Here is a 115,343-nt window from a genome sequence, read left to right on the forward strand (position 1 = left end):
TATTGTCGCAGCGATGCCGGATACCACAGCCTGGCCGCTGGCAGGCACGATGGCCGCTTGCGCCGTGTTGGCCTGCTTGTTTTATTGGGGACTGGCGAAAGACGCCTGATACCTGTGATTGACTAAGAGTATCTGAAAGTAATGATGATGGCTGTGTTTTATCAAGAGCTGAACAAACTGGTGAATGAAGGTCTGGCTGAATTGCAGTCTTCTGTTGCAGCAGGCAAAACCCCCAATAATCCGGTGAGCGAAACGCACTTCATGAGTGCCTGGATCACCAAAGTCATTAAACAGCAACGCTATGATCATTGTGTGGCGAAAACCTTGCTGGGCTGGCAGCAGATGGCCCGCAGTATGGGGAAGCAGGCCCAGCTGAAGCTGAAGTTTGAGCACCTTGGCTGGGTATTCTCGGGTGTACTGAACGACGAAGGCACCACCAGTGCGGTGACCGCTGAACAGCTGGAGGCTTTGTACAGCACGCTGCAGCAGCTCGATTGGGTGGTCGCGACTGAATACGAAGTGAACCGGAAAGTCACGCACCATACTGATGGTCAGGCGTCACTGGTGGTGTGTGCGAAGCAGTTCAAAGAAGCCTTTGATGAGGCCGGGCTTCTGGTAAAGCCATTGTCTGTTTATGTGCGCGGGAATAGTCAGCAATGTATTGATTTGGCCTATCAGCAAGGATTACTGCTGTACAAGGTCACGGACTATAAATCGCTGGTGAAGTATCACGGAGAATATCTGATTTACCCGGACAATGCGGGTGACTATCTTCCCGAACTCCCCACGCGAGCGGTTGAGTAAGACACCAAAAATGCAGCGAGAACGCTGCATTTTTTATATTTTTATTAGGTTTATCACGGTTTGTAGCCTGCCAGATCGCATAAATAACAGATCGGTTCAGGTTATTACGCACATGCGATTTCAACTTGTGATTTGAAAGGGTCAGTATAAAATCTGGCCTGTCGCTTTTCTGATGCTCCCCTTATTTCTCAGGACTCTGTATGTCGCCATCTGCTCCTCCCTTTTTTGACGGGGTGTTTGTCCGTCGCCTGTTGGCGATTGCTTTTCCGATCGCCTTACAGGTGATGCTGTTTTCCAGCCGTAGTCTGGTCGATATTCTGATGCTGGGCCAGCTCAATGAACTGGATGTAGCGGCGATTGGTATTGCCGGCCGGGCACTGTTTGTCGTTACTATTATGCTGTTTGGGGTGACGACGGGCGGGGCACTACTGGCGGCCCAGTACTGGGGCGCGGGCAATCAACACGGGATGAAACAAAGTGTTGCGCTGACGCTGACCATGACAACCCTGGTCGCCACATTGGCTGCGCTGGTATTTCTGGTGCTGCCTGAACAGGTGATTGGATTAGCGACCAATAACCCTGAGGTGATTGCCCGGGGCGCCGAGTACCTGCAAATTACTGCGGTGAGTCTGTACGCTGTGTCGTGGGGCAGCAGTGTTTCTGTGGGGCTACGTGCCATGCATCAGCCGGCGATCAGCACACTGTTCAGTGCTGTGGGTATCGCGCTGAATCTGTTTCTGAACTGGGTCCTGATTTTCGGACATCTGGGGATGCCGGCTTATGGCATTGCCGGCGCTGCATGGGCCACAGCCATCAGCGGTCTGGTTGAAATCGCGCTGTTATTTGGTTATCTGCATCTCAAGGATCACCCGATTGCGCTGCGCTGGTCGCTGTTTCCTGAAGTGTTCAATGCCCAGATGATCAACCGCTTTCTGAAGTTGTCGCTGCCAACAACCTTTAACCATCTTGCCTGGTCGGGCGGGATCTTCATGTACCACGTCATTATCGGGCAGGCCGGTGTCGATGGTTTGGTGGCCTTATCTGTGATGACGCCGATTGAGTCACTGGCGCTGGCGATGCTGATTGGTATATCCAATGCGTCAGCCGTGCTGATTGGCAATCAGTTGGGTGGCAGCAACATGGCGCAGGCTTACCGGCAGGCCTGGGCTGTGACTGTGATCAATTTTGGCTTTGCTGTGGTCACGGCAGGCCTCATGCTCCTGATCCGCGATCCTGTACTGGATTTATTTGCAGCCATGACGCCGGAAACCCGGGAACTGACTGAACATTTCTTCATGATTTTTTGCGCCGGTATGATCGTGAAAAGCCTGCCGATGACCATGATCGTGGGCGTGCTACGGGCAGGTGGTGACATTCGTTTCTGCTTTTATCAGGATATTGCCGCGCAATGGATGATCGGGATCCCGCTGACCGCATTTTGTGCCTTTGTGCTGAAACTGCCGCTGGAATGGGTGTACGCCATGCTGGTATTGGAAGAGGTGGTGAAAATCATCGGTTCCAGCATCCGTATCCGCTCAAAAGCCTGGATGAATAATTTGGTGGCTGGCTAAAACAGCCTGCTTTGTTGCTGAGTATCGCCTGAGCAGAGTGTGGAAAGGCACAGTCGTGCCTTATAACTTAATTGTGAGAAGGCGGGCCAAATGGAAAGGTTTTCTTCAACTGATTGTTAAGTATTGAAAAATGGTATTAAAGACAGAATAAGCAGACAGCCTCCGGCCGGATCACTGTACTAGAATTACCCATGACAGATACGGCTTCCGTTTAGCGCTTTGAACTTATGTCTTTGACCGGAGTGAACCATGGCTGATCTTTTCGGGTTTGATGCCTTTTCACCCAAGCAAATCGCTGAAAAAGTGGACAGTATCGGCGTGATAAAAGCCCGCCTGCCGTTGTTGTCTATGGTCATGCTGGGCATTCTGGCGGGTGCCTTTATTGGCTTGGGGGCCTTGTACTTTGTGATAATCAAATCTGACGCGAGTCTGGGCTTTGGTACCAGTCAACTGTTAGGGGGTATCGCATTTTCACTGGGGCTGTTGCTGGTGGTGGTCGCCGGGGCTGAGTTGTTTACCGGAAATAATTTACTGGCGATGGCCTGGGCCGATAAAAAGATTTCAACGGCTGAGCTGCTAAAGAATTGGCTGGTGGTCTGTGGTTCAAACTTTATCGGTGCGGCGGGACTGGCCTTTTTGGTGTATGCCTCTGGACATACTGAAATGAATCACGGGGTCATTGCAGAGCGTTATCTGCAGATCGCTGAAGCAAAATGCAGCTTAACGTTCTGGAGCGCATTTTTCAGAGGTGTGTTGTGTAACATTCTGGTTTGTATGGCGATCTGGATGGCAATGGCCGGGCGGAGTGTCATTGATAAAGCGGTCGCGATTGTTTTTCCAATCTCTGCTTTTGTCGCGGCAGGTTTTGAGCACAGTATTGCGAATATGTTCTTCATTCCATTAGCCATGTTCATTCAGGCATTTTCTGATACAGGCGCAGTGGCCGGTGCTGTGGGCTGGCTGGGCCTGATCAGTAACCTGATCCCTGTCATTCTGGGAAATCTGGTCGGCGGGAGCGTCTTGGTTGGTTTGGTGTATTACGTAATTTACCTGAGAAAACCAGCCGCTGATCAGAATAAAGAATGATCAGTTTTTAAGTGAGAAAGAAAGTGCCTGCATGAATTCGCGTCGTGCTGGATTGCTATACTCAATGCCAGAGCCCGCTGATTGAGTGTGAATGGCAATGGCTTCTTCAAGAGTGAAAACAGTCTGTCCTTTTTGTGGTGTCGGCTGCGGGATCAATCTGAAAATTGATGAACAGGGTAAGCTGGCAGGGGTTGAACCTCAGCAAAGCCATCCAGTGAGCCGCGGAAAGCTGTGTGAAAAAGGCTGGAGCACGGCCTATGCCATCCGTCCTGACAACCGGATTACTGAGCCGCTGAAGCGGATTCAGGATCGCTTTTATCCCATCCGTTGGGATGAGGCGCTGAGCGAGATCAGTGAGGCGATAAGAGAGATCCAGGCTGAGCACGGTTCTGATGCTGTCGGCGTTATCAGCAGCGCACGCGCAACCAATGAAGATAACTATGCCGCTCAGAAGTTTGCCCGAGTCGTCCTGAAGACTAACAACATTGATCATTGTGCCCGTATTTGTCACAGCCCCACGGTTGCCGGGCTGAAACAAACCTTAGGTTCCGGTGCAATGACCAATAGCACCAAAGATATTTTCGAGACCGAACTGATTGTTGTGATCGGTGCAGATCCGACAGAAAATCACAGCGTTTTTGGCGGACAGATGATTGAAGCCCGGTTACGAGGGGCGAAATTGGTGGTTATTGATCCCCGAGTGACCCGGCTGGCTAAAATGGCGGATGTGCATCTCCAGCTGAAACCGGGCAGTAACATCGCGCTGATTAATGCGATCTTGCACGTTCTCATCAAGCGAAAGCTGTATGACGCGTCGTTTGTCAGTCAGCGCTGTGAGGGTTTTGAAGCCCTGGCGCGCAGTGTGAAGGCAATCACGCCTGAGCTGGCTGAACTGAGTACAGGCATCAGCGCAGCCAAGATCCGGACAGTCGCGGAACTCTATGGTCAGGCCAAAAGCGCCATGATTCTGTACGGCATGGGAATTACCCAGTTTGTCAGCGGGACTTCGAATGTGATTGCACTGTCTAATCTGGCTTTGGTTTGTGGCCAGATTGGTCGTCCCGGCACTGGTATCAACCCGTTACGCGGACAAAATAATGTGCAGGGCGCATGCGATATGGGCTGCCTGCCGAATGTCTATCCGGGTTATCAGGCGGTTGAAGATAAGCTTGTGCAAGACAAGTTTGCGCAAGCCTGGGGAGAGCCGGTTGCAACCCGACCAGGGCTGACGTCGCTGGGGATGACCAAAGCGGCACTGGCCGGTGAATTTCGTGGTCTGATTTTATTCGGCGAAGATCCGGTAGTGACTGATCCGGATCAGAATCATGTCCGCGTGGCTATGAAGAAAATGGATCTGCTGGTGGTTGCTGAACTAACCATGACGGAGACAGCCAAGCTGGCCGATTACATCCTGCCAGCGGCATCCTTTGCCGAGAAAGAAGGCTCTTTTACCAACTGCGAGCGACGCGTACAGCATATTGCTCAGGCTTTGCAGCCACCAGGCTCAGCCATGGGTGACTGGCAGTGGTTGAAGGCATTGGCTGAAACACTGGGCAGCCATGCGCTCAGCTGGGCCAACAGCGAGGCTGTGTTTGACGAGATGGCCTCGCTGACGCCGTCATATCAGGGCATGACTTATTCAGGGATTGCGCTGGCTCATGGCTTACAGTGGCCCTGCAATCAGGATGCCCCACAAGGAACGGCTATCTTACATCAGACGAAGTTTCCTATTGGGAAGGCACGGTTGATCCCGGTACATCAGATTGATATTGATGAAAAGACCGACGAACAATACCCACTTATTCTGACCACGAACCGGCTTTCATGTCATTACGGTTGTGGTTCTATGACCCGAAAATCTCCGTTGCTGGAACGGGAAACGCCTGCGGGACTTCTTTTCATCAACCCGGCAGATGCCAGAACACTGCATATTCAGCGTTACTCGCCAGTGGGGATCCTCTCTCGCCGGGGCTATGTGGAGACTCGCGCCATGATCACCGATGATGTCCCTCCGGGCCTGGTGTCAATGCCATACCATTTTAAAGAAGCCCCGTCGAACCAGTTGACCAATACTGCGCAGGATCCAATCACGAAAATGCCTGAGCTCAAAGCATGTGCTGTGTCTGTGGTGCCATTACCCCCGGGGCAGGAGCCCAAAGATATCGAGCACTTATCGGAGGGCCAGTAACATGCAGCAGTATGTGCTTCACTCGCTTCAGCAACTGCAAGCGCACTTATCCCAGAGCCGTCAGTTGTATCAGGTGGTCGATAACCATGGTGACGCGTACTGGCAGCATCAAGCGCAACCGCCTTTTCCGGTACTGAGTCAGCAGCGGCCACTGAGTTCAGCCAAAAGCTTTTTCTTTGCTGAACAGGAGACCTTGTATGTTTTCGATGGTCAGTTTTTCCGGGAAACCATCCCGAAACCAGAACCTTTTGTCTTGTTCGGGGTTCAGAGCTGCGATCTGATGGCCATTCATTATCAGGACATCTTTTTTGAACAGGATCCTTATTATCAGGCCCGGCGGCAACAAGCCTTGTTGGTTGGCGTGGATTGTGTTCACCCTTGCCAGAATGGATTTTGCAATCTGGTCGATGCCGGACCGGGGGTCAGAGATAACACGGCCGATCTGATTTTGCATCCGCTTGACGATGATCGCTGGTTATTGATTGTGGTGACGGAACCAGGCCGTGCCGCACTGCAAGGTCTGGCACTGACGCCTGCAACAGGTCATGCTCAAAATTTGCGCTCGGACAACCTGACCCAGTGCGAGCATGAGTTCGACGATCATTCTTATATTCTGGAAGGCATAGAAAAGCTGAACCGTGACCAGGCGCCGGATGCGTTCTGGCAGCAACTCGCGATTCAGTGTATTGCGTGTTCCGGTTGCACCACCTTGTGTCCGACCTGCTCTTGTTACGGCACACAAAATCAGGCTGTGTTGCAAGACGCCCCTGATAAGCCGCCGTCTCAGGCCCGGCAGGTGCGCTTCTGGGATTCGTGTTTGTACGAAGGGTTTCAGCGTGAGGCCAGTTTGCATCATCCCGCAGAGCAGGCCGGTGAGCGGGTGAAGCGCTTTTGGTACCACAAATTCAGTGATGATTTCTTGCCAGAATTTGGGCGGTATGGCTGTGTCGGCTGCGGGCGCTGTGAGCAGACTTGCCCGGGTGTCATCGGGGTGCATTCGGTCATGAAAAGGATAGAGAAAGATGCATAGTCTCACGCCAACTGCTGTTCGTCTGATCGATTTTTATGATGATGGTGAGCATGCCCGCCATTTTACCTTTCGTCTGTTAAACACGGCATCCCAGACCACAGAGGTGCAGGGTGACTGGATGAAGGCTAAGACAGGGCAGTTTTTCATGCTGTGTCTGCCTTCTGTGGGTGAAGCACCATTCACTTTTACACAGCTTCCTGATCAACATGGAAATTTTAGGGCGCTAGTCCGAAAAATAGGCCGTGTCACTTCAGCCTTGTTTGAGCTTGAAGCCGGGCAGATCCTGGGGGCCAAAGGGCCCTATGGTAAAGGCTGGCCGATGGATCAAGTGTGCAATAAAAGGGTGCTTGTTGTCGGCGGCGGCTGCGGCCTGGCACCTTTAGTCGGTGTGGTGAATCAGCTCATCGAACAAAAAACGTATACCCAATTGATGGTGGTATACGGGGCGCGAAACCGTCAGGCGAAGATGTTGAGGCCGGAACGCAGCGATTGGCAGCGCCACATCCCGGTTTTTAATATGATTGAGAACGGTGACACCGAGCCGGGCGAAAATGAATCCGGCGGTACGCCGGTCGATATTCTGCCCACTGTACTCGGTCAGTTTGATGAATCTCCGGACGTGGTGCTGCTGGCTGGCCCGCAAGCCATGATGTTTGCTGTGGCAAAGTATCTGGTTGCCAGCGGGGTGACTGAACAATCGATTTATCTGTCCATTGAACGCCGTATGCACTGTGGGGTCCGAACCTGCGGGCACTGTTACCTGAAGGACAAGTATGTGTGTTCTGATGGTCCCACGTTTCGCTGGGATGACCTGAAACGGTACATCCCAGCGGGTTCTTAAAGCGCGTACAAATCTGTTTTGGGTTATTCGTGACCGGCAGTATTGATTTGGTATTTGAGTTCTGCAATCGCGATTTGCCGGCACCCTTTGGCGAAGGAGTCGGGGTTCAGGGAGATCGAATCGATACCGCAATTGACCAGAAACTCGGCAAATTCTGGGTAATCTGACGGCGCCTGACCACAGATCCCAACCTTACAGCCATACTGATGCGCGACAGTGATCACCTGGGCGATCATTTCTTTGACTGCATCGTCCCTTGCATCAAATAATGGTTTCAGTTCGGCTGAATCACGATCGATTCCCAGAACTAACTGGGTGAGATCGTTACTGCCGATTGAGAAACCGTCAAAGCGTTGTGCGAACCGGTCTGCCAGAATCACGTTCGAGGGGATCTCGCACATCACATACACCTGCAGACCATTTTCACCACGTTTCAGCCCGGCTTCAGCCATGACATCCAACACTTTATCGGCTTCACCGGTTGTTCGGCAAAATGGGATCATGACAATGATGTTATCAAAGCCCATCTCCTGACGAGCGCTGACGATGGCCTGGCATTCCAGTTTAAACGCTTCACGGTACAGCGGATGGTAATAGCGTGAAGCCCCGCGCAGGCCCAGCATTGGGTTTTCTTCGTGGCGTTCGAAAAATTCACCGCCCAGCAGGCCCCGATATTCATTGGATTTAAAATCTGACATTCTGACAATGACGGGTTTCGGGTATTGTGAGGCTGCAATTTTTCCCACACCCATCGCCAGATGATGGATGAAGTAATCCGGCGGGTAAGCATAGCCTTGCGTCAACTGGCTGATCGTCTGACGAACGGCTGGGTCTGTCACTTTTTCGGGATGGAGCAGTGCCATCGGATGAACCCTGATCTGGCTTGAGATCATAAATTCAATCCGGGTTAGGCCGATGCCGGCCGCCGGTAACTGCCACCAGCGAAACACGCCTTCTGGCATGGCGGCGTTAATCATGACAGCTGTCCGGGTCTGCGGAATATCATCCAGATCTACGTGCTGGGTGTCGTAGCTTAAAGTGCCTTCGTACACTTGGCCGACCGTCCCGCCGGCACAACTCAAGGTGATCGCTTGTCCGTCAGTCAGGCTTCGGGTTGCATGCTCGGTACCGACAATGGCGGGCACTTTCAGTTCACGGCTCACGATAGCCGCATGGCTGGTCGGGCCGCCGGTATCTGTGATGATCCCTGCGGCTTTTCGCATCAATGGCACCCAGTCTGGATCGGTTTTCTCAGTCACCAGAATCGCACCTTGCGGAAATTGATCGGCCTGATGCGGGTCGTTGATCAGAAAAACCTGGCCGGTAGCAATCGCGCTACCGACGCTCGCACCTTCCAGTAACAGGGCCGATTTCTCTTTCAGCCTGTAGTTCACCAGCACGGATTGTTTTTTCTGTGATTGTACGGTTTCAGGCCGGGCCTGAACCAGATAAAGCCCCTGGCTGTCTTTCGCCCATTCCATATCCATCGCACACCCGTAATGGCGTTCAATGATCACCGCCCAGCGCGCCAGTTGTAAAATTTCATCATCCGACAGAACCAATGCACTGCGCTCTTGCTCGGTTGTCGGAAGCACGACCGTCTGGCCGGTGTCTGAGTTATCTTGTTGACTGATGGATGCATACATCATCTTCTGTTGTTTATTACCGGGTTGTTTTTCGATGATCGGGCGCTTGCCAGGTTTTTCCAGAAGCGGCTTATAAACCATGAAACGATCCGGTGTCACGCGACCTTGAACGAGCGTTTCACCCAGCCCCCACGTCCCATTGATAATCACGACATCGGGAAACCCATTTTCAGTATCTAAACTGAACATCACCCCAGCGGCTTCAGATTCCACCATTTGCTGAACGCCGACAGACAAGGCGACCTGCTGGTGAGCAAAGCCTTTTTCCTGACGATAGACAATTGCCCTGTCTGTATAGAGTGAGGCAAAGCATTGCAGGCAGGCATGTATTACCTGTTCGCCACCGCAAACATTGAGATAACTTTCCTGCTGACCGGCAAAGCTGGCGTCAGGCAAATCTTCAGCTGTGGCGGAGCTTCTGACCGCAACGCTGACATTGGCGGTTTTCAGTTGGTCACAAAGTTCCTGATAAGCACCGGTAATCGCTTCTTCTTGCTGCGTGGTGAAAGTGCCCTGGGTGATCAGTGCTCTGATTTTTGCACCCGTGTCTGCCAGAGTGGTGACGCCGGCTGTCAGATCGGCCAGCAATTGGGCAATGGGAGCATCTAGCTGATTCTGATTCAGAAAGTCGCGAAAGAGTTGGGCGCTGGTGGCAAAGCCCATCGGCACTTTTATGCCTGTTTCTTTCAATTGGCTGATCATTTCACCCAGACTGGCATTTTTACCGCCCACGAAAGGAATGTCTGTGGCGCGTAGTTGGTGGTACCAGTAAATGATCGGATTGGCAGTGTTGTGGTGATCGGAAGTCATACTGCTCTCCTTTTGGACACTCTGATGTTGCTGGCGAACTCAGAGCCTGGACTCATTTGATTTTAGGAGTTTCCACCCAAAAGGTGAGTCAAGTTATGCTGGAACAATCGATTTCTTGTTGTCAGCCTTGATTCCTCATCAGCGTCTGCCATTAATGGATAGAGATTGAGAGATCACCCATCAGCTATTGCCGGTTTTTCGGAAGACGGTCATCAGACAATGCAACGTTTAGCAGCAAGCCGTACAAAGAGGGAATGGCACGAAATGGCATCAGAAGATGTCATTGATGCCATGAATTCGCATAAAAACGGCCTTTCTTCACATGAAGCGGCAAAACGTTTGTCTGTCTATGGCCCCAACCGTTTGCCAGAGCTCCCCAAGACACATCCGCTGTATCGTTTTCTAAAGCAGTTCCACAATATTCTTATCTACGTGCTTCTTGGTTCTGCAACCATGACGGCGATGCTCGGGCATGTGGCTGATACCTTTGTGATCCTGGCTGTCGTTATTGTGAATGCGGCGATTGGTTTTATTCAGGAAGGGAAAGCAGAACAGGCGATGGATGCTATTCGTCATATGCTGGCACTCAAAGCATCAGTGCTGCGAGAAGGTGGGCGCCATACGGTCGAAGGCGAAAAGCTCGTGCCCGGAGACATCGTACTGCTTGAAGCCGGAGATAAGGTGCCCGCCGATCTCCGGCTTTTTCAGGTGAACAGCCTTCAGATTCAGGAAGCAATACTGACTGGCGAATCTGTTGCCGTGAAGAAAGACACACGCGCTGTTGCAATGAACTCTGCTCTCGGAGACAGAGTATGTATGGCATACAGCGGTACACTTGTGACCAGCGGACTGGGATGGGGGGTTGTGGTTGCTACCGGCGCTGACACGGAAATTGGCCGTATCAGCGGTATGCTTTCAACCATAGAAACATTAACCACACCATTGATCAGACAGATGAATGTGTTTGCGCGATGGTTAACCGCCCTGATTTTGTTAATTGCCGCCGTAGTTCTGGTCTACGGGTATTTTGTTGGCAATTTTTCTTTCTCAGAAATGCTGATGGCTGTTGTGGGGCTTTCAGTCGCTGCCATCCCAGAGGGACTGCCAGCGGTGCTGACCATCACGCTGGCTGTTGGCGTGCAGACCATGGCACGCCGTAATGTCATTGTCAGGCGTTTACCGGCCATTGAAACGCTGGGGGCGGTATCGGTCATTTGTACGGATAAGACGGGCACATTGACTTGTAACGAGATGATGGCTGCTTCTGTCGTGACTCAAGCCCATGCATTCTCAGTCGATGGGATGGGGTATGAGCCGAAAGGGGACATTCGCTTAAATGCCAGAACCGTCAGTAAGAATGAACACGCTATCCTGGATGAACTTGGCCGTGTCGCCGTCTTGTGTAATGACGCTTCATTACATCACCATGATGGTGTGTGGGTTGTTGTTGGCGACCCGATGGAAGGCGCTTTGCTCGCCCTGACCGGTAAAATCGGCATGGATATTCAGGAGGAACTCAGCGGCTGGATGCGGACCGATGTGATTCCATTTGATGCGAAACACCGTTTCATGGCCACACTCAATCACGATCACGAAAACCACGCATTTATTGCGGTAAAGGGGGCTCCGGAGCAAATTTTTTTGATGTGTTCACAGCAGCGCACAGGGGCTGGAAAAAGCGAAGCCTTTAACGCCAGTGACTGGCATCAGCAAGCTGAGGACATTGCGGCTCAAGGACAGCGCGTACTCGCCTTCGCTGTCAAATCAGTACCACCGGATCATACTGTTCTTGAGTTTACCGATGTTGAGCAGGATCTGACATTGATTGGCGTTGTTGGTCTGATCGACCCGCCGCGTCCTGAAGCCATTGACGCGATCGCGGAATGCCAAACGGCCGGTATCCGGGTAAAAATGATTACCGGTGATCACAAGGGCACAGCTGCCGCGATCGCGAAACAATTGCATTTGCAAAATCCAGACAAGGTGTTGACGGGGGTCGACCTGAATGCCATGGATGATGATGCGCTGGCAGCGGCTGTGATAGATACGGATATCTTTGCTCGCACCAGCCCGGAGGACAAACTGCGGCTTGTGATGGCTCTTCAATCTCATGGGATGACCATTGCGATGACGGGTGACGGCGTCAATGATGCCCCGGCACTCAAGCGTGCTGATGCAGGGATAGCCATGGGCCTTAAAGGCAGTGAAGCGGCGAAAGAAGCCGCCGATCTCGTGCTGGTTGATGACAATTTTGCGTCTATTGTCGCTGCGGTTCGTGAAGGGCGGACGGTTTATGACAATATCAAAAAGGTCATCAGTTGGACGATGCCAACCAGTGTTGGCGAAGCTTTAACGATAGTGGTTGCCTTGCTCTTTGGAATGACACTGCCGATCACGCCGATCCAGATTCTATGGGTGAATTTGATCACTGCGATCACCCTGGGAATTGCTCTGGCTTTCGAGCCGACGGAAGCTAATACCATGCACAGATCACCGCGTCCGCGTCATGAGCCCTTGCTGAACGGCGAGTTGGCATGGCGTATTGTTTTTGTCTCTGTTCTGTTGCTTGCTGGTGTATTTGGTATGTATACCTACGCGGTTGATCAGGCGTATTCGATAGAATTGGCGCGTACAATGGCACTCAATGCATTAGTTGTGATGGAAATATTCCACCTGTTCTTCATCAGAAATATTTATGGAACATCGTTGAAATGGGAACTGGTTGCAGGCACTCAGGTGGTCTGGCTGACCATTCTCTGTGTGACGCTAGCACAGTTTGCCATGACCTATCTGTCACCGCTGCAGATGCTTTTCGGCACAGTGGCGATTTCTTTCTGGGATGGGGTGATTATTGTTGTCGTCGGCTGCGTATTTTTTGCGATTCTCGAAATCGAAAAGCAACTCCGCCTGCACTTGCGCTAGGTGTGCACCGGACTCCGGTGTCATGAGAAAGCTCTGCCAGTCAGACACTAAGCCAAGCGATCATTCAGATAGTCAACCATACCTGTGAACGTTCTGATGCGCGGATAATCAGCTTCCGGAATGTTCACTCCGCAGTTTTTCTTCAGAGCAGCCAGCAGGTTGAGAAAATCCATTGAGTCGAGATCGCATGTGTCGCGCAGATCCTCGTTTGGATCAATGTCCGCTTCTGTGATTTCCGGCGCGATGCTCTGTATGGCTTCCAGGATCAGGGCGCTGATGTCGTCTTTGCTCATAATTGCTCCGGTTGTTGTAATTGCTGGGACAGCGCATAAAGAAATTTGGCTCCGATGATGCCGTCGCTGACCCTGTGGTCAGCACTGAGCGAAGCCGTCAGGGTATCGCAGATTTCAATCTGATTGTTTTTCACCTGAGGTGACTGACGTAAGCGACCAAAGCCGAGGATCGCGACCTGCGGCGGGTAGATCACGCCAAATACACTGTCACAGCCCCGATCGCCGATATTGGTCATCGTGATGGTGGCATCGGTCAGCTCAGAGCTGCGAAGCCGGCCGGTGCGGCTGCGAAGACTGATATCCCTGAGCGCCAGCATGGTGTCATCGAGTGAGAGCTGATCAGCGTGATGAATGGCAGGCACCATCAGCCCCCCTTCCCGCAGGCTGATCACCATACCAATATGAATGGCTTGAGCCTGCTCAAAGCTCCCATTTTGGTAGAACCCGTTCAGCGTCGGAAAGTGAGGCAGAAGCGTGGCGACGGCCTTGATGAGCAGGGCCGGTAACAGCAAGCGATCTTCGGGATCCCGTCCGGCATTCTGATCGCTCAGCCATTGCTGTGCCGCGCTGAGATCGACGTCATGGCTCAGATAGTAATGGGGAATTTCCCGTTTGGATTTTTCCATTGCAGCGCCAATCGCTGCTCGCATGGCGGCTTGATTACGGCGGTTGGCGTCAGCGTCTGTTGTCCTGGTTGCGGGTGATATTGCTGGTGTTTCTGCGTCACTGCCTTGCTGAGTTTGATGCGCCTTGTTCAGATCCCGCAATAAAATAGCACCCAACGGACCAGAACCTGTGATGCTCTGCAGATTCAGCTGTTGTTGTCGCGCCATCGCCCGGACAACAGGCGAAGCTAGGGGAGCGATCGCGTGAGCGCGTGCGGAGGCCGCTTTGATTCCATCGGGTGCAGGGGCGGGAGCTGCCTGAGGTTTATCCTGTCTCTGGGGCGATGGCTGTTTAGGTGCCGGTGTCTCGCTAATTGTGCCTGCGTCAGTTTCAGCGTCGAGATCGATGTTGGCCAGAATGGACCCGACGGGCAGTGTGGACATTGGTTGTACCAAAAGCCGGCTGATGGTGCCGGTATGGTAGCTTTCCATCTCAATCGCACCTTTATTGGTTTCAATCACGGCGATCGAGTCACCTTTATTGACATGATCGCCCTCTGCAACCAGCCATTCTGTGAGCATGCCGTCACGCATATCGGCACCCAGTGCAGGCATCACAATGTCGAAGGTTTGGCGAGTCATCAGCGACCTTCCATCACGGCTTTGGCCGTCGCGACAATTTGTTCAACCTGAGGCAGGGCTGCCTGCTCCAGATGTCGGGGATAGGGAATCGGCACTTCCGCACTACAGACCCGTTTGACCGGCGCATCCAGATGCCAGAATCCTGCTTCTATGATGATGGCACTGATTTCCCCGGCCAGACTGCCGGTTTGCCAGCCTTCATCAATAATGACGGCGCGATGAGTTTTGCTGACGCTCTCCAGCAATGTCGTTTTGTCCAGTGGGCGCAGGCAGCGCAGATCGACCACTTCCGCAGAGACTCCGTCTTGTTGCAGTTGTTCAGCGGCAGCCAGCGCTTTCGGGAGGTTGCCCCCATATGTCATTAGACTGATATCGGTTCCCAGGCGGCGAATCAGCGCCTTGTCCATTGGTGCATCAGGGTTTTCAGGCACTGTACCGGGTTCATTGAGCAGCATGACGTGCTCAAAAATCAGGACAGGATCCGGATCAGCCAGCGCTTGTCCCAGCATGTATCTGGCATCACTGTGAGTGGCCGGGCTCAGCACTTTGAGGCCGGGGATATGGGCATAAAAATTTTCCCAGCTGTGTGAGTGTTGGGCGGCCAGTTGCCTGCCAGCGCCGCAAGCCATGCGGATCACCAAAGGGACGTTGAACTGACCACCCGACATATGACGCAGGGTCGCAGCCGTATTGACAATTTGGTCCATCGCCAGCAGGCTGAAGTTCACCGTCATAATCTCGACAATCGGGCGCATTCCACCAAGCGCCGCGCCAATGCCGACACCGACAAAGCCTGATTCGCACAGTGGCGTGTCGATAATGCGTTCAGCACCAAACTGGGCCAGCAGTCCTTTACTGACGGCGTAGCAGCCACCATACCGCCCGACATCTTCACCCATCAGGAAGACCCGGGGATCCTGAATCAGTGCTTCTTCCAGGCCGGCGCGTAATGCTTCCCGGTAGCTCATTGTTTCTGAAACCATCTTGGCTATCCCCGCAAGTCGATTTAACTGTTGGTCTGCCGGGGGCTATAAACATCCCGGTACAAATCTTCAACCGGTTCCCATTCCCCGGCTTCAGCAAAACGGACGGCAGCCTGAATTTCTGCTTCAACCTCTTTTTCTAATTCGTCCAGCTCACTGTCCAGTAAATGACTGTTGTTTCGCATCCATTGGACCAGTTGTTTGACCGGACCTTTTGCTTCCCACAGGGCTATTTCTTCTTTTTCACGGTAGAGCTGACTGTCGAAGCTGGAGTGACCCCGAAAACGGTATGTTTTACATTCGAGCAGATAGGGCTTTTGATGTTTGTGAATGAACTCCGTCGCTTCCAGGGTGGCGGCCTCCACATCGACCACATTCATGCCATCCACCTGCGCGGCGGCAATCCCGTAGCTATCGGCTTTTCTGGCGATATTGGTTTCGGACTCAGACAGAGTCAGGGCAGTGCCCATGGCGTAGTTGTTGTTTTCGCAGATAAACAACACAGGCAACTGCCACAAAGCCGCCAGATTGAGGCTCTCATGAAATTCACCTTCAGCAACGGCACCTTCACCAAAAAAGCAGGCCGTCAGCGCCAGACGCTGCATTTTTTTGTTGGCTAACGCTAACCCTGTCGCCAGAGGGAGTCCGCCACCGACAATGGCATTGCCGCCATAAAAATGCGTGGCCCGGTCGAACAGATGCATTGACCCGCCGCGTCCGCGACTGCAGCCTGTGGTCCGGCCGTACATTTCAGCCAGGATACTGCCCATGCTTACCCCGCGGGCCAGTGCATGGCCGTGTTCCCTGTAGGTTGCAACGACCTGATCATCGGCACTCAGCACGCTCATGACACCAACGGCCACGGCTTCTTCACCGATATAGAGGTGCAGAAAGCCACGAATTTTCTCCAGTGCATAGAGCTCAGCACATTTCTCTTCAAAACGGCGGATCCTGAGCATTTGTTTGAGTTGATGGCGCAAGTGAGCACGGTCGATATGGAGCTTGCTGATCATTGTTCATCACTCTCCAGAGTTGAAATGTCACCTTCGGGTAGTCCGAGTTCACGGGCTTTCAGCAGCCGGCGCATGATTTTTCCGCTGCGGGTTTTCGGCAGGTTGCGGCGAAAAACAATGTCTTTAGGCGCCACGGCAGCCCCCAGGCGCTGGCGGGCAAAACCCAATAAGGTTTTTTGCAGTGCTTCATCGGGTGTAAAGCCGGGTTTGAGTGTCACAAAGGCTTTGACGATTTCACCCGCGACGGGATCCGGTTTACCGATAACACCGACTTCCGCCACGGCTTCATGTTCCATCAGAGCGCTTTCAACCTCAAATGGACCGATCAGATGTCCGGAGGACTTGATGAGATCATCTTTGCGTCCGACGAACCAGAAATAGCCGTCTTCATCCTGCATCGCCAGATCGCCGCTGAGGTACCAGCCGTGAGCAAAGCTGCGCTGGTATTTTTCTTCCTGATGCAGATAGCCGCGAAACATGGATGGCCAGCCGGGTTTGAGAGCAAGTTCGCCAACTTGCATCGGTGTGGTGATCACTTCGTCCGGCCCGCTCTCATTCTGGCTGAGGATCACCGCTTCAATACCGGGAAGAGGGCGGCCCATAGACCCGGGTTTGATGTCCTGACTGGCAAAGTTGGCAATCATGATGCCGCCGGTTTCTGTCTGCCACCAGTTGTCATGAAAAGGGACAGACAAGACAGTCTGGCCCCAAATGACGGCTTCAGGATTGAGCGGTTCACCGACACTGGCAATAAAACGCAGGGCAGAAAGGTCATACTGATTTCGAATATCGGGGCCAGCTTTCATCAGCATCCGGATAGCGGTTGGCGCGGTATACCAGACAGTCACCTGTTGTTGCTGGAGCAGGCGATACCAGCGCTCTGTGTCAAACTCGGCCTCGTCGATGATCATTGTTACACCTAAGCACAATGGGGCGATGATGCCGTAGGACGTGCCGGTGACCCAGCCCGGATCGGCCGTGCACCAGTAAATATCTGAGGGTTTCAAATCCAGCGCCCAGTAAGCCGATAACTGGTGGTACTCAACGGCCTGATGCACATGGATGACACCTTTCGGCTTGCCGGTCGTCCCGCTGGTAAAGTGCAGCAGCGCCATGTCTTCGGGTTGCGTGGCGACGCAAGGAAAGTCGGAATTGGCTTGCTGCATGAGCTCCGCCAGGCAGTAACAGCCGGGTTCGGATCCAGGGTCGCCGTCAATGACAATGACAGCTTTCAGATTTGGCAGGGTGTTTCGCCACGGTTTCACTTTTTTGCGATACAAGCTAAGGGTCGTCAGTAGTAACTGGGCTTCACCGATTTCCATACGGGAACGAATGGGTTCAGGACCGAAAGCAGAAAATAGCGGCGTAAAAACACAGCCAGCTTTTAAGGTGCCAAGCGCTGCAATGTAGAGTTCTGGCTGGCGTCCGAGCAGGCTGAAGATACGCGCACCTACCGGTAATCCTAAGGCTGAGACTATGCTGGCAAAGCGGCTGGTGAGCTGACACAGAGCGCGATAACTGTAATCAGTTACCTGATCATGTTTACTGATCCAGCGTATGGCGAGTTTATCAGCGACAGGACGGTTGAGGTGACGGTCCAGCGCTTCAAAGCACATATTCAGGCCACCATCAGGTAGCCCGGTCAGTTGTGGCCCGCTGGGGCAAGCACGATCAAATTCATCATAGCACTGCCGGTAATCTGGCAGATTGGCAAGCGCAGCCTTAGCTGATTTCTTAATTAGCGGATGCCCCATTTATGCTCCCCCTGAACCAGTACGGCAGAGTTGATGCTACTTCACACTGAACATCGGCGTTGCTGTATAAGGATAGTTTGTTTCGTCGTGAGGGGATGGTGACCCGTATGAGACAAGTCAGCACTTTTGAACATCCAATCGGATTATTCAGCCTTGTACTACACTTAGCTCCTGAATCCATTCTTTGAAAACAGCTTGATTTCAGGCTGATAAGCGGCGGTTTACTTTAAAATGGAGGTCTGCATTGTGTCCGCGGAGGGGGGAATGCTACGACTTGTTGATCTCTGCAAAGGGTATCAGGACGGCAATGAGTTTCATGCTGTACTCCAGGGCGCCGAACTGACACTGCAGCGGGGTGAGCAGGTTGCATTGATGGGGGAAAGCGGGTCAGGAAAAAGTACCTTGCTCAATCTGATTGCCGGGCTGGATAAGGCTGACCAAGGGGAAATCTGGCTGGCAGAGACCCCGATTCATGCCGTGACAGAGCGTGAGCGCACTGCGTTTCGCCGTCATCATATTGGTCTTATCTTTCAGCAGTTTAATCTGCTTCCTACCTTAACAACGCAAGACAATATTGCGTTCTGCCGTCAGTTGAAAGGCTTACCGGAAAAACCTGAATTGTGGCGAACGATTGTCTCTGCACTGGATTTAAAACCTTTGCTGAAACGATACCCTGAGGAAATGTCTGGGGGCCAGCAGCAACGGGCCGCCATTGCACGGGCCCTGTACATGGAACCCGACATCCTGCTGGCCGATGAACCGACAGGCAGCCTGGATGAGCGCAATGCCCGGGCCGTGATGGGATTGCTGACCGGGCTGTGTGAGCAGCTGAATTGCTCTTTACTGCTGGTGACTCACAGCAAGCAGGTTGCTTCTCATATGAACGGCAGCATCGTGCTCAAAGGGGGCGTACTGAATGCGCAGCCCCGTCTTTAATGCGTTGTGGGGGCATTACCGGCGCCACCCGCTGCAGGTAGTGCTTTTGCTACTGGGGCTAATGATGGGGGTTGCTCTGCTCGTCGGCGTGCTGGCTGTTAATCAGCAGGCCAGAGCGAGCTACAGGCAAGGCGAGCTGTTATTTGATAATCCGTTTCAGTATGCCATCCGGCATCATCAGGCAGGCATGACTGTGCCTCAGGGCTTTTATATTCAGCTAAGGCGACTGGGGTATCAGCAATGTGTTCCTCTCGACACGCACAGGATTCAGACGGCCGAAGCCGGTGAGCTGACGCTGGCTGGCATCGATCCGTTCGTGATGCTGCCGTTCACTCAGTCCAATGGCCAGGTGACAGGCGCACTGTCCCTGACACAAAAACCGTATCCGATATGGATAAACCGGGAACTGGCCGCGATAAAAGGACTGAGAGAGGGCCAGTTACTGACGCTGGATTCTGGCGAGTCAGTCGGACGCCTGGTGCTGGTGGGAAACAACCGGATTCAGGGTTCCCGCTTACTGGCGGACATGGGGCTGGTCAGGCAGTTATTTCCCCGCTCAGGATTTACTGCCGTCTTGTGCGGTGCATTGAGCGCTCAGCAACAACAGGACATCAACACCCTGCTGCCCGGCGGTTTGATCCTGACGGAAAACGACAGTGCGCAGCTGGAGCCGCTCACCCGGGCGTTTCACCTGAATTTGTTTGCTATGGGGATGCTGGCTTTTGTTGTCGGGTTGTTCATCTTCTATCAGGCGATGTCATTATCGTTCACCCAACGTCAGTTTCTGGTTGGCTTGCTCTGTCAGGCCGGGGTGACGGGCAGACAGCTGGCCAGCGCCTTGTGTATTGAAGTGGTCATCTGGCTGTTGATTGGTGTCGCAGGCGGTAACTTGCTGGGGCTGTTTCTGGCCCGTCAGCTATTGCCTTCTGTCGCCGTGACACTGAGTGATCTCTATCAGGCGAATATTGCGCTGACAACCGGATGGCACTGGCAATGGGGCGCGCTGAGTCTGGTTATCGCTGTTCTTGGCACCTTGCTGGCGTGCGGCTGGCCGCTGATGAGGCTGATCCGTATTCAGCCAATCAGGCTGACTGCGCATATGACTATGGTAAGAGGCAGCTGGCGGGAATTTATCTGGCAGGCCGGTATGTCCGGCGTATTTATGATTGCTGCTGTCATTGTCTACTTTGTCGATCACAGTCAGTTTGCCGGCTTTGTGCTGATTGGCTGTCTGCTAGCGGCGGCGGGTTTGATCATGCCATTTCTGTTGTGGGCGGCCTTTAAAGCCATTGCCAGATGGCTGAAGTCGCCCCGGTTGCGCTGGTTTTTCAGTGATGCAGCCGCCAGCCTGAGTTACCGGGGCGTAGCGGCGATGGCCTTTATGCTGGCTCTCGCAGCCACAATCGGTATGGATACCATGGTGGGTAGCTTTCGGCTGGCAACCCAGAGCTGGCTGGGCCAGAGGCTGGCTGCCGATGTCTATGTGCAGCCTGCCACGGCTCAGGCCGCAGGCATAGCAAACTGGGCCGCGGAACAGCCTGAAGTGACAGCAGTATGGTGGCGGTGGCGGCAGGAAGTCCCCGCTGAGCTGAAAGAGCACACCTTGCAGGTGCTCAGTATTGGCCGCTCAGAAGGTGAAAAACAATCGCTGCCCATGAAACAGTACATAGACGGCTACTGGTCGGCACTACAAACCAACGGCACAGAGAAAGTCTTCCTGGCCAGTGAATCTCTGGCGCTGAAAAGGGGATGGCAGCCTGGTCAGCGTGTTGATTTACCGTTAAGGCTGGGTGAGAACTGGCTGATGGCCGGGATTTATTATGATTACGGCAACCCGTACAGCCAGATCTTTGTGTCTGATGAGCAATGGCACCGCCTGTTTCAGCGGGATGGTAAAGTCAGTCTTGCCATCCACTTGAACGTGGATGAGCACACATCGGTTTTTCAGGAGAGTCTGGAGAAAAAATTTGCCCTGAAGCCCAATCAGGTTCGCGATAACGCACAGATTATGACCCAGGCGCTGGCGGTGTTTGACCGTACCTTCGTCGTCACAGCGACCCTGGGTAAACTCACGTTGCTGGTGTCTATCGGTGGCTTGTTCATAGCGACAATCGCGGGTGAGCTGTCGCGGCAGAGACAGTTTGCGCTATTACGCTGTATGGGCATGACAGGGAAAGAACTGGCCTTACTCGGCGGCGGGCAGCTCGCAGCGATTGGCGTGCTGACGGCAATGATTGCACTCCCCCTTGGCTTACTGCTGGCACAGTTGCTGATCGATGTGGTGCTCAAGTATTCCTTTGGCTGGACCATGCCCGTGCAGTTTTTTCCGCTTCAGTATCTGCTGACACTCGGGACGGCGCTGACCGCATTGCTGCTGGCCGGCGCCTGGCCGGTATGGCGTCTGGTCAAGCGCTCAGCCATGCTGTCGCTCAGGGAGGCATTCTGATGGAGGTCGGTGCACTGTTTCAACGGCTTATCTTTATGCTGTACCTGTTGTCAGGGATAACAGGGTGTGAACCGACCGGGCCGGAAAACCGGACTGCGGACATTCTGTCGCAGCAGAGCCAGACAGGTTTTGAACAGGTCTTGCCCGGTCAGCCTCTGGTGTTTCCAAGGGATCATCTGAGTCATCCGGGGTTTCGCACCGAATGGTGGTATCTGACAGCCAATCTGGAAACCGAGCAGGGCCAGTGGATTGCGGTGCAATGGACTTTGTTTCGTATTGCCACTCAGCCTTTTGCAGGCTCTTACAACGCCACAGGTTGGCAAGATACGCAGCGGTTTATGGCGCATGCTGTGGTAACCACGTCAGAAAAACGCTGGCAGGCAGAGCGCTTTGCCCGCGGGGGGATAGGTCAGGCTGGCGTGGAAGACAAACCATACCGACTCTGGCTGGATAACTGGCGTTGGCAGGGGCTGGACTCATCACCGTTTCCCGGCACCCTGACATTTGCAGATGTCAGTGCAGGTGCCAGCATGGCCGCAACGCTCAATATCCGCAGTTACGGCAATCTGGTCAGACAGGGTGAGGCGGGTTACAGCCAGAAAGATCCCACGGATCCGCGGCTGGCATCTTACTACTACAGCATGCCATTTTTGTTGCTGGACGGGGTTGTGACACTGGACGGTGAGACAATGGCGGTGAAGGGGGAGGGCTGGTTTGACCGCGAATGGAGCAGTCAGGCGATGTCTGAGCATCAAACCGGCTGGGACTGGTTTTCTCTGCATCTGGACGACGGCCGCGCACTCATGCTCTATCAGCTCCGCAGTACTCAGCATGATCCTTTTGTCTTTGGTAGCCTGAGCTGGCCCGATGGCCGCTCAATCGCCTTGTCTTCAGATCAGGCGTCGCTCACCCCGATAGCAACAACCACGCTTTCCGGCCGGGCATTCCCGATCCGCTGGCATTTGCAAGTACCAGCACAGCAGATCGATCTTGATGTGCAGGCGCAAAGGGAAGACCAATTACTGCCGTTTCTTTTCCAGTATTGGGAAGGCCCGGTGACCGCGTCCGGCAGTCATCACGGACAAGGTTTCATGGAGCTGACCGGGTATTGATAAGATAACGCCTTAAACAGCCATCTACACAACCATGATGATACTTGGCATCGTAATCATGAGCTGTTCATGAATCACGTCGAATTTTCAGACATTCACTATCGTACGCACCAAGGTTCTTGCGATTCTGCCCGAACTGGGCCAATGAAGCTTTGCCCGCAAGATGAGCCTATGTTGGAGCATTATCGCAATGACTGGGAAAGCATGGCTGATATGTTTCCCCTTAGCCGGTTACCTTACACATTTGATGATTTTAATCAAAATGGCATTCCTTCTAGACGAATGGAGGAAACGGTAGAGTTGATACAGGAAATTTATCAAAATCCAGACATGGCTAAATACCATTTCTATCAAGACCCTTCTGAAATCGAAGCAAGCATAAAATTAAAAGAGATATCTAGTGAAAATAAGTTACATGTTCAGATTCGTGATGCTCAGATGAAACTAAAAATTAAAAACAGAAAGGCGAACAAGGCGGGTCGTAAGCAGCGTAAAAAAATCGAACTTAACAACACGAATGGATAAGATTCTGCAAAGGATTTTATCCATTGCCGAAATTAGATGATGGTAGTTGTCAAGGTACATAACAGTATGAATTTGTTATCCTCGAATGTCTTTATATGTTTTAAATTTAGGCAAACCTTTAAGATGCTGGTTTTCAGGGCTAATAAAATCTGGTTTTTTTAAATCGGGCCTGATTTTTTGAATGTTTCCCCAGTGATAGTTTAGTTCTGCATATTGGGCTACATATGCAGAATCAATTTTTTTTATATAGTGCTCTAGAGCTGATAAATCACGATCTGAAATCAGCTCACTTCTTGCTGATTTGAGGAATTGAATATCCTCGTGGAGGCTTTTTACTTCATTCTCCAAAATTTGAATTCGAGCTTTAGTTCTGAGTCTATCTTTGTACTGTTGTATTTGATGATCGACCTCCGCAGATGCCATTTCGAATTTTCGATTGAGCTCTTCAGTTTGTTGAGTGTAGTGTTGAACTTCTTTACGATAATTCTTAACGTGCTCTTGGGATTCAATTTTTTGGTTTAATTCATGGCGGTATCGGTTGGCGCGCTCCATTTGTGAAGCTTTGTACGCTTCCCAATTCATAATTGACTTTTGGATGTGTGCCAATTCTTGCTTCAACTCTTTATAACGAAGGCGCTCGTCATAAATTTCTTGTCTGATTTCTCTAAGCTGGTCGGCCTGTTGTTCGACGATTTGCTTGTTGCGTTCGGCTATGTTCTGCCAGACCGGGGAGAGAGGGTTGATCGAGAGTGGTTTGATTGTAGCTGCAGCAATGGCTTTTCGAACAAAGTTAAGATCGAGAATTTCGATGTCGTCCAACAAATCGGGTGGCAGGATAATCTCGATCGCATTCATTCTTTGTTTACGATAATGCAGTATTTTAGTCTCTTCGCAGGCGTGGTGTACCGCTATCTCTATGATGAATTCATCCCCATCTGCCGTTGTTCCAAGGATGTCAGGCTTTACGTTACCCAGTTGGGGTTCTTGTTCGATGGTGGTGAAGGAAACCCTGAGAGAGTGGGCTACGCCATCAATTGTACAATGGGTAAATGAGATGCCTTTGTCTGCGGCTAAGACCTCTTTAGCCAGGATATGTAATTCGGTTTCTCCGGACCAATTACATTGCCCATCCACCTCATGGGCGAAACTATGTTTTCTGATGGCGCCATGTCTGGCTATCAATCGAGAACCACATACGATGCAAGTACATCCACAAGCCAAGCCTCTCCCCACCATGTCGATGGAAACAATCGCCCCTGAGGCACTCACTGCGCGTGTCATTAACATTGATTGATGCATCTGTTTGCCTTTAGCAATCCGGGTAGCTCTGTGTCAGCGTAGTCAAAGATCCATATATTGACCGGTCCGGCACGAACCTTACCCGCAGGTTCGCGCCTGGTACAGCGACGATGCTTATATTTCGGTACGTCAGGTTGAATATACTTACTTTCCCTCAGCGAATTTTAAGCTGGCGTGGAATCACTTCGACGCCGGCACGGTATCGGCCTGCGGTGGCATTGAGCGCCAGTTCCAGTGCGCTGTCAGCAATATCTTCAAACTGCTGTGGCAGAGAATGAATGCGCATGGGCAGAAAATCCAGCAATCTGTGATCACCAAAGGTCGCCAGTTGGGTGGTGGTCATCAGCTCGGGGTGGGACAGAAAACAGTCCAGCATGCCTTCAAACAAGCTGTAGGAAGTCATGAGAATACTGTCTGGCACCTGATCGCTGTCAATCCAGGTCTGCAGTAAACGCTGGCCTTCTTCGGGACTGAAGTGAGTGCCATACAGCGTTTTGACTGCTATGTCTGGTCGGTGATCACGGATGGCGGCATGGAATCCCATTTCCCGTTGTTGCGAGATACCCAGATCGGGTACGGCGCCAATCAGGCCAATCGACGTGGTGTCGTCTTGAATGAGCTGCTCGGTCAGCGCATAAGCTCCATCGTGATCTTCACTGATCACACAGGCAAAAAACTCATCATCCAGGCCACGGTCAATCGCGATGACCGGGACACCGGCTTGCTGGATCTGGCGGTAAAAATCATTATCAGCAGGTAAGCTGCTCGCCACAATCAGGGCATCGATACGCCGTCCGACCAGCGTCTGCGCCACTTTCATTTCGGTCTCTGGCTCATCGTCAGAACAGCTGATAATCACCTGATAGCCGGCTTTGCGGGCATCACGCTCAAGCAGCTTGGCTAATTTTGCGTAACTGGAGTTTTCCAGATCCGGGATGATCAGGCCAAGTGAACGTGAGCTGCCTGCCCGCAGCGCGCTGGCAGCATGGTCGGGTTTGAAATTGTGTTCATCAACCACGGCCATGACTTTTTGCTGGGTCTTTTCACTGATCCGGTACTGGCTGGCTTTGCCGTTAATTACATAGCTGGCCGTTGTACGGGAAACGCCTGCCAGTCTGGCTATCTCATCTAACTTCATCGTGTCTCATTCACTCGAAAATCAGGCAAAGTGTGTGGTGGATCATAGATTCAAAACGGATCCAATGTCCATTGTTTGCATTTCTTGCTGAATCGATCCAGCATCATAGCTGAAAGGTTTCAGCACTGTCTTCTCAGATATTCTATACTCTCTGGTACAACGCTGAAACTTTTTATTTACCTCGATGCTGAATCGTTTCAGCTTTGATTTTAGATATAGTTAAAGCTGAATCGAATATCAGACAAAACACTCAGGATACCCGGCCTCCAGAGCCGGTGAGAATAAACAGGGGAGTGAAACAGATGTTGTCACTGACGCAACAAGACATTGTGCTGAATCAATCAGCCAGAGATAAAACCGCTGCAATTTCGGCCCTTGCCGGTGAACTGACCCAGCAAGGCTTGGTGTCTGAAGGTTATGTTAAAGGCATGCTGGCCCGGGAGGCGCAAAACTCGACCTTCCTCGGCAGCGGTATTGCGATTCCTCACGGTACAACCGATACCCGGGATCTTGTTCAGCAAACCGGGGTGAAAATTCACCATTATCCGCAAGGTGTCGACTGGGGTGACGGTAATACTGTGTATCTGGCGATTGGTATTGCTGCGAAATCGGATGAACACCTCGGGATACTGAAGCAACTGACTAAAGTGCTGTCGGCAGACGGTGTGGAAGAGCAGATCCGGCAATGCAACACTGCCGAGGCTGTAATCTCACTGCTCAATGGCGACACTCAGCTGGAAGCGGATTTTGATGAGTCACTGATTTCTTTGCATTTCCCTGCAACGGATTTACTGCAGCTGACCGCGGTCGCAGCGGGTCTGATTAAAAATAAGCAGGCAGCCGATAACGCATTTGTTGCTGATGTGATCACCGAGGGCGCGTCGTATCTGGGGCAGGGACTGTGGCTGGCAAGAAGCAGCAAAGGAGTAAGCCGTACTGCTTTGTCTTTTGTGACACCGTCACAAGAAATTCTTCATCAAGAACAACCGGTGAAAGGCTTGCTGATGCTGGCAGCCTGTAACGCGGCCTGTCAAAAACCGCTGAACCTGCTGGCGCAAAAGATTTATCAGAACCAGCTGCACACCCTGTTTGAAGCCGACGCGACCCAATTACCGGCAGTGTTTACAGACGCTCAGCCGGCGGCGAGTGATGCAGCAAACACCGCCGTGTTCCGGATTCGCAATGCACATGGCCTGCATGCCCGTCCCGGTGCCATGCTGGTGAGTGTGGCGAAGAAATTCGAATCGGCGATTCAAGTGAAAAATCTGCAGGGCGACGGCAAATCAGTCAATGCCAAGAGCCTGATGAAAGTGATTGCGCTGGGTGTCAAGCATGGCCATGAACTGGAATTTATGGCAGACGGTTCGGATGCCCCTGAAGCCCTGTCGGCCATCGGAGATGCGATTGCTGGCGGACTGGGCGAGGGTAAATAGATGAATACTCAGGCAACCCGAAATGACACACAGCCTAAAGTGGTGGCGGTGAATCTCAATCCTGCGCTGGACCTGACCGGCAGTTTATCCGTGCTGGAGGCCGGTACGGTCAATCTGGTCGAGCGCGGGTCTCTGCACCCGGCAGGAAAAGGGGTGAATGTCGCCCGTGTACTGGCCGAACTGGGCGCCGCTGTCACAGTGACCGGTTTACTGGGAACCGAAAATCAGGATCCGTTTTGTGAACTCTTCAGCCAGTACGGTATTGAAGATGCCTTTGTTCGTGTACAGGGCGCAAGCCGGATTAATTTCAAACTGGTCGAAGCCAGTGGTCGTGTCAGCGACATCAACTTTCCTGGTGTGACAGTCAGCCAGAATGATGTGGCCGCCATGGAGAGCAAACTGTTCGAGCTGGCCGAGCAGCATGAGGTGTTTGTGATTGCTGGCAGCCTGCCGGCGGGACTGAGTCCGCAAGTCTGTGCGCAATGGATTAAAAGACTAAAAGCACAGGGTAAAAAGGTGCTGTTTGACAGCAGTAATCAGGCATTAAAAGCTGGCCTGACTGCTTCGCCCTGGCTGGTGAAGCCCAATGACGAAGAGTTGTCTGCCTGGTGCGGCAAGCCGTTGGAAACACCGGCAGAGCTGAAAAACGTCGCAGAAGCGCTCTATCGCCAGGATATCGCAAATGTTGTGGTATCGCTGGGCGCGAAAGGCGTGATGTGGCTGGATGAGTCTGGCTGGCTGCACTCACAGCCGCCAGTTATGGAGGTTGTCAGCACCGTCGGCGCCGGGGATACCCTTGTGGCTGGCTTATGCTGGGGTTACCTCAATCAATGGAATAAACAAGAAACACTGGCGTTTGCGACGGCGTTGTCGGCACTGGCAGTGACCCAGGTCGGGGTCGGTGTACCCGATGACGCACTGCTAAATCAAACGTTGGAAAGTGTTCAGATCAGTAACGAGTAGCCTGTTGGCCAAAACGTGAATTGTTGAATGACAAAGGTGACGACATGAAGATAGCAATACTGACCGCTTGCCCAAGCGGAATCGCAAACACGGTCATCGCGGCCGGTTTAATGGAACAGGCGGTGAAGGCACTGAACTGGCAGGCGGAGATTGAAGCCCAGTCCAGTATTATCCCGGTGACACCACTATCACAGACCGCCATTGAACAGGCAGATGCTGTGGTCGTGATTGCTGATACCCCGGTGGATCTGACCCGTTTTGTCGGTAAAAAAGTATATCAAGGCGGCATGGCTGAGTGTCTGGCTGATCCTAATGCCTTCCTGCAATCGGCAGTCTCGCAGGCCACTGTGCTGGCAAAGGCAGAGCCTATCGTTGCGGAGACCGCATCAGCTTCTGCGGCACAACACATTGTTGCCATTACGGCATGCCCGACAGGGGTCGCACACACTTTTATGGCCGCAGAAGCACTGGAAGAAGAAGCGAAGCGCCAGGGTTACAGCATCAAAGTCGAAACCCGTGGCTCGGTAGGAGCCAAAAACCAGCTGACGGCTGAAGATATTTCAGCGGCTGATTTGGTGATCATTGCTGCCGATATCGAAGTGGATCTGTCCCGTTTTGAAGGAAAACGACTGTATAAAACCAGTACAGGCGCTGCCTTGAAGAAAACCCGGCAGGAAATCGATCATGCTTTTGCTTCTGCTTCAGTGTTTCATGGCAAAGCATCCGGCGCGGCCACAGTGTCAGCCAAAGAAGAGAAAACCGGCCCATACAAGCATCTGATGACGGGTGTCTCGCACATGTTGCCATTGGTCGTCGCCGGTGGTCTGGCGATTGCGCTGTCGTTTGTGTTTGGTATCGAAGCGTTCAAAGAAGAGGGCACCTTAGCTGCGGCATTAATGCAGATTGGTGGCGGCTCGGCCTTTGCGCTGATGGTGCCTGTACTGGCGGGTTACATTGCTTACTCTATCGCGGATCGTCCGGGTCTGGCGCCGGGCTTAATTGGCGGCATGCTGGCCAGTTCAACCGGGGCTGGATTTCTGGGAGGGATCGTTGCTGGTTTTCTGGCCGGTTACAGTGCCAAGCTGATTGCCGAAAATGTGCGTTTACCGTCTTCGATGGAAGCGCTGAAACCCATTCTGATCATTCCGCTGCTCGCCAGCCTGATCACCGGACTGGTGATGATCTACATTGTTGGCGGTCCTGTGTCTGCGGCGATGAATGGCCTGACCGAATTTTTGAACAACATGGGTTCGACCAACGCTGTGCTGCTGGGCATTCTGTTGGGCTGTATGATGTGTTTTGACTTAGGTGGTCCGGTCAACAAAGCGGCCTATACCTTTGGTGTTGGTCTTCTGGCATCACAAACCTATGGTCCGATGGCGGCGGTGATGGCAGCTGGTATGGTACCGGCACTGGGTATGGGGCTGGCGACTTTCCTGGCTAAACGTAAGTTTTCACTACCAGAGCAGGAAGCAGGCAAAGCTTCTTTCGTACTGGGACTGTGCTTTATCTCAGAAGGGGCGATTCCATTTGCCGCTCGCGATCCTATGCGTGTGATTCCTAGCTGCATGGCTGGCGGCGCGTTAACCGGCGCATTGTCTATGTTGATTGGGGCAAAACTGATGGCACCACATGGTGGCCTGTTTGTGTTGTTTATTCCTAACGCGATTACACCTGTGCTGATGTATCTGGTGGCAATTGCGGCAGGAACGATTCTGACGGGTGCCACCTATGCGTTTCTGAAACGTGCCGAACAGGCGGAGCTGGTGACGGCATAAAGAAAAGAGCCCCAGACATATAACATGTCTGGGGCGTTGCCACCGCTGCCTACTGAATCTTTGGGTGCTTATCCCCGTTATACACTCTGCTTTCCCCAAAAAGCGCATTGTACAGAGTGAATGAGAACATTGACCGCGTTGTTTTATGTAGGCTCTCCTTGCGAGTAAAGACTGCCATTCTGGCGAATGCGCATGTTTCCCAATTATTATTGTTTGCTGCCCAATGTCATCATGGATGCATTGATGTTGTTATTACTTCCCTCGCATGTTACCTGCGATTATTCTTCGACTGCGTACAAAATTGCGTCGTCACTGGTAATCAGCAGGTAAGTATCCCCGGGTTCCAGGTTAGGTAAACACAGATCCAGTTGCTGCGGAGCGACCACCTCGCCGTCCTGCCCCTTGGTTGCAGAAATTTCAAACTGATCACCACAGCTCGCCATCAGGATTGTTGATGATACTTTGCCGGCGGCGACATTGGTTGACCCTGTGGCTGTCGCAGATTGGTACTCAATTTTGATGTCAGTATTGGTGAAAACTCTGAACCCGTACTGGTCGTCCGGTACGTCATCATCGTTATCGCGCCGGATAGCGCTCACTCTGAAACTATTAGTGGTTTCACCGTCCAGCCAGACAATCGTCCACCAATCCTCACCATTGTTGAGCAGGGCATTGGTCTGCGCTGGTTCTTCTTCCAGCTGATATTTGGTGTCCCAGATACCTATGCTGACAGGTTGGGCTGAGCTGCCGCCCCAGCGATGGACATATTCGCGATGCGTACTGTCACTGATCGGGCCGCCTTGCATATTGCCAGTCGTGAACAAGCTGGCGGTACTCGCATCAGAGCCGTTTTGCACAAAAACATTCACTTGCTCGCGAGCGGTATTCACGAAGGTCATCCTGGCCTGGCGGTCCAGCTGGTTACTGCCGCCGGATGCATCGCCAGAATCACTGCCTGAGCCACCGCCACCACAGGCAGCCAGCGTCAGAATGATTCCCAGATTAAGCGCAAAACCCCACAATGGCTGACTCATTTGCCACCTCTGATTGGATTAATTTATTCCTTTTTCAGTAAGCATATTGCAACGAATGGAGCTTTTTTGAGTAATACAGGGGGCGCAGAAAAGTTTTCATTAATTAGTTCAAATTGCGAGGTTTTTTCACTCTCAAAGCTGAGACACACTGCCCGGCGGCAGGGGATAGCATACGATTTGGCCGATGTGTGAGCAAATGCCGTGTAAGCGGAAGGGAGAACGACTAAGCCATCGTTCGGTACAACGGCTTAGTTAATTTTATAACATTATCAATAATATTTTATTAACACATCCGGCGTTTCAATCCGCTGATATCCAGCAGGCGGGTTGAAATTTCTTCAACCGACAGGGACGTCGTGTTGAGGTAAGGAATTGCCTCGCGTCGGAACATGGCCTCGACTTTTGACAATTCACTTTCACATTGCCCCTCACTGGCATACTGGCTGTTGGCATAGCGCTCATTACGTATGGTGACAAGGCGCTCTGTATCTATCGTTAACCCGTATGTTTTGTAACGATAAGGCTCAATGCCCTTCGGTAATTTCAGGCTGTGCATGTCGTCGGCAATGAAGGGGTAGTTCACTGCACGTATGCCAAACTGCATTGCCAGATACAGGCTGGTGGGGGTTTTGCCACATCTTGATACGCCAAGCAGGATAATATCGGCCTGATCCAGGTTGTTCAGGGATATTCCATCGTCATGAGCCAGGGTGTATTCAATGGCTGCGATTCTGTCCTGATAGCTGGCCACATCACGGCTGATGCTGTGTGAGCGACCCAGCATGGCATTGGGCTGCATGTTCAGATCTTTACTGAGGGGCTGCACCAGCGCGTCGAGCACATCATACAATTTGGCCTGGCATTGATTAATCACGGCTTTTACTTCAGGCAACACGATGGAGAAAAAAACCAGCGGCTCAACACCGGATACCCGATAGGCTTCATCAATTTTTTCTTTGACCTGCTGAGCACGTTCAACCGACTCAACAAAAGGCAGTGTGGTTTGGCGAATTTCAAGGTTAAATTGACCAAGCACGGCGTGCCCAAGTGTTTCAGATGTAATCGCTGTACCGTCAGAAACGTAAAACACATCACGAAAATCAGATTTGCGGCGCATAATAAGTTGAGTCCTTTAGATGATCCTGTAACGATTGAGGCCAACAAACAATTTATAACTATAACCCTACAGGGTAAGTGTTCTGCTGAGCAAGGTTTTGCCAGCAGTTTGTCTTGAACGGCGACTATTCTGAAGCAAGTTTTTTTTGAATGCTAAAGCAATCGTTTCCGTTGAGAGTTTGCCCACACTATACAGCTGATCCAATACAAGGAGACTTCCCGTGCAACAGAATGTTGTTTGGTATGATGCTTTATCAATGAACGACGTTGATAAAGTTGGTGGTAAGAACGCATCGCTGGGCGAAATGGTCGCCAATCTTGCGAATGCTGGCGTGAAAGTACCTAACGGCTACGCAACAACATCTTATGCATTCAACCAGTTTCTGGAAGCCAATCACCTGAATGATCGGATTTACGATCTGCTGGATACGCTGGATGTCGATGATGTGAATGCGCTGAAGCAGGCTGGCGATACTATCCGTAAATGGGTGTATGAAGCGCCGCTGCCAGCTGAGCTGGAGCAGGACATTCGTCAGTGCTACAAGGAACTGGGTGAAGGCGATGACATGCTGTCTGTCGCTGTGCGCTCTTCTGCAACCGCTGAAGACCTGCCTGATGCCTCGTTCGCAGGTCAGCAGGAAACTTTCCTTAACGTTCGCGGTATCGATTCTGTCATCGAAGCCGTGAAACACGTATTTGCTTCTCTGTTTAACGACCGTGCTATTTCATACCGTGTTCATCAGGGCTTTGACCATAAAGGTGTTGCACTGTCAGCCGGTATTCAGCGTATGGTGCGCTCTGATAAAGCCTCTTCCGGTGTGATGTTTACACTGGATACTGAATCTGGCTTTGATCAGGTTGTGTTCATCACTTCTTCTGTCGGTCTGGGTGAAATGGTCGTGCAGGGCGCGGTTAACCCGGACGAATTCTACGTTCATAAACCGACTCTGGTTGCCGGTAATCCTGCCGTCGTTCGCCGTACGCTGGGCTCTAAGCTGCAGAAAATGATTTACGGTGAAGGGAAAGCACTGGGCACTCAAGTTGTGATTCAGGACACAAACGCGACAGAGCAAAACAGCTTCTCCCTGACAGATGACGAAGTCGAGGCACTGGCCAAGCAAGCCATGATCATCGAAAAACACTACGGTCGTCCGATGGACATCGAGTGGGCGAAAGACGGTATTACCGGTGAGCTGATGATTGTTCAGGCGCGTCCGGAAACTGTGCGTTCTCGCGATGATGCCAATGTGATGGAGCGTTTCCATCTGAACGGTCAGGGTAAATCTCTGGTTGAAGGTCGTGCGATTGGCCAGCGTATCGGTACCGGTGTGGTCCGTGTGGTGAATCATCTCGACCAGATGGATCAGGTACAGGCTGGCGATGTGCTGGTGGCTGACATGACAGACCCGGATTGGGAACCTGTGATGAAGAAAGCGGCTGCCATCGTGACCAACCGTGGCGGCCGTACCTGTCACGCGGCGATTATCGCCCGTGAGCTGGGCATTCCGGCTGTTGTCGGTTGTGGTAACGCCACTGAGCTGCTGAGAGACGGACAGACTGTGACGGTCTCCTGTGCGCAAGGCGAAACCGGCTTTATCTACGAAGGCGAACTGGATTTCGAAATCCGCCGCTCAGAAGTGGATAACCTGCCTGAACTGCCACTGAAAGTCATGATGAACGTGGGCAACCCGGATCGCGCATTCGACTTCGCCTGCATTCCAAACGAAGGTGTAGGTCTGGCGCGTCTGGAATTTATCATCAACAAGATGATCGGCATTCACCCGAAAGCGCTGCTGAACTATGATGCGCAATCGGACGAGCTGAAAGCGGAAATCGACCGTCGTATCGCAGGTTACTCCGACCCGGTTGAATTCTACATTCAGAAACTGACCGAAGGGATCTCAACTCTGGCTGCTGCCTTCTGGCCGAAACGTGTCATCGTGCGGATGTCAGACTTCAAATCGAACGAGTACCGCAATCTGGTTGGCGGTGTGAACTTCGAACCAGTTGAAGAAAACCCGATGATTGGTTTCCGTGGCGCATCTCGTTATGTGTCGCCTCAGTTCCAGGATTGTTTTGCACTGGAATGTGAAGCGATTAAACGTGTTCGCAACACCATGGGTCTGCGCAACGTCGAAATCATGATCCCGTTCGTACGTACCGTGAGTGAAGCAGCTTCTGTGATTGACCTGCTGGCGAAATTCGACCTGCGTCGCGGCGAGAATGGCCTCAAAGTCATCATGATGTGTGAGCTGCCATCGAACGCGATTCTGGCCGAAGAGTTCCTGAAGTACTTCGACGGCTTCTCCATCGGTTCCAACGACATGACACAGCTGACGCTGGGTCTGGACCGTGACTCCGGTGAAATCGCCCACATGTTTGATGAGCGCAACGAAGCGGTGAAAGCCATGCTGTCGATGGCGATTAAAGCAGCGCGTAAAGCCGGGAAATATGTCGGCATCTGTGGTCAGGGCCCATCTGACCATGAAGATCTGGCCGACTGGCTGATGGAGCAGGGTATCGATTCCGTATCCCTGAACCCGGACACAGTAGTTGAAACCTGGTTGCATCTGGGTAAGAAATAATCATCCCTCAGATTGAGTCAAAATAATGTTGAAGCCCGCGCAAGTCGCGGGCTTTTTACATCTGTGCTCGCTTCACGAACCCCACCCTGACCCTCCCCTTGCCAAGGGGAGGGAATAGCCGAGATCACAATGAATTTGGTCCAGTTCCTCCCCCTTTTCAAGGGAGAGGTGAGGAGGGGGCAACGCACAAACGTTACATTTGTAATCACTTCGCGACAACCCTTAAACCACACTCACCGCCTCTTTTTCCTTCCGCAGGGTAAAGGCAATCCCAGCAATTAAAACCGCGAAACCGATACAGACCCAAACCGGTAATTGTGGCGAAATCACCACAGTACTCGCCAGCAGAGACGCCAGACCATAACCCAGAGTGTGTGACATCGAGATCAAACCGGCGATCTTGCCGGGTTTTTCCGGATTGGTTTGGGTGGCCATGGAAGTATAAGCGGGCACCAGCAAAGCTGCGCCAATCGCAGAGGTAACCATGGCGATGGTAAAAACCCAAAATGAAGTGTTGAGGAAAAACACAAAACCAATCAATAGAGCCATGCCGCCCAGCCGGTACATGGTGTTGATGTCCAGCTTTTTCTTCTTGATTACAAGTACCTGGGTTAACAGGGTAAAGGAGGCGCTCAGGGTCAGCAGCAAGCCAATGGCCTGGCTGATGGCATCTGTGGTCCATGTCGTGATTGTTCCGATGAGCGGCGACAAACTGTACTGCAACAAAGCCACCGTGGCGCAAAGCAGCAAACCTGTCAGCAAATACGGCATCAGCGTCATTTCCGGCAGCTTGCGTGGCTTGCCTGACGGCGATGTTTTTTCTGAATCCGCTTTCGGTGTGAAGGCCGGTTTGGGCAGCCAGAAAGCGCCCAGCAAGGCAATCACTGGAAATGCGACCATCATCATCAGTGGCGCATAAGCGTGCAGTTGTAAAGAGACCATTGCCAGTAAAGGGCCAATCAGCCGCCCTGTGCTCAGCCCGATGCTGACGGACGTAATGGCTTGCAGGCGGTTGCCTTCGCCGCACAGTATTATCGCCCAGTGCTGGCTGGCGGGCACCATGCCAGCGACGGTACAACCGTAAATAATTCGGGCGACAACCAACCCGGCCAGCCACAGGTAGGTTTGTTCGCTGAATCTATCACTCAGGCCGGTAAAGGCCAGAAGTAACAGGAAGCTGACCGCCATCCCAGCCAATGCTTGCAGTACAACGACTTTGGGGCCGTTCCGGTCACTGAATCCACCCCAGAAAGGTGCCGAAGGCAGGAACAGGAAACTGCCAATCGCAATCACCACCGACCAGGTGGGTAAGCCAAATGCGGAGTGTTCAACAAGAAAGGGCAGTGACACGAGTAAACCGTTCTGTCCGATACCCATCAAGGCAGCAATGAGTCCGATAAGGGTCAAGTGAAAGCGATGTGGTGTACGGCTGTTATCGTGTGTCATGTTGCCGTCCTGACTGGAAAAGACTTTGAAAATCAAATGATATTCATTAAAGGAAAAGTATTTTTGTTCTTGCTTGAGATCTGAGGTCAGCGACGGGTATCCTACATCTAAATAGTTGTGAAAACTATTATCATTAACGATGCGCTGTGATAAAGTTCGTGCACTCTGTTGTGCAACACATTACCGCATTCATGTATCAACTCATTGACGCTGCCTTTGATGTAGACGGAAAACGGATTCTTCATCCAACGTCACTGGCCTTCGAACCCCAAAAAGTCACGACTTTGCTCGGCCATAATGGTTGTGGCAAATCCACTCTGATGAAACTGCTCAGCAGGCAAAACGTACCTGCAGCCGGTCACGTTCTGCTCAAGGATCAGCCCGTTCAGCAGTTTGACAGCAAAACCTTTGCGCTCAATGTGGCTTATCTGCCTCAGCATCCGCCTGTGACAGATGGTGTGACAGTACGCGAACTGGTGTGTTTTGGCCGGTATCCCTGGAAAGGCGCATTTGGTCGTTACAGCCAGATCGATTATCAGTTGGTCGAAGAAGCGATTGAGCGGGTGGGGCTGAGCGACTTTGCTGATCGTTTTGTGGCTACCTTGTCTGGCGGTGAAAGACAGCGGGCCTGGGTCGCCATGTTGCTGGCGCAACAGAGTCAGTGCATTTTGCTGGATGAACCGACTTCTGCGCTGGATGTTGCCCATCAATATGAGTTACTGCATTTAATCAGGGAGTTGAACCTCAGCTTAGGCCTGACTGTCATCATGGTACTGCACGATGTCAATATGGCAGCCAAGTTCAGCGACCACTTAATCGCTTTGCATTCAGGCAAAGTGATCGCACAAGGGGCACCGGAAGAGATCATGACCCCTGAAGTTCTCAAGAAGATATACGGCATGGAACTGGCGCTGTTTTCACATCCGCAAACCGGCCAGCCGATCAGTTACATTCCATAGCAATAAAAACAGGGAAAGACCGTGAGAAAGAGTATCGCATTGCTTTTTACCGTGCTGACTTTTCAGAGTCAGGCGATGACGATAAAGCATGAGTTAGGCGAAACAGATTTTGCTGAGCCGCCGGAAAAAGTGGTGGCACTGGACTGGGCGCTGACAGAAACCGTGCTGAGCCTGGGAGTGACACCTGCAGGTGTTGCGGATAAAGACGGTTACCATAGCTGGGTAGGTGAACCGGCATTGCCCGATTCAGCGGTTAATGTCGGCTCACGACGAGAGCCTAATCTGGAGTTGCTGGCAGAGATGAAACCGGATGTCATCCTCGTCAGCAATCACATGAGTCCTGTTTATCAGCAGTTAAATGCCATTGCGCCTACGCTGGTGTACACCATTTACAGCGATTCGAAAACACCGTTTGCCAATGCCGTAAAGGTGACTCAGCAGTTAGGGAAAGTGCTGGGCAAAGAGCAAAGGGCGCAATCTGTTATTGAGACCGTATCGGCTCGTCTCAAGCAAAACGGTGACAAAGTCCTTGCTTCTGATGCAGGACAAAAGCCTTTGATGTTCATTCGGTTTATCAATGATAAAACCCTGCGCATTCACAGTGAAGGTTCTCTGACTCAGGACACGATTACGGCGATGGGTTTGAAAAACGATTGGCAAGAGCCGACCAATATGTGGGGATTCACGACAGCCGGTATCGAAAAAATGGCTGAGCATCAAAACACGAATGTGATGATTTTCGGCCCGTTGAAAGCGGATGAGCGAAAGCTGCTGACCCAATCACCACTCTGGCAGGTCATGGCGTTTACCCGTTCGGATTCCGTATATGAACTGCCCGCGATCTGGACCTTTGGTGGTTTAGTCTCAGCGCAGCGCTTCAGCGATTTCATTACTCAAGAACTGACACAGCACTAATGCCGTCCCAGGTTACTTTGACAGATTCATGGCAGCGCCCGGGTCAACAAGCCCGGCTGCTGTTGATTATGTCGGGCCTGATAGCCGTGATTGGCTATCTGCTCAATCTTACTGTGCCTTATTCGCAAGGGTTGCCGTTACTCTGGGAAACACTGCTCAATTACGATCCCACCAATTACCAGCACATTATTGTCAACCTAACGTATTTGCCTCGTCTGGTGGTTGCCGTGTTATGCGGCTTTTCACTGGCAGTTGCGGGGGCGGTTATGCAGTTTGTGTTGCGAAACCCTATTGCATCGCCAACGACCCTGGGGGTGGCCTCGGGTGCCGAACTGGGTATGGTACTGGGTATCCTGTTATTGCCGGCATCTTTATCAATACCGTCATTTTTTCCAGCGTTTCTGGGAGGATGTCTCGCTACGGCTCTGGTGTTTCTTTTGTCGGCTAAGCGGGGGTTTGCGCCTGTTCATATGGTGCTGGCGGGCATGGTGATCAGCCTGTTTTTCGGCTCAGTCAATACCATGCTGTTGCTGCTTCATGAGCAGACCTTGTCGTCTGTCTTTGTCTGGGGCGCAGGTACGCTGAATCAAAACGGGTGGGATACAGTGACGACTTTGCTGCCAATGACGCTCTTACCGCTGGCTGCATTAATGGTGTTGCAGCGCCCGTTGGCGTCTTTGCAACTGGGCGATGGCGTCGCCACGTCACTGGGTATAAATGTTAAACAAATCAAGGTTTTGTGTCTTGGCATGGCCATTTTGATGACGGCAAGCGTGGTTAGCGAAGTCGGGTTGATCGGTTTTGTCGGCATCGTGGCACCAGCCATTGCCCGCCTACTGGGTTGCCGTAAGTTGCATCAGGCTATTCTGCTCAGTGGTGTGATGGGTTCGCTGATGCTTCTGCTGGCAGATCTCATTATTCAGCCGTTCTCGGGTGTCGGCGGCGAGATGCTGCCAACGGGTGCGATGACCGCCTTGTTAGGCTCACCGTTTTTACTTTGGCTGCTGAGGCGAAAAACCTTACAGTCCGAGCTCAGAGCAAGGGATGAAAGTACTGCCCACTACCATCAGCGTGATTTCAAAAAGACCGTGCTGATCTTGTCTGTGTTTGCAACTTTATGTTTGATCCTGGCGATCACCGTGGGCCAGGGTCAGCAAGGCTGGACCGTGGCTTATACGGGGGCTGTCTGGGAGTACCGTTTCCCGCGGGTTGCCGTTGCTCTGCTTGCGGGTATGGGGCTGGCACTGGCAGGCACGATTATTCAGCGTGTAACAACCAATCCCATGGCAAGCCCTGAAGTGCTGGGTATCAGTTCCGGAGCCGCTCTGGCACTGGTTATTGGTGCATTGCTTGGTATTTCGGTTGAACGTCATGAACAAGTCATGCTGGGTACGGCGGGGGCGTTACTGGTCACCGCAGTGATCTGGCTGATGGGCAAGAAGCATCAGTTTGCACCGACTCAGACTTTGCTGACAGGTATTGCATTAAGTGCCGGTCTGGATGCTTTCCTGCGCATTGCAATGTCATCGGGGCAGGATAATGTCCGAGCTTTGCTGACCTGGCTATCCGGCTCAACTTATTTGGTTTCGGCTCAGGATGTCACTTTACTGGCTATCGGTGTCGGCGGGCTATTGATAGTCACTTTGTCGCTGAGCCGTTGGATTGATCTTATCGGCCTGGGGGAAGTCAGTGCAACCAGTGTTGGCCTGGATTGCCGGCGAGTCAGGCAGTTTTTGCTGTTACTGGTTGCAGGCTTGACGACGCTTTGCACTATTGTGATTGGTCCATTGAGTTTTGTCGGGTTACTCGCCCCGCATATGGCTCGCACCCTTAATCAGTACACAGCCAACCGGCAATTAGTTGTTGCCTGTCTACTGGGCGGTTGCCTGATGATGGTTGCCGATTGGATAGGGCGAAACCTATGGTTCCCATGGCAATTCCCAGCCGGCTTGCTCGCCTCTGTGATAGGCGGCGGCTACTTTTTGTATCTGATGCGAAAGTAAAAATCTCTGTTTGACTGATAAACAGGTGGATAAAAAAGTTCAAATCATAGTGAACTTTTTATGAATGATTATAGAAATAATGTGGCAAATGAGTATCATTATCAAAATCTATACTGATAATTAACTTAAAACAAAAAATGGTAATAATGGCAGTGAGAAAAAGGATGTTTCAATTGACGACAGTGGCAGCAGCTGTGGCCGCCACAACTTTCGTATCCAGCGTAGCTTTCGCTCAAGAATATCAGACAACGGAAGAAAAAATGGTGGTGGTGTCCAGCCGCGCACCGAAAGCGATCAGTGATATTCCAGGCACAGTCTGGTACATCGACAATGCTCAGATTGAGCAAGAATACCGAGGTGGTAAAAGTCTGGGGGAAATCCTTGCAGCAGCGGTTCCATCGCTGGACGTCAGCAGTCAGGGCCGAACTAATTATGGACAGAACCTGCGTGGTCGCCCGATGCTGGTGATGATTGACGGTGTATCTCTGAACTCTTCTCGTCTCATCAGCCGTCAACTGGATTCCATTGACCCGTTTAATATTGATCGTATCGAAATTCTTTCTGGTGCTACTGCCATCTATGGTGCTGGTGCAACCGGTGGTGTGATTAATATTGTCACTAAAAAAGCAGAGAGTGATGAGCTTCAGTTTGAGAGCTACGTCAGTACATCATCGGGTTTTAATAGCAGCGATGACTTTGACTATAAACTGGCCCAGTCTGTTAGCGGTGGCAATAACTTGGTAAAAGGTCGCGCTTCTGTTGTTTATGGTGAAACACAGGGCTTTTACGATGCGAATGGCGATATTGTTGTACCGGATATTACTCAGGGCTCTGTTCAGTTCAACGAAGTGATTGATGTGTTGGGTACACTATCAATTACGCCAACCGATACCCAAACTGTAAATCTTCTTGCGCAATACTACAGCAGTGAGCAAGACAGTCCTTATGGCATTTATTTCGGTCAGGATCTGGCTGGTGTAAATAAAAACATTACAGGCAATCCGGGTGACAAAAGCCTGATTGATGTCAGAGAGGGATTCGAGTCCGACCGCCAGGGCTCAACCGAGCGTCTGATGCTTAATGTGGATTATAGTAACACTGACTTTCTGAGCCACGAATTACTGGTGCAGGCATCATACCGTAATGAAACACTGAGCTTTATTCCGTTTATCTATTCAACGTATTTAGCAGCATCTGAGCAAGAAACGGATGTGATCAGTTTGCGTGCTGCAATGATCAAGTCACTGGATAATCTGACCCTGACTTATGGTATTGATGGATACATCGATAGGCTGGACAGTAATCAGATGCTGTTCGATCGCCAGACCAGTTATAACTCTGGCGGCTTAGTGAATCGTAAAGCGTCGATGATTGGCCGTTATCCTGGCACCGAAGTGTCATCCATTGCAGGCTTTATTCAGGCGGACTATGCAATCACTGAAGACTGGACAGTTGAAGGTGGCTATCGCTTTCAATATATGAACAACAAAGTGGACGATTTTGTTGCTTCAGGAACTCAGGTTGCGATCGCCCATGGTAATGGCACTTCTGCTGACGCAGTTCCTGGTGGTGAAACGGATTATGATATCGGTCTGTTCAACTTAGGTACCATTTATCACTTAACACAAAACGATCAGGTGTGGGCAAACTTTTCTCAGGGTTTTGACTTGTCTGATCCCGCGAAATATTACGGTGTGGGTACTTATAATGGCCCAGATGCCAATGGCCATTACAACCTGACGGGCAGCATCAATGTCGATGATTCAACACTGGCTGGAATTAAAACCAACAGCTATGAAATTGGTTATCGCCATGATGGTAGTGATTTGAGCATCCAGACTGCTGTTTATTACTCACAGTCTGATAAGGAAGTCAGCGCCAATAAAAAGACACTCAATATTGAAATCTCTGACAACAAAACCCGTGTTTATGGCTGGGAAGGACAGGCGGCTTACTGGCTGAGCAATGCTTGGCAAGCTGGTGTGAATGGGCACCTGGTGAAAACTGAAGTACAAAATAGCGATGGTGGCTGGGATAAACAGTCAATCAACTATGCCAGTGCTTCTAAAGCTGGAGCTTGGCTGGCCTGGTTCGAAGATAGTTACGCACTGAAACTGCAAAGTCAGACTTTGTTTAATCTGGATGATGAAGCTGGTAATGAAATTAATGGTTACACAGTATTTGATTTAGTGGGGAATTATCAGTTACCAGTGGGTAGCCTAGGCTTCGGTATTCAGAATCTGCTGGATCGTGAATACAGTACGGTCTGGGGACAGCGTGCTGCGGGTTGGTACTCAAGCTATGGCCCAGCAGAAGTTTTTGACTACAAGGGCCGTGGTCGGACTTATACGGTGAATTACCAAGTGAAGTTCTGATTCACTAGCTACGCATTTATCTTGCCTTTAAACCGCCCAATACATCGGGCGGTTTTTTATCACCATTACTAAGACCTGACTGAAGTGCGTGAATACTGGCTTCAGGAAAGCGGCCATTCAGCGTGTTTGAACAATCAGCAATTTTAGATCAAGGGGAATGTAAGACTGAGTATGGAACCGCCGGGCGAAATGGAACAGGCAGGTGATGTGGGGATTAAACAAGCCGCTGTTAGCTTTGCCAAATGATGATTATTGACTCTTCGGATTCTTGAATTATAGAAATAAAAAAACCGCCTGTGTGAGTTAGACCAGGCGGCGAATGTTCAGCAAGAGAATATAGTTATTATTGTGTAGGGTTTATTTCAGTGCAGGGAAGGTCTGATAGCGAACGCCCATCATCTGTTCCATGCAGTGAACGACCTGGCAGCTGTAGCCAAATTCGTTGTCATACCAGATATACAGGACGCAGCGTTTGTCTTGCGCGATAGTCGCCGCGCCATCGACAACACCCGCATGGCGAGAGCCAACGATGTCGCTGGAGACGATCTCAGTCGATTGAGTGTAATCAATCTGACCAGACAATGCTGAGTTCAGCGCCATGTTGCGCAGGTACGTGTTTAGCTCTTCAGCAGAGACATCCGTATCCAGATTCAGGTTTGCCACCGCCATCGACACATTCGGAGTCGGAACACGAATCGCGTTACCTGTCAGTTTACCCGCCAGTGCAGGCAGTGCTTTGGCAACGGCTTTCGCTGCACCAGTAGAGGTCAGTACCATGTTCAGTGAAGCAGAGCGTCCACGGCGTTCGCCGGAATGGAAGTTGTCGATCAGGTTCTGGTCGTTGGTGTAAGAGTGAACGGTTTCAATGTGTCCGTTCAGTACACCGTACTTATCATGAACGGCTTTCAGTACTGGCGTGATGGCGTTGGTGGTACAGCTTGCCGCCGAGATAATGGTGTCTTCGCTCAGAATATCTTTTTCATTCACACCGAATACGATGTTCTTGATTTCACCTTTACCCGGTGCGGTCAGCAATACTTTTGCTGCGCCAGGGCACTTCAGGTGCTGGCTCAGGCCGTCAGCATCACGCCAGATACCTGTGTTGTCGACAACCAGCGCATTGTTGATACCGTAAGTGGTGTAATCAACATCTGCCGGGCTGTTCGCATAAATAACCTGAATGTAGTTCCCGTTCACAATGATGGCTTTACGCTCTTCATCAACGGTAATGCTGCCGTTGAACTGGCCGTGTACTGAGTCACGACGCAGCAGGCTGGCGCGTTTTTCAAGATCGCCATGCTTACCACCACGAACGACAATCGCTTTCAGGCGCAGCGGGTAACCCGGGCCACTTTTCTCAATCAGCAGGCGAGCCAGCAGGCGGCCGATGCGTCCGAAACCATAAAGGACAACATCACGTGATTGCAGCGTTTGCGTGCTGCTCAGCGAGTCAGCCAGCGCCGTTGCCAGGAAGTCATCCAGATTGCTTTCATCGTTGTTATCTTTCCAGTACGCATGTGCCAACTGGCCGATGTCGATACGGCAAGGCGACAGGTCCATGTCGTTCAGCTTTTCAACCAAGGGCAGGGTCAGGGAAGGAGAGATATCAGTGCCGGTATATCGGCGACCCACACGGTGGGCTTTAATCAGGTCGATAACAGAAGCATTGACTACCTGACGACCGAACAACAGCACTTCGACGCCTTTTTGTCGATATAGCTGGCCAAGAATTGGTGAGATGGATTCAGCATTTGTTTGGCTGGTTTGCCAGTCTAGGAGGTAATTTTCCGGACTCATCTTTACTTAGGACCTTTCACATATAGGGAAGAAAAACAGGCATTTATCCTGTGAACTGTTATCGTTTTTATGGGCAGGGATTGTAACGGCGGAGAGGTTATTATCCTAGTAAAATTAATCACTTGTATTTGTGATCTTGATCTTTTGTAACTTGTGATCTTGGTCGTTCGGTCAGAGTGATATGCTGGAAAAAGTGTGAGGTAAGAAATAACTTATTTTCTGAAAAATATTAGGATGATTGTAATAAAACAAGAAAAAATGCTCGATAAGGAGCAAGACTTCATTAAAGTTGGTATTTTTACAAAAAAAATTGGCTGAGGTCGCCAAAATGGTGTCAATAGCGGCTGAAAATCTTATTCTCTGCCTGATGGTATGCTTTTTTCTGTCTTTTGGTGATATTTTCGTCAGCAAAGAGTTCTGTGATGAGTGACAGTCACGCCGAAAGCCATTCTCCCTGGCTTTTCTTTATGGCGAACGCTTTTGTTCAGTGAACAGACAAAGCGTGATAAAACTCACGTCATCTGTTAATATACCCGCCAATTTCCGATGAAAAGCTGCCAATGCTATCAGGCAGCTTTTTTCATGTCTGATTTATTGTTGTAGGAACCTATTTTGATCACAACAGCGAACATCACCATGCAGTTTGGCGATAAGCCTCTGTTTGAAAACATCTCCGTTAAATTCGGCGAAGGCAACCGTTATGGCCTGATCGGCGCAAATGGTTGTGGTAAGTCGACGTTCATGAAAATCCTGAGTGGGGAACTGGAGCCTTCTGCTGGTGTGGTCAGTAAAGATCCGAACGAGCGTATGGCGAAGTTAGGTCAGGATCAGTTTGCTTTTGAAGCCTTCACTGTTGTTGACACTGTGATCATGGGTCACAAAGAATTGTGGGAAATCAAAGCGGAACGAGATCGCATTTACTCGCTGCCAGAAATGTCTGAAGAAGATGGCATGCGTGTGGCCGATCTGGAAACCGACTTTGCTGAAATGGACGGTTATTCTGCGGAAGCCCGCGCCGGTGAACTGCTGCTTGGTCTGGGGATTCCTGAACATCTGCACTACGGCCTGATGAGTGAAGTGGCGCCGGGTCTGAAAGTGCGTGTATTACTGGCTCAGGTCCTGTTTGCTGATCCTGAAATCATGCTGCTGGACGAACCGACGAACAACCTGGATATCAATACGATCCGCTGGTTGGAGCAGGTACTGATGCAGCGTAACTGCACCATGATTATTATTTCGCACGACCGTCACTTCCTGAATACTGTTTGTACTCATATGGCGGATCTGGATTACGGCGAACTCCGCCTGTTCCCGGGTAACTATGATGAGTACATGGTTGCCGCGACTCAGGCCCGTGAACGTCTGCTGGCCGATAATGCGAAGAAGAAAGCGCAAATCGCTGAGCTGAATACCTTTGTCAGCCGATTCTCTGCGAACGCATCAAAAGCGAAACAAGCCACTTCCCGCCAGAAGCAGATTGATAAAATCCAGCTGGATGAAGTGAAAGCCTCCAGCCGTCAAAACCCGTTTATCCGTTTCGAACAGGAAAAAGAGCTGTTCCGTAACGCACTGGAAGTGGAAGGCCTGAAGCAGGGTTATGGTGAAAACATCCTGATCAATGGCGTGAATCTGATGGTCGAAGTGGGTGAGCGTATTGCCATCATCGGTGAAAATGGTATTGGTAAGTCCACTTTCTTGAATACCTTGGCCGGCGCCATGACACCAATGAGCGGTATGATTAAGTGGTCTGAGAATGCCAATATTGGTTTCTACGCACAGGATCATTCCGCGGATTTCGAAACCGACATGAACCTGCTGGACTGGATGGGTCAGTGGAAGAATGAAGGTGATGACGAGCAGGTTGTTCGCGGTATTCTGGGCCGGATGCTGTTCTCGCAAAATGACATCAAGAAATCGGTTCGTGTGATTTCCGGTGGTGAGCAAGGCCGTATGCTGTTCGGTAAACTGATCATGCAAAAGCCAAACATCCTGTTAATGGATGAGCCAACCAACCACATGGATATGGAATCGATTGAGTCACTCAACCTGGCGCTGGAAAACTACAAAGGAACACTGATGTTTGTTTCTCACGACCGTCAGTTTGTCTCCTCGGTGGCGACCCGAATTATTGAAATCACCAAAGACGGTGTGAATGACTTCCACGGGACTTATGACGAGTACCTGCACAAGCAAGGCATTGAGTGCTAATCCCGTACTTTGAAAGACAGCCGCCTTTTCGGGCGGCTTTTTTTATGCAAAATAGAAAGCAGAACGGCCAAAGTGCCCTGAACCAGACTGAAGGAAATCATGATGAATATCTGGGTTGATGCTGATGCTTGCCCGAATGTGATCAAAGAAATCATTTTTCGTGCCGCTCATCGCGTCGGCATCTGCACGACATTGGTTGCAAACCATGCCATTCGTGTCCCGCCGTCACCGCATATCCGGGCGGTACAGGTGATGTCCGGCTTTGATGTCGCTGATAATCATATCGTTCAGCAGCTTGAACCGGGCGATTTGGTGATTACTGCCGATATCCCGCTTGCTGACGAGGTGATTACCAAAGGGGGTCACGCGCTCAATCCTCGTGGCGAAATGTACAGTAAAGATACGATTAAACAGCGCCTGCAAATGCGCGATTTTATGGAAACCATGCGCAGCAGCGGCGTTCAAACCGGCGGACCGGCACCGATCAGTCAGGCTGACCGGCAGCAATTTGCCAATAAGCTGGATACCTTCCTTGCAAAAAAACGCTGATCAGCGGCTTGATACAGGTTCCTGATTCACTGCCGGGAACCTGTCGTTTTACGGCATCCTGCCTTTTGCTGCCTGATTTCTTGCTTTCATCGCTGCCATTGTTCCAGGCCTCGGACAGAGCAAGACGAATAAGCTTGCGCTCAGACTCTTATTTTGAATAAACAACTTGTTTTATATTCGTTCTGATGAATAAAATTCATCTTGATGAGTTGGTGATGAAAAATAAGGGGTAATCTGTGCTGGAACTTACCACGAAAAGATGCGTACTCCGTCCACTCACCCTGAGTGATGCCGGGGCTTTGTTTGATATTTTCTCTGATCCGGACGTAATGCGATATTGGGATAGCAGCCCATGGCAATCCATTGACGAGGCAAACGACTATATACAGGCATCAAAACCTTCATTGGATGAGCCGGAAAAACTAGTCTTGGGTATTTATGAACAATCCGGGCAGCGGTTGTTAGGCAAGTGTATGCTTTTCAATATCGATCAATATTCGCGCAGAGCCGAGCTGGGTTTTGGTCTTTCCAAAGCCCACTGGGGCAGAGGGATTGTCCATGAAGCCACTTTTGCTCTGATTCAGTTTGCTTTTCAGGAAATGCAGCTCAACAGAATCGAGGCAGAAATTAGCCCGGATAACACAGGCTCGGCAAAAGTCTTGACCAAATTGGGGTTCACCCAGGAAGGCTATTTGCCTGAAAGATGGATTGTTGATGGCAGAATGTCTGATTCAGCAATTTATGGTCTGCTTGCCAGGCAATGGCGTGTCTGAAGCCGTTTGTCTGCTTTGTGGTCCTGCCGATTGCAAACCCCAAAAAACAAACCTGTTGTGACTTGATTCGTCATGAAAACGGCCAGGAAGCATATGTCATACGAACTGACGTTACAGAATATTCGTGTGAAGGCTTTTATGAGCAATACTTACAGGGATACATTGCGCAATGGCAGATAGGAGGCAGATATGTTTACTGTTGAAAAGGTCGGTAGCGACAGGCTTGACATTGAAATGAGCGGTAAACTCGATTCAGAGGAGATGAGAGCGGCGTTGGATGAATTGCTGGATAAATCAGCAGAGATTGAACATGGCAAAATGCTGTTTGATATCGTGGAATACCATTTGCCTTCCATGGGGGCGATTGGGGTTGAGCTGTCTCGCTTTCCGTCAATGATGAGGTTTATCCGGAAATTTGATCGGGCGGTGGTGTTATCCGATACAAACTGGGTCAAAAAAGTCAGTGAAGCCGAAGGTTTCTTGATTCCTGGCCTGACGATTAAATCCTTTAACCGCGATCAGCGTGATCAAGCCGAGGCTTGGCTGGAAGGGTTCGGTACCGACTCTTGAGAGACTTGAACCGGATACCAACGGAAAGAATAAATTCAATCTATGTATCATGTTATGTTTGATGTGGACGATACGCTCATTCAGTCCAGTCAGTTTGATGAAAATTGTCTTGTTCAGGCGGTGAAATCGGTCACGGGTCTGGATCTCTATCAAAGCTGGGGTGATTATCCGCATGCGACCGACAGGGGCATCCTTCGTACTTTTATTGAAATTCAGGCACCGGATGAGGATCTTGTTGATCTTGAGAGGCGAGTAAAAGCGGTTTTTATTCAGAATATCAGGGAGCGTTTGAGCCACCGTCCTGCACTCGAGATCAGTGGAGCCAAAGCCTTCTTTCACCGCTTACTGGCCGATGATCGTTTTATTGTGTCACTGGCCACCGGTGGCTGGCGGGAAACCGCAAGAATGAAGCTGATATCTGCGGGCTTTCAGATTGACGATGTCAGTATGGCGTCATCAAACGATCATTATTCCCGCGCTCGTATTATGGAGCTCGCCCGGGAAAGAGCGGGCGATACGGATTTACAACTGACCTATTTCGGTGATGCCGAGTGGGACGTTCGAACGTGTCAGGAGCTTGGTGTTAATCTGGTGATCGTAGGAAATAAAGTCAGTCATTGCCAGACGATTCATGACTATCGCAGTGACGTTCAGGCGCTTAACTACATTATTCATCCGTAGGGCGTCACACGAATCATCAGCCGCCCGAGTTGGGCTGGCAAATCAGGGAAACGACATGGATAAAAAGGAAATCATGGCTTTATACAATCAGTTTGAGCGTATTGGGCAGACAGCGCCCGGCTATGAAAAGCAAGTGAATGGATCGGTGATCAGATGCGTCTCCCCCGAGTTTCAGGGCAGCTACATTACGTATTTTCATTTGGATGAAGCGCAGGTCATTTCGGCGATCAAAAAGGAAATTCATTTCTTTTCAGAACAGAAGAAATCCTTTGAGTGGAAAACCTATTCCACTGATTCACCCGCGAATATAGGCAAGCATCTGATTGAACAAGGTTTTTCCCGGGAGGATTCTGAGTCCTTTATGGTGCTGGAACTGGACAGTATTCAAGGCTCTTTGCCTGTGACTGCAGAGATCACAGAAGTTGATGATCTGGATGGTATTCGTGAAGCCATGTCTGTGCAGGAAAAAGTATGGGGTACAGATCATACAAGTCATGCCTTTCATTTACACCAGATGAAGCAGGCTTCCCCTGAAGATGTCGCTGTTTATGTTATCTATGATCATCATATTCCCGTTTCGTCGGCGTGGATTTTATACAGCGCCGACAGTCCGTTTGCCGGCATTTGGGGAGGAAGCACATTGTCCGAATACCGGTGCAAAGGCTATTACACCGCGTTACTGCACCAGAGGATGAACGATGCCAGACAGCGGGGAATTCGCTACCTCACGATTGATGCATCCGCGATGAGCCGGCCAATTGTGGAAAAACATGGCTTTCGGTTTATCGCAGAAACAACACCATACTTTCTTGAGGCCAATGGCTGACAGACAAGAACCTGCCTGTTACTTTGTTTCGGCCTGTTTGCTGCGTCTGATTGCAAACAGGCCGAAATACAAATGCGAAAATTATCCAGCCATTGCCATTGGCTTTATCTATTCTGATCTGAACGGATAGCGTCTGACTGTACTTGCTATCCAGCCTGGCCTGTACTCGTTAGGGGGTTATATGGATCGGAAATATGTCATGAGCAGTTTTATCTACGCTATCCTCGGGCTGTTGTTAGGTATCTACATGGCGGCTTCTCATAATCATGGTCAGATGGTGACACATGCACACATCATGCTGGCTGCCTTTGTCGTCTCGTTTATCTATGGTTTGTGTCATCGACTCTGGCTGACCAACAGTTCCAGCGCTTTATCTCAGATTCAGTTTTATGTCCATCAGGCAGGAATTCTGGTGTTAGTAGTGGGATTATTTTTATTGTACGGCAATCTGGCAGCCCCTGAGATGCTGGATCCGATTTTGGCGTTAGCCTCGGTAGCGGTACTGGTGGGAATGATTCTGATGATGGTGTTATTTATGACCTCAGGCCAAAGTGAATAATCAGGGCGAGGTGAGTCTCGCCCTGATCGCATCATACTGCCTTTAGTTCTCCGATTTCTCGCTGTCTGCGGGTGTCGCCGCTTTCTTGGCACTCTCTTTTTTCGCTTTTTGCTCTTCAAGAATGCGTTTCGGTGTTGATTCTTCTTTTTCCCGCTGGCGATAGGCTAAGGCGTAGCTCCAGCTTGAGGTTGGCCGGGTGAGTAATGAATCCAGCGCTTTGGTATTCACCTCATCAAACTGACCTAATTCTTTGGCGGTTTTACCGGATGAGGCAATGGTTTCATCATCTGCGGCCGCCACAATAATGGCTGCTGCTTCTTTCAGCGCAGCCGTGTATTCATCGCGATCATTCAGATCGTAATCCGATACTTTCATTTTTTTACGCAGGTACTGGGCCCAGTGGTATTGCAGATAAGGTACTGACATCGGACGGATCAGTGGGTTCGCTGTTTTTCCTTTATCCGGATCGCTGTAAGCGATATTGCGCAGGAAGAAGACCAGTGACAAATACTTGTCATGCTTCAGCTGCTTCATCCCCAGATATTCGGGTAACTCAGAGGGTTTAATTTTTTCGCCACGGGTATCAAACAGCCAGATTTGCCCCGCTTCTTTCATTGCATTCCAGACCTCATCAATATCATCGCCAGCCAGACTCTGCGTGACTTTGACTTTCACCGGGACGCTGGTTCCGCCGTTAGGCATATCCCAGAATGTGGTCAGAATATGGTGGCCGGAAAGCAGGTATAGGGTTTTGCCATCCGGTGCAAGCAGCACAGTCGGCAGGGCATCCTGGTTGCTGCCCAGTGGTTCTTCGCAGGTATAGCTTTCCAGGTCCGTTGGCTGAGACTGGTCATCCCATGTTTTCACGCCTTTGCCACCGTTGGTCAGGCAAAGGTCATCAAACATTTGCGCCGGACGCGCTTCATAGCGGCCCAGGCTGGCAAATACTCTGTCAAAAGCAAGAACGGGCTGAGTTGGGAGCAGTGCATCCAGTTTCACCGTCAGCACGTCGCCCACCTGAATCGCCTGCGCTTCGCTGTTGTGATCGCTGTCATCGCTTTCAGCCTGATCGGATACGGTAGTGGCTGCTTTGTCTTCCTGCTCTGCCAGAGCAGAACTTGTTACAGCAACACCTAACATGGAGGCAAAAACTAAGCAGGCAGTACGATGTAATCGCATGTGAGCTCCTCACTGATAAGGGTAGCAAATTGAGTTTAGCAAATAGCTAAGGTCGCGTTGTATAAGAAATAATACTGAATTCGGGTAGGGGAAGTATCAGATGGCTGTCAAAAAACTGTCGGAATGAAGAAACCCGATCAGAGCCGGGCTTCTCGTGATGCACAAAGATCAGGCAAATCGTTTTTCGAGGTATTGAATAATGTCAGTCGATTCATACATCCATTCAACGTGCCCATCTTCTTTTTCAATTCGCAGACAAGGGACTTTACGTTTGCCGCCGCCTTGGATCAGTTCCTGTTCAAACTCAGCTTTTTTCGCATCAAGGGTTTTGAGGGGCAGTGCCAGCCGTTTTGCGCTGCGGCGGACTTTGACACAGAAAGGACAGGCATCAAACTGATAAAGTCTCAGCTTTTCAGCCGCCACGTTGACCTCGCTTTGCTCAAGGGCAGAGCGTGTCATTGATTTTGGCGTAAATACGGCATTCAGCAGCAGAATCACCCTGCCAAGGAACCATCGAACAAATTTCATTGAAGTCTCTATCTCTATAGCTCAGATTTTAGTGACAAGATTGTAACGTAAAAGCCTGGCTGGCGTCACCCGGGTTCCGGCGGCGACGTGGTGCTAACAGAACTGAAACACCCAGGATGAGGGGCTGGAAACCGTTACCGGGTTCAAGGGTGTAAGTGATTGACTAAATTAGTTGTTTCTTATTGATAATTAAAATAGTTAACTTGAGCACAGTTGGTGCCAGCGGGCTTGAAAAACAAACTGGACACTCTATCATTTGCTGTAGTGTTGGGTGGAATAAGCAAAAGATATGGTTGTTGAATCTGATGGTTATCACGCGCTGATCGAGTACTTTACGGAACACCTGAGTGTGTTTGCCGCAACCGGTACTGATGCGAGTGAGGAAACCGTAGAAAATGTTGTCACGGATCTGATCGCTACAAACCTGATGGCGGTATTTGGCCAGAACCCGGATCTTGAGCCGGAATTTCGATTTAAGCTGATGCAGGAAGCCGATGCCGTTCTGGACGATATGGCGGAAATGTTAGGCGGCTTATGGCAGAAAAACCCGGGTATTGAGCAAATTACTTTCCTGGAAGATTACATCAGTCTGGTCAAAAACCTGTTTGACAGTGTGATCAGTCAGCAAACGTCACACGCCTGAGTGCAATGTCCGGAGCAGGACATCCAAAGAGCAACACAGAAGCAGCTGAGGCTGCTTTTTTTGTACCTGGCATTCGCTAACCATAAGCTTTCGTTACATATTTTTTACCTTTGACATTTTATTGTCATATTCGAGCCGTATGTTAACGGCGAATTTAATGAGAATAGGATCACAATTATTGCCCTGTACTGTGTTGGAGTGGTTTGGCTGGGGCAGAAATTGTGGCATTGACAAAGGTTCACTATGACAAAAAAACGCACGCAACGGACAAGGTTGTCAGTTGTGCTTCTGATACAGTCAGTTTTTCTGCTTCTTGTGGTTATCGGTGGCTTACTCACATTTTTTGGTAATCAAGGACTCAACCGTGTTGCTGTTCAATTCGCCTCACTGAGCCAGCAGGCCTTACCCGTCGCCACACTCAATGCCGAAATGGTTAAGGGATCACTGGCTTCCGCTCAGAGTCTGACAGAAGTGATCAACAGCCGGACAATCAAAAGTCTGGAAACGGCACTGAACACACTGAAAAGTCATGAGCAGCATGTCGAAGATGCTGTGGCTGAACTGCAACAACTGGCCACAGAACATGGCATCAGCTGGCTTGAAAATGATGTCAGTGCATTTGAAAGCGATCTCACCACATTTAATCAGCTCGTCTCATCCATTCAACAAACACAGCAGCAAATTCTGACCAATCAGGCCAAATTAGAATCTGACAAAGCCACGATGAATTATGCGGTTTCCTCGGTGCGCTCTGAAATGAGCCGGATCAGCATTGGCCTGTACGCTGGCGATGCAGCCGCGATGGGGCATGTCACCAACTTCATTAATCATTCCCAGGAAATGGGCAACAACATGGTGGCGCTGCTGTTTGAGAGCGATCTGAAAGAAGCCGAAGCGTACGCGAAAGATCTGAACCGGACCAATTTGTCAGGCATGTTATATGCGTGGAAAGAGCTGAATCGACTTAATCCTGAACTGGCGGAATACTCAAGTTTATCTGTACCGTTTGAGATGGTGAAAGGGCTGTTTAGCGAGCAGGGCATGGTCGCCCTGAAGCTCGATACGCTTCGGCTGATACAGGCGCAAGCTGAAAAAGCCGAACAGGCAAAAGTGCAGGTGCAACAAATCATGCTCAAGCTGGGGGATATGGAGATGGGGTCACAGCAGATGATCCATGTCAGCGAGCAGGGAGTGTTGGCTGCCAGCGACAATGCCAAAATGATTTTTATTGCGCTGAGTGTTGCAGGTTTATTGCTGGCAATCCTTGCGGGTGCCTGGGTCAGTAAGACGGTTCGTCTTTCATTGCAGCGTCTGGATAATGTGATTAAGGCAAACAGTATGGGCGATCTGACCGTCATCGCAGACGAAAATGCACCGAAAGAGTTTGCTGAACTGGCCAGTCTGCTGAATCAGTCGAATCGCACCAACAGTCACGCCATGGCGCAACTGAGTGAGAATGGCCAGGCCTTGACTCAGGCGGCTGAGCGTAGCCAGGCAGCTTCGGCGCAGTCTCGCCGCGCACTCAGTCAGCAAAGCGATCAACTGAGCACGATTGCGGCTGCCATCACTGAGTTAGAAGCTTCAATTAAAGAAATTGCGCAAAGCACCACAGAGTCGGAAACGGAAGCCGAAGCAGCCAACACGCTGGCAAAAGAAGGGGCTGAAATCATTGCTCGCAGTACGGAACGCTTGCAGTCGCTGGATGTACAGTTTGCACGAAACGAAGCCTGTATGATCTCGCTTGATGAACATGTCGGGAAAATCACTGAAGTTGTGGAGCTCATCAGTACCATTGCCAACAACACCAATCTTCTGGCACTGAATGCGGCAATAGAAGCAGCAAGGGCCGGTGAACAGGGACGTGGTTTTGCCGTGGTTGCTGATGAGGTCAGAAAACTGGCCAGCGAGACCAATCAGCAAACTGAGTCGATCCGCCGGACGATCGCCGAGCTGCATCAGGCGGCAGAGGATGCCAATACCGCGATGCAGGAAAGTCGCAGTGAAATGACGGCCTCCATTCATCTGAGTGGCGAGGTTGAATCGGCGATTCAAAGCATTCAGGGCGCGATTGCCCGCATTACCGATAAAGTGATCACCATCTCGGCTGCGACCCAGCAGCAGGAAAATGCTTCCATGGAAGTGGGCCGCAGCGTGGAGGAAGTCGCCAGTCAGGCCAGTCTGAACAATCAGCAGCTATCGACACTGGTTGAGGAAGCCAGAACGGTGTCGGACATTGCGCAGGAGCAAAGCAAGATGCTGACCCGGTATAAAATTCTGGACCCGGCTGTTTAGAAACCACGGGCACAGACTTGTCACCGGGTTATCAACGCCAGTAGAATGCTGGCGTTTTTTCTTTCCCTGGTAATCTAGCTATGCGTATCCACGCTGTTCATAACCTGTATGAAATGCGTCTTGCCCGTTCAACACGGCCGTTTCTGGCCCGGGGTGGAAAAGTTGAGCGCTGTCAGTTCTGCATGCTCAGAGCACACCTGTGTATCTGCAGTCATAAGCCGCAGATTGAGTCGGACGCTGCCTTCATGCTGATCATGTACGATGATGAAGTGCTCAAACCCAGTAATACCGGCAGGCTGATTGCCGATCTGTTTACCGATACCTTTGCGTTTATCTGGTCTCGCACTGAGCCTGATCCCGCCATGCTTGCGGTACTTGCCGATCCCCAGTGGCAACCTTATGTCATTTTTCCGGCAGAGTACGGAACACCAGAGCGTGTCGCAAGCGAGGTTGTACCCGCGCCCGGCAAACGCCCCTTGTTTATATTGCTTGACGGAAGCTGGTCTGAAGCGAAAAAAATGTTTCGCAAAAGCCCGTATCTGAATAATTTTCCAATGCTGTCAATTACGCCTGAATCTCGCTCGCGCTATCAGGTGCGGGAAGCGACCAAAGACAATCAGTTGGGTACGGCAGAAGTCGCGGCCCGGATCGTGGCCGGTTTTGGTGAGCAGGAAAATGCCCGAATGCTGGATCTTTGGTTCGATGTGTTCAGAGAAAATTATATGGTTGGAAAACTAAACCGGTCTTTGCCGCAAGACTCAGCTTTGGCGCGCTTAAAGCAGGCCGTGGCAGCAGATGCGACCCTATAACCGTGCTTTAACCAGCTTTACATTGCTTACTTAATATAAATGTGCGCTTGCGCTGATGGATGCACCGCTAAATATGGATTGTGTCACAGTCTGTATGTGCTGATAAATGGATAATTTTTGCAGCGTAAAATAATGGAGACAACGATGTATTACGGCTTCGATGTGGGCGGCACTAAAATTGAATTTGGTGCGTTCAACGAACAACTTGAGCGAGTGGCCACTGAGCGTGTGCCGACGCCGGGTGATGATTATGAGGCGTTAATTGAAACGCTGGTGACGCTTATCCAAAAAGCAGATGAACGTTTTCAGTGTACCGGAAAAGTTGGTATCGGAATTCCCGGTATGGAAGATGCCGAAAATGGTACCGTGCTGACGTCTAATATCCCTGCTGCAAAAGGCCGTCATCTGCGTCGGGATCTTGAAAGCCGTCTTGGCCGTACGGTCAGCATAGATAACGATGCAAATTGTTTTGCATTGTCTGAAGCGTGGGATGAAGCATTACGGGATGAGCCGTCTGTACTGGGTTTGATTTTAGGCACCGGATTTGGCGGTGGTTTAGTCTTCAACGGGAAAGTCTTTTCCGGTAAGAACCATGTGGCTGGTGAACTGGGCCATACACGTTTGCCGATTGATGCCTGGTTTCACCTGGGCGATAAAGCCCCGTTGTTCCAGTGCGGCTGTGACAACAAAGGCTGTATTGATAACTATCTGTCCGGACGCGGTTTTGAACAGCTGTATGCGCATTACTTCGGTGAGAAGGTCCCGGCGGTGGAGATCATTCAGCAGTACAACCAAGGCGAAGCGAAAGCCGTTGAGCATGTGGAGCGTTTTGTTGAGCTGCTGGCCATTTGTCTGGGGAATTTGCTGACCGGTCTGGATCCGCATGTGGTGGTACTGGGTGGCGGTCTGTCTAATTTCGAACTCTTGTATGATGAGTTGCCAAAGCGTTTGCCGAAGCATCTGCTGTCGGTGGCACGCGTGCCGAAAATTATCAAAGCCAAACACGGCGATGCGGGCGGTGTCCGTGGCGCGGCATTCCTGAATATAGAAACGGCCTGACTCAGACCTTTCTTATGCTGAAGGCACCCGCAAGGGTGCTTTTTTATTGGTAACTCATGGCAACAGGGGATAGAATCCCTGCTTTTTCGTAATCAGGGCAGCGGAATGGCGTTTTCCAAGTTAGGACTACAGGCTGATATCTTATCGGCGATTAATGCGCAAGGTTTTACAGAACCGACGCCGGTACAGCAACTGGCGATCCCTGCTGTGCTGGCAGGAAAGGATGTGCTGGCTGCTGCGCAGACAGGAACCGGAAAAACCGCTGCTTACGGGTTACCTCTGCTCGATCGGATGCTCAGTCAGAGCGCAAAATCTCAGGACCAAGGGAAGGGCGCACCGATCAGAGCCTTGATTCTGACGCCGACCAGAGAGCTGGCGCAGCAGGTCCAGGACAACATGGATGCCTTTTGTGCTGTCTTACCTCTCAGTGTTGTGGCTGTGTATGGCGGTACCAGCATGAATTTGCAGACCAAAGCCCTCAGAGATCGCCCTGAAATCGTCGTTGCCACGCCGGGACGTCTATTGGATCACGCCCATGTCGGAAATATCGATCTCAGTCAGGTTGAATATCTGGTGCTGGATGAAGCCGATCGCATGCTGGATATGGGCTTTCAGGATGAAATCCAGCGCATTTTAAGGCGAATGAAAGCGCCGCGGCAAACCCTGCTGTTTTCTGCGACCTTCTCGAAAGCGGTCAAGAATCTGGCCTACAAAATGATGCAGGATCCTTCTGTGATTGAAGTGACGCCTGCCAATACCACAGCGGAAACCGTGCAGCAGATTGTCTATCCGGTTGATAAACATCGTAAAGCTGAACTGCTGGCTTACCTGATTGGCTCGCGTAACTGGCAACAGGTACTGGTGTTTACCAAAACCAAACAGGGATCCGATGCGCTGGTGAACGAATTGCAGCTGGATGGCATTAAAGCCGCCTCCATTAATGGTGATAAAAGCCAGGGAGCCAGACAACGCGCGCTGGATGATTTTAAATCAGGCAAAGTGCGGGCTTTAATTGCAACCGACGTCGCAGCCAGAGGACTGGACATCGAGCAATTGTCGTATGTAGTGAATTTCGATATGCCTTTTAAAGCGGAAGATTATGTTCACCGTATCGGGCGTACCGGTCGTGCCGGCAGCGAAGGCCTGGCGGTGTCGCTGATGAGCCTGGATGAGGAATGGGCGCTCAAAGCGATTGAAGATCTGCTGGATACGCGTTTACCCCAGGAATGGCTGGCCGGTTATGAGCCTAACCCAAATATTGCACCCCCTGAACATGCGCCGAAAGGCCGTTCAGCCGATAAGCGCCGTCTGAAAAAACAGCTCAAAGTGCATCAGGGCAGGGGAAAGCGCCAGTCATCGAGGCGCTAAAATTTGCCATTGAGATAAAAAAGCCACTGAGTGAACTCAGTGGCTTTTTTGATTCTGCAGTCAGAATGTAATTACTTCACGCCGGTACAGTGGTCAATCGCGTTTTGCATAATCTCGCGTGCGGTTTTCTCACAAGGCGGCAGCTCGGCATCTGATGTTGAAACAGGGGTGACCCGTTGTCCCCATTTGATCAGACAGGCGCCCCAGGTCAGGCCAGCACCAAATGCAGCCGATAGGATAGTATTTCCAGGTTTGATGAAGCCCTCTTCAACTGCCTCACAGAGCGCAATGGGCACAGTCGCGGCCGAGGTGTTGCCGTAGCGATGAATGTTAACGAACGCTTTTTCCAGCGGAATCCCTGTGTGATCGCACAGCGCTTCAATAATGCGCTTGTTCGCCTGATGGGGAATGACGACATCAATCTCTTCTTTGCTGAGCTGAGCACGTTCCAGCACAGTGCCGGCCGCTGAACCCATGCCTCTTACGGCACGACGGAAAATCTCACGGCCAACAAAGTTAAAGGTAAAATGACCCGGATCCGGATTAAAGCGATCCATTGAGGTTCCGAAATCAGGGATGGCCAGCACATCACGGCCTTCAGCATCACAGCCCAGTTGCGCTTCCTGCAGGCCCAGTTTTTCTTCGGTACGGCTGAGGATCACAGCGCCAGCGCCATCACCGAACAGCACCGCAGTATCCCGTTTGCTCCAGTCGATCAGCCAGGATAAACGCTCTGCACCAATCACCAGTGCATGGCGGTAATTGCCACCCTGAATCAGGCGAGTGGCGGTTTCCAGGCTGTAAATGAAACCGGTACACGCAGCGTTGAGATCGAACGCGGCTGCGCGCTTGGCACCCAGATCCAGCGCGACTTTGGACGCAATGTTCGGCATCAGGGTATCGGGCGAGCAGGAAGCGATAATGATTAAATCCAGATCATTGGCGGTTAATCCGGCGGCGGCCAGTGCCCGGGCACCGGCTATTTCTGCCAGCTTCGAGGTATCAACATGGCTGATACGACGTTCCTGAATGCCGGTACGGGACTGGATCCATTCATCATTGGTTTCGACAAACTGGCTGAGTTCGTCATTGGTCAGAATAGCTGGTGGCAGGCACTTGCCCCAACCCGTGATTTCGGCGTGGTACATAGCGATTCTCTGTTCTGGTTATACTTTTAGGCAAATTAATATTGCAAAAATATGAATTCGGTTGCTTTCTCTGCGGAAAAATGCAGGAACATCGGTGAAAATCCATTGAGTCAGCCTGTTATCTTACTTCAAGCTCTGACGGACTCCAAGGTCTCGAAGCAGGGATTTGTGCTCATCATCAAACCCCTGACGTTTACCCGAACTTCGCTCTGTGCATAATGAAATTAACAAAGTTATAGATAGGGATTTGGCTAAATGTTAAGAGTGGCAATCGTCGGTACAAATTGGATCACTGACAGTTTTCTTGAGGCAGCTCAGCAAACAGGGAAAATCAATCCTGTTGCTGTCTATTCCAGAACAATGGAAAGCGCTGAAAACTTTGCACGCAAGCACCATATTAAACATTGTTTTGATGACCTCGATGCCATGGCTAACAGTGATGAGATTGATGCTGTGTATCTTGCCAGCCCTAATGCCTTCCACGCCGCTCAGGCTGAAATCTTTATCCGTGCCGGAAAGCATGTGATGGTCGAGAAGCCTATGGCATCCAATATTCAGGAAGTTGAGGCTTTAATTACCCTGGCTCAGGAAAATCAAGTGGTGTTGTTCGAAGCGCTGAAGACAACATACAATCCGAATTTTGCCGTGCTGCGCAACAGCCTAAGTAAAATCGGGCGGTTACGCAAAGCGCATTTCAGCTTTTGTCAGTATTCATCCCGGTACGATAAATACCTCAATGGCGAGAACCCGAATACTTTTAATCCTGAATTCTCGAATGGGTCATTAATGGATATCGGTATCTACCCATTGAGTGTGGCTGTCGCTTTGTTCGGTGAGCCTAAAAGCTTTACAGCACAAGGAGCGTTGCTGGATTCCGGGGTGGATGGCCATGGCACGCTGGTATTACATTACGGTGATTTTGATGCCGTGATTACTCACTCGAAGGTGAGTGACAGCAAGATCCCCTGTGAGTTGCAAGGGGAGATGGGAACATTGGTGATCGATACCATCGCAGAATGTCGCAACATTGTGATTCATCGCCGAGAAGAACCAGATGTGACGCTGTCACGCTTTCAGGCGAAAAATACCATGCAGTACGAAGCTGCCGAATTTGCGCGTCTGGTTGAAGAGAAAGATTATGACCACTCGGGTCTGGCGCGTAGCCGTATCGTACACACCATCATGACAGTTGCCAGAGAGATTATCGGGATTCGGTATCCTGCTGATTCCTGAATGTTAAAAAAAACGGTGGCCAACTGGCCACCGGGAATAAAGAGATTGGCTTTGTGATTGTTATGATTGTCAGGGTTCTCAGCGACATCGATTACCAGAACAGGTAAGCCACCATGGTCAGGAAAGCAATCGCAACAATGTTCAGGTAAACCCCGGCGCGCATCATCTCACTTTGTTTGATATGGCCTGAGCCAAACACAATGGCGTTCGGTGGTGTGGCAACCGGAAGCATGAAGGCGCATGAGGCGGCAACACCAATAAGCACTGAAAGAATCACGGGTGATACCCCCATGGCATCTGCCACCGAGGCAAAAACAGGGACCAGCAGGGCAGCACTGGCGGTGTTACTGGCAAACTCGGTCAGAAAGACCACGAACGCCGCGACAACCAGAATCGTGAACAACAGGCCAGCCTGATCCAGGAAGCCGCTCAGGCTGTTCGCCAGGAAGACACTGGTTCCGGTTTCTTTCAGGACATTACTTAAACAGATACCACCACCGAATAGAAGTAACACACCCCAGTCGGTTGTTTTCTCAATTTTTTTCCAGTCTACGACGCGTGATGCACCCAGCAGCGCGATAGCAAACAGTGCAACCAGCGTATCGAACTTGCTCAAACCACCCAGCATGCTATTAATCGGTTTGCTGAAAATCCACAGCACCACGGTTAACGCAAAGATGGCAAGGGTGATTTTTTTCCCGTTGGTCCATTCTACCGGTTTGTGATTCATCTCGAACCTGTGGTTCAGGTTAGGCTTGAGCAGGAAGTACAGCACGCCTACGGCCAAAGGTAACAGTACCAGCGCGACAGGCAAACCGAAGGCCATCCAGTCGGTAAAGCTCAGACCGGCTTCAGCGGCAGCAATGGCATTGGGCGGGCTGCCCACAACAGTGGCAATGCCACCGATGCTGGCACAGTAAGCAACGCCCAGCAGGACGAAGACATAGGTATTGCGCTGATTTTTGGCATCTACTTTAGCCAGCACACCTAATACCAGCGGTAACATCATGGCCGCCGTTGCTGTGTTGCTGATCCACATCGACAGGCCTGCTGTCACCCCAAAAAGCATGAATACGGCGACGGACATTTTTCCTTTGGCCATCACCAGCACTTTATCGGCGATGGCCTGGTCGAGTTCCTGACTGCGCAGCGCAGCAGCCAGCGCAAAACCACCCAGAAACAGGAAAATGATGGGGTCGGCAAAGTTGCTCAGTGCCTGGTTGGTTTTAAAGACACCAAAACCGACTGCCAGCAGCGGGACAAGCAGTGCAGTAATGCTGACATGGATTGCTTCTGTCAGCCAGAGTACGGCGACGAAAGCAAGAATACTCAGACCCGTTGCCACTTCCTTTTCAACGGGTAATGTATTTAGCAGGACGAAAAATAGGGCGATATCTGCAAGCAGTATCAGGCTGTTCCGGTCAAACAGCCACTGTTTCAGTGTCAGTGCTAAGGCTGTCATATTGGGTTCCTTTCAGATTGACTGTAATTATGGTGTAGGTCTGGCACGAGGCGTTTTTTCGCTTCTGTTGTGCTGCCGAACTGAAATGTTGCATTTTTTTTATAGCTTGTTAACGCGAATGTGGCGTGTGAAGCGAGTTGTCACGGCTTTTGTGAGGTCATGTTTTTTGAATGTGTGGGAATCTACCCATTATCTTTCAGATTGGCAGTGAAGGACCTGATGACAAAACAAGTGACTGTTGGTTTTCATTGAATGCAATGCCCAGATAGTCAGGCATGGGTTAACACAGGTAAAAATTTGCTTATGTCTGACTTGCGGTAGCGGTTTTGGTCCATTATCTTCTTGTGTCTGGCCTGGGTACTTGAATCAGCCTATTGGTCACACACTTTCAGTCGGCAGGTTATAAAACAAAAAATAAGCTAGGTTAACAAACCATGTCATCAACAAAAAAAGCGTTGAAAAAACGGATTCAGGAAGAAGCCCAGCAGCATATGAGCCGTGTACGTATGAAGATGCTGGGGCAGTATTCATTGCCTGACAAGGGGCAACGCAAAGAGTAAAGTAACGGCTTGATCTCAAGTGAATCGTATTTTTCAGCACGTATGAAATGCATAGCAATCCAGTCAGACCGGCTGGGTTGCTTTTTTGTATGCTCGCCATCCCTATCACTGAACCATCCCTATGGTGCTGAGGATTGTTCTCAGCTCCAGCCATAAATTCACACGATATTCTCATGCTCAAACGCAAGGATTAGAGGGATTACATGATATTCGGTTAACAAAATAGATGCACCCGTGATATAAAGCTTGTTGCTTATTTAATCCTGAGGGTTTTGCTTTGTCTGTATCTCACGTTGGCTGTATGGGTGAGTGGATGAATCAGCGCTTTGCGTTGATGGCTGAAAATCGAAGAGCACTTTCCTATGCAGCGTAATCCGATCTTTAACCGATACAGTTTCGCGGGCCTTGGGGCAACACTGATTGGTAATGGTATTGGGCGCTTTGCGTATATCGCACTGATGCCAGCTTTGATTCAAGCCGGTTGGTTTCGGGTAGAAGATGCCACTTATCTGGGAGCGGCAACGTTAATCGGCTACATATTTGGCGCGCCGGCAGCAAATTTTCTGATCAGGCACTTTCGTGTCGGTCAGGTTATCCGGGTCGCCATGCTGGTCAGCAGTCTCAGTTATCTGGGTTGTGCATTTCAGGATGCGCCTCTGGTGTGGTTTTACGTGCTGCGCACTCTGGCAGGCGTTGCAGGCGCTATGCTAATGGTGCTCGCCCCGCCGATCATTGTGAGAATGCACAGTGCCAAGGTCAAAACGCGTATCAGCGGCGTGGTGTTTTCCGGTATTGGCCTGGGCGCCATGCTCTCCGGAACACTGATTCCGCTGCTTATCTATCACAGTGTGGTTTCTGCATGGATAGGCATGGGGGTTGTGGCTTTGGTGACGACAGTGCTGACCTGGAATGCCTGGGGGGCAACAGAGCCGTTATCCGGTAGTCGTACCGCTCCGGCAACCTTCCGGAATATGTCCAGATCTCAGGGGATGACGGTGCTGTTGATCCTGCTGGCTTATACCTTTAATGCCATCGGCTATCTGCCGCATACGCTCTTTTGGGTGGATTACATCGTACGTGAGCTGAATATGACATTTGTCAGTGGCGGGCTCTATTGGGCAACGTTCGGGATTGGCGCTGCAATTGGGCCTGTTTTAACCGGATTTCTCGGCGATTATGCCGGAGTCAGACGCTCGTTATTGATCGCATTTTCTTTGAAAGCATTGGGTGTTTCGCTGCCTTTAATCAGCAGTCATCCATTGGCGTTGTTTTTCTCTTCTCTGCTGGTGGGTATTTTCACGCCGGGAACGGTCACTTTGGTTTCGACTTATACACTGGAATCTGTGGGCTATGAATTGCATACCAAAGCCTGGAGTGCAATGACCTTGTCCTTTGCTATCTCTCAGGGCGTGGTAGGTTTCATGATGGCATATTATGCTGCCCAGCTTGCCTCGTACTCCGTTTTGTTTGCCGTCAGTGCCAGTGCGTTAGTTGTATCCATTGCATGTATCTTTTTCACGCGGCCTCAACAGGGAAGCGAACCTGTCTCGCAATCCGTATCTTAATCAAGGGAAGGACGATGAAACTTTATTTAAATGAAACCTCACCGTTTTCGAGGGTTGTTGCTGCAACAGCATGGCTGTCCCGGTGCGATGCTTTGCAATTAGTGTGGGTCGATCCCTGGCAATCACCAGCAGAATTAGAGCAGGTTAATCCTTTTTGCATGATCCCCGCTCTGGCGCTGAATGACGGTGTCTCGCTCAGCGAAAGTCTGTGTATCTGTCAGTATCTGATTGCCACGTATCAGCCTGAGGGCTTGCGGGCTGTGGATAATCAAAATGCGCTTGAAGTCTCTGTGATGGGATTGGCAAAAACCATGATGGAGACAGCGTTCAGAAGCGTGGCGCTGGGGCGTTTTGTGGCGGGGGACAATGAACTCAGCAGGCGCGGAAAAGCCGGACTGGCGAATGCATTGCACAAGCTGGAAGCAGAGGCAGGAAGTGCGGGTAAAGACGTGTTGTTTCAACCGAATCTGGCCACGCTTTACCTTCATGTTGCGCTTGAGTACCTACAGTTTCGTCATCGTGAGATTTATCATGACGCAGCGGGCGACAATATCACGCACTTCCTTGAACACTCTCCCTTCAGACAAGTGCTGCAGACCGTGAGTTTGGAGAGGTTGGCCACCAAGCCCGATTTTAAAACGCTCATCTCAACGGACGTTTAACTGCGTTTCAGTATAGTGATATGCAGAAACAGACGCACTGCTCCGGCAGTGCGTCTGAACTCAAAGCGTATTGATCAGAAGCGGGGATAAGGGGGCTGAGTAAGTCGGTTGATCAGGCTGTGCGGGCCGCAGAGGCGGTTTGGTAAAGATGGGCTCTTTGGGGCCGGGGAAGCGAGGCTGTTCATTCAGAATGTACAGATCCAGTATGGCTTTCACCCTTGCAAACACTTCCCTTAACCGAATTTTAAAACCGGCGAATCCACGAGGTTCCGGCACAGCAAGGCAGATGGCATTCAGGTTTTTGTGGCTGGCAATAAACAGGGCCCGTTCACAATGAAACTGCTGGGTAATAATGACCAGGCTGTTGGCTTCAAACACATTCTTTGCCCGAATCACCGAATCCAGTGTCCGGAAACCGGCATAGTCCAGCACAATGACTTCGTCAGGGATCTCCGCTTTGAGCAAATCACGTTTCATCGTCCACGGTTCATTGTAGGAACGGTGTGCATTATCACCACTCAGAAGAAAGATCTGGACCTTTTTTTCCCGGTATAACTTAACTGCAGCATCCATCCGGTAGTTGTAATAAGGATTGAGGTTATGGGCGATGTATTTACTCGTCCCCAGCACAAGGCCGACCGTGCGGGCTGGGACCTGATTGATCTGGGTATAAATACGGTCAGCCGTACTCGCTGCTACCCACCTGTCGAGTATCAGAAAGAATCCGAACAGTACAATCATCAGCATGACGCCATACCGCAGAAATATAGGTAGCTTCATAGAGGCCCAAAACGCAAAAATAACGGTTGCTTAACGCCTTAAGTGTACCTTAATCCGTTGATAATGTTGTGTAAAAATCAGGTCATACTTGTTGTGAAAATCATCGGCAGGGTTGAAGTAAGAACAAAAAACCCGCCGGTGGCGGGTTTTATCATCAAAAAAGCGAATGATTAGAACGAGGTTCGCTTATAGCGGCGGTAACCCGGTTCCCAGAAGTTCGCATCAATTTTCTCTTTAATGCGCTCTTCGGTGTTTTTTGGTGCTTTGCGTTGTTCAACCGCTTTCTTCGCTACAGCCAAGGCGATGTAGCGAGAGACATTCTGGATGTCTTCAAGAGGCGGCAGTAAAGCGCCACGGCCGTTGATGGCTAACGGGGAGCATTCGGCCAGTGCCCGGCTGCTTTCCATCAGCATTTCATCGGTTACGCGGCGGGCACCAACGGCCAGCACACCCAAGCCAATGCCCGGGAAGATATAACTGTTGTTACACTGGGCAATCGGGTAGGTTTTACCGTTATAAACAACAGGTTCAAACGGTGAGCCTGTCGCAACCAGGGCCTGTCCGTCAGTCCAGCGGATGATGTCAGCAGGCATGGCTTCAACACGACTGGTCGGGTTGGAAAGCGGGAAGATGATCGGACGTTCACAATGTTTGTGCATTTCACGGATCACTTCTTCACTGAACAGGCCCGGCACACCGGACACCCCGATCAGGATATTTGGTTTACCATTACGCATCACGTCCAGCAGGGAAATATTGCTGTCATCGGTTTCCCACTCACTGATGCTTTTACGAGTCTGTACCAGTTTTTTCTGGAAGTTCACCAGATTAGGCATATCGTCCAGCAGCAGACCCCAACGGTCGACCATGAAGACCTGGCTGCGCGCCTGAGCGTCTGAAATCCCTTCAGAGACCATTTGGGCAATAATTGCTTCGGCAATACCGCAGCCGGCAGAGCCTGCACCCAGGAAAGCGACACGTTGTTCAGACAGTTTGCTGCCAGCTGCTTTACAGGCTGCCAGAAGGGAACCGACTGTGACAGCCGCTGTGCCCTGAATATCATCGTTGAAGCAGCAGACTTTATCTTTGTAGCGATCCAGCAAAGGCATGGCATTTTTCTGTGCAAAGTCTTCAAACTGGATCAGTGCATCCGGCCAGCGCAGCTTCACTGCCTGAATGAAGTCATCGACAAAATCTTCATACTCTTTACCGGTAATACGGGTATGGCGCCAGCCCATGTACATCGGGTCAGACAGACGCTGTGGGTTATTGGTACCGACGTCCAGCACAACCGGCAGGGTGTAAGCCGGGCTGATACCACCACAGGCGGTATAGAGCGACAGTTTACCAATTGGGATACCCATACCGCCGATGCCCTGATCACCCAGACCAAGAATACGTTCACCGTCAGTCACGACGATGACTTTGACATTATGGCGGGACGCGTTGTTGAGCATGTCTTCAATGCGGTCACGGTTCGGATAAGAGATGAACAGGCCACGACCACGGCGGTAAATGTTCGAGAAATTCTCACATGCCGCACCGACAGTCGGGGTATAGATGATTGGCATCATCTCAGTGATATGGCTTTCAACCAGTCGGTAAAACAGTGTCTCGTTGGTATCCTGAATGTTACGAAGATAGATATGCTTATCCATATCATTATCAAATTTCAGGTACTGCTGATAAGCACGTTCTGCCTGCTCTTCAATAGTTTCAATCGCTTCGGGTAACAAACCTTCGAGGTTGAAGAACATTCGCTCTTCGACAGAAAAAGCACTTCCTTTGTTCAGTAGAGGAGTTTCTAGCAGGGCCGGTCCGGCGTAGGGGATATATAGGGGTCTTTTATCGTCTTTCATGCAATAGACTCTGTTTTTGGCTGAAATTTTGGCATTTCTTCTTATTGAGGCCACATCGTAGACCTATCACACGCCATATTCAAAGAGAAACTTCAAAAATTTTGTTAAAATGATCAACATTTTCAACTTTTGTTGAATGTTTTGTTATGCAGGAGAAAAGCGGGATAAAGTCATGCATCATCGGGATAACTGGCCTGATGATGGGTGTTTTATACTTCGATGTGATGATTAATCGGAGTGTTTGACTGGTTTTTTGGGTGATTATCAGAAATTTACCCCGAAATCACCCGATTTACATTATCTGTCTTCTGTATTAGGCATGCCGTGAAAGAATCATTCGGAAGCGCCTGCCTGAGCGGACAGTTTGGCCTTAATAAAGGTGGCATGGTCAACATAGATCAGCTCTGCGACCTGGCGGATAACGGCTTCTTCCACCGGGTCTAAAGTGCCGTCAGCAAAAGCGACCTGCCACATGGCCTCAATCAAGCGGTAACGCGCTTCTGCAGACAGAGAGCGCAGCTTGTTGGTGAATTCAAACACCGACACAGACTGCTCGCTGCGGGTTTGTGCTTCGTGCAACAGGGCTCTGGCTTGTGCGTCATTCACTTCAAGCAATTTAACGAGCAAGTGGACTTTTGCACTTTCCTCGCTGGGATCCCGGTTGTGATCGGCATCTGCGACTTCACAGAGCAGTGAAGCCATCGCCAGGTGAAGGGATGGCGTATCAACCGCCGCGCCCTCATCACTGCCTTCATTCATCACCTGACGAAAGAGTACGCGTAATTGCTGGAACATCATCATTTCCTTTCAACAGCCTGAGTCATACTTTTATCTTTGCAGTGCCCGCAGAAAAAATGCAAGGGATAGTTTTAGCCTGCCTGATGAAAGATAAACTATGTGGTAGAATCGCGGCAGTTTTATGATGAGTTTGTTCAGGTCTTGTCTACTTGCATTCACCCTGAACAACCAACTGATACAAGCAGGAAATCACTTGACTCAGTCTACAACGTCTCCATCTGAGCGGACCGAGGTTCGCAATAATGAAAAAACATTAAAAGCTGCGCTGAAAGATTGCCTGATCCGCGATCGCTTCCGTTTGCACAAAAGAGTGCAGGGCGCCGCCAAAATTAAGAATGAGCAGGCTCGCCATGCGGTATTCGATGAAATCGCCATGGACATTGCTCGTTCAATGCAGTCTGTTGAAATCCGTCGCAGCAGTTGTCCTCAGATCAGCTATCCAGAACAGCTGCCTGTCAGTCAGAAGAAAGAGGACATTGCAAAAGCGATCAGCGAACATCAGGTCGTGATTGTCGCCGGTGAAACCGGCTCTGGGAAAACCACTCAGCTCCCTAAAATTTGTCTTGAGCTTGGGCTGGGCACCACGGGAACCATAGGTCACACTCAGCCCCGCCGGCTGGCGGCACGCTCTGTTGCGAACCGTATCGCTGAGGAGCTGGGCTGTGAGATGGGCTCAACCGTGGGTTACAAAGTGCGTTTTAACGATCAGGTTTCAGACAAGACGCAAGTCAAGCTGATGACTGACGGGATTTTGCTGGCTGAAATTCAGAACGATAAATATCTGAATCAGTATGACACCATCATTATCGATGAAGCCCACGAGCGAAGCCTGAACATTGATTTCATTCTGGGCTACCTGAAGAACCTGTTGCCGAAACGCCCGGATCTGAAGGTGATCATTACCTCTGCAACTATCGATCCGGAACGCTTTTCAAAACACTTCAATAATGCGCCGATTATCGAAGTATCTGGCCGTACCTATCCGGTTGAAGTCCGTTACCGGCCGATCATGGATGACAGTGACGATAACGATCGTGATCAGCTGCAGGCCATTTTCGACGCGGTCGATGAACTGTGCGATGAAGGCATGGGCGATATTCTGATCTTCATGAACGGTGAACGGGAAATTCGCGACACCGCAGACGCCCTGAACAAGCGCAATATCAAACACACTGAAATCGTGCCTTTGTACGCCCGCCTGTCCGCAAGTGAGCAGAACCGGGTGTTCCAGTCGCACAGCGGCCGGCGCATTGTACTATCGACCAACGTGGCTGAAACCTCACTGACAGTACCGGGGATCAAATATGTGATTGATCCGGGTACAGCCCGCATCAGCCGCTACAGTTATCGCACCAAGGTGCAGCGCTTACCGATTGAACCGATATCGCAGGCCAGTGCCAATCAGCGTAAAGGCCGTTGTGGCCGGGTGGCGGCAGGTATTTGTATTCGTCTGTATTCAGAGGAAGACTTTCTGTCGCGTCCGGAATTCACCGATCCGGAAATTCTGCGCACGAACTTAGCCTCGGTGATTTTACAGATGACGGCGATTGGCCTGGGTGATATCCAGGCTTTCCCGTTTGTTGAGCCGCCTGACAGCCGGAATATTCAGGACGGTGTGCGCTTGCTGGAAGAGCTGGGCGCCATGAACGCCAACGCCACTGACCCGCGTAAGCGCCTGACCGAGATTGGCCGTCAGTTGGCGAAGTTGCCGATTGATCCGCGTTTGGCACGTATGGTGCTGGAAGCACCGAAGCACGGTGCGCTGCAAGAGGTCATGATTATTGCCTCTGCCTTGTCAATTCAGGATCCGCGTGAACGGCCGACAGACAAACAGCAGGCATCGGATGAGAAACACCGTCGTTTCTATGACAAAGAATCGGATTTCCAGACCTTTGTGAACCTCTGGGAGTACGTGAAAGAACAGCAAAAAACGCTGTCTGCGAATCAGTTCCGTAAGCAGTGTAAAGCGGATTACCTGAACTATCTGCGCGTGCGGGAGTGGCAGGATATTTATTTTCAGGTGCATCAGGTTGTGCGCGAGCTGAAGCTGCGCCATAACGACGAACCAGCCGATTATCAGGCAGTGCATACCTCGTTGCTGGCCGGGTTACTGTCGCATATTGGCCAGAAAGATCAGGAGAAGAACGACTATCAGGGCGCGCGCAACGCCAGATTTAACATCTTCCCCGGTTCCGGTATTTTCAAGAAGCAGCCTAAGTGGGTCATGGTGGCCGAACTGGTGGAAACCTCCAAGCTGTGGGGGCGTATTGCCGCTAAGATTCAGCCTGAATGGATCGAACCGCTGGCACCGCATCTGATTAAACGCAGCTACAGTGAACCGCACTGGGAGAAAAAGCAGGCGTCTGTACAGGCCTTTGAGAAAGTCACCCTGTACGGCATTCCGATTGTACCTAAGCGTAAGGTGAATTACGGCAAGATTGATCCCGTGCTCAGCCGAGAAATTTTCATCCGTTCGGCCCTGGTCGAAGGGGACTGGGACACCAAACATAAGTTCTTCCATCAAAACCGCCAGTTATTGCGGGAAGTGGAAGAGCTGGAACATAAATCCCGCCGGCGTGACATTCTGATCGACGATGATGCCCTGTATGAATTCTACGATCAGCGGGTTGAACATACTGTGGTTTCCGGCCGTCATTTTGATACCTGGTGGAAAGAGGCGTCCCGGAAAGACAAAGAGCTGCTCAATTTTGAGCGAGAGATGCTGCTACGGAGCGATGCGAGTCATGTCACTGAGCTCGATTATCCCAACTTCTGGCATCAGGGCGGCTTAAAACTCAAACTGAGTTACCAGTTCGAGCCGGGTGATGACACAGATGGCGTGACGGTTCATCTTCCGCTCCCTGTATTGAATCAGGTCGAGCCGGACGGCTTTGACTGGCAGATACCGGGTTTGCGGCATGAGCTGGTGGTGGCTTTGATTAAATCCCTGCCTAAATCATTACGACGTAACTTTGTGCCGGCACCCAACTATGCCGATGCGTTTCTGGCCCGGGTGCAGGCACTGTCGATGCCTTTGCTGGATGCGCTGGAGAAAGAACTCAAGCGGATGACAGGTGTGACGGTACTGCGCGATGACTGGAATCTGGATCAAGTCCCTGAACACCTGAAGATCACATTCCGCGCTGTGGATCACCGCAACCGCAAACTTCGGGAAAATAAAGACTTGTACGCGCTGAAAGACAGCCTGAAAGAGAAAGTTCAGGAAACCCTGTCGAAGGTTGCCGATGATGATATTGAGCAGGACGGACTGAAGACCTGGAGCTTTGGTGCGTTGCCTGAGCGTTATCAGCAAAAACGTGGCGGGTTTGAAGTCAAAGCCTATCCGGCCATTATTGATAACAAAGACTCTGTCGGTATCAAGCTGTTTGAGACCGAAGAAGAACAGCGCACCGCCATGCAGCAAGGTCAGCGCCGTCTGATATTGCTTAACGTGCCGTCGCCGATCAAATATCTGCATGCCAACTTACCGAATAAATCCAAGCTGGGTCTGTACTTTAACCCGTACGGGCGGGTCATGGATCTGATTGATGACTGTATCGCCTGCGGCGTGGATAAACTGATCGAGGAAAAAGGCGGTCTGGTTTGGGATGCTGATGCCTTTGAAGCCTTGAAGGAGCATGTGCGGGCTGAGCTGGGCGATACAGTGGTTGATATCGCCAAACAGGTAGAAGCGATTTTGACAACGGCGTTTAATATCAACAAGAAATTGAAAGGGAAAGTCGATTTGAGTATGGCCTTTGCTTTGTCTGATATTAAAGCGCAAATCGAAGGGTTGATCTTCAAAGGGTTTGCCACTGAGTGTGGCTGGCGACGTCTGCCGGATATTTTGCGTTACATGAAGGCGATTGAGCGCAGAATGGAAAAACTGCCAATTGATCCGAATAAAGACCGGGTACACATTCTGAAAGTTGAGTCTGTTACCAACGAGTATAAAGAATTACTCAATAAGATCCCCAAAGGTCAGCCGATACCTGAACAGGTTAAAGAAATCCGCTGGATGATTGAGGAATTACGGGTGAGCTATTTTGCTCAACAATTAGGGACGCCGTATCCTGTCTCTGATAAACGGGTCAGAAATGCCATCGCAGCCTGTTAAAGCAGTCTGAGGGTTCTGAACGTTATGAAGCGGGCAGCTTAAACGGTGCATACAAAACAGGCGAGTGAATCACTCGCCTGTTTCTTTTTATTCCTTGGCGCCATGGCAGGTCGACTGTTATCTGCTTGGTCAGGGACTTGTCTGCTCTGCTACTGTTCCAGCAGCTTGGTGGCTTCTTGGCGTGTTCCGCCAACCGGTCGGTTGACAGAAATTGAGCGGCCTTTTTTCATGCCTTTCTCATAATCATCGGTCATCGCCTTCATGGCTTCCTGCAATTGTTTCTTGAAGGTTTCACGGTCCAGGTTTTCAAATTCCCGGTCGATGAAATTACTCATGCGTTTGTCATGGTCGTCGTCGGTGTTCAGGGTTGGCAGTTTTTCCAGCGCGCCTTCTATCCAGCCGGCGAGAAAAGAGGAAACACGGCGGGTGACTTCAGTCGTACTGGCGCCTGTGCCGGCAAAGCTGTTGCGGAACTGGCCGGTTTGCTGGTTCATTTCGCGGTAGACGACATCAAAGGCGAAAGCGGCGAAAATCGCTCGCTCGGCCACGCCGATAAACTCAGCCTGTTTAAGTCCTTTATAATTGGTCAATACACATTCGACGCCGAAGCGGCGGTTAATGCCACGAATGATTTTTAAAATGTGCGCGCTGATATCTGATGGTAACAGGGTGGCTGATTTAGTTTTACCCATTTGGATGAATTCAATGTCATCTTGCTCCAGGCCGTACTTAAGCATCAGGCGGTGAGCCATTTTGATGGCTTGCGCGGCTTCATTGACGTTGGCCGAGTTACCTAACTCAAGGCATTTGGCTATTTTTTTCAGTGCCTTTCGCTTTTGTTCAGACATCCACACCACTCGCATTCAAAAAACGGTCACGTATTTTAGCGTGTTCCCTATCAGGAAGGCAAAATTCTCTGTTGGTATTCTTTTGCGTTCAGCGGGAAATGAAGCGCTTGCCTTGTACTGGTTCTGGTTGAACCGCATAATGAGCCGCACTTTTTGCAAAGAAAACCGAGCTAAGTAATGACGACTGTCCAGTCTATTGATGTACCGTTTGAATTTCGCCATACCTGCTGGTTTTGTGGCGAGCCTTACTACGAATGCCATGTTTTCCGCCCTGAGCCTAACTATGACAATGACCCGCCGGTTAAAGTCCCTTGCTGTGAGGAATGTTATGGGTTTTGTTCCCGAACCAAAGCCAGTGGGTTAGATATATTACGTGACCGGGTGAAAGGCCGTTTACACCAGCAATACCAGAAGCATTTGCAGATAGGTGCACAATGGACCCGGGAAGAGCTGGAAGACTCTGAGCTGGAAGGCAAGGCATTTGAAGGTTTTAAACACAGCGCCTGGATGATGTTTGAAATTGCACGGGACAGAGTGAATTACCCGGGCTGGCCGCTGGCAATTGATGGTCAGCCGGTGGGGCAGCTCAGCAGTGCTTTTCAGGTTGAGTATAACGGCATTGTTTATCCCAATATTTCGCAGGCGGTTGAGCAACTCGCGAAGAGTTACGCAATTCCGCAGGAATATCTAGAACAAACCATCGAACTGGTTGGACGTCACCAGTTAGGGTTTGCCATTCGCTTTTGTAAAACCACCCATGGCTATTCAGACGCTCAGCGTGCTGTGAGCCTGGCCAGTCTGCGTGAGAGACTGCAGGAAGAAGCCGAGTCTGAACAGACAGTCTCGCTCAGTCAGGGCATTGAGGTGGGTATCAAGTATATTGAACCCCAGATATTGTCTCGCACCGAAGTCTCTCCCTATGCGGTGCAATGGGCCTTACAACACGGCGTAACAACATTAGCGCAGTTGGCTGAAATGGAAGAAGCGTTTCTGGCGCATTTCAGTCAGGACTCTGAACTGACGGCCTTCCACTACTTTACCGGGTTACAGGTGTATCTGGAGAAGAGAGAAGAAGACACCCACTGGGCGCTCACTCAGGATCCTAACCGGCAATGGTTTGCTAAGTTGCTGAAGCGTTCAGAGAGCTAACAAAAAAAGGGCCAGATTATCTATCTGGCCCTGATGTTTTACCGTATCTGTAAAGCTATACATTCATCGCTTTTTATTGCTTCTGAACCTGATTATGGCTGGCCCAGATGACGGTCTTGCCTGCGTCATCAAATGCGACGACATCATAAGGCATTTTCTGATCGTTATAGTCCATGCCAGGTGACCCCATCGGCATACCGGCCACAGCCAGACCTTTCAGATTGGCGGGTTTCTCCTTCAGAAATCGTTGTACATCTTGTGCAGGCACGTGGCCTTCAAAGACATACCCCTGAATCACAGCGGTATGGCAGGATGCATACTCAGGTTGTATCCCATTGGCTTGTTTGATTGGGTGGAGATTGCTTGTCATGTTCATTTCAAGATCAAACCCGTTACTGTTCATGTGCTTGACCCAATCTTTGCAACAACCGCAGGAGGGAGACTGGTAATTGGTTCCCTTAATGGTTCCGGCAGCCAGCGAGGGAAGCGCAGCCAGAAACAGTGTGGCAGTGAGGAGATAGTGTGATTTTTTCATCATGAAACCTTTATTCATCTGTGATGCTGGGCAAACAGCCTCAGCATTCTTGAGTCAATCTGTTCATCAATCCGTACGAATCGGAAAGCGGTACCGATCGACAACGTTACCCGTCAGGGCATAAGCGGGCGGCGCGTCAGAGATGAATTGGAGGTCGTAGCAGGGGGGACACTGGCTCGTCCCAGTCCCCGGATAAATAGGGATGCTCACTTTGGGTGGATGTGATGAAAGTCGGAGCTGGCAAAGCACTGGGAAGCATTAATGGGGTATGGCAGGAAGACTGGCAATGCTGTAAGCAAGTGGCATGCTCAGGCGTGTCCTGGCAGGCACTGAGGTTTGTTTGGTTCACAAGTGAAGCTGCAGCGCTTCCGGGACAACAGTCCATCGTCATCATCATGGCCGGACAGTGATCTGACATATCACCTGAGTACAGGGTCGCACTGGCATTATTGAGCGGCAGCAACAGTAAGCACAAGATAACAATGATTATCCTGTGGATTGAAAAAAGCGGCTGTTGAGGCAACGGAGTCAACATGCGGTCGGCGATGTCTTCCAAAATGATCGATGCTGTAGATTATAACCTCTGCACAAATCGGATTCATAACCAAAATCAAGAAATGGTAAGTTTTCTAACGTACTGAAAGATAGGGATCTGCCTGATAGCCAGATTTAATGCGGGTTTGCGGGGGTCGCATTTGGAACAAGCCTAACGTTTTTCTGACATTTCCTGACAGGGTTTAGGCTTTAATTGCGGTGAGTTGACATTTTTTTGCGCTAGGAACAGGTATGCAATACACAGAAGAAGACAGAAAAGTACTCTATGAAACATGGATGAGCTATAAGGCTAAAATGCGGGTGACACAGATTGAAATGGCCAAGAAGCTTGGGGTAAGTCAGCTGTTTTTCTCTGATATTCTGCGTGGTAACTTACCGCTTGAGCATCGTTTTGTCAGTCAGTTCTGCCAGTATATGGGTGTTGATCCTGTGCTTACGATTCCTTCTTTAAGGGAGCAGATTGGCAGTAATCTGCCGAACACAGTCACATTAACAAATACGTATATAGTTGATGGCAATATCAAAAATGTACGATATAGTGGTAATCAAATCGTTGTTGAATATGAACACAGCGTGACAACGCACTGATCTGTTCACGTGTTGTTTGCAAGATAACGAATCAGGCCCTTGTCACAGACGAGGGCTTTTTTGTATCTGCTATTGGGGTTTGAACAAGGAGAAATGATGAAAATTGGCATGATTGGCTTAGGGGACATAGCTCGCAAAGCGTATTTGCCCGTGATCACGCAGTGGCCGGATCTTGAGCTGGTATTCTGTACCCGTCATGAAGACACACTGAAGCAACTTGCCCGAACACACAGAATTCAGGAAACCTTGACGGATTATCGCGGGCTGGTGGCGCTGGGCGTAGATGGTGTCATGATCCACAGCGCGACCTCTTCCCATTTTGAGATTGCGCGCTTTTTTCTGAATCAAGGCATTGCCGTTTTCGTTGATAAGCCGCTTACCGATAATTATGAACAATGTGAGGCACTGTATGAGTTGGCAGAAGAAAAACAATGTCCTTTGTTTCTTGGTTTTAATCGCCGATATTTACCGCTGATTAAGCCTTATCTGAGCGACGCTTCAGTCACTGGAGGTAAGAAACTACTGGGTTTGAAATGGCAGAAACACCGGCTGAATCTGCCCGGGGAAACCCGAACCTTTGTGTTTGATGATTTTATCCATGCACTGGACAGCGTGAATCTTACCGGACAGGTGAGAACAGATGATCTGCATATCGTGACTCAGACCTACCAGGGACAGCTTGCGCGACTGGACGTAGCGTGGCAGCTTGATGACGCTATTTTTCAGGCCTCAATGAACCGGCTCAATGGTGTGACAGCAGAACAGGTGACGATCAACTTCGATAATCTGACGTGTCACTTTGATTCTCTGGCAACAGGAAAGCAATGGAACGAAGGCCGCGAACAGACATTAGTGCTGCCAGACTGGACTCCCATGCTGGAGAGTAAAGGATTTACGGCCATGATTGCCCACTGGCTGGATGTGGTGGCGACAGGCAAGATGGAAGCCTCTCTGCTGACGCGGAACCTGAATACTCATTATCTTGCAGAAGCCATTTGCCAAAAAGTGAAGCTCTAATCTCAGATACCCTTGAATGTATCCAGGCCAGGCTGGTCTGGGTATTTAAATTTATTTGAGTTCAAAACTTTTTCAATAAAGCAAGCTCATTAGGTCGCGAATAGTTTGCTTGTTCAATATTTCACCACTTACACCTCTTTCATCGTTTTTTGAGGTTAATTTGAGCAAAGTCGTTAGATTTACTGTTTTTAAGCTGGTAGTGTGCGTCCCCTCACACAACTGGTGAGAATTTTATGCAAACCTCCGAACGAAATAGTGCTGATAAAATGGTTTCAGCTCTAACCATTGGTTTCCTCAGTCTGTTCCTGATTGCTGCGCTGGTAGACCTGTCATGGGTATCCTCTTCCATCCAATCCCTTTTTGCGCTTTCAACCGCTAACTTCGGTTACTTTTGGCAATGGCTGATGGTACTGAACTTTATGCTTGCACTGTGTCTGGCTCTGTCGCCTCTGGGTAAAATAAAGCTCGGTAATTCAAAGCGACCTGAAATCGGTCAGTTTCGCTGGACCGCCATGATCATGTGTACTCTGCTTGCGGGTGGCGGTGTATTCTGGTCGGCCGCTGAGCCTATTTATCACTTCGTGACCACGCCGCCAGCCTTTGATGGCCTGGCGGCGCGACAGCCTGAAACGGTTGCGCCTGCGCTGAGTCAAAGCTTTTTGCACTGGGGTTTTCTGGCCTGGGCGGTGCTGGGTACACTGGCAACAATCGTGCTGATGTATGCGCATCATCAGAAAGGGATCAAACTCCGACCGAGGGCTTTACTGTATCCGCTGGTGGGTGATCGGCTGGAACATCACTGGCTGGGCTCAGTGATTGATGCAAGCGCAATACTCGCCGTCGCTGCGGGTACTATTGGTCCGATAGGGTTTTTAGCTTCACAACTGGGGTACAGCCTGCATGTTGTCGCCGGACTGGATAACTCGGTATTGACTCAGATCGGTTTGCTGGCGGTCGTGGTCACGATTTATTCCTTATCTGCTGCGACTGGCATGGATAAGGGACTGCAATGGTTGAGCCGCTTTAATGTGATAGTCGCCGTATTGCTGCTGGTGGTGATGTTGCTGCTGGGGCCAACGGGTTTCATCTTTGAAAAGTTTGCCGAAGCGATGACTGTTTATATCCAGCACTTTCCTGCGATGAGCCTGACAAACGCTTCTCCGGATTGGAACGCCTGGTGGACTTGGTTTTTCTGGGGGTGGTTCATCGGCTTCGCGCCTATGATGGCAATCTTTATTGCCCGCATCACGGTTGGCCGTAGTATTCGGGAACTGGTGATGACAGTGGCGATTGGTGCGCCTCTGGTGACCCATTTCTGGTTTACTGTGCTGGGCGGATCAGGCATTTACTTTGAGCTGACTCAACCTGGTGTGATTTCAGAACCCTTAAGTGAAGGGGGCTTGCCTGCTGTGTTACTGGCTACTTTGTCACAATTGCCATTCAGTGAGTGGCTCATTCCGGCTTTTCTGGTGCTGACGACAACGTTTGTTGTCACAACCGGGGACTCTATGGCTTATGCCATTGCCATGGTCACCTCAGGTCAGAATGAACCGGGCAGAGGACATCGTTTATTCTGGGCGATCGCCATGGGAGCTGTGGCTGCAGTATTACTGCTGGCGGGTGATGGCGGGCTGAATGCTCTGCAATCATTTATTGTGATTACGGCTGTACCGGTTTCGTTGCTGATGGTCTTCACATTGCTGACCGGTCCGCTGGCCGCCATCAGGCTACACCGCGAAGCCGATGTTAGCCCACCTGAAAGTTCGCTGATCACTGAGCAGTAAGACTGTTTCCCCTGATAAAACGCCCTCATTATTGAGGGCGTTGTTATTTTCGTTGCTTGTTACTCCCGGTTTTTATGCTTCCGGTTCGTGCTTTGTATCGTACGATACATGCGGCCCAGCTGTTTTGACTTGGCCCGTTTCTCTGCAATGCTGGCAGTATTGAAGCTCACTTCGCGGTTCAGCTTGAGATAATTACGCAATCTGCGCTCTTCAAGTTCGCCCGATTCAATGGCAGCCAATACGGCGCAGCCTGGCTCATACTGGTGAGCACAGTCGCCGAACCGGCATTGCTCTGCCAGAGTTTCTATATCCGCGAAAGTCGTTGCCAGACCTTCACTGCAGTCGGCCAACTGGAGTTCACGCATCCCTGGCGTGTCCAGCAGAAGACCTCCATCTGGCATGAGGTGCAGAGATCTTGCGGTCGTGGTATGTCTGCCTTTACTGTCATCTTCTCTGATCCTGCCTGTTTGCTGTGTTTCGGTAGCAAGCAGGGTATTGACCAGGGTGGATTTTCCCGCACCCGATGAGCCCAGAAAAGCAACCGTTTTTCCTGTCCTGCACCAAGGTGCAAGTTTGGCGACACTGTCACTGTCTAACCCATTGACGTACTCAACCAATAGCATGTTATCGATGTGACGGACCTGTTCGACGAAATGGGTGGGATCGTCAACACAGTCGGCTTTAGACAGAACAATTACCGGCTCAACACCAGCCTGGTGCGCAAGCGCCAGATATCGCTCGATACGACTGAGGTTAAAATCCTGGTTCAGAGAGCAGACGATAAATACGGTATCGACATTGCTGGCGATGAGCTGTTCTTCAATTTTGCTGCCTGCGGCTTTTCGCCAGAAGCGGGAAAAGCGCTCCAGCAGACGGACAAAATGGTCTTCGTCAGACAGTAATACCCAGTCTCCGACAGCGAGTTCAGGCATATTAGGCAGTACAGGTATCGACAAGTGACCGTGTTCCGAACAAAGGTCCAGCCGGTTTCTGTGTAAGGCACAGACCCGGGCTGGTTTCACCTGATCCCATTCGTCAAGAGTCAGTTGCTGTTGAAAATAAGGTTTCCAACCTAGTTCTTGCAAAGAATATATTGGTGTAGAAATCGTTGTTGTCATGATGTGTTTACCCCTGACGCAGCGCAGGCGTCATTATCTGAAACGGTAAAATTCAGGGGCAATATGTCCCCGGTTATTCAGAACCGGGCAATAGAAGAGGGAAGGGCAGAAGCGGGAGGGTGTTCAGTTATCTCTTTCGCTTACTGGCTCTTTGCCTGTTTCTGTGCCCAGTGAGTCGTTAATACAATCATCTTGTGTCCTCCAAAGTCATAAATGGGTGTGAAGTGCATGGAATGTAGCAGGCGGAGTAAAATGTGTCTAGAAGTGGTTTAAGGTTTCCAGACACATTTGTCAGATTATGCAGCCTGATAAGCTTCTTTTCTGGCGTTAAAGCGAGCGACCAGATCATCAATGTCGTTCTGGCAGTATGGCTTAAGGCCACTCATCAGCATACGCTTACGGCCTTCACCCACGACTTCACCGTGCTCTGTAAAGCTGAATGCCAGCGTGACGCTGCCACGCTTACCGTCAGATTCGAGAATGGAATCAGTCAGCTCAACGGTTGGCGCTTCAAGGTCCAGCCGGCTGAACTCCAGTTCCATGCTTTCATAGATAACCAATGGGCGGGCAGGGTTGATCATGACCTGCTTGGATTCCATCAAAGGCACCATGATGTGCGGGAAATTCTTTCCGGAAAACTGTACATAGTTCCTGGTTACAGTTTCGATCAGGCTGGCATTGTGGGTGATTTCACCTTCGCGAAGGACGTGAAGGTATTCTTTGCCTTTTTCATCGGCGAGAGACAGGTCGTTGGATGATTTCGTGTTGATAGCCAGGGCAACGCCATCGGTGATCATACCTGCAAATTCCACACGCATTTTCTGGCTCAATCCTGTTTTTGCCAGCATGACAGAAAAGAGGAGATCACCCGGAACGCAAAAGCGCTTGCTATCGGCATCGTGGATTGGGTTGAAATCGCCAGCAACTTTTTTGGCAAAATGGCTGGCTTGTTCGCGGGTAAATGTATAAGCACCATTTTGCTCGGCGAAGTAAGAATCTAAAAACATTGAGTTGGAACTACCTTAGATCATCGTAATCCTGATAGTTTACCTGATATCAACAGCGTAAATGGTCTAGCCAGCTGAAAATGTGGCAGAAGCTTGATTTGACTCAGAAGCAGATATAAAAGTGGTGCAACAAATCACATACTCGGGTATTATCCGAGACCTTTGAGCTGTAAACAGCTCTGCTGAATCACTCATCTGTGCGTGTAGAAGAGCCAGAGATAATAAGCGGTAGGGATACTGCAACTGAATGGGTACTCTGACAGTATTGCTGGCTGAGTACCCTAATTTTATTCAATGTGTCACATGCTACGATCAAGCTTAAAAGATCATCAACAAGAGCCCAGCAGCTAAAATAAAGCCGGCAACCGTGGCTGTTCTGCCGATAAGACCGAAGTTGCTTGGTACAATCATTTCATCATGATGCATGAATACTCCCTCCAGATGACCATTTGCGCTTGTTTTGGTCCTTTAGCGATACGGCTAAAGGCATTTTCTTTATTTTCAGTATAGTGGGTTTTAACACTGAGAGTGAAAATGACGAGACAAAGCAAAAAAAATTCACATTAGAAAATGACACTCATATTGTCATCTCCTCATGGAACATGTGTCTATACTCATAAAAAAACAAGATAAAAATATTTATTTGTGGTGAATTAATGACAATCGTATTTTTAGCTGTAGGTGCCATCATTCAGGCAACTGCTATTTATGTTGCATTTTTTACGCAATTGCCAGGGCATTTGTATATAGCCACGATCCTGATGGTGCTGGCACTGGCAAGTTTGATGGCGATTCGAAGTCTGATTGCTCCGGCTTGTTTACTTGCCGGGGTGATTGTCGGCCTGGCTCTGTCGCATAATCAGTCAGACGTAAAGTTGTTAATTCAGATGGGTGAAGTGATGAAATTAGCCACTCAGCCTGACTGGGAAATAAAACAAGCCTGGCAATTTGTCAATGGTAAAGCGCCGGAGTAAATATTATTTGACCGGGATAAGCAAAAGCTGACCTGCGTGTATCTTATTATTGACTAACTGGTTCGCTTGTTTGATATCACTGATTGATGTGTTGTTTAATGTCGCAATCCGATATAAAGAATCGCCAGGTTCAATATGACGAACGCGGTATTTGTTTTTGACATAGCTTAATGTTTCTGGCTGCTGATAAAAGTAATTGAGTTGTTTTTTAGGTATGAGTAACTGGCTTTGCTGCTGTCTGAGTGTGAGTCCGGCGGTATAACCCGGGTTAAGCCGATACAGTGCTTTTCCTGTCAGACCGGCATCATTGGCAATCTGAGTGAGGGGCAATTGATGCGTGACTGTGACGGATGATAATACCGGACGATTGGGAATAAACTGCAGTGGCAAAGAGGTATGACTTTCTTCTTTGATGATCTGGCTCAATGCGAGCAGTTTAGGAACGTAGTGCTCAGTTTCGCGGGGTAATGCTAATGACCAGAAATCGGTTGACTTACCCTGCGCTCTGTTGGCCTTGATTGCTTTTCGCACTCGACTTTCGCCCGTATTATAAGCGGCAATCGCGTGTAACCAATTGCCATTGAATTTATGATGCAGATATTCCAGTAAATCAAGGGCGGCATGAGTTGATGCCACGATGTCAAGCCTGCCGTCATATCCGGGCTGGAATTGCAATCCAAACGATTTGCCTGTTGGCTTTGTGATTTGCCACAGTCCGGCTGCTCCCTGTTTTGAAAATGCATAGGGATCAAATGCACTTTCGATGAAAGGCAGTAAAGCCAGTTCGGTCGGTAAATTGCGAGACTTGGTATTTTGGTAGATATAATAAAGAAAGATTTGTGCACGTTTTGATACCGTTTCCAGGTGTAAAGGGCGGCTTAGATACCACTGTTTATAGTTCCGTACTCTTGGGTTGTTGGGTACAGGAAGCGCACTTTCTTTTGCGAGCACTTGCCAGAGACTCTCTTCTTTGAGTATTGGTAGCTCAGTTAAGGGAGGTGGTGAATAACCAGAAGGCAACCCTGTCGCCAGATAGCGGCCCTCAATGACATCTTCTGGAATAGGGCATCGCTGGTTTTGATTCGCGATAAGCAGTAATGCTTTTTGTAAGGCTTCATGATGCGAATCATTGGTAACAGACATGGATTCACAGCCTGCCAGAAACTGGAATGACAAAACCAACAGCGGGTAAGCGTTTCTCATAATCGTCCTGCTAACCTTAGTTTGATCGAACCCAGCAACAAATTTTTATTGTATTTTTTTAAGGTATAGCAGGATTGATTTGCCTATTTTGTCTGTTTTTTGATACAGACTCTGGAAAATATTGTGGTGCATTGTTTTGAGGATATGGGAGAGTCGGAGCTGAGTCGTCGGGTGAAGGTTGCAAGCCGGTCGATAAAGTTGGTCGTGAAGCAACGTAAAAATTAGCAACGCCACATTGCTGTGGCGTTGTGTCGTAAGGTATTGTCAGAAGTAGAATCTTGTACCAAAAATGAATCGGGTGAAGCTGTCCTCAACACCATCTTTTGTGACGCTGATATCGTCGGTTGCGATGTTGTAGTTCACTTCGGCACTGATAGCAACATGTGGGTTGATGAAGTATTTTACGCCACCTGCAAGTTTAATATTCAAAGCAGTGACATCTTCGATATCAAAATCGACGTCATCATCGGCATCTGCCGAAAGATTCGCGACTTGTGCTGCGGCGCCCAGATAGGGAACCCAGTTACTGTCATTGGTAAAATTGTATTCAGTAAACATACCAAGCTGGAATGTCTTCGTGCTATCACTCATATTGACATCTAGCACCCCGCCGATTTCCCAGTCATCCATGATAAAGTATCCATAGGAGGTATTCAGCAGGAATAAATAATCGTCTACATAATCAAGATCCAGACTACCTTGTAAGCCGAATTCTTGCGTACCTTCTTCCAGAGTTACGGCAAGCGCGGCTGGGCTAGCCAATAGTGTTGTAACTAATAATGCCAATGCTTTTTGCTTCATTTCTATCACTCCATTGTTTTTGTGATACAGGAGAAGCATAGACGAGACTATAGAATGTTGCCTAAATACTTCAGCATTTTCATCGTGTTTCACAAAGATACATAAACTATTTTATTAATAGTTCTGATAATAAAATGCAGAAAATCGCAGGATGACAAAACAACATATGGTGTAAACAGAACCATTCTCCATTTTCTTATTTTCGAGATGAGTTGTGGATTCTGATGCACTATAATTTATTCTTCTGTGATCAATACATAAACCACATCCCAGTGACTCCTCAACAAGAGACCTCATACGACTATGGTCTGACAAGGGAAGAGTTATATTGCTGTCCGGTCAGTGGTATAACTGTGGTAAACGTCAACAAAGGCAAGGAAAGATGCATTTTCCCTATCGAAATATCGTGATACTCACTGGGGCGGGGATATCAGCCGAGTCGGGGATCAAAACCTTTCGGGACCAGGATGGGCTGTGGGAAAACCACCGTATTGAGGATGTTGCCACACCGGAAGGGTTTAAAAGGGATCCGAATCTGGTTCAATCCTTTTACAATCAGCGTCGTCAACAATTAGAAAGCGGTTCGGTTCAGCCAAATGCTGCACATTATGCGCTGTCACGTTTGGAGAATGAACTCGATGGTACAGTGACAATCATTACGCAGAATATTGACAACCTGCATGAGAAAGCGGGAAGCCATCATGTCATTCATATGCACGGGGAGTTACTGAAAGCGCAGTGCAGTCAAAGTGGCCAGACGATAGAGTGGAGTGGTGATATCTCATTAGATGACAGTTGCCACTGCTGTCAGATTCCAGCGCCGTTAAGGCCTAATGTTGTCTGGTTCGGAGAAATGCCACAATCTATGGATAAGATTTATTCTGCGTTGGTTGCGGCTGATTTGTTCATCGCGATTGGTACGTCAGGTTCAGTGTACCCTGCGGCTGGCTTTGTACATGAAGCGGCAATGCACGGCGCTCATACCCTTGAGCTCAACTTAGAACCCAGTATTGTAGAAAGCGAATTTGACGAAAAACGTTATGGACCTGCGTCCCAAATCGTACCTGAGCTGGTTGAAGAGTTACTAACGCCAGCGAATTAACACCATAGCTATTATTTAGCTGGTGCGGCAACAATAAGGCGTCCAAAGGACGCCTTATCTGAGTGATTACTGGCCTGCTTTTAGTTTCTGGAAGTATTCTTCATACAATCCTACTGCTTCTCCAACACTGTTTTGCCATTCACCGGCATCCATGACGGCTTGCGGCGGGTAGATGCTGGGGTCATCTACAAATGTTTTCGGTAGTTTCTCTTTGGCTGTTGCAACAGGGGTCGGATAACCAATTTCCAGTGCAACTTTTGCTGCGTTCTCTGGCTTGAGTAAAAAGTCGATCATCTTGTGTGCGGCATCGACGTTTTTCGCGCCAGCAGGAATTGCCAGGCTGTCCATCCAGAAAATAGCGCCTTCTTTAGGCCAAACGATATCAATAGGAGCGCCTTCCTGGCGTGCCATGTAGGCAGAACCATTCCATAACATACCCAGAGAGGTTTCTCCCGCCATGTAAGGGTTCGCAGGGTAGTCTGAGTTAAAGACCAGGACATTAGGCATTAGCTTTTTCAATTCTTCGTAAGCGGCTTTAATTTCGTCAGGATTTTCAGTGTTGGCTGAGTAACCTAACTTACGTAAGGCGATGTGGAAGAATTCACGGGCGTCGTCCATCATCATCAGTTGGCCTTGCCATTTGCTGTCCCAGAAGTCGCTCCAGCCGGTGATCTCTTTCGTGTTGACCAGGTCAGAGTTCACACCTATGCCGGTTGCACCCCAAATGTAAGGGATGGAGTAATCATTGCTTGGGTCGAAAGGTTTATTCAGGAAGTTTGGGTCCAGATCTTTAAAGTGCGACAACTTAGACTTATCGATCTGCTTCAGCATCTTTTCATCACGCATTTTAGCAACGTAATATGTAGAAGGCACGACCAGATCGTAACCTGAACCGTAGGTCTTCAATTTGGCGTACATCGTTTCATTCGACTCATACGTCGAGTAGATCACTTTGATGCCGGTTTCTTTGGTGAAGGCTTCCAACACACTGGCTGGGATATATTCAGACCAGTTGTAGAAATACAGTTCCTCGTCTGCAGCCAGTGCTGACTGTGATGTCAGCGACATGGCAAATAGACCGCTAACCATGATTGAAGACCATTTTTTCATTGAGTTACTCCTAACTTCAGAAGCCTGAATAGCATTCTGGGCGCTATAGCAATGCCCACCTCTCTTGCGGACAGGGTGTGTCATTTCAGATGACAAAATATGTCAGAACAAGGGATTACCTCATTTCTAACGTATGGAATTCATTAAAGAATCAGTGGGAGAGTATAGCAGAGGGGATAAGAAAAAAGGCAACCAAATCATTTTGGTTGCCTAAAGAAAGCGCTTATTGACCAGCTTTCAGTTTGAGGAAGTTTTCCTCATACAGAATATTGGCGTCACCGACAGCATTCTGGAACTCACCACGCTCTAATTCCTCTTTCGGTGGGAACAGAGTCGGGTTGTCTTTATATTTTGCGTTTGATGCAGCAACACCAGTCAGGTATCCGGTTTCTTCGGAAATTTTTGCAGCAACATCCGGACGCAGCAGGAAATCGATCATCTTATGAGCGGCGTCAACATTCTTGGCACTATTGGTAATTGCCAGGTTATCGACCCAGTAAATGCCACCTTCTTTTGGCCAGACCAGCTCAATTGGCAAGCCTTCACGCTGTGCTTGAGCAGCGGAGCCATTCCACAGCATACCTAAGCCGACTTCGCCAGCCATATAAGGTGCCGCTGGGTTATCCGAGTTGAAAACCAGTACGTTAGGCATCAGCTCTTTCAGCTTTTCATAAGCTTCAGCGATTTGTTTTGGATCTGTGGTGTTACCCGAGTAACCCAGAATCTTTAATGCGATATGGTGAACTTCACGCGTGTCATCCATCAGCATCAGTTGGCCACGATATTTCGGATCCCACAGATCTTCCCAGCTATCGAAATCAGCAGGGTCATACATTTCTGTGTTCACTGCCAACCCGGTGATGCCCAGAACATGAGGAATAGAATACTCATTGTTTGGGTCAAAAGGTTTGTTCAGATAGTTCTCATCAAGATTTTTGAAGTTCGTCAGCTTTGACTTGTCGATCTTCTGCAGCATGCCTTCATCACGCATTTTGGCTACAAAGTAGGTTGAAGGGACAACCAGGTCGTAACCTTCTGGGTGAGCTTTCAGCTTGGCATACATGGTTTCGTTCGACTCATAAGTCGAATAGATGACTTTAATGCCCGTTTCTTTAGTGAACTGTTCACGCAGTTCCGTAGAAATGTACGGACCCCAGTTCATAAAGACTAATTCTTCATTGGCTGCATTAGCACTACCAGATACCAGAGTAGCGGCGCATGCGGCGCTGGCCAGAAACGCGGACCATTTCTTCATTGATGTGATAACTCCAAAATCCCTGCTGGGATGGTTAATATAACAGGAGTCAAACCTTTGTCTCCTGCGTAAACGGTCGAGTGAACCCGACCGTGTTTCGGTACGATTATCATGCAGATAAAATTAAACGCAACTTATTTTGTCTTGTCTCGTGCAATGATTTGCGACAATACAACCAGCGTCAGAGACACGATTAACATCACAGTCGCCAGTGCATTCACTTCCGGTGAAATACCCACTTTTACCATGGAGTAAATTTTCAGCGGCAGGATTTCATAGGTCGGTCCTGTGACGAATGAACTGACAATTACATCATCCAGTGACAAGGTAAAACTGAGCAGCCAACCAGCAAAAACCGCGGGTTTAGCCAGTGGCAGGATGATCTGTTTCAGGATGACCCATTCACTGGCGCCTAAATCACGGGCCGCTTCCAGCATTTTCACATCAAAGCCTTTTAAGCGGCTATACACTGTCACCACAACGAATGGGAGACAGAAAGTGATGTGAGACAACAGCAATGTCAGGAACCCCAGTTTTGCACCCATCAGAATGAACAGTGCCAGCAGTGAAATGGCCATCACGATATCTGGCGACATCATGACCACGAACAGCATGCCGTTGACAAAACTTTTTCCCTTAAACTGGTAACGGAACAGGGCAACGGCAGTCAGGCTGCCGATGATGGCAGCCGCGGTTGCAGAGTAAACGGCAATATTCAGTGAGTGCCAGGCCGCCTGCATCAAGCTGTCATTGTTCACCAGTTGCTCATACCACTTGGTGGTAAAGCCGCCCCATTTCATGCCAAATTTACTGGCATTGAATGAGTTCACAATAAGAATAATGATGGGAATGTACAGGAATGCGTACACTACCGACATCAGACTGACTTTGAAAAAACGTCCCACAGTTAGTCTAACTCCACTTTACGATTGAGCAGCTTGCCGGCCCGGTAATAGGCATACAGCAGAATTGCCATTGAAATAGTCAGTGCGATGCTTGTTGCAGCACCGAAAGGCCAGTCACGGGCGTTCAATACCTGACTCTTGATCACGTTACCAATAAGCAGGTTCTTGGCACCACCGAGCAAGTCGGAAATGTAGAACATCCCCATAGCCGGCAAGAACACCAGCAGACAGCCCGCAATCACGCCAGGCATGGTTAATGGTGCGATAACACGAATAAACGTCTGAACTTTGTTCGCGCCCAGATCACGAGCGGCTTCGATATAGGTGTTATCCAGCTTTTCAATCGCGGAATACAAGGGCAGCACCATGAATGGCAGTAAGATATAAACCAGACCAATCATGACCGCATACTCTGTGTACATAATACGCAGTGGCTTATCAATAATCCCTAAACCCATCAGGCTGCTGTTAAACACGCCCTGGGTTCCCAGCATGATTTTCAGGCCGTAAGTCCGGATCAGTGAGTTGGTCCAGAAGGGGACGATCACCAGAAACAGCATGAAAGGGCGCCATTTTTCCGGCATTTTCGCAATACTGTAGGCAAATGGATAACCCACCAGCAGACATAAGATCGTTGCCATGCCTGCCATGTAGAACGAATGCAACATCACCTGACCATACAAAGGGTCAAATAAGCGCGCGTAGTTTTCCAGCGTGAAGGTTAAATCAATCAGATTCGCATCGTCACGGGTCAGAAAACTGGTGCCAATAATCATCAGGTTCGGGATGAACACAAATATCAGTAACCATCCGACGATGACCGAAATGATGATATTTTGCAGATTAAGCTTTTTCGTCATCAGCCAGTACCACTTCCCAACTTTCAACCCAGGTGATAGCAACTTTTTGATCCAGGGAGTGGTCCACATCCGGATCATCTTCGTTGAAGAATTCACTCACCATGACAGATTTGCCTGTTTCAATCTCAACGACCGAATCCAGTGTCATCCCTTTATAGGTCCGCTCACGGACATGGCCCATCAGACCCCAGCTTTCTTCGTTTTCGTTGATTTCTTCCAAGCGGATATCTTCAGGGCGAAGCAGCACCTTCAGCGGATCATCCTGCTTTACATCAAGATCACAATGGATCACGGCTTCACGGCCTTCCACAATGGCTTTGATGCGTTTTTCGTCAATGCGATCGACCACAGTGGCATCGAACACATTAATTTCACCGATAAAACGGGCAACAAACAGGTTGCTGGGTTCTTCGTAGATTTCACGAGGTGTACCGTCTTGCTCAATGCGTCCGTCACGCATCACGATAATGCGATCTGACATCGACAAGGCTTCTTCCTGATCATGAGTGACGAAGATAAAAGTAATGCCAAGGCGACGTTGCAACTGTTTTAACTCAAGTTGCATTTGTTTACGTAACTTGTAATCCAATGCGGACAGTGATTCATCCAACAGCAGAACTTTCGGTTTGTTCACGACAGCTCGGGCAATGGCAACACGTTGCTGCTGACCACCGGACAACTGATGTGGCTGGCGAGGTGCAAACTGCTCCAGCTGAACCATCTGTAAAGCTTCCATCACACGTGGCTTAATCTCTTGCTCTGGCACTTTTTGCATGCGCAGACCAAAGGCCACATTTTCAAACACAGTCATGTGCGGGAATAAGGCATAACTCTGGAATACAGTATTCACATGCCGCTGCTCTGCATGAACTGCAGTCACGTCCTGACCGGCAAGAATAATCTGACCCTGGTCAGCATCTTCAAAACCAGCGATCAGGCGAAGGACAGTGGTTTTACCACAGCCGGAGGGGCCTAAAATGGTTAAAAACTCACCGTCATTTACGTTGAGATCTAACCCGGTGATAATCTGTTTACCGTCAAAGCTTTTGCTCAGCCCTTTGAGCTGAATAACCGGTTCTTTGGATGTGATGTTTGTGTTCAACTCTACCTGGTCTCCACATCGTGCCTGCAAATATCTGCCTGCATTTTCTTGGTCAATTTCAGGAGCCGGATAATAGACCCCCATAGGTATAATTCAAAGTATTTTTTATGTCGTACGGCTGACTTTTTCGTTCATCAGTTTTGCAAATGATTTCAACGGAGTTCATCGCATGATCTGAGAAATTTCTAGGCGAATTATGCTGAACTTAGATTGCAAATTGACTACTCAGCTTAGATGAAATCTGAACAAAACCCTAAATTGAATGATAAATTTCCATCTTTTTGCGGCATTGAAGCATTTTTTAACCATGACGCGATTTGTTTAGCGGAAACGGTAGCGTACAATCGGGCCTATTGTTCTAATTGAATGTGAATCAACTATCTGCATGAGTAATAAAAGTCTTCAGGTTGGCGGCTCAATCGAAAAGGCGCTGTCCGGTCAAGCAGACCTACAGTCTGTCGCTGTACTTCAGGAAGCCTGGAAGGTAACAGCAAAGCACTTTCTGACCTTTTTCCCAGCCATAGCAGGGCTGTTCTTGGCGCAACTTGCTCTGTTGCTGATCGCGCTGAAAGTACAACTGGGTAACCCGGCAATTTTCTTTGATGCCATTGTCAGCGGTGAAGGGATCACCCCCGATATCGTTGAAGCGGGTTTTATGGCTAATTTCTGGTCAGATGTTTTGAGTGCTCCCTTGTATGCCGGCGTCAGTCTGATGGCACTGAACCATGCGGTGGGTCTGCCAACCAAGCCGCGTTATTTGGTAAAAGGGTTTCCCTTTGCCGTGGTGTCTGTTGTCACAATGTTGCTGACTTCATCGTTGCAGGGCATTGGCAATGCATTGTTCCCGTTAATCGGGTTGTTTTTAACCATGGCTTTCAGCATGACGATTACTCTGGTGTGTGAAAAGCGTGTCAGCCCATTAAAAGCGATCCAATACTCTGTCGTGGCAACTTTCCGTAAAATATTGCCGCTATCGGCTATTTTTCTGGCGGTGCTGGTTTTGTTCTTTATCTCATTTGCGACTGCAGGCATCGGGTTGATCTGGACAATTCCTTTCTTCTTTAACGTAAAAGCCATTGTCTATCGCAATTTGTTCGGCATTACCTTGCAGGTAACCACAGTCGACAAAGGCGGTGACGGGCAAGATAAAGACAACAAAACAGAAGAAGAGAGTAAGGTATTTAACGCGTGATAAAAACTGTCAGACACATAGCTGTTGCCGGATGCACTTTTCTTTTTGTGGGCTGTGCTGAGCCGGAAAAGCAGGCTGCAGATGCCAAGGAAGAAGCCACCCGGCCAGATTTCAACGTCATGGAAGATGTAAACCAGAAGAAGCAATTATTTTTCAAATTCTTACGTCCGTTTGTGCAACATGAGAATGCCCGAGTCAGTGAGGAGCGTTCTTTCTTGCTGGCCATTCAAACCCAGTTGAAAGTCGGACAAGCTCTCAGTGCCGATGACCTCGATGAAGCCCGCCAGCTTGGTGATGCCTATAACCTTGAGCTGGGCGGTGACATTGTCACGGATTCATGGCTGGATGCTATGCTGGTTCGTGTGGACCGGATCCCTGAGGAACTGGTGCTGAGTCAGGCGGCAAATGAATCGGGCTGGGGTACGTCACGGTTTGCGGTCGAAGGTAATAATTACTTTGGTCAATGGTGTTACACCCAAGGCTGTGGTTTGGTTCCCAGTGCCAGAGGAGAGGGTGCCAAGCATGAAGTCGCCGTTTTCTCAGATGCTGCGCAGTCGGTTCATGCGTATTTTATGAATGTGAATCGAAACCGTGCTTATGCGGAGCTCCGGGATATCAGAGCGAACGAGCGTGCAGCAGGTCAACCTGTCACTGGGTTAAAGCTTGCGGAAGGGCTGCACCGATACTCTGAACGCGGTCAAGACTACGTGGATGAAATCCAGGGTATGATTCGTCATAACAAACAATTTTGGCAACAAGGCTAACCGTTGATGAGCACTTCTTTTATCAAATCCCTTCTTCTGAGTTTCTGTCTGCTCGCGATTTCCGGCCATGTCTGGGCGCAGAATATTGAGATGCGTTACAGCAACCTTTTCAGCAAATTGAAGCACAATATTGCAGAGTCTCACCCGGATGTCAGTATTGCCTTGTATCTGATCAATCAGCAAACCGGCGAAACCTGTACGGTTCATAAAGGCTGGATGCAGAAAGAGGAACATTACGAAGAGCTTGTGATTCCGACCGATAATGCGCTGACCATACCGCTAGATAATCATTTGCGGCAGGCGAACCCGGATGTCACTTTTGTGATTGATGATGACATCACTTGTGATGTATCGATGCAGGTTATTGCAAATTCATCCTTCGGGAAAACTATCAGGAAAGCGGATCTGGAGAGCCTGCTGCCACAAATGGACATACTCTTAAATGATTTGGGAGGGATGTTTTCATCCTGGTTTATGCCGGAAGTCAGCGGTGTCGTAATGCACTTCGCTACTGAACAGACAGGTGTGATCACGGTTTCTAACGATACCATCATCCCGATCGAGAAGGGGAAAGCGATTGTGGACGTGAAGCAACTCCCTGAAAATACTGTGTTGACATTACCATCTCCTGCGATTCGTATTACGCCCTGGCTGGAATCCACCTCAAACTAGCGGCGCTTCAATTCAGGGCTGAACGCTGTGTTGCTCAGTCCTGCTTTCTCTTCCATCGAACACTTGTTTGCGATCTCCGGCTTGTCACTTTTGTTCATTTATAGACTTGATGCTAAACTAAGTCCATAAATGAACAAGATGAGACGGTGATCATGAATACGCATACCGTGGCGGCGAATCAGCCCCTTGAACAAGCAGGTAATCAGGTACTGCCGGTTGTGTTTAATATTCTGGATAAGTGGCATTGCAGCCAGAATCAGCAGATGGCGCTGCTTGGGTTATCAAGCCGCTCAACACTGAACAAGTATCGCTCCAGCCCTGAATCAGCCAAGGTGTCCAAAGACTTGCTGGAGCGGATGAGCTACATCCTGAATATCCATAAATGCTTGCGTATTTTATTTACTCATGAAGACAGCGTGTACCAGTGGGTGCAAAAGCCGAATTCACACCCGTTTTTTGCCGGGCGAAGTGCGATGGAGGTGATGGGCCAGGGGAAGGTTGCCGATTTGTATGAAGTCGCTACACGTCTGAACGCCTGGCGCGGGGGACGCTCCTGACATGCCGAATGAATACACTCTCAAGCACTTCAGGGATCAGCCTTGCTATCGCTTAATTCCCTCGAAGTATCCGCCCATCAATTTGTATGAAGATGTCGCAGAGCCTGATCAGTTGGAAGCTGTCTTTGCTGTTGAAGCCCTGACCAACCCTCGTCTGGCTGAAGAAACCGGGTCGTTTGCTCGTGTACCGGTTGAGGAAAGGCTGGTTGGTATTCCTCATTGCAGCTATGTGATGGCTGCATTCACGCATGTAAACCCGGATGGGGGGCGCTTTAATACGGCAGACTTCGGGGCCTATTATGCGACAAGGGATATCAATACTGCGATCAAGGAAACGAGCTATCACATGGAGCGGATACTGGGCTATACCCAAGAGCCGCCACAGGATATTCAGATGAGAAGTATTCAGGCTTGGTTTACTGCCGCTTTGGTGGACTTTACGGAGAAGACACACCTGGATTCTGCACTTTATCATCCCACAAATTACGCGCATTCTCAGGCTGAGGCGATCATGTTGAAGGAAGGGAAACAAGACGGTGTCTTGTATCATTCAGTCCGCCATCAGGATCATGAATGCTTTGCGTTGTATAAACCCAATTTGGTCAGTAAGGTATGTCAGTCCAGCCATTACGTTTACAAATGGAATGGCAGTGCTATCAATACTGTACTGGAAATCAGTATGGTATAAAAAAGGGCCAAATGGCCCTTTATTACAATTGAGTCGCTTTAGTTTTCAAGATAGCGGCTTTCAAGGTGTGTTTTGAAATGATCTGGATTCAGTGTCTCGCCGGTTGCTTCTTTCAGCAGGTTTTCGGTAGAAAGGAAGCTGGCTTTTTTCCAGATATGCCTGTCTAACCAGTTGAAGATAGGCTGCAGGTTCCGTTCACGAATCAGGTTTTCCACATTCATTTCACGACGTATGGCCGCCATGAACTGAGCCGCATACATAGCACCCAGAGTATAAGACGGGAAATAGCCGAAGCTGCCGTCTGTCCAGTGAATATCCTGCATACAGCCGTCAGTAAAGTTTCCTTTGGTCGATAACCCCAGATATTCGGTCATCTTCTTGTCCCACAATTCAGGGATATCTGCTACTTCGATGTTGCCTTCAATCAAATCGCGTTCAATTTCGTAACGTAAAATGATGTGCGCTGGATAAGTCACTTCATCGGCATCGACTCGGATGTAACCAGGCTCTACCCGGGTACTGAACAAAGACAAGTTCTCAGTGCTCAGGGCATTGTCGTTATTGCGGTCAAAGGCTTCACGGGCTAACGGCGCGAGGATTTCAATAAAAGGCTTACTGCGCGACAACTGCATTTCAAAAAACAGGCTTTGCGATTCATGAATACCCATTGATCTTGCCTGACCTACAGGCAAACTATGCCACTGTTCAGGAAGTCCTTGCTCGTAACGGGCATGGCCAGTTTCGTGGATAACCCCCATCAGAGCACTGGTAAAGTCCTCTTCATCATACCGGGTGGTAATACGAACATCCGTCGGAACACCACCACAAAACGGGTGTGTGCTTACGTCTAGCCGACCATGTCTGAAATCGAAGCCCAACTTACCCATAATATCCAGACTCAATGCTTTCTGTTGGGCTATCGGGAAAGGACCTTTAGGGGTCATCACCTGATCACTGGCTTGTTTTACTCTGACCTGCTGAATTAACGAAGGCAGCCATGTCTTCACCTGAGCAAAAATGGCATCAATTTTTTCACAGGTCATGCCGGGTTCATACAGGTCCAACATCGCGTCATAACGGCTTAACCCTGTTGCTTCAGCCCGAATTTGCGCTTCTTCTCTTGCGAGCTGAACAACGGTTTCGAGGTTCTGGCTGAACTCATGCCAATTATTTTCTTTTCGTTGTGTTCGCCAGGCGTGTTCACACTTTGAACCGGCGAGTGATTTTTTCTCCACCAGATCAGCCGGCAGGATATTGTCAATCTGCCAGACTCGCTTCATTTCTTGCAGACTGATTTTTTGTTCTTTAGACAAGGGTTCGGCTTCGGCTTTTGCAAACCATTCAGCCAGGGAAGGTGCCGTTGCCAGTTCGTGATGAATCAGCGCAAGCTCAGCCATGGCTTCAGAGCGGGCTGCATTTCCGCCTTCTGGCATTTTGGCAGCTTGATCCCAGCTGCAGATAGCGGATAAGTGTGAAATTTTGGAGAGCTTTTTAGCGTGTTGCTCCAGTTTCTGATAGTAAGTCATTTTTAATCCTTTATATTGACTTAGTAGCGTGCAGAACGACTACAGACTTAATTGGACCTCACTCAGCTTCAGGTTCGCTTATACAATGTCAGAGGATGGAGATGTCACTCAAAATGAAGCTGCTCGTTAACCGATAGAAATCATTCATTGGAATTGCGGGTTATGAGCGAGAATCCATTTTGCGCAACAGATAACTGAGTCGAATCGCGGTACGTATTCCTGCGAGTACCTGAACGCATAAGTTTCTATAGTATGATACGGATAAAACTGCCATATACCAGACTGTTCTTAGCAAATTTTTTGGTTTTTTGTTAATAAATCTTTATGTGATGTGATGGTTTTGGCGTTGTTTTTAGTGTTTTTGACTGGTTTGGTTTTTCTTGGTGAGTAAGATGTGCAATATGTCTGATAGGTATTTCTCTCAGCGAAGATATTGAAGGGATGAAAAAAGCCGCAATGTTTGCGGCTTTGAAAGGTGTCAATATTAGTTAACCTGCAAGATATCCAGCTTTTCTCCCGGATCAAATTCACTCGTGCCGTCGCCAGAGACAGGTGAGCTTGGCAAGTCTTCTTTATCAAAAGCGATATCACCGCCGTTAATCGCACCTGAATCTTTGTCGATTGATTTGAAATCAAACAGGCTAAAATCAGCCAGGTGAGACGGTACGACGTTTTGCATCGCAGTAAACATTGTTTCAATGCGGCCCGGATACCGTTTATCCCAGTCGCGCAGCATTTCTTTGATCACCTGACGCTGAAGGTTTGGCTGCGAGCCACACAGATTACATGGGATGATCGGGAACGCTTTCATTTCAGTGTAACGTTCGATGTCTTTTTCACGGCAATAGGCAAGCGGGCGAATCACGACGTGCTCACCGTTATCTGAGACAAGCTTAGGTGGCATGCCTTTCATTTTTCCGCCGTAGAACATGTTCAGGAAAAGCGTTTCCAGCATGTCATCACGGTGGTGCCCCAGCGCAATCTTGGTCGCGCCCAGCTCTTTTGCGGTACGGTACAAAATACCACGACGCAGACGGGAGCAAAGAGAGCATGTCGTTTTACCTTCCGGCACTTTCTCTTTGACGATTGAATAAGTATCTTCATTCACAATCTTGTACGGAACACCAAGCGATTCAAGGTATTCAGGCAAGATATGTTCAGGGAAACCGGGCTGCTTCTGATCAAGGTTAACTGCAATCAGTTCAAAGCTGACAGGGGCACTGCGCTGCAGGCTGCTCAACATTTCCAGCATGGTATAGCTGTCTTTACCACCAGACAGGCAAACCATAATGCGATCACCATCTTCGATCATATTAAAGTCAGCAATTGCCTGGCCCGTATTGCGGCGCAGTTTCTTTTGCAGCTTGTCGAAGTTGTACTTCTGTGCCTTTGTAAGCTCTTGATTCTGAGTCATTGCATCTCTCTTTACGTCGATTCAATCATTCTGTTCACCGACGGTAATTTCACTGAGCACGAGGATAAAACTGTCTTGAATTATCATCGATAAAGGTTACCGCGAACTGGGTTTACTTCCTGTGCTCACGGTAAATTTCATGGCGGGTATGATACGGATTCCAGCGTCGGATGCCAGCGTGATTTTCATCTTAATTGATAATTAAGCTGGCAAATAACTGATTGCATGGTGAACAGCGTTGGAAAGCACGCCTGCGGGCTGAAGGCGTGCTTTGAAGGACTTAGTTATTGGTTTGGATCCAGAGGGCTGATGTAACCATCGGGCTTAAGGGCCAGTAAGTCGCAGTTAAGGCTGTCGATGGTGTGCTCTGCAGTATTGCCGATAAAGACAGCAGAAAGACCGGTCCGGCCTGTGGTACCGAGTATCACGAGTTCAGCATCTAATTCTTCTGCGACTTTTGGAATGACGTCTTCAGGCAACCCTTCGACAACATGGGTTTTTTCTGCATCAATACCGTGTTTTTGTCTGAGCGCTTTCATGGAAGTCAGATGGTGGCCACGTACCGCATCAGTGTAGGTTGCAGGATCAAATTCTGGTAACTCAATCGTGATGTTAACCGGGGTGGCAGGGTAGGCATTGACCAGATTGACTTCGGCAACCAGTACTTCTGCCATGTTCTTCGCTTCACTGATGATTTTATCGTTCAGCGCTTCGTGCGTATCACTCTCTGCCGCTAAGTTGACACAAGCCAGTACTTTACCGTTTTCAGGCCAGCTGTGTTCTTTCACCAAAAGCACAGGGCATGGACATTTACGTAATAAATGCCAGTCGGTCGGAGTAAAAATAACAGAGCCAATTTTGTCGTGTTTATGGGTGGCTTTTATCAGGAGATCGTGATGATGGCTGTATACCTCGGCGATAACCGCTTCATAGGGGCGATTGTGCCAGACAACAAGGATATCGATATCAACACCGGCGCTGACATGAGGGCGGATAATGTCTTTTAACCATTCTTCGCGCTGTTGGATCACCCCACGCCGCATGGCCTGTCGTTCATCCGACGAGAGCATGGATGTCATTTCGTAAGAAAAATCGTAAATGGCAAGGAATACAGTGATGTGAACATTCTCACTCTTTTCCGCGAGGTGTACTGCGCGTGACAAAGCCGGTTGGTTGTCTTGCAGTGGATCAGCCACTACGAGGATGTTTTTGTATGAGTTCATAACTGCCCCCTGTCTCAACGGAATCGCAATTGACCTGGTCTGAAAAACTGTTTGTATTCAGATTAGTATATTCACTGTAAAGGATTGCTGCGAGGAAATGGAGGACTTTGACGAGGAATTCGAGTAAAAGTTGATGGGCATCAAGCCCATCAACTTTGAGGCGATTATTTGCAATGATTTGCGCCAGCAAGTTCTGCCAACTGTTCACGATTTAAAACCGTAATGTACTTGCCCTGCACACCAATGATTTCAGATTTCTGGAAACGTCCCAACAGACGGCTGATGGTTTCAACAGTCAGTCCCAGGTAGTTACCAATATCGCCACGGGTCATGGTCAACCGGAACTCACGGGCTGAAAAACCACGCTCTGAGAAACGGCATGACAAATCATAAAGAAACGCTGCCAGCCGTTCCTCGGCATTTTTCTTGGAAAGCAGCAGGATCATATTCTGATCGCTTTTAATTTCACTGCTCATCAGACGCATGATTTGCTGTCTGAGTTTTGGCATTTTACCGGCAAGATCGTCCAGTGTTTCAAATGGAATCTCACAGACCATAGAGGTTTCGAGAGACTGGGCAAAACTCTGGTGCTTATGGTCGTTGATTGCGTCAAAACCCACTAAATCGCCTGCTAAATGAAAGGCGGTTATCTGCTCATCACCTTGCTCTGTGATGGTATAGGTTTTCACTGTGCCTGAACGAATCGCGTACAGCGCTTTCAGCTCGTCTCCGGCTTTAAACAATTCCTGTCCCTTATGGATAGGCTTTTTACGTTCAATAATGCTGTCGAGCTGATCTAACTCGTTTTCATTAAGCGTGAAGGGGATACAGAGCTGGCTGATACTGCAATCCTGACAGTGGATAGCGCATCCACCGGATTGAATACGTTTTGTGGCGATTTTATCTGAATTCATAAACTGTGGCCTGACCAAGTTCGGATACTTGGGTCACTTTATCACACTCTTATTCATAATGACGAGTATAAAACATTACGAAAACTGTGTGATTGCGACATAACCTGTGTGAATCCCGTATGCGAGCAATAGCAAAGCACTGGTTTTTTTAACTACCTGATTGGAAAGCCATTGTTTCAGTGTTTCTGCAAAGCTGCCAACTAACAGCATTGCTGGCAGGGTTCCCAGACCAAAGGCAAGCATAACACCGGCACCAGAAGCAGCATTTCCAGCGACCGCCGCCCAACTCAGCATCGAGTAAACTAATCCGCAGGGTAACCAACCCCATACCAGTCCAAACGGAAAGGCCGCGAGAGGCGATTTCAGCGGTAACATTGATTTAGCGAAAGGTGAGATGAAACGCCAAAGTGATTGGCCGAGCACTTCAATTTTAGTGACACCTTGCCACCATTGGCCTATGTACAAAGCGAGGAGAATCATCATCACTGCAGCAAAAATACGCAGGAAAAGGAGCGCTGTGCTCAATCCACTTAACGTTGCCATTCCTGCTACCGCGCCACCAATTACAGCGCCCGCTGCTGCGTAAGAAACCAGTCGCCCGGTGTTATAACAGAGCAGATAAGGAAAACGGCGGTTTTGCTGTTGGCCAGGCATGCCTAAAGTGATCGCGGCAGCGATACCGCCACACATCCCCAGACAATGGCCTGCACCCAGCAGGCCAATCACAAAGGCAGCGAAGAAATCTGTGCTCACTGTTTTTCCTTGCCTGTGTGATCATCATCCGTCTTGTCTTCGTTTTTTTTCTCTTCATTCTCATCGAACAGGATGTCGTACCCCTGTCTTTCGAGGTCTTCAAACTGTTCTGACTTGACTGCCCAGATAAAAATGGCAACAGCAATACAAACGAAGATAATCGCAATTGGGATGAGTAAATACAGGCTAGCCATCTTCTTTCAATAACCTCAGTGAATTAGAGACAACAATGATGGAGCTGGCTGACATACCGAATACAGCAATATAAGGGGCCACCAGGCCGGCAACAGCCAGAGGCAGAATAACAAGGTTATACCCTAATGCCCATGACAGATTTTCCCGGATGATCTGCTTGGTTTTCATTGCCAGGCGCCTGGCTTCCAGCACTCGGTTTAAATGGTCGCCCAGTAAAACCATATCTGCAGACGATTTCGCAACATCTGTTCCTCCGCCCATTGCAAGTGACAGATGGGCACCCGCCAGTACTGGCGCATCATTTACACCGTCACCAATCATCAGAGCCACCTGATCTTTGGCAAGGCTGTTGAGGTAGTCGAGTTTGCCTTGCGGGGTCGCCCCGCTAATCAGTTTGTCTACAGCAAGCGTTTTTGCCACGCGAGCGGCATTGTCGGAGTTATCGCCTGTGAGCATGGTGACCTGAATCCCTTCAGCCTGAAAGGCACTGATCAGGGATTGACTGTCGTGCCGGATAGGATCATCTAACTGAAAAGCGGCGACGGGGTTGCCGTTACAAGTCAGCCAAACCTGGAAGTCCTGATCCGGAGATGGGGCGCTTTCTCCGTTGAACGCAAAAGCCTGCTTCCCGATTCGCCATTCATTTCCTTCTCTCATGCCTTTGAGACCAAAGCCGATTTCGTTTTCAACCTCATCAAAGGAAAAGGTTGTGTTTCGATAACCAGAGAAAGCCCGGGCGATAGGATGGTTTGCAAAGCGTTCCAGCTCGGCAGCAATACTCAGGACGTCTGTTTCATCATAACTGTCGAAGCAGACTGTTTGGACGATTCTGACATTGCCTTCGGTTAAGGTGCCGGTTTTATCAATCACCAGTTGGTTCACATTACAGAGTGTTTCCAGCACGTGCCCGCGCCGGAGCAGAATGCCCAGACGGCCAAGACGCGAGGTCGCGCAAGTCAGCGCAGTTGGTGTCGCCAGTGACAAGGCGCAAGGGCAGGTGGCAACCAATACTGCTAAGGTAATCCATAAGGCATCTTCAGGCTTGACCTGGTGCCAGTAAAGCCAGGTCCCTGCCGCAATGATAAGGATCACCGCGACGAAATAGCGCGCGACCACGTCAGCAATTTCTGCAATTTTGGGCTTCGTTGCCTGAGCTTCATCCTGAAGACGAATGATGTTCGAAATAAGAGAGTGCTGGCGATCCTGAGTAACTTTTACGGTCAGGTTACCGTCACCGTTAATTGTGCCGGCATACACAGTATCATCTTTACCTCTTCGAACGGGCAGCGGCTCGCCGGTCAGCATGGATTCGTCGATCACACTGTTTCCAGAGACAATTATCCCATCGGCAGGCAGGCTTTCTCCGGGTAATACAGTGACAACGTCACCTGATTTCAGGCTTTTAGCTGCAATCTGGCGACCATCAGCCAGATTGGCCATCGCCGGAATCAATTTCAGCAGGTTGGCACTGGCTGCAGCTGCTTTACGCCGCGCCCGCATCTCAAGATAGCGGCCGATTAACAAAAAGAAGGTAAACATCGAAATGGATTCGAAGAACACTTCTCCTTTTTCTGTCACCGTGGCATAAAAACTGGCCACGTAAGCAAAGATAAGCGCAATCGAAACCGGGACATCCATGCCTAATGTGCGTGCTTTCAGGTTCCGCCAGGCATTGAGATAAAATGGCAGTGCCGAGTAGAGAAGCACAGGCGTGGCGAAAAGAAGGCTGACCCAACGGAAATAGTTGCGGAAGCTTTCATCCAGATCACCAAATACCTCAAAGTAGAGCGCCACTGCCAGCATCATCACTTGCATGCTGGCTAAGCCGGCGATCCCTAAACGGTACAGGTAGCTTTTCATTGTATTGTGGTAATGCTGCTCCTGGTTATCCGCCTCAAAAGGGGCCGCTTTGTAACCCAGGCGATGAATGGCGGATAAAAGAGTGCTGAGTTTCGTCTGTTCGGGGTTCCAGCTGAGCAGCGCACGGTGCGTGGCGGTATTGACGCGAATGTTAACCAGGCCTTTTTCGCGTTTGAGTTGTCTTTCAATTAACCATGCGCAGGCGGCACACGACACGCCCTCGAGTGACAATGTCACTTCATGTGTGTTGTCGCTGGTTCTGACAAAGTCTTGCTGTATCTCTTTGTTGTCGTACAGGGCAAGAGACTGCAGTTGCTGAGGAACCAGATCGGCTTTGTCTGCTGTTGCCGTCCGGTACTCGTAATAGGATGTCAAACCACTGTCGACTATGGTGCTTGCCACAGCGTGGCAGCCCGGGCAGCACATACTGCGCGCTTCTCCCAGGATATCGACCGTTAAATGGGTTTCGTGTGGGACAGGATCACCACAGTGGTAGCAAGAGGTTGTCATCCTTTGTTTTGTCCATACAGCTTGATCGGATCGGATGAGGGCAGGTTCAGACGGCCATTGAGCATCCATTCACCCTGAAATGGCTCGACTTCGACAAACCATGGGCCATCAATCGACTCTGGGGCTGTAAATCGGTAGCGGCCTTTTTGGTCCGGGCTGATCATTTGGGTAAAATCTTTTTCTGCTAACGTGCGGTGAGTAAAAAGCACTCGCAGGGTTGGAAAATCAGGTAATTCACCTTTATCCAGAGACAGGGTGATATCTTGCTGGATCACCTGGATATCGGCCTTGATTTTCAGGGCGTCGGCGACACGCAGTCGCGAAAAGTCCTGATTAATGCCTTTTCCTTTCTTGTAATAGTCTTCAGCAACCAGATCCACTTTGTTCTGAGAGAAAATATACAGCGCAGTCATGCTGTATGTAATGGATAAGGCTGGAATCGCAATTATGAACCAGGGCCAAAACTGCTTATACCATGGCTTTTGCATTGTGAATCCTTTTAGTATCTATAAAAAGAGCCCCTGATTTTAGCAGGGGCCCTATGACTTAGCTTCAGTGAAATTGTCAGCAAACGTCAACAATTAACTGATTCGTAACAGAAATCAGGATTACTGCTCGTTGTTGCTCAGGCCCCATACATAAGCAGAGATCAGCTGAATTTTTTCTTCGCCCAGGATGTTATCCCAAGCCGGCATAACACCCTGACGACCGTGAGTAATCGTATCAACAACTGCGCGGCGTGAGCCACCATACAGCCAGATATTATCCGTCAGGTCAGGCGCACCAAATGCAGGGTTACCTTTACCATCTGTACCATGACAGGCAGCACACACCACAAAGCGTTGTTTACCCGCAGCAGCCTCTTTGGCATTCACTTTACGGCCAGACAGACTCAGAGCGTAGCTCGTGACTTCTTGTACACCGTCTTCGCCCAGGGTGTCAATCCATGCAGGCATCGCACCTTTACGGCCATGCATCAGGGTGGTTTTGATGGTTTCAGGTTCACCGCCATACAACCAATCATTATCGGTCAGGTTAGGGAAGCCCTGCTGACCCCGAGCGTCAGAGCCGTGGCACTGAGCACAGTTTTGCAGGAACAAGCGCTGCCCGACACGGCGAGCATCCTGGTCGGCTGCAATTTCTTCGATTGGACGAAGGTTATTACCAGACTCGTCATAGGCAAGGGCTTTAAACAGCTCGCCATAAGCTTGTTCTGCATCACCCAACTCTTTGGCATACTGATCCAGCTCTTTCGATTGCTGAGCATTGGCAATTGATGCTTTTGACTCAGCAACAGTGCGAACTGTCTGATCTGAACTCTGCCAACCCAAAATACCTTTAAAGTTGCCCAGGCCTGGATACAGCGCCAGATATACCAAAGAAAAAACGATGGTTCCCCAGAACATATAAGACCACCACTTAGGCAGTGGGTTATTGATCTCGCGAATACCATCGTATTCGTGGCCCATGTCCTCACCTTCTTCTACACCCATTTTGTCCTTGCTACACCAAGCAAGAACGGCTGCAACTGCGGCCAGGGTGCCAAGCGTGATGACGATGATCCATACACTCCAAAACGTCGACATTCTTATTTGCTCCTGTCTTTTTCACGCGTGGCCACATCCTTCTCCTCGTCTGCGAATACCAGATTAGCAGCCTCTTCGAATTGGGATTTGCGGCGTTTACTGTAGGCCCAAAGGACAATACCAATAAAGCTACCGAACAGAATCACAGTCCAGATACTATGAATGGTTCCGATATCCATGGTGCCTCCTTATTTCATCGCGTGACCTAGAGACTGAAGGTAAGCAATAAGTGCGTCCATTTCAGTCTTGCCTTTCACATCATCACCTGCTTTCGCGATTTGTTCATCAGTGTAAGGTACACCGAACTTATCGCGGAATAAGGCAAGTTTCTTAGCGGTTATTTCGCCATCCAGTACATTCTGCTCCAGCCAAGGGAAGCCGGGCATATTAGATTCTGGTACGACATCGCGAGGATCGCGCAAGTGAACACGGTGCCATTCATCGGAATAACGACCGCCTACACGAGCCAGATCAGGACCTGTACGCTTAGAGCCCCACAGGAATGGATGCTCCCACACACTTTCACCCGCAACAGAATAATGGCCGTAACGTTCAGTCTCTGAACGGAATGGGCGAATCATCTGGCTGTGACAAACGTTACATCCTTCGCGGATATAAATGTCACGGCCTTCCATTTCCAGGGCAGTGTAAGGGCGCAGGTTTTCGACTGGCTCAGTCGTTTGATCCTGATAGATCAATGGCGTGATTTCTACCAGCGCACCCAAACTGATTGCAATCACAATCAGGATGGCCAGCAAACCAACATTTTTTTCAACAAGTTCGTGACGAAAGCTCATCAGTTTTACTCCTTATGCTGGTTGCTCTATGGCTTTTAAGCTGTCTTTCGGTGCGGCAATCGTTCTGTAGGCGTTGTAAGCCATCAGGAACATGCCGGTTACGAAGATCAAACCGCCACAGAAACGCACGAAGTAGAACGGATAAGACGCTTGCAGAGCTTCAACAAAGCTGTAGGTCAGGGTACCGTCGGTATTCACCGCACGCCACATCAGGCCTTGCATCACACCAGAAATCCACATAGCGACGATGTACAGAACCGTACCAATTGTGGCCAGCCAGAAATGCACGTTCACCAGTTTGATGGAGTACATACGCTCTTGACCGAACAGTTTTGGAATCAGGTGATACACCGAACCGATTGAAACCATGGCAACCCAGCCTAATGCACCGGAGTGAACGTGGCCGATTGTCCAATCGGTATAGTGGGACAGGGCGTTGACTGTCTTAATCGCCATCATCGGGCCTTCGAAAGTCGACATGCCGTAGAATGACAATGACACGACCAGGAAGCGCAGGATAGGGTCATAACGCAGTTTATGCCAAGCGCCAGAGAGTGTCATGATACCGTTAATCATACCACCCCAGGATGGCGCAAACAGTACCAGAGACATCACCATGCCCAGCGACTGAGTCCAGTCAGGCAGTGCGGTGTAGTGCAGGTGGTGCGGGCCAGCCCAGATGTACAGAGAGATCAGTGCCCAGAAGTGCACGATAGACAAACGATAGGAATAAACAGGACGGCCGGCTTGTTTCGGGACGAAGTAATACATCATACCCAGGAAACCAGCAGTAAGAAGGAAACCTACAGCGTTGTGTCCGTACCACCACTGAACCATGGCATCGACTGCACCAGAGTAAACAGAATACGATTTGGTCATTGAGACCGGAATCGCCATACTGTTAACAATGTGAAGAACGGCTACCGTCAGGATGAATGCACCGAAGAACCAGTTTGCCACATAAATGTGGGAGGTTTTTCGTTTAATCATTGTTCCGAAGAACACGACAGCATAGGAAACCCAGACCACGGCAATCAGTATATCGATTGGCCATTCCAGTTCAGCGTATTCTTTGCTGGTTGTATATCCCATTGGCAGGGTAATCACTGCGGATAGGATCACGGCTTGCCAGCCCCAGAAGGTGAACGACGCTAACTTGCCACCAAACAACGTGGTTTGACAGGTGCGCTGAACGACATAATAAGATGTCGCGAACAGTGCACTGGTACCGAATGCGAAGATCACTGCATTAGTATGCAGCGGACGCAGACGGCTGTATGTCAACCAAGGGGTGTCAAAGTTAAGTGCCGGCCAAACCAGCTGAGCGGCAATAAATACACCAACGCTCATTCCAACAATACCCCACAGTATGGTAGCCAGGGTAAATTGCCGAACGACCGTATAGTTGTAGTTTTGATCAAGCTGCTTTTCTTGGCTCATGTTGCATGCTTCCACTAAAAAATTTCAACTACACTCTTGTTTCTTTGCGAACAACTTCATTTCGCAATGCCACCCAAAGCTTAGACAAATCCTGTGTTGTTTTTATAAACAATTCGACACGGAAATTGCTATTTTGTTGTAAAAGTGGCATTTTCAGCACGCATAATACTTGAGATAAGAAATGATTGACAGTGTGAAGGGTGGGCTCATGTCGCGGCTCACTATTTTTATGCAAAAAATTTGAACTATGTAACATGGGAAATGTATACAATCATGGCTGCACAGAAACTCACGAAAGCTCGGTTGATCCAAATTTTGCTCCTACTTGCTGTTTTGATTGCAGCATTTGTATGGAGAACAATTACATATACATCTGATAATAAGACAGAGGAAACACCAGTGAGCTGTGAGAACTCGTTAGATGAATGTACTGAGGTTGAGGCAAAATAGAAGCTGATTATGCTTCGAGAGTCTAACCCGGAATCGAGTGTGAACCGAGTACCAAGCGCGGATAACTTTGTATTTACTGGGGATGAAGTGAGCCAAATTGGAGCGATGATTTGTTCAATCAAGGTTAATCAGAGAGAATTCAAATTAAGCTATTGAAATATATGAGCTTTTAACGTTTATTGTCTTTGGGTTCCGATTGGCTCTGGATGGATGCACTGGATGCGGAAAAATAGTATTATTTTTCTTTTGTAATTAATTAAAGTTCATTAAAAACAAATAGATATAGATTTACTCTCAACCATTCACGGTGTTGGTTCTTATCTTGTCCTTTTAAGACAATTTTTTATCCAAAACTCGGTTCGAAACGTTGAAAACCTGCCCGTTGATATGAGAAGCCTCATGACTTACTAAAAAACGTACCATAGCAGCCAAGTCTCTGAATTGATTTATATCATTTTTTTTGGCATTTGCTTGGTTAAGGATGTACCGGGCAGCATGGACAGTCACATCCGGAGATAAACTATTGGCTAAAGCTTCAGTCAATCCCACCAAGCCTTGGCTGCATACCGCAAGCAGTTCACTGTGAATAGCAGATTCATGAGGGGTAGGGACAACATGAACGATGGACCCTTTTGTCGCTTTGAGCAGAGGCAGACATTGCCGGGCTGTAAACAGGCTTGCTGTTAGCTGGTGATGGAGAGCCTGGTTCCAATCAAATAAATCCAGTTCAGTGAATGGGATACCAGCATTGGGTCGTGAAACCTGTGGGTTAATGACCAGTGCATCAAGCCGACCAAATTGAGATTCAATCTCCCGGGCGACTGTGGCAATTTCTGATTCTTTACCACAGTCTGTGTTGCGAAACCTGACTCGTGGATCCTCAGCCACCAAATCATAACCCGCATTTTCGTCATTGCTTAGTGACATAACGATCGACTGAGTCGCGGCAAGCTCTTTGCAGATACGCTTGCCTAACTCTGTTGTTCCTTCTGTGACAATGATTACTGGTTGCTTTGTCATAGCCAAATCTGCTTTGTCGAATAGTTAAATATTAATAACGGTAAATTGCACACAGACTTAAGAGTTTTTTTTACAAATATTCAATACTCTGCTGATCCTCAAATTGAAACTGTCTATTATGGGGAAGATACACACTTAGCCGTGAACACGACATGGAAATTGTTACCAGTTACTCAACGATAGAAACAACAGCCGCCGCAGTAGATGAAGCTGTCAGTCAACTCAAAGCCAGATTAGTCCGTCCCAGCCTGTTGTTGGTGTACTTTTCAGGGCATGACAATGCGCAAGTTATCCGAGAGCAACTTGTTGCGGCATTCCCAGATACGCAAATTGTGGGTTGCTCCTCATGCCAGGGGATCCTGACCGAAGCCGGTTATTTTCCAGATCAAGTGATCGGTTTGTGGGCGGTGTTTGACTTCAATGGCGCTTATGGCTCAGCCTTAGTGTCAACGCATCAGCTTCCTCACCAAATGGCGAAACAGGCACTCCTGAAAGCCATTCAAAATGCCGGACGTTCGGGGGAGCTACCTTCTCTGGTTTTGTTGCACGCAAGCCCCGGCGCAGAAGAAGACGTGATACAGGCCATCTCGCAAGAGTTCGGTACACCTGTTCCTATTATTGGCGGGAGCGCTGCAGATGCTGGGGTTTTGGGGGAATGGCAACTATTCACTCAGGATCATTGCGCTTCTGAAGGGGTTGCAGTCAGTGTATTTTATCCATCATGTGATTTAAGCTTCTCTTTTCACTCAGGTTACGCAAAAACTGATCAACACGCAGTGGCGACTAATGTTGAGGGAAGGGAACTCATAGAGCTTGATCACCGGCCGGCAAAAGAGGTCTATGAAGAATGGATCAAGCAACCTTTAGCGTACGGCCAAAGTATTATGTCTCTCTCTGCTTTGCATCCTATTGGTCGCATTGCTGGCACCTTGCATGATTTGCCTTATTTTAAGCTTGCTCATCCCAATTCTGTTACTGCGCGTGGTGGCATCACATTGTTTGCATCTATAAAGGAAGGAGAGAAACTCTACCTGATGACAGGCACGGAAGAGAATCTGGTCAACCGAACCGGCCGTACAGCTGATGGATTGCTTCATGATAGCCATCAGCAGATTGAGGCTATTGGCGGGATAAGCATTTATTGTGCTGGTTGTATGCTTCAGGTGAAATCAAAAATGGGCATGGTTGCAGAAAAAATGCAGCAAGCCATGTTCAATGCACCGTTTATCTGTCCGTTCACATTTGGCGAACAAGGTCAGTTCCTTGGCGGTGAAAATGAGCATGGTAATTTAATGATTTCTAACGTTTTGTTTTACCGGGAATGATGAGCATGCCAGGCAGAGAAACAGAAACGCTACAGGAAACCTTGCTTGCTTTACTCCGAAGCCAGGAAAGGGAAAAACAGCTCAGAGATGAATACTCAGCTATTTTGGCTGGCATGTCTGCTATGGCTGGTGCCAACAGTAAGCGGCAAGTATTCAACAGCCTGCTGGCGGTTTTGCGTAAATACATTGGCTTTGAGCATGCCTTAGTGCTTACCCGTGAAGATGAAACCTCACATTTAGAAGAGCTTGTCACCACCTGTACACATTTTGAATCCTGTTCCTGGGAAGTCAATCAAACCTTTATACGTGCTATCAATGGTGAAAGCATTGCATTGTTTGACCCACAGCAAGTGGTTGAATTTCGTTACTTGCCTAAGGATCAGCTCGAACGTTGTCGTTCAGTGCTGATGACGGGAGTGAAAGTCAGTTCAGGTGACGCGTTATTACTCTTTTTGCATTCTCAACCCGGCCAGTTTGGTGCTTCATGTAAAAGAGTGCTGGCACGATTTCGCCCGTTACTTGAGCGTGCAATTATCGATATTGACTATCGGGAAAGATTACAAACTCTGGTGACAGTACGAACTCAAGAGTTACTGCACAATCAGCAGCGATTTAAAGACTTTGCAAATACTGTTGGTGACTGGTTTTGGGAAATAGATACCGAATACCGCTTTACGTATATCTCTGCACCTGACTTATCTAATCACGTGATTGATAAGAAAAGTTTGTTAGACCTTTTTGAGGACGATAACGATTTTCAGACTAAGCTGCGTAATAAGCTGCTCAGTAACGAAGATTTTGAAGACTTGGAATGGCAGTTACCCGGTAACGAGGGTGGGGCATGGATTAGCTTCAGCGGTAGCCCATACTTCAGCAAACACGGAGAACTCCGGGGATACCGGGGAACGGCAAAAGATATCACCAGCAAAAAACAACGTTTAGTAGAATTACAGCAGGCGCGACAACAGGCAGAATCTGCAAATGCGGCTAAATCTCAGTTTTTGGCAATGATGAGCCATGAAATTCGCACGCCATTGAATGCCGTGCTTGGTTTGATGGATACGTTAGCTGATTCTGGGCTCAATGTTGAGCAGCTCAAGTGGGTCAATCAAATGGAGCAGTCTGCCCAGCTGCTCCTGACAATTATTAACGACATACTTGATCTTTCTCGTATCGAATCAGGCAAGTTTGACCTGTACATGGAGCCCATGTCTGTTGCGGATTGTGCCACGCTGGTTGTTGAACAGCTGAGAGATCAGGCACAGAAGAAAAACATTGATTTGAATATCCGGGTTGATGCAACGGTACCTGCGAAAACGCAAGGTGATAAGAATCGAGTAACTCAGATCATGTTTAATCTGATTGGTAATGCCATAAAATTTACCAACAGTGGCTCGGTGAATGTTGTGGTCACGACCTCAGGCAATGAGATTGAGGTGAAAGTGATTGATACCGGAATCGGTATCTCTGAAGAGGCTCAGAAAAATCTCTTTAACCCGTTTGTTCAGGCTGACGGCAGTATCACAAGAAAATATGGTGGTACTGGGTTAGGCTTAGCCATTAGCCGTCATCTTGTTGGCAAAATGCAAGGCAGGATTTCACTGGTCAGTCATTTAGGTCACGGTAGCTGTTTTTCTGTATTCTTACCCATTATTGCAGCTGCAGCTGAAGTAGAAGAAGCAAGGCAACCGCAAAGAAATGTACCGCGTCGGGCATTATCCATTTTGTTGGCTGAAGACAGCAAAACGAATCAGATGGTCGCAAAACTCATGCTGGAAAAACGCGGACATTTGGTTCAAGTAGCTGACAATGGGCAAATGGCATTGGATATGATTAGTGCCGCGCCCGAACAGTTTGACTTGATCTTAATGGACATTTCTATGCCAGTTATGGACGGCATGGAAGCAACCAGAAAGCTCAGGGAGAAGAACCTTGATTTACCCATCGTCGCATTGACGGCAAATGCGATGCACTCTGATCAGCTCGAATATCAAAAAGCCGGCATGAACGGATTTTTAGCAAAGCCAATACGTGTCACTGAGTTAGACAAGTTGCTGAGTGACTACGCCGAGTTAGTCTCGCTCGCATAAGCGATTCTTGCCGACGGACACATTGGTGTTCGTCGGGCTTAGGTAATTCACCTGACATTGAAGAACCAGGCAAACTGACATTTGCAGCAGGGCTTAAATATAAGTGTGAATTACCTATTTTATGGTAAATCACCGTTATGGTTAAATGGCATGCTTTCGCCAGTCAGATAGCCATAGAGAAGGGAGCAGAAGAACGTTAATGCGCCAGTTGTTATATCTCCCATACCTTTAATTTAACATAATGTACATAATGCGAACCAAGGTTGTAGCCACAAAGCTAAAGTGTCTCTGTTCTGTAAAGTTAAAACGTCCTGTTTTTACTATCTTGATTCGCATCTGTTTGGTTGATGCGAGCTTTTCATGATGTTGGTAACTATGGATGACAAAGAGTTTTTAAAATTTGGTGTTATCCGAGATGTTTGTGAAAAACGGAGCCGTCATGCAGATGCTGCCCGTGTTCTTTCCCTTAGCGTTCATCAAGTTCAGCGACTCGTAGCACGCTTTCGACAACATGGTGCTGCGGCCATTGTTCATCAACGCCGAGTTCAATCCTCGAGTGATTGAATAAAATATTTAGTGAAGCTTCGATGGCTGACGTTGATCCGTGAACATTATGAGGATTTGGGTCCAACACTTACCCACGTAAAATTTACTGAACGCCATGATATTCACGTTTCGGTCGAATCGATTCACCAATGGATGATCGCGGATGGTCTTTGGGTTCCCCATGCTCAACGTAAGCCTCGCGTTTACCAACCTTGTTACCGACGCGATTGTCTTGGCGATTTATTCAAATTGGTGGCTTCCACCAGGTCGCAGCGACATATGATTACCAGCCGTGATTAGCTTGAACAACACGGTAAACTGAAGGTGCTCTATATGACCGGCACGGAAGCCCAATCCGACCAGCTGACCCAGTTTGGTCGTATGCTCAATATCGAGCTGATCTGTATTAACAGTTCGCTTGGAGCGTACAAATAAAACGTTACAGGATCACTTGTTCAAAGAAATGTGTTTGTAACCCCATATCCGGTAAATCCAGCACGCTGTTGACTCCCCGACTTCATTGTAAATTTAAGCTGCTCGACTGCGGCATCATGACAAAAACATACAAGTACCTTTTCTTGTGGTGAGCTTTTGTTTGGATTGTTTTTAAGTATTTATTTTCTCTGAATTGTTGATTGAAGTTATTCCCAAAAAACAAGTTATAGTGCTTTAGGTTATGTTCTCTAACACTTTTGTTGGTATGTAGCGAATTCTTAACTAAGATCAAACAAGATAAAAAACACTTAATAATGAAACGGATACCACAAAATGAAAAGTATTCTCATCATTGAAGATAATAAAGTGATGGCACAAATTTTAGCTCAGCTATTGAGAAACAGCATACAACCCAAAACATTACTTCATGCCAGTTCCATTGTTCAGGCTGAGACTATCTTCATGAAATCTCAACTTGTGGGTCACTCGCTGGATTGTGTCTTTTTAGACTTAAACCTCAACATGCCTTTAGATGGCCTGGCGTTGCTAAGTCGAATAAAACAGGAATATCCTGACTTACCTGTTATCGTTGTGACAGCAGAAAATGAAATGGAAACAGTAAAGAAAGTGATCTCGCATAAGCCTGATGGCTATATCGTAAAACCCCTTTCTATGCAGAAACTCAATCAGTGTTTAGCTAAGGTATCCATTTTTCAGTTAGATACTGAAAAATAAGCTGAATCATGATGATCTTTTTTGTATCACACAAATAAGTTATAGTGCATTAGGTTATAGAATAGCCTGCAATGCGCAGGCTCAAACTCAGGCTTGACGCCGGCCTGTTTTCTTGTTGTTGGCCGTAAACGGAAACACATTATGGATTTTTTGCTTCACTTTTGCGGGAACATCTTTCGAAAAGACCAGCTTCGTTGTAAATCTATTCTTGTAAACCTTGATTTGCCCACTAAATGGCTCTCTATGAGCGATATCTTTACAGCCATGTAAAAAACCACTGGGGACATTTCCCTTGGTCTGTTTCAACTCGCCGTGCTCAAATTTCAGTACCATGACCGGACGGTCTTTAAACACTAGGATCAGTACAGCAATAGCCAGCAAAAGAACATATTCCATTGTCTTATCCCTCAAACAAACAGCGCATCATATTAGGTATAGCGAATCAGTCGAGTTGAAGCAATTTACTTAGGTCTTGTTTGATATCCTGTACCTTTTTACTGGCTTCCAGCGACTTTGTGCTTTCACTCAGCAAATACTCAATTGTGTCGGATAGCGTACAGTCCAACTCTTTGGATTTATCAGCCAGCTTCTCCCAGACGCGATAGTCTAAGTCGATTGATTTTTTACGGGTATGCACCTGTTCTGCGTTAAAGTGCCGCTTTCTTTTCGCACGTATCGCCTGCTTCATTTTATTTTCAAGATCAGGAGACATATGGTGGCTGATCCAATCCAGCACTTTGGTTGGTTCGTGCTCGATTTCAAGTAATGATGCCACAGCGGCCTCAGCCTCACTGCTGTCAATATGACGCGTGACGACTTGCCCTTCTTTATGCTTCTTTACCAGGTAGCCCCATTTCCAGCCAGCTTCAAGGTTTTCTAATTGCTGATATTTCATAATCGACGCTTATTTGGGTTTGTAAAGTCTACAATAAATAGAGAGTGACAGTGTAACCAGTTCGATAGTGAAGCACAATAGCACATTGATTTAGAAGCATGTACCCATCTTTGAAGGAACGCCTTTGGCTGATTCTCATCCGAATCGCAGGATAATCCATGCCTGTTCTATTATGCGGACAACGATTCCTTTATACTGCTGTCTTTTTCACAGTAACGGAAATTATATCAAGCCTATGCAAGAAGAATCCTGGCGTACCATGCTCCCAGATTATACTCAGTATGAGCCAATTCTGGACCAGTATGCACAACTCCCCCCTGCACCGACAGGCATTTTACAAGATCGCCTGAGCGATGCCGTACGCCGATTCACAGCAGTTGATATTCAGCCCAGATTATTAAGAATTACTGCACCGGATAACAAGGTTTACCGCGACTATATCATTGATCTACTCACACATTGGGATTCAGCTGGCAAAAGTCCATCTGATGAATCTCCCATTGTCATCGCTGGTGACAACGTCACAGACATCAATCTATTTGGCGCCGTGTATCCACCGTTAGAGGATGGCAAACTCACTAAACCACAGGTAAAGCATGGTCTGCTTCATCAGGCGAACAATGGTTATCTGGTTTTGTCTGTCGCCAGCATTCTTGCCAACCCAAGCTTATGGCCAAGGCTCAAAGCAGTACTAATGAATGGCGAACTGGAGTGGCAGCCAGTTACTCAGAAGAAACTTTACCCATTACCACCGGCAGAAGCACTCAATGTTAAGTTAGTCGTGGTTGGTGACAGATTCTTGATGGCAGAACTGGAAAATGCTGAGCCCGACATCGCTTCTGGTTTTAGCATGTATGGTGAGTTTGAGCCGGATATGCGCCTCACCCAAGAGAGTCTGCCTAAATATTTAGCTTATCTGAAGTCTCTGATTGAAAAAGCAGGCATACCAGATATTGCAGATAACGACGCATTGAAAGTATTAATGCGCACGGGTGCTCGCCATGAAGAAGATCAAAGCCGTTTACCGCTTTGCCCTATCTGGCATCTGAGCCTGCTTTGCGAAGCAGCAATAGAGTCGCAGGGGAAACCTATTACTGCTGAACACCTGCAACTGTCACTGAAAGCCAGAGAATACCGCAGCTCATACTTGCCTGAGAGAGCCATCGAAGATATCCACCACGGACAGGTGATTATTAACTGTCAGGGTAATGAAATCGGTCAGGTGAATGGTTTAACGGTTGTTGAAATGCCTGGCCACCCCGTTGCATACGGCGAACCAGCCCGAATTTCCTGCGTGGTTCACTTTGGTGACGGCGATATTTCAGATGTCGAGCGCAAGGCTGAACTGGCAGGCAATATTCATGCGAAAGGGATGATGATCATGCAAGCGTTTGTCAGCACAGCGTTGGACCTTGATCAACCTTTACCCTATTCAGCATCGATCGTTTTTGAGCAGTCCTACAGTGAGGTCGATGGAGACAGCGCGTCTTTAGCCGAACTCTGCTCTTTGGTATCCGCCCTTTCTCAACAGCCCATCAACCAGCAAATCGCGGTAACCGGAGCCGTG

99 protein-coding genes (2 of these 99 running past the window's edge) are annotated in these 115,343 nt (G+C 49.3%); 54 read left to right on the forward strand and 45 right to left on the reverse strand.

Annotated features, from left to right (window positions below; translation table 11 throughout):
* The 7 genes from LN341_RS07320 to LN341_RS07350 all read left to right on the forward strand — a co-directional run.
* On the forward strand, positions 1 to 109 hold the 3' portion of the coding sequence (locus tag LN341_RS07320) for a Bcr/CflA family multidrug efflux MFS transporter (RefSeq protein WP_046220676.1). Its footprint begins 1,082 nt before the window's first position; the window shows 109 of its 1,191 coding nt (coding positions 1,083-1,191); the start codon falls outside the window, past its left edge; its stop codon occupies positions 107 to 109.
* A gap of 38 nt (positions 110 to 147) precedes the next feature.
* The gene (locus tag LN341_RS07325) at positions 148 to 804 is read left to right on the forward strand and encodes a DUF2913 family protein (protein WP_234204958.1); all 657 of its coding nucleotides are present in this window, start codon (positions 148 to 150) and stop codon (positions 802 to 804) included.
* Positions 805 to 1,004: 200 nt separating this feature from the next.
* Positions 1,005 to 2,375 (forward strand): MATE family efflux transporter, encoded by a 1,371-nt coding sequence (locus tag LN341_RS07330; protein WP_234204585.1) that lies wholly within the window; start codon positions 1,005 to 1,007, stop codon positions 2,373 to 2,375.
* Positions 2,376 to 2,624: 249 nt separating this feature from the next.
* On the forward strand, positions 2,625 to 3,461 hold the full coding sequence (locus LN341_RS07335; protein WP_234204587.1) for a formate/nitrite transporter family protein: 837 nt from the start codon (positions 2,625 to 2,627) through the stop codon (positions 3,459 to 3,461).
* Positions 3,462 to 3,558: 97 nt separating this feature from the next.
* The gene (fdhF, locus tag LN341_RS07340; RefSeq protein WP_234204588.1) at positions 3,559 to 5,649 is read left to right on the forward strand and encodes a formate dehydrogenase subunit alpha; all 2,091 of its coding nucleotides are present in this window, start codon (positions 3,559 to 3,561) and stop codon (positions 5,647 to 5,649) included.
* 1 nt (position 5,650) lies between these two features.
* A complete protein-coding gene (locus LN341_RS07345; RefSeq protein WP_234204590.1) occupies positions 5,651 to 6,679 on the forward strand; it encodes a 4Fe-4S dicluster domain-containing protein in 1,029 nt (342 codons plus the stop codon).
* Entirely contained in the window at positions 6,672 to 7,520 is an 849-nt protein-coding gene (locus LN341_RS07350) for an FAD-binding oxidoreductase (RefSeq protein WP_234204591.1), read from the forward strand. The genes LN341_RS07345 and LN341_RS07350 overlap by 8 nt, the downstream gene beginning before the upstream one ends.
* Before the next feature lie 23 nt (positions 7,521 to 7,543).
* Here LN341_RS07350 and ppsA (LN341_RS07355) read toward each other — a convergent pair whose 3' ends face one another.
* Positions 7,544 to 9,976 carry a phosphoenolpyruvate synthase gene (gene ppsA, locus LN341_RS07355; RefSeq protein WP_234204593.1) on the reverse strand — a complete coding sequence of 811 codons (2,433 nt, stop codon included), beginning with the start codon at positions 9,974 to 9,976 and terminating at the stop codon, positions 7,544 to 7,546.
* A 264-nt stretch (positions 9,977 to 10,240) separates the two neighbouring features.
* Here ppsA (LN341_RS07355) and LN341_RS07360 point away from each other — a divergent pair, with 264 nt between their 5' ends.
* Positions 10,241 to 12,898, forward strand: coding sequence for a cation-transporting P-type ATPase (locus tag LN341_RS07360; protein ID WP_234204595.1), 2,658 nt, complete (start codon positions 10,241 to 10,243; stop codon positions 12,896 to 12,898).
* Between the two features lie 47 nt (positions 12,899 to 12,945).
* Here LN341_RS07360 and LN341_RS07365 read toward each other — a convergent pair whose 3' ends face one another.
* The 5 genes from LN341_RS07365 to acsA are packed head-to-tail and all read right to left on the reverse strand — an operon-like array spanning position 12,946 to position 18,188.
* Entirely contained in the window at positions 12,946 to 13,191 is a 246-nt protein-coding gene (locus tag LN341_RS07365; protein WP_234204596.1) for an acyl carrier protein, read from the reverse strand.
* Positions 13,188 to 14,438, reverse strand: a complete 1,251-nt coding sequence (locus LN341_RS07370) for a dihydrolipoamide acetyltransferase family protein (protein WP_234204598.1) — start codon at positions 14,436 to 14,438, stop codon at positions 13,188 to 13,190. Before LN341_RS07370 ends, LN341_RS07365 begins: the two co-directional genes overlap by 4 nt.
* On the reverse strand, positions 14,438 to 15,421 hold the full coding sequence (locus LN341_RS07375; RefSeq protein WP_234204600.1) for an alpha-ketoacid dehydrogenase subunit beta: 984 nt from the start codon (positions 15,419 to 15,421) through the stop codon (positions 14,438 to 14,440). The genes LN341_RS07370 and LN341_RS07375 overlap by 1 nt, the downstream gene beginning before the upstream one ends.
* A 23-nt stretch (positions 15,422 to 15,444) precedes the next feature.
* Positions 15,445 to 16,434 carry a pyruvate dehydrogenase (acetyl-transferring) E1 component subunit alpha gene (pdhA, locus tag LN341_RS07380; RefSeq protein WP_046220667.1) on the reverse strand — a complete coding sequence of 330 codons (990 nt, stop codon included), beginning with the start codon at positions 16,432 to 16,434 and terminating at the stop codon, positions 15,445 to 15,447.
* Positions 16,431 to 18,188 carry an acetate--CoA ligase gene (acsA, locus tag LN341_RS07385; protein WP_234204602.1) on the reverse strand — a complete coding sequence of 586 codons (1,758 nt, stop codon included), beginning with the start codon at positions 18,186 to 18,188 and terminating at the stop codon, positions 16,431 to 16,433. Before acsA ends, pdhA begins: the two co-directional genes overlap by 4 nt.
* Before the next feature lie 264 nt (positions 18,189 to 18,452).
* Here acsA and LN341_RS07390 point away from each other — a divergent pair, with 264 nt between their 5' ends.
* From LN341_RS07390 to LN341_RS07405, 4 genes are all read left to right on the forward strand, one after another.
* A complete protein-coding gene (locus LN341_RS07390) occupies positions 18,453 to 19,124 on the forward strand; it encodes an ABC transporter ATP-binding protein (RefSeq protein ID WP_234204604.1) in 672 nt (223 codons plus the stop codon).
* Positions 19,105 to 21,570: an FtsX-like permease family protein gene (locus tag LN341_RS07395; protein WP_234204606.1), complete on the forward strand. Its 2,466-nt coding sequence runs from the start codon at positions 19,105 to 19,107 to the stop codon at positions 21,568 to 21,570. Before LN341_RS07390 ends, LN341_RS07395 begins: the two co-directional genes overlap by 20 nt.
* Positions 21,519 to 22,682, forward strand: a complete 1,164-nt coding sequence (locus tag LN341_RS07400; protein WP_234204608.1) for a lipocalin-like domain-containing protein — start codon at positions 21,519 to 21,521, stop codon at positions 22,680 to 22,682. The genes LN341_RS07395 and LN341_RS07400 overlap by 52 nt, the downstream gene beginning before the upstream one ends.
* 69 nt (positions 22,683 to 22,751) lie before the next feature.
* The gene (locus LN341_RS07405; RefSeq protein ID WP_234204610.1) at positions 22,752 to 23,207 is read left to right on the forward strand and encodes a hypothetical protein; all 456 of its coding nucleotides are present in this window, start codon (positions 22,752 to 22,754) and stop codon (positions 23,205 to 23,207) included.
* A 75-nt stretch (positions 23,208 to 23,282) separates the two neighbouring features.
* Here LN341_RS07405 and LN341_RS07410 read toward each other — a convergent pair whose 3' ends face one another.
* Together LN341_RS07410 and cra are read right to left on the reverse strand one after the other, a co-directional pair.
* A complete protein-coding gene (locus LN341_RS07410; protein WP_234204612.1) occupies positions 23,283 to 24,506 on the reverse strand; it encodes a hypothetical protein in 1,224 nt (407 codons plus the stop codon).
* Between the two features lie 154 nt (positions 24,507 to 24,660).
* Positions 24,661 to 25,644 (reverse strand): catabolite repressor/activator, encoded by a 984-nt coding sequence (gene cra, locus LN341_RS07415; RefSeq protein WP_234204613.1) that lies wholly within the window; start codon positions 25,642 to 25,644, stop codon positions 24,661 to 24,663.
* 302 nt (positions 25,645 to 25,946) lie between these two features.
* On the opposite strand from cra, the gene fruB reads away from it, so the two are divergent.
* From fruB to fruA, 3 genes are read left to right on the forward strand one after another with little or no spacing between them, the layout of a single operon-like run.
* On the forward strand, positions 25,947 to 27,077 hold the full coding sequence (gene fruB / locus LN341_RS07420) for a fused PTS fructose transporter subunit IIA/HPr protein (RefSeq protein WP_234204616.1): 1,131 nt from the start codon (positions 25,947 to 25,949) through the stop codon (positions 27,075 to 27,077).
* Positions 27,078 to 28,040 (forward strand): 1-phosphofructokinase, encoded by a 963-nt coding sequence (pfkB, locus tag LN341_RS07425; protein WP_234204618.1) that lies wholly within the window; start codon positions 27,078 to 27,080, stop codon positions 28,038 to 28,040.
* A gap of 44 nt (positions 28,041 to 28,084) precedes the next feature.
* Positions 28,085 to 29,818, forward strand: a complete 1,734-nt coding sequence (gene fruA, locus LN341_RS07430) for a PTS fructose transporter subunit IIBC (protein WP_234204620.1) — start codon at positions 28,085 to 28,087, stop codon at positions 29,816 to 29,818.
* A 278-nt stretch (positions 29,819 to 30,096) separates the two neighbouring features.
* On the opposite strand, the gene LN341_RS07435 is transcribed toward fruA, so the two are convergent.
* Together LN341_RS07435 and LN341_RS07440 are read right to left on the reverse strand one after the other, a co-directional pair.
* Positions 30,097 to 30,852, reverse strand: a complete 756-nt coding sequence (locus LN341_RS07435) for a hypothetical protein (protein WP_234204621.1) — start codon at positions 30,850 to 30,852, stop codon at positions 30,097 to 30,099.
* 283 nt (positions 30,853 to 31,135) lie between these two features.
* The gene (locus LN341_RS07440; protein WP_046220655.1) at positions 31,136 to 31,969 is read right to left on the reverse strand and encodes a pyruvate, water dikinase regulatory protein; all 834 of its coding nucleotides are present in this window, start codon (positions 31,967 to 31,969) and stop codon (positions 31,136 to 31,138) included.
* Between the two features lie 220 nt (positions 31,970 to 32,189).
* On the opposite strand from LN341_RS07440, the gene ppsA (LN341_RS07445) reads away from it, so the two are divergent.
* A complete protein-coding gene (gene ppsA / locus LN341_RS07445; protein WP_234204623.1) occupies positions 32,190 to 34,553 on the forward strand; it encodes a phosphoenolpyruvate synthase in 2,364 nt (787 codons plus the stop codon).
* 222 nt (positions 34,554 to 34,775) lie between these two features.
* Here the strand turns inward: ppsA (LN341_RS07445) and LN341_RS07450 are convergent, their stop codons facing one another.
* Positions 34,776 to 35,999, reverse strand: coding sequence for an MFS transporter (locus LN341_RS07450; protein WP_234204625.1), 1,224 nt, complete (start codon positions 35,997 to 35,999; stop codon positions 34,776 to 34,778).
* 191 nt (positions 36,000 to 36,190) lie between these two features.
* Here LN341_RS07450 and LN341_RS07455 point away from each other — a divergent pair, with 191 nt between their 5' ends.
* The 4 genes from LN341_RS07455 (at position 36,191) to LN341_RS07470 (ending at position 42,251) form a co-directional block, all read left to right on the forward strand.
* Positions 36,191 to 36,958, forward strand: coding sequence for an ABC transporter ATP-binding protein (locus LN341_RS07455; protein ID WP_234204960.1), 768 nt, complete (start codon positions 36,191 to 36,193; stop codon positions 36,956 to 36,958).
* A 21-nt stretch (positions 36,959 to 36,979) separates the two neighbouring features.
* Entirely contained in the window at positions 36,980 to 37,873 is an 894-nt protein-coding gene (locus tag LN341_RS07460; RefSeq protein WP_234204627.1) for an iron-siderophore ABC transporter substrate-binding protein, read from the forward strand.
* A gap of 68 nt (positions 37,874 to 37,941) precedes the next feature.
* The gene (fhuB, locus tag LN341_RS07465) at positions 37,942 to 39,876 is read left to right on the forward strand and encodes a Fe(3+)-hydroxamate ABC transporter permease FhuB (RefSeq protein WP_234204962.1); all 1,935 of its coding nucleotides are present in this window, start codon (positions 37,942 to 37,944) and stop codon (positions 39,874 to 39,876) included.
* 146 nt (positions 39,877 to 40,022) lie between these two features.
* On the forward strand, positions 40,023 to 42,251 hold the full coding sequence (locus tag LN341_RS07470; RefSeq protein WP_234204629.1) for a TonB-dependent receptor: 2,229 nt from the start codon (positions 40,023 to 40,025) through the stop codon (positions 42,249 to 42,251).
* Positions 42,252 to 42,608: 357 nt separating this feature from the next.
* On the opposite strand, the gene LN341_RS07475 is transcribed toward LN341_RS07470, so the two are convergent.
* Complete coding sequence (locus tag LN341_RS07475) at positions 42,609 to 44,048, reverse strand: glyceraldehyde-3-phosphate dehydrogenase (protein WP_234204631.1); 1,440 nt, start codon at positions 44,046 to 44,048, stop codon at positions 42,609 to 42,611.
* 612 nt (positions 44,049 to 44,660) lie between these two features.
* Between LN341_RS07475 and LN341_RS07480 the strand changes: the two genes are divergently transcribed.
* From LN341_RS07480 to LN341_RS07510, 7 genes are all read left to right on the forward strand, one after another.
* Positions 44,661 to 46,256, forward strand: coding sequence for an ABC-F family ATPase (locus LN341_RS07480; RefSeq protein ID WP_234204632.1), 1,596 nt, complete (start codon positions 44,661 to 44,663; stop codon positions 46,254 to 46,256).
* Positions 46,257 to 46,358: 102 nt separating this feature from the next.
* A complete protein-coding gene (locus LN341_RS07485; protein ID WP_234204964.1) occupies positions 46,359 to 46,805 on the forward strand; it encodes a YaiI/YqxD family protein in 447 nt (148 codons plus the stop codon).
* 236 nt (positions 46,806 to 47,041) lie between these two features.
* Positions 47,042 to 47,578, forward strand: a complete 537-nt coding sequence (locus LN341_RS07490; RefSeq protein WP_234204634.1) for a GNAT family N-acetyltransferase — start codon at positions 47,042 to 47,044, stop codon at positions 47,576 to 47,578.
* Positions 47,579 to 47,767: 189 nt separating this feature from the next.
* Positions 47,768 to 48,148: an STAS/SEC14 domain-containing protein gene (locus tag LN341_RS07495; RefSeq protein WP_046221963.1), complete on the forward strand. Its 381-nt coding sequence runs from the start codon at positions 47,768 to 47,770 to the stop codon at positions 48,146 to 48,148.
* Positions 48,149 to 48,190: 42 nt separating this feature from the next.
* The gene (locus LN341_RS07500) at positions 48,191 to 48,829 is read left to right on the forward strand and encodes an HAD family hydrolase (protein ID WP_234204636.1); all 639 of its coding nucleotides are present in this window, start codon (positions 48,191 to 48,193) and stop codon (positions 48,827 to 48,829) included.
* 55 nt (positions 48,830 to 48,884) lie between these two features.
* Complete coding sequence (locus LN341_RS07505; RefSeq protein ID WP_234204638.1) at positions 48,885 to 49,655, forward strand: GNAT family N-acetyltransferase; 771 nt, start codon at positions 48,885 to 48,887, stop codon at positions 49,653 to 49,655.
* A gap of 181 nt (positions 49,656 to 49,836) precedes the next feature.
* Positions 49,837 to 50,214 (forward strand): TonB-dependent receptor, encoded by a 378-nt coding sequence (locus LN341_RS07510; RefSeq protein WP_234204640.1) that lies wholly within the window; start codon positions 49,837 to 49,839, stop codon positions 50,212 to 50,214.
* Between the two features lie 42 nt (positions 50,215 to 50,256).
* Here LN341_RS07510 and LN341_RS07515 read toward each other — a convergent pair whose 3' ends face one another.
* Positions 50,257 to 51,393 (reverse strand): ParB/Srx family N-terminal domain-containing protein, encoded by a 1,137-nt coding sequence (locus LN341_RS07515; RefSeq protein WP_234204642.1) that lies wholly within the window; start codon positions 51,391 to 51,393, stop codon positions 50,257 to 50,259.
* A gap of 168 nt (positions 51,394 to 51,561) precedes the next feature.
* On the reverse strand, positions 51,562 to 51,921 hold the full coding sequence (locus LN341_RS07520) for a glutathione S-transferase N-terminal domain-containing protein (protein ID WP_046221959.1): 360 nt from the start codon (positions 51,919 to 51,921) through the stop codon (positions 51,562 to 51,564).
* A 289-nt stretch (positions 51,922 to 52,210) separates the two neighbouring features.
* On the opposite strand from LN341_RS07520, the gene LN341_RS07525 reads away from it, so the two are divergent.
* From LN341_RS07525 to LN341_RS07545, 5 genes are all read left to right on the forward strand, one after another.
* Complete coding sequence (locus LN341_RS07525; protein WP_046221958.1) at positions 52,211 to 52,564, forward strand: DUF3802 family protein; 354 nt, start codon at positions 52,211 to 52,213, stop codon at positions 52,562 to 52,564.
* Positions 52,565 to 52,846: 282 nt separating this feature from the next.
* On the forward strand, positions 52,847 to 54,856 hold the full coding sequence (locus LN341_RS07530) for a methyl-accepting chemotaxis protein (RefSeq protein WP_234204644.1): 2,010 nt from the start codon (positions 52,847 to 52,849) through the stop codon (positions 54,854 to 54,856).
* Between the two features lie 80 nt (positions 54,857 to 54,936).
* Positions 54,937 to 55,665, forward strand: coding sequence for a tRNA-uridine aminocarboxypropyltransferase (locus LN341_RS07535; protein WP_046221956.1), 729 nt, complete (start codon positions 54,937 to 54,939; stop codon positions 55,663 to 55,665).
* Between the two features lie 144 nt (positions 55,666 to 55,809).
* Positions 55,810 to 56,724: an N-acetylglucosamine kinase gene (gene nagK / locus LN341_RS07540; protein ID WP_046221955.1), complete on the forward strand. Its 915-nt coding sequence runs from the start codon at positions 55,810 to 55,812 to the stop codon at positions 56,722 to 56,724.
* A 105-nt stretch (positions 56,725 to 56,829) separates the two neighbouring features.
* Positions 56,830 to 58,092 carry a DEAD/DEAH box helicase gene (locus tag LN341_RS07545; protein WP_234204645.1) on the forward strand — a complete coding sequence of 421 codons (1,263 nt, stop codon included), beginning with the start codon at positions 56,830 to 56,832 and terminating at the stop codon, positions 58,090 to 58,092.
* A gap of 71 nt (positions 58,093 to 58,163) precedes the next feature.
* Here LN341_RS07545 and LN341_RS07550 read toward each other — a convergent pair whose 3' ends face one another.
* Positions 58,164 to 59,246: a ketoacyl-ACP synthase III gene (locus LN341_RS07550; protein WP_234204965.1), complete on the reverse strand. Its 1,083-nt coding sequence runs from the start codon at positions 59,244 to 59,246 to the stop codon at positions 58,164 to 58,166.
* Between the two features lie 249 nt (positions 59,247 to 59,495).
* On the opposite strand from LN341_RS07550, the gene LN341_RS07555 reads away from it, so the two are divergent.
* The gene (locus LN341_RS07555) at positions 59,496 to 60,473 is read left to right on the forward strand and encodes a Gfo/Idh/MocA family protein (RefSeq protein WP_234204647.1); all 978 of its coding nucleotides are present in this window, start codon (positions 59,496 to 59,498) and stop codon (positions 60,471 to 60,473) included.
* 91 nt (positions 60,474 to 60,564) lie between these two features.
* Here the strand turns inward: LN341_RS07555 and LN341_RS07560 are convergent, their stop codons facing one another.
* Entirely contained in the window at positions 60,565 to 61,935 is a 1,371-nt protein-coding gene (locus LN341_RS07560) for a DASS family sodium-coupled anion symporter (RefSeq protein WP_046221951.1), read from the reverse strand.
* Between the two features lie 434 nt (positions 61,936 to 62,369).
* Between LN341_RS07560 and LN341_RS21775 the strand changes: the two genes are divergently transcribed.
* The 3 genes from LN341_RS21775 (at position 62,370) to LN341_RS07570 (ending at position 64,722) form a co-directional block, all read left to right on the forward strand.
* Positions 62,370 to 62,495 (forward strand): hypothetical protein, encoded by a 126-nt coding sequence (locus tag LN341_RS21775; RefSeq protein WP_255783089.1) that lies wholly within the window; start codon positions 62,370 to 62,372, stop codon positions 62,493 to 62,495.
* A gap of 362 nt (positions 62,496 to 62,857) precedes the next feature.
* On the forward strand, positions 62,858 to 64,060 hold the full coding sequence (locus LN341_RS07565; protein WP_234204649.1) for a YbfB/YjiJ family MFS transporter: 1,203 nt from the start codon (positions 62,858 to 62,860) through the stop codon (positions 64,058 to 64,060).
* 14 nt (positions 64,061 to 64,074) lie between these two features.
* Positions 64,075 to 64,722, forward strand: coding sequence for a glutathione S-transferase family protein (locus LN341_RS07570; RefSeq protein ID WP_234204650.1), 648 nt, complete (start codon positions 64,075 to 64,077; stop codon positions 64,720 to 64,722).
* A gap of 60 nt (positions 64,723 to 64,782) precedes the next feature.
* On the opposite strand, the gene LN341_RS07575 is transcribed toward LN341_RS07570, so the two are convergent.
* The 3 genes from LN341_RS07575 to LN341_RS07585 form a co-directional block, all read right to left on the reverse strand.
* Complete coding sequence (locus LN341_RS07575; RefSeq protein ID WP_046221948.1) at positions 64,783 to 65,502, reverse strand: ElyC/SanA/YdcF family protein; 720 nt, start codon at positions 65,500 to 65,502, stop codon at positions 64,783 to 64,785.
* A gap of 170 nt (positions 65,503 to 65,672) precedes the next feature.
* Positions 65,673 to 67,361, reverse strand: a complete 1,689-nt coding sequence (locus LN341_RS07580; protein WP_234204654.1) for an NAD-dependent malic enzyme — start codon at positions 67,359 to 67,361, stop codon at positions 65,673 to 65,675.
* Positions 67,362 to 67,694: 333 nt separating this feature from the next.
* Positions 67,695 to 68,156 (reverse strand): TerB family tellurite resistance protein, encoded by a 462-nt coding sequence (locus tag LN341_RS07585; RefSeq protein WP_234204655.1) that lies wholly within the window; start codon positions 68,154 to 68,156, stop codon positions 67,695 to 67,697.
* 280 nt (positions 68,157 to 68,436) lie between these two features.
* Here LN341_RS07585 and hrpA point away from each other — a divergent pair, with 280 nt between their 5' ends.
* Positions 68,437 to 72,276 carry an ATP-dependent RNA helicase HrpA gene (hrpA, locus tag LN341_RS07590; RefSeq protein WP_234204967.1) on the forward strand — a complete coding sequence of 1,280 codons (3,840 nt, stop codon included), beginning with the start codon at positions 68,437 to 68,439 and terminating at the stop codon, positions 72,274 to 72,276.
* A 149-nt stretch (positions 72,277 to 72,425) separates the two neighbouring features.
* Here hrpA and LN341_RS07595 read toward each other — a convergent pair whose 3' ends face one another.
* Positions 72,426 to 73,124, reverse strand: a complete 699-nt coding sequence (locus LN341_RS07595; RefSeq protein ID WP_046221979.1) for a DUF2786 domain-containing protein — start codon at positions 73,122 to 73,124, stop codon at positions 72,426 to 72,428.
* A gap of 177 nt (positions 73,125 to 73,301) precedes the next feature.
* On the opposite strand from LN341_RS07595, the gene LN341_RS07600 reads away from it, so the two are divergent.
* The gene (locus LN341_RS07600; protein WP_234204657.1) at positions 73,302 to 74,273 is read left to right on the forward strand and encodes a hypothetical protein; all 972 of its coding nucleotides are present in this window, start codon (positions 73,302 to 73,304) and stop codon (positions 74,271 to 74,273) included.
* Between the two features lie 73 nt (positions 74,274 to 74,346).
* Here LN341_RS07600 and LN341_RS07605 read toward each other — a convergent pair whose 3' ends face one another.
* Entirely contained in the window at positions 74,347 to 74,808 is a 462-nt protein-coding gene (locus LN341_RS07605) for a DUF411 domain-containing protein (RefSeq protein WP_234204969.1), read from the reverse strand.
* Positions 74,809 to 75,032: 224 nt separating this feature from the next.
* Here LN341_RS07605 and LN341_RS07610 point away from each other — a divergent pair, with 224 nt between their 5' ends.
* From LN341_RS07610 to LN341_RS07625, 4 genes are all read left to right on the forward strand, one after another.
* A complete protein-coding gene (locus tag LN341_RS07610) occupies positions 75,033 to 75,218 on the forward strand; it encodes a hypothetical protein (protein WP_046221944.1) in 186 nt (61 codons plus the stop codon).
* Between the two features lie 376 nt (positions 75,219 to 75,594).
* A complete protein-coding gene (locus tag LN341_RS07615; protein ID WP_046221943.1) occupies positions 75,595 to 75,951 on the forward strand; it encodes a helix-turn-helix transcriptional regulator in 357 nt (118 codons plus the stop codon).
* Positions 75,952 to 76,047: 96 nt separating this feature from the next.
* Entirely contained in the window at positions 76,048 to 76,968 is a 921-nt protein-coding gene (locus LN341_RS07620; RefSeq protein WP_046221942.1) for a Gfo/Idh/MocA family protein, read from the forward strand.
* 233 nt (positions 76,969 to 77,201) lie between these two features.
* Entirely contained in the window at positions 77,202 to 78,752 is a 1,551-nt protein-coding gene (locus tag LN341_RS07625) for a BCCT family transporter (protein ID WP_046221941.1), read from the forward strand.
* 59 nt (positions 78,753 to 78,811) lie between these two features.
* Here the strand turns inward: LN341_RS07625 and rsgA are convergent, their stop codons facing one another.
* Both rsgA and LN341_RS07635 read right to left on the reverse strand, forming a co-directional pair.
* A complete protein-coding gene (gene rsgA / locus LN341_RS07630; RefSeq protein ID WP_234204666.1) occupies positions 78,812 to 79,870 on the reverse strand; it encodes a ribosome small subunit-dependent GTPase A in 1,059 nt (352 codons plus the stop codon).
* 296 nt (positions 79,871 to 80,166) lie between these two features.
* A complete protein-coding gene (locus LN341_RS07635) occupies positions 80,167 to 80,877 on the reverse strand; it encodes a DUF3581 domain-containing protein (protein ID WP_046221939.1) in 711 nt (236 codons plus the stop codon).
* A 656-nt stretch (positions 80,878 to 81,533) separates the two neighbouring features.
* Between LN341_RS07635 and LN341_RS07640 the strand changes: the two genes are divergently transcribed.
* Complete coding sequence (locus tag LN341_RS07640) at positions 81,534 to 81,851, forward strand: hypothetical protein (protein ID WP_052730065.1); 318 nt, start codon at positions 81,534 to 81,536, stop codon at positions 81,849 to 81,851.
* A gap of 3 nt (positions 81,852 to 81,854) precedes the next feature.
* Here the strand turns inward: LN341_RS07640 and LN341_RS07645 are convergent, their stop codons facing one another.
* On the reverse strand, positions 81,855 to 83,054 hold the full coding sequence (locus LN341_RS07645) for a transglycosylase SLT domain-containing protein (RefSeq protein WP_234204674.1): 1,200 nt from the start codon (positions 83,052 to 83,054) through the stop codon (positions 81,855 to 81,857).
* 264 nt (positions 83,055 to 83,318) lie between these two features.
* A complete protein-coding gene (locus tag LN341_RS07650; protein WP_046221937.1) occupies positions 83,319 to 83,855 on the reverse strand; it encodes an outer membrane beta-barrel protein in 537 nt (178 codons plus the stop codon).
* 382 nt (positions 83,856 to 84,237) lie between these two features.
* Between LN341_RS07650 and cobB the strand changes: the two genes are divergently transcribed.
* Complete coding sequence (gene cobB / locus LN341_RS07655) at positions 84,238 to 84,957, forward strand: Sir2 family NAD+-dependent deacetylase (RefSeq protein ID WP_234204676.1); 720 nt, start codon at positions 84,238 to 84,240, stop codon at positions 84,955 to 84,957.
* A gap of 66 nt (positions 84,958 to 85,023) precedes the next feature.
* On the opposite strand, the gene LN341_RS07660 is transcribed toward cobB, so the two are convergent.
* The 5 genes from LN341_RS07660 to potA form a co-directional block, all read right to left on the reverse strand.
* The gene (locus LN341_RS07660; protein ID WP_234204971.1) at positions 85,024 to 86,046 is read right to left on the reverse strand and encodes an extracellular solute-binding protein; all 1,023 of its coding nucleotides are present in this window, start codon (positions 86,044 to 86,046) and stop codon (positions 85,024 to 85,026) included.
* Between the two features lie 244 nt (positions 86,047 to 86,290).
* Positions 86,291 to 87,322, reverse strand: a complete 1,032-nt coding sequence (locus LN341_RS07665; RefSeq protein ID WP_046221934.1) for an extracellular solute-binding protein — start codon at positions 87,320 to 87,322, stop codon at positions 86,291 to 86,293.
* 134 nt (positions 87,323 to 87,456) lie between these two features.
* Positions 87,457 to 88,200, reverse strand: a complete 744-nt coding sequence (gene potC, locus LN341_RS07670; protein ID WP_370643738.1) for a spermidine/putrescine ABC transporter permease PotC — start codon at positions 88,198 to 88,200, stop codon at positions 87,457 to 87,459.
* A gap of 29 nt (positions 88,201 to 88,229) precedes the next feature.
* Entirely contained in the window at positions 88,230 to 89,087 is an 858-nt protein-coding gene (potB, locus tag LN341_RS07675) for a spermidine/putrescine ABC transporter permease PotB (RefSeq protein ID WP_046221932.1), read from the reverse strand.
* On the reverse strand, positions 89,071 to 90,189 hold the full coding sequence (potA, locus tag LN341_RS07680; protein WP_046221976.1) for a spermidine/putrescine ABC transporter ATP-binding protein PotA: 1,119 nt from the start codon (positions 90,187 to 90,189) through the stop codon (positions 89,071 to 89,073). Before potA ends, potB begins: the two co-directional genes overlap by 17 nt.
* Before the next feature lie 385 nt (positions 90,190 to 90,574).
* Here potA and LN341_RS07685 point away from each other — a divergent pair, with 385 nt between their 5' ends.
* The 5 genes from LN341_RS07685 (at position 90,575) to LN341_RS07705 (ending at position 94,062) form a co-directional block, all read left to right on the forward strand.
* Positions 90,575 to 91,381, forward strand: a complete 807-nt coding sequence (locus tag LN341_RS07685; protein WP_046221931.1) for a membrane protein — start codon at positions 90,575 to 90,577, stop codon at positions 91,379 to 91,381.
* Positions 91,378 to 92,145: a glucosaminidase domain-containing protein gene (locus tag LN341_RS07690; RefSeq protein WP_234204678.1), complete on the forward strand. Its 768-nt coding sequence runs from the start codon at positions 91,378 to 91,380 to the stop codon at positions 92,143 to 92,145. Before LN341_RS07685 ends, LN341_RS07690 begins: the two co-directional genes overlap by 4 nt.
* A 6-nt stretch (positions 92,146 to 92,151) precedes the next feature.
* A complete protein-coding gene (locus LN341_RS07695) occupies positions 92,152 to 92,817 on the forward strand; it encodes a DUF2987 domain-containing protein (protein ID WP_234204680.1) in 666 nt (221 codons plus the stop codon).
* Positions 92,818 to 92,969: 152 nt separating this feature from the next.
* The gene (locus tag LN341_RS07700; RefSeq protein WP_046221929.1) at positions 92,970 to 93,374 is read left to right on the forward strand and encodes an MbcA/ParS/Xre antitoxin family protein; all 405 of its coding nucleotides are present in this window, start codon (positions 92,970 to 92,972) and stop codon (positions 93,372 to 93,374) included.
* Position 93,375: 1 nt separating this feature from the next.
* Complete coding sequence (locus LN341_RS07705) at positions 93,376 to 94,062, forward strand: RES family NAD+ phosphorylase (protein ID WP_234204681.1); 687 nt, start codon at positions 93,376 to 93,378, stop codon at positions 94,060 to 94,062.
* A 38-nt stretch (positions 94,063 to 94,100) separates the two neighbouring features.
* On the opposite strand, the gene LN341_RS07710 is transcribed toward LN341_RS07705, so the two are convergent.
* From LN341_RS07710 to LN341_RS07770, 13 genes are all read right to left on the reverse strand, one after another.
* Complete coding sequence (locus tag LN341_RS07710; RefSeq protein ID WP_234204683.1) at positions 94,101 to 95,588, reverse strand: carboxypeptidase M32; 1,488 nt, start codon at positions 95,586 to 95,588, stop codon at positions 94,101 to 94,103.
* A 484-nt stretch (positions 95,589 to 96,072) separates the two neighbouring features.
* Entirely contained in the window at positions 96,073 to 97,002 is a 930-nt protein-coding gene (gene ttcA, locus LN341_RS07715; RefSeq protein ID WP_046221926.1) for a tRNA 2-thiocytidine(32) synthetase TtcA, read from the reverse strand.
* A 284-nt stretch (positions 97,003 to 97,286) separates the two neighbouring features.
* Positions 97,287 to 98,225: a universal stress protein UspE gene (gene uspE, locus LN341_RS07720; protein ID WP_046221925.1), complete on the reverse strand. Its 939-nt coding sequence runs from the start codon at positions 98,223 to 98,225 to the stop codon at positions 97,287 to 97,289.
* Between the two features lie 164 nt (positions 98,226 to 98,389).
* Positions 98,390 to 99,139, reverse strand: a complete 750-nt coding sequence (locus tag LN341_RS07725) for an FNR family transcription factor (RefSeq protein ID WP_046221924.1) — start codon at positions 99,137 to 99,139, stop codon at positions 98,390 to 98,392.
* A 75-nt stretch (positions 99,140 to 99,214) separates the two neighbouring features.
* Complete coding sequence (locus LN341_RS07730) at positions 99,215 to 99,892, reverse strand: sulfite exporter TauE/SafE family protein (RefSeq protein WP_234204686.1); 678 nt, start codon at positions 99,890 to 99,892, stop codon at positions 99,215 to 99,217.
* Positions 99,889 to 100,086, reverse strand: a complete 198-nt coding sequence (gene ccoS, locus LN341_RS07735; protein WP_234204688.1) for a cbb3-type cytochrome oxidase assembly protein CcoS — start codon at positions 100,084 to 100,086, stop codon at positions 99,889 to 99,891. Before ccoS ends, LN341_RS07730 begins: the two co-directional genes overlap by 4 nt.
* On the reverse strand, positions 100,079 to 102,457 hold the full coding sequence (locus LN341_RS07740; protein WP_234204690.1) for a heavy metal translocating P-type ATPase: 2,379 nt from the start codon (positions 102,455 to 102,457) through the stop codon (positions 100,079 to 100,081). The genes ccoS and LN341_RS07740 overlap by 8 nt, the downstream gene beginning before the upstream one ends.
* The gene (locus LN341_RS07745) at positions 102,454 to 102,945 is read right to left on the reverse strand and encodes a FixH family protein (protein WP_234204692.1); all 492 of its coding nucleotides are present in this window, start codon (positions 102,943 to 102,945) and stop codon (positions 102,454 to 102,456) included. Before LN341_RS07745 ends, LN341_RS07740 begins: the two co-directional genes overlap by 4 nt.
* Positions 102,946 to 103,065: 120 nt before the next feature.
* Entirely contained in the window at positions 103,066 to 104,043 is a 978-nt protein-coding gene (ccoP, locus tag LN341_RS07750) for a cytochrome-c oxidase, cbb3-type subunit III (protein ID WP_234204702.1), read from the reverse strand.
* 2 nt (positions 104,044 to 104,045) lie between these two features.
* Positions 104,046 to 104,222 carry a CcoQ/FixQ family Cbb3-type cytochrome c oxidase assembly chaperone gene (locus LN341_RS07755; protein WP_046221918.1) on the reverse strand — a complete coding sequence of 59 codons (177 nt, stop codon included), beginning with the start codon at positions 104,220 to 104,222 and terminating at the stop codon, positions 104,046 to 104,048.
* A 9-nt stretch (positions 104,223 to 104,231) separates the two neighbouring features.
* Positions 104,232 to 104,840 (reverse strand): cytochrome-c oxidase, cbb3-type subunit II, encoded by a 609-nt coding sequence (ccoO, locus tag LN341_RS07760; protein ID WP_046221917.1) that lies wholly within the window; start codon positions 104,838 to 104,840, stop codon positions 104,232 to 104,234.
* A 12-nt stretch (positions 104,841 to 104,852) separates the two neighbouring features.
* A complete protein-coding gene (gene ccoN, locus LN341_RS07765) occupies positions 104,853 to 106,280 on the reverse strand; it encodes a cytochrome-c oxidase, cbb3-type subunit I (RefSeq protein ID WP_046221916.1) in 1,428 nt (475 codons plus the stop codon).
* A gap of 780 nt (positions 106,281 to 107,060) precedes the next feature.
* Positions 107,061 to 107,750: an SDR family oxidoreductase gene (locus LN341_RS07770; protein WP_046221915.1), complete on the reverse strand. Its 690-nt coding sequence runs from the start codon at positions 107,748 to 107,750 to the stop codon at positions 107,061 to 107,063.
* A gap of 152 nt (positions 107,751 to 107,902) precedes the next feature.
* Between LN341_RS07770 and LN341_RS07775 the strand changes: the two genes are divergently transcribed.
* The 4 genes from LN341_RS07775 to LN341_RS07785 all read left to right on the forward strand — a co-directional run bounded on the left by LN341_RS07775 (position 107,903) and on the right by LN341_RS07785 (position 112,881).
* A complete protein-coding gene (locus tag LN341_RS07775) occupies positions 107,903 to 109,075 on the forward strand; it encodes an FIST signal transduction protein (protein WP_234204704.1) in 1,173 nt (390 codons plus the stop codon).
* Between the two features lie 5 nt (positions 109,076 to 109,080).
* A complete protein-coding gene (locus tag LN341_RS07780; RefSeq protein ID WP_234204705.1) occupies positions 109,081 to 111,165 on the forward strand; it encodes an ATP-binding protein in 2,085 nt (694 codons plus the stop codon).
* Positions 111,166 to 111,540: 375 nt separating this feature from the next.
* Positions 111,541 to 111,729: a helix-turn-helix domain-containing protein gene (locus LN341_RS21875; protein WP_370643740.1), complete on the forward strand. Its 189-nt coding sequence runs from the start codon at positions 111,541 to 111,543 to the stop codon at positions 111,727 to 111,729.
* A 750-nt stretch (positions 111,730 to 112,479) separates the two neighbouring features.
* On the forward strand, positions 112,480 to 112,881 hold the full coding sequence (locus LN341_RS07785; protein ID WP_046221911.1) for a response regulator: 402 nt from the start codon (positions 112,480 to 112,482) through the stop codon (positions 112,879 to 112,881).
* Between the two features lie 87 nt (positions 112,882 to 112,968).
* Here the strand turns inward: LN341_RS07785 and LN341_RS07790 are convergent, their stop codons facing one another.
* Entirely contained in the window at positions 112,969 to 113,277 is a 309-nt protein-coding gene (locus LN341_RS07790; RefSeq protein WP_046221910.1) for a DUF3634 family protein, read from the reverse strand.
* A 46-nt stretch (positions 113,278 to 113,323) separates the two neighbouring features.
* Positions 113,324 to 113,776, reverse strand: coding sequence for a macrodomain Ter protein MatP (gene matP / locus LN341_RS07795; protein ID WP_046221909.1), 453 nt, complete (start codon positions 113,774 to 113,776; stop codon positions 113,324 to 113,326).
* Between the two features lie 235 nt (positions 113,777 to 114,011).
* Here matP and LN341_RS07800 point away from each other — a divergent pair, with 235 nt between their 5' ends.
* On the forward strand, positions 114,012 to 115,343 hold the 5' portion of the coding sequence (locus LN341_RS07800) for a Lon protease family protein (protein WP_234204707.1). Its footprint extends 381 nt past the window's final position; the window shows 1,332 of its 1,713 coding nt (coding positions 1-1,332); its start codon is at positions 114,012 to 114,014; its stop codon lies beyond the right edge, outside the window.

Origin of the sequence: Photobacterium sp. TLY01 (genome assembly GCF_021432065.1) — a bacterium.
GTDB lineage: Bacteria > Pseudomonadota > Gammaproteobacteria > Enterobacterales > Vibrionaceae > Photobacterium > Photobacterium halotolerans_A.

Bases quoted from the DNA above. Each gene is read 5' to 3' on its own strand.
- LN341_RS07410 (WP_234204612.1), bottom strand. From the start codon at position 24,506: ATGCATCAATCAATGTTAATGACACGCGCAGTGAGTGCCTCAGGGGCG.
- LN341_RS07535 (WP_046221956.1), top strand. From the start codon at position 54,937: ATGCGTATCCACGCTGTTCATAACCTGTATGAAATGCGTCTTGCCCGT.
- LN341_RS07645 (WP_234204674.1), bottom strand. From the start codon at position 83,054: ATGAGAAACGCTTACCCGCTGTTGGTTTTGTCATTCCAGTTTCTGGCA.
- LN341_RS07325 (WP_234204958.1), top strand. From the start codon at position 148: ATGGCTGTGTTTTATCAAGAGCTGAACAAACTGGTGAATGAAGGTCTG.
- fruA (WP_234204620.1), top strand. From the start codon at position 28,085: ATGAAGATAGCAATACTGACCGCTTGCCCAAGCGGAATCGCAAACACG.
- LN341_RS07350 (WP_234204591.1), top strand. From the start codon at position 6,672: ATGCATAGTCTCACGCCAACTGCTGTTCGTCTGATCGATTTTTATGAT.
- LN341_RS07560 (WP_046221951.1), bottom strand. From the start codon at position 61,935: ATGACAGCCTTAGCACTGACACTGAAACAGTGGCTGTTTGACCGGAAC.
- LN341_RS07360 (WP_234204595.1), top strand. From the start codon at position 10,241: ATGGCATCAGAAGATGTCATTGATGCCATGAATTCGCATAAAAACGGC.
- LN341_RS07375 (WP_234204600.1), bottom strand. From the start codon at position 15,421: ATGGTTTCAGAAACAATGAGCTACCGGGAAGCATTACGCGCCGGCCTG.
- LN341_RS07700 (WP_046221929.1), top strand. From the start codon at position 92,970: ATGAATACGCATACCGTGGCGGCGAATCAGCCCCTTGAACAAGCAGGT.
- rsgA (WP_234204666.1), bottom strand. From the start codon at position 79,870: ATGACAACAACGATTTCTACACCAATATATTCTTTGCAAGAACTAGGT.
- LN341_RS07615 (WP_046221943.1), top strand. From the start codon at position 75,595: ATGCAATACACAGAAGAAGACAGAAAAGTACTCTATGAAACATGGATG.
- LN341_RS07710 (WP_234204683.1), bottom strand. From the start codon at position 95,588: ATGACTTACTATCAGAAACTGGAGCAACACGCTAAAAAGCTCTCCAAA.
- LN341_RS07525 (WP_046221958.1), top strand. From the start codon at position 52,211: ATGGTTGTTGAATCTGATGGTTATCACGCGCTGATCGAGTACTTTACG.
- pfkB (WP_234204618.1), top strand. From the start codon at position 27,078: ATGAATACTCAGGCAACCCGAAATGACACACAGCCTAAAGTGGTGGCG.
- LN341_RS07440 (WP_046220655.1), bottom strand. From the start codon at position 31,969: ATGCGCCGCAAATCTGATTTTCGTGATGTGTTTTACGTTTCTGACGGT.
- ccoP (WP_234204702.1), bottom strand. From the start codon at position 104,043: ATGTCGACGTTTTGGAGTGTATGGATCATCGTCATCACGCTTGGCACC.
- LN341_RS07510 (WP_234204640.1), top strand. From the start codon at position 49,837: ATGGATCGGAAATATGTCATGAGCAGTTTTATCTACGCTATCCTCGGG.
- LN341_RS07505 (WP_234204638.1), top strand. From the start codon at position 48,885: ATGGATAAAAAGGAAATCATGGCTTTATACAATCAGTTTGAGCGTATT.
- LN341_RS07705 (WP_234204681.1), top strand. From the start codon at position 93,376: ATGCCGAATGAATACACTCTCAAGCACTTCAGGGATCAGCCTTGCTAT.
- LN341_RS07370 (WP_234204598.1), bottom strand. From the start codon at position 14,438: ATGACTCGCCAAACCTTCGACATTGTGATGCCTGCACTGGGTGCCGAT.
- ccoO (WP_046221917.1), bottom strand. From the start codon at position 104,840: ATGAGCTTTCGTCACGAACTTGTTGAAAAAAATGTTGGTTTGCTGGCC.
- matP (WP_046221909.1), bottom strand. From the start codon at position 113,776: ATGAAATATCAGCAATTAGAAAACCTTGAAGCTGGCTGGAAATGGGGC.
- LN341_RS07635 (WP_046221939.1), bottom strand. From the start codon at position 80,877: ATGTTTTTAGATTCTTACTTCGCCGAGCAAAATGGTGCTTATACATTT.
- LN341_RS07545 (WP_234204645.1), top strand. From the start codon at position 56,830: ATGGCGTTTTCCAAGTTAGGACTACAGGCTGATATCTTATCGGCGATT.
- LN341_RS07770 (WP_046221915.1), bottom strand. From the start codon at position 107,750: ATGACAAAGCAACCAGTAATCATTGTCACAGAAGGAACAACAGAGTTA.
- LN341_RS07780 (WP_234204705.1), top strand. From the start codon at position 109,081: ATGCCAGGCAGAGAAACAGAAACGCTACAGGAAACCTTGCTTGCTTTA.
- LN341_RS07485 (WP_234204964.1), top strand. From the start codon at position 46,359: ATGAATATCTGGGTTGATGCTGATGCTTGCCCGAATGTGATCAAAGAA.
- LN341_RS07695 (WP_234204680.1), top strand. From the start codon at position 92,152: ATGAGCACTTCTTTTATCAAATCCCTTCTTCTGAGTTTCTGTCTGCTC.
- LN341_RS07455 (WP_234204960.1), top strand. From the start codon at position 36,191: ATGTATCAACTCATTGACGCTGCCTTTGATGTAGACGGAAAACGGATT.
- LN341_RS07620 (WP_046221942.1), top strand. From the start codon at position 76,048: ATGAAAATTGGCATGATTGGCTTAGGGGACATAGCTCGCAAAGCGTAT.
- LN341_RS07400 (WP_234204608.1), top strand. From the start codon at position 21,519: ATGGCGTCTGGTCAAGCGCTCAGCCATGCTGTCGCTCAGGGAGGCATT.
- LN341_RS07740 (WP_234204690.1), bottom strand. From the start codon at position 102,457: ATGACAACCTCTTGCTACCACTGTGGTGATCCTGTCCCACACGAAACC.
- LN341_RS07570 (WP_234204650.1), top strand. From the start codon at position 64,075: ATGAAACTTTATTTAAATGAAACCTCACCGTTTTCGAGGGTTGTTGCT.
- nagK (WP_046221955.1), top strand. From the start codon at position 55,810: ATGTATTACGGCTTCGATGTGGGCGGCACTAAAATTGAATTTGGTGCG.
- fruB (WP_234204616.1), top strand. From the start codon at position 25,947: ATGTTGTCACTGACGCAACAAGACATTGTGCTGAATCAATCAGCCAGA.
- LN341_RS07665 (WP_046221934.1), bottom strand. From the start codon at position 87,322: ATGAAGAAATGGTCCGCGTTTCTGGCCAGCGCCGCATGCGCCGCTACT.
- LN341_RS07605 (WP_234204969.1), bottom strand. From the start codon at position 74,808: ATGAAAAAATCACACTATCTCCTCACTGCCACACTGTTTCTGGCTGCG.
- LN341_RS07390 (WP_234204604.1), top strand. From the start codon at position 18,453: ATGCTACGACTTGTTGATCTCTGCAAAGGGTATCAGGACGGCAATGAG.
- ccoN (WP_046221916.1), bottom strand. From the start codon at position 106,280: ATGAGCCAAGAAAAGCAGCTTGATCAAAACTACAACTATACGGTCGTT.
- LN341_RS07470 (WP_234204629.1), top strand. From the start codon at position 40,023: ATGGCAGTGAGAAAAAGGATGTTTCAATTGACGACAGTGGCAGCAGCT.
- LN341_RS07790 (WP_046221910.1), bottom strand. From the start codon at position 113,277: ATGGAATATGTTCTTTTGCTGGCTATTGCTGTACTGATCCTAGTGTTT.
- fhuB (WP_234204962.1), top strand. From the start codon at position 37,942: ATGTCGGGCCTGATAGCCGTGATTGGCTATCTGCTCAATCTTACTGTG.
- LN341_RS07345 (WP_234204590.1), top strand. From the start codon at position 5,651: ATGCAGCAGTATGTGCTTCACTCGCTTCAGCAACTGCAAGCGCACTTA.
- LN341_RS21775 (WP_255783089.1), top strand. From the start codon at position 62,370: ATGTCATCAACAAAAAAAGCGTTGAAAAAACGGATTCAGGAAGAAGCC.
- LN341_RS07755 (WP_046221918.1), bottom strand. From the start codon at position 104,222: ATGGATATCGGAACCATTCATAGTATCTGGACTGTGATTCTGTTCGGT.
- LN341_RS07775 (WP_234204704.1), top strand. From the start codon at position 107,903: ATGGAAATTGTTACCAGTTACTCAACGATAGAAACAACAGCCGCCGCA.
- LN341_RS07500 (WP_234204636.1), top strand. From the start codon at position 48,191: ATGTATCATGTTATGTTTGATGTGGACGATACGCTCATTCAGTCCAGT.
- LN341_RS07450 (WP_234204625.1), bottom strand. From the start codon at position 35,999: ATGACACACGATAACAGCCGTACACCACATCGCTTTCACTTGACCCTT.
- LN341_RS07585 (WP_234204655.1), bottom strand. From the start codon at position 68,156: ATGTTCCAGCAATTACGCGTACTCTTTCGTCAGGTGATGAATGAAGGC.
- potB (WP_046221932.1), bottom strand. From the start codon at position 89,087: ATGACGAAAAAGCTTAATCTGCAAAATATCATCATTTCGGTCATCGTC.
- LN341_RS07685 (WP_046221931.1), top strand. From the start codon at position 90,575: ATGAGTAATAAAAGTCTTCAGGTTGGCGGCTCAATCGAAAAGGCGCTG.
- LN341_RS07395 (WP_234204606.1), top strand. From the start codon at position 19,105: ATGCGCAGCCCCGTCTTTAATGCGTTGTGGGGGCATTACCGGCGCCAC.
- LN341_RS07335 (WP_234204587.1), top strand. From the start codon at position 2,625: ATGGCTGATCTTTTCGGGTTTGATGCCTTTTCACCCAAGCAAATCGCT.
- LN341_RS07725 (WP_046221924.1), bottom strand. From the start codon at position 99,139: ATGAATTCAGATAAAATCGCCACAAAACGTATTCAATCCGGTGGATGC.
- LN341_RS07330 (WP_234204585.1), top strand. From the start codon at position 1,005: ATGTCGCCATCTGCTCCTCCCTTTTTTGACGGGGTGTTTGTCCGTCGC.
- pdhA (WP_046220667.1), bottom strand. From the start codon at position 16,434: ATGATCAGCAAGCTCCATATCGACCGTGCTCACTTGCGCCATCAACTC.
- ppsA (WP_234204593.1), bottom strand. From the start codon at position 9,976: ATGACTTCCGATCACCACAACACTGCCAATCCGATCATTTACTGGTAC.
- LN341_RS07600 (WP_234204657.1), top strand. From the start codon at position 73,302: ATGACGACTGTCCAGTCTATTGATGTACCGTTTGAATTTCGCCATACC.
- LN341_RS07515 (WP_234204642.1), bottom strand. From the start codon at position 51,393: ATGCGATTACATCGTACTGCCTGCTTAGTTTTTGCCTCCATGTTAGGT.
- potC (WP_370643738.1), bottom strand. From the start codon at position 88,200: ATGTCGGTAGTGTACGCATTCCTGTACATTCCCATCATTATTCTTATT.
- LN341_RS07435 (WP_234204621.1), bottom strand. From the start codon at position 30,852: ATGAGTCAGCCATTGTGGGGTTTTGCGCTTAATCTGGGAATCATTCTG.
- LN341_RS07580 (WP_234204654.1), bottom strand. From the start codon at position 67,361: ATGAAAGACGATAAAAGACCCCTATATATCCCCTACGCCGGACCGGCC.
- ttcA (WP_046221926.1), bottom strand. From the start codon at position 97,002: ATGACTCAGAATCAAGAGCTTACAAAGGCACAGAAGTACAACTTCGAC.
- LN341_RS07660 (WP_234204971.1), bottom strand. From the start codon at position 86,046: ATGGTTAGCGGTCTATTTGCCATGTCGCTGACATCACAGTCAGCACTG.
- LN341_RS07365 (WP_234204596.1), bottom strand. From the start codon at position 13,191: ATGAGCAAAGACGACATCAGCGCCCTGATCCTGGAAGCCATACAGAGC.
- LN341_RS07575 (WP_046221948.1), bottom strand. From the start codon at position 65,502: ATGAAGCTACCTATATTTCTGCGGTATGGCGTCATGCTGATGATTGTA.
- fdhF (WP_234204588.1), top strand. From the start codon at position 3,559: ATGGCTTCTTCAAGAGTGAAAACAGTCTGTCCTTTTTGTGGTGTCGGC.
- ccoS (WP_234204688.1), bottom strand. From the start codon at position 100,086: ATGGCTAGCCTGTATTTACTCATCCCAATTGCGATTATCTTCGTTTGT.
- LN341_RS07745 (WP_234204692.1), bottom strand. From the start codon at position 102,945: ATGCAAAAGCCATGGTATAAGCAGTTTTGGCCCTGGTTCATAATTGCG.
- cobB (WP_234204676.1), top strand. From the start codon at position 84,238: ATGCATTTTCCCTATCGAAATATCGTGATACTCACTGGGGCGGGGATA.
- uspE (WP_046221925.1), bottom strand. From the start codon at position 98,225: ATGAACTCATACAAAAACATCCTCGTAGTGGCTGATCCACTGCAAGAC.
- LN341_RS07495 (WP_046221963.1), top strand. From the start codon at position 47,768: ATGTTTACTGTTGAAAAGGTCGGTAGCGACAGGCTTGACATTGAAATG.
- LN341_RS07610 (WP_046221944.1), top strand. From the start codon at position 75,033: ATGAAAGTCGGAGCTGGCAAAGCACTGGGAAGCATTAATGGGGTATGG.
- LN341_RS07565 (WP_234204649.1), top strand. From the start codon at position 62,858: ATGCAGCGTAATCCGATCTTTAACCGATACAGTTTCGCGGGCCTTGGG.
- LN341_RS07520 (WP_046221959.1), bottom strand. From the start codon at position 51,921: ATGAAATTTGTTCGATGGTTCCTTGGCAGGGTGATTCTGCTGCTGAAT.
- LN341_RS07640 (WP_052730065.1), top strand. From the start codon at position 81,534: ATGACAATCGTATTTTTAGCTGTAGGTGCCATCATTCAGGCAACTGCT.
- LN341_RS07650 (WP_046221937.1), bottom strand. From the start codon at position 83,855: ATGAAGCAAAAAGCATTGGCATTATTAGTTACAACACTATTGGCTAGC.
- LN341_RS07785 (WP_046221911.1), top strand. From the start codon at position 112,480: ATGAAAAGTATTCTCATCATTGAAGATAATAAAGTGATGGCACAAATT.
- LN341_RS21875 (WP_370643740.1), top strand. From the start codon at position 111,541: ATGGATGACAAAGAGTTTTTAAAATTTGGTGTTATCCGAGATGTTTGT.
- LN341_RS07595 (WP_046221979.1), bottom strand. From the start codon at position 73,124: ATGTCTGAACAAAAGCGAAAGGCACTGAAAAAAATAGCCAAATGCCTT.
- cra (WP_234204613.1), bottom strand. From the start codon at position 25,644: ATGAAGTTAGATGAGATAGCCAGACTGGCAGGCGTTTCCCGTACAACG.
- acsA (WP_234204602.1), bottom strand. From the start codon at position 18,188: ATGGGGCATCCGCTAATTAAGAAATCAGCTAAGGCTGCGCTTGCCAAT.
- LN341_RS07475 (WP_234204631.1), bottom strand. From the start codon at position 44,048: ATGAGTCCGGAAAATTACCTCCTAGACTGGCAAACCAGCCAAACAAAT.
- LN341_RS07555 (WP_234204647.1), top strand. From the start codon at position 59,496: ATGTTAAGAGTGGCAATCGTCGGTACAAATTGGATCACTGACAGTTTT.
- LN341_RS07625 (WP_046221941.1), top strand. From the start codon at position 77,202: ATGCAAACCTCCGAACGAAATAGTGCTGATAAAATGGTTTCAGCTCTA.
- LN341_RS07405 (WP_234204610.1), top strand. From the start codon at position 22,752: ATGAATCACGTCGAATTTTCAGACATTCACTATCGTACGCACCAAGGT.